At 53.9% G+C, this 115,343-nt stretch carries 106 protein-coding genes and 3 pseudogenes (2 of these 109 running past the window's edge); 46 read left to right on the top strand and 63 right to left on the bottom strand.

What is annotated here, in order from left to right; all coding sequences use genetic code 11:
• From AC6I1V_RS04585 to AC6I1V_RS04575, 3 genes and pseudogenes are all read right to left on the bottom strand, one after another.
• Window positions 1-41, bottom strand: partial view of a hypothetical protein gene (locus tag AC6I1V_RS04585; RefSeq protein ID WP_497736907.1) — the start only. The gene continues 523 nt to the left of window position 1, outside the view; 41 of the gene's 564 nt are visible here — the first part of the coding sequence; it begins with the start codon at window positions 39-41; its stop codon lies beyond the left edge, outside the window.
• A 268-nt stretch (window positions 42-309) separates the two neighbouring features.
• The gene (locus AC6I1V_RS04580; protein ID WP_497737100.1) at window positions 310-696 is read right to left on the bottom strand and encodes a type I restriction enzyme subunit R domain-containing protein; all 387 of its coding nucleotides are present in this window, start codon (window positions 694-696) and stop codon (window positions 310-312) included.
• A gap of 273 nt (window positions 697-969) precedes the next feature.
• Window positions 970-1,454 (bottom strand): annotated as a pseudogene (locus AC6I1V_RS04575) (DEAD/DEAH box helicase family protein); the annotation flags it as partial.
• Window positions 1,455-2,375: 921 nt separating this feature from the next.
• Between AC6I1V_RS04575 and AC6I1V_RS04570 the strand changes: the two are divergent.
• Window positions 2,376-2,759, top strand: coding sequence for a hypothetical protein (locus AC6I1V_RS04570; protein WP_302551970.1), 384 nt, complete (start codon window positions 2,376-2,378; stop codon window positions 2,757-2,759).
• 1,134 nt (window positions 2,760-3,893) lie between these two features.
• On the opposite strand, the gene AC6I1V_RS04565 is transcribed toward AC6I1V_RS04570, so the two are convergent.
• The 23 genes from AC6I1V_RS04565 to AC6I1V_RS04455 form a co-directional block, all read right to left on the bottom strand.
• Window positions 3,894-5,099 carry a capsule polysaccharide biogenesis protein gene (locus AC6I1V_RS04565; protein ID WP_497736906.1) on the bottom strand — a complete coding sequence of 402 codons (1,206 nt, stop codon included), beginning with the start codon at window positions 5,097-5,099 and terminating at the stop codon, window positions 3,894-3,896.
• The gene (locus tag AC6I1V_RS04560) at window positions 5,096-7,096 is read right to left on the bottom strand and encodes a capsule polysaccharide biogenesis protein (RefSeq protein WP_497736905.1); all 2,001 of its coding nucleotides are present in this window, start codon (window positions 7,094-7,096) and stop codon (window positions 5,096-5,098) included. Before AC6I1V_RS04560 ends, AC6I1V_RS04565 begins: the two co-directional genes overlap by 4 nt.
• A gap of 334 nt (window positions 7,097-7,430) precedes the next feature.
• Window positions 7,431-8,627: an acyl-CoA reductase gene (locus AC6I1V_RS04555; RefSeq protein ID WP_497736904.1), complete on the bottom strand. Its 1,197-nt coding sequence runs from the start codon at window positions 8,625-8,627 to the stop codon at window positions 7,431-7,433.
• Window positions 8,608-9,696, bottom strand: coding sequence for a LuxE/PaaK family acyltransferase (locus tag AC6I1V_RS04550; protein ID WP_497736903.1), 1,089 nt, complete (start codon window positions 9,694-9,696; stop codon window positions 8,608-8,610). Before AC6I1V_RS04550 ends, AC6I1V_RS04555 begins: the two co-directional genes overlap by 20 nt.
• Entirely contained in the window at window positions 9,689-11,131 is a 1,443-nt protein-coding gene (locus tag AC6I1V_RS04545; protein ID WP_497736902.1) for an AMP-binding protein, read from the bottom strand. Before AC6I1V_RS04545 ends, AC6I1V_RS04550 begins: the two co-directional genes overlap by 8 nt.
• Entirely contained in the window at window positions 11,085-11,321 is a 237-nt protein-coding gene (locus tag AC6I1V_RS04540) for a hypothetical protein (RefSeq protein ID WP_497736901.1), read from the bottom strand. The genes AC6I1V_RS04545 and AC6I1V_RS04540 overlap by 47 nt, the downstream gene beginning before the upstream one ends.
• Window positions 11,322-11,330: 9 nt before the next feature.
• Window positions 11,331-12,068: an SDR family NAD(P)-dependent oxidoreductase gene (locus tag AC6I1V_RS04535; protein WP_497736900.1), complete on the bottom strand. Its 738-nt coding sequence runs from the start codon at window positions 12,066-12,068 to the stop codon at window positions 11,331-11,333.
• Window positions 12,059-16,435, bottom strand: a complete 4,377-nt coding sequence (locus tag AC6I1V_RS04530; RefSeq protein WP_497736899.1) for a capsular polysaccharide export protein, LipB/KpsS family — start codon at window positions 16,433-16,435, stop codon at window positions 12,059-12,061. Before AC6I1V_RS04530 ends, AC6I1V_RS04535 begins: the two co-directional genes overlap by 10 nt.
• A 66-nt stretch (window positions 16,436-16,501) precedes the next feature.
• Complete coding sequence (gene pseI, locus AC6I1V_RS04525) at window positions 16,502-17,557, bottom strand: pseudaminic acid synthase (protein WP_497736898.1); 1,056 nt, start codon at window positions 17,555-17,557, stop codon at window positions 16,502-16,504.
• 63 nt (window positions 17,558-17,620) lie between these two features.
• Window positions 17,621-18,688 carry an N-acetylneuraminate synthase family protein gene (locus AC6I1V_RS04520; RefSeq protein WP_489501856.1) on the bottom strand — a complete coding sequence of 356 codons (1,068 nt, stop codon included), beginning with the start codon at window positions 18,686-18,688 and terminating at the stop codon, window positions 17,621-17,623.
• Window positions 18,681-19,379, bottom strand: a complete 699-nt coding sequence (locus tag AC6I1V_RS04515; protein ID WP_497736897.1) for an acylneuraminate cytidylyltransferase family protein — start codon at window positions 19,377-19,379, stop codon at window positions 18,681-18,683. Before AC6I1V_RS04515 ends, AC6I1V_RS04520 begins: the two co-directional genes overlap by 8 nt.
• A gap of 16 nt (window positions 19,380-19,395) precedes the next feature.
• A complete protein-coding gene (locus AC6I1V_RS04510) occupies window positions 19,396-19,983 on the bottom strand; it encodes a GNAT family N-acetyltransferase (protein WP_483972025.1) in 588 nt (195 codons plus the stop codon).
• Window positions 19,980-21,098 carry a UDP-2,4-diacetamido-2,4,6-trideoxy-beta-L-altropyranose hydrolase gene (gene pseG / locus AC6I1V_RS04505; protein ID WP_497736896.1) on the bottom strand — a complete coding sequence of 373 codons (1,119 nt, stop codon included), beginning with the start codon at window positions 21,096-21,098 and terminating at the stop codon, window positions 19,980-19,982. The genes AC6I1V_RS04510 and pseG overlap by 4 nt, the downstream gene beginning before the upstream one ends.
• A 2-nt stretch (window positions 21,099-21,100) precedes the next feature.
• Window positions 21,101-22,261 (bottom strand): UDP-4-amino-4,6-dideoxy-N-acetyl-beta-L-altrosamine transaminase, encoded by a 1,161-nt coding sequence (gene pseC / locus AC6I1V_RS04500; RefSeq protein ID WP_497736895.1) that lies wholly within the window; start codon window positions 22,259-22,261, stop codon window positions 21,101-21,103.
• Between the two features lie 12 nt (window positions 22,262-22,273).
• Window positions 22,274-23,275 carry a UDP-N-acetylglucosamine 4,6-dehydratase (inverting) gene (pseB, locus tag AC6I1V_RS04495; protein WP_497736894.1) on the bottom strand — a complete coding sequence of 334 codons (1,002 nt, stop codon included), beginning with the start codon at window positions 23,273-23,275 and terminating at the stop codon, window positions 22,274-22,276.
• 254 nt (window positions 23,276-23,529) lie between these two features.
• Window positions 23,530-25,398 (bottom strand): polysaccharide biosynthesis/export family protein, encoded by a 1,869-nt coding sequence (locus tag AC6I1V_RS04490; RefSeq protein WP_497736765.1) that lies wholly within the window; start codon window positions 25,396-25,398, stop codon window positions 23,530-23,532.
• A gap of 8 nt (window positions 25,399-25,406) precedes the next feature.
• Entirely contained in the window at window positions 25,407-26,849 is a 1,443-nt protein-coding gene (locus AC6I1V_RS04485) for a KpsE/RkpR family capsule polysaccharide export protein (RefSeq protein ID WP_497736893.1), read from the bottom strand.
• Window positions 26,836-27,501 (bottom strand): ABC transporter ATP-binding protein, encoded by a 666-nt coding sequence (locus tag AC6I1V_RS04480; RefSeq protein ID WP_497736892.1) that lies wholly within the window; start codon window positions 27,499-27,501, stop codon window positions 26,836-26,838. The genes AC6I1V_RS04485 and AC6I1V_RS04480 overlap by 14 nt, the downstream gene beginning before the upstream one ends.
• The gene (locus AC6I1V_RS04475; RefSeq protein ID WP_497736891.1) at window positions 27,498-28,298 is read right to left on the bottom strand and encodes an ABC transporter permease; all 801 of its coding nucleotides are present in this window, start codon (window positions 28,296-28,298) and stop codon (window positions 27,498-27,500) included. Before AC6I1V_RS04475 ends, AC6I1V_RS04480 begins: the two co-directional genes overlap by 4 nt.
• Window positions 28,295-28,645: an RT0821/Lpp0805 family surface protein gene (locus AC6I1V_RS04470; RefSeq protein WP_497736890.1), complete on the bottom strand. Its 351-nt coding sequence runs from the start codon at window positions 28,643-28,645 to the stop codon at window positions 28,295-28,297. Before AC6I1V_RS04470 ends, AC6I1V_RS04475 begins: the two co-directional genes overlap by 4 nt.
• The gene (locus AC6I1V_RS04465) at window positions 28,642-29,613 is read right to left on the bottom strand and encodes a KpsF/GutQ family sugar-phosphate isomerase (RefSeq protein WP_479860123.1); all 972 of its coding nucleotides are present in this window, start codon (window positions 29,611-29,613) and stop codon (window positions 28,642-28,644) included. The genes AC6I1V_RS04470 and AC6I1V_RS04465 overlap by 4 nt, the downstream gene beginning before the upstream one ends.
• A gap of 478 nt (window positions 29,614-30,091) precedes the next feature.
• Complete coding sequence (locus AC6I1V_RS04460; RefSeq protein ID WP_497736889.1) at window positions 30,092-31,078, bottom strand: tyrosine-type recombinase/integrase; 987 nt, start codon at window positions 31,076-31,078, stop codon at window positions 30,092-30,094.
• Window positions 31,079-32,383: 1,305 nt separating this feature from the next.
• Complete coding sequence (locus tag AC6I1V_RS04455; RefSeq protein ID WP_482334074.1) at window positions 32,384-32,509, bottom strand: hypothetical protein; 126 nt, start codon at window positions 32,507-32,509, stop codon at window positions 32,384-32,386.
• Between the two features lie 421 nt (window positions 32,510-32,930).
• Between AC6I1V_RS04455 and AC6I1V_RS04450 the strand changes: the two genes are divergently transcribed.
• On the top strand, window positions 32,931-33,107 hold the full coding sequence (locus AC6I1V_RS04450; RefSeq protein ID WP_497736888.1) for a hypothetical protein: 177 nt from the start codon (window positions 32,931-32,933) through the stop codon (window positions 33,105-33,107).
• A 433-nt stretch (window positions 33,108-33,540) separates the two neighbouring features.
• Here the strand turns inward: AC6I1V_RS04450 and AC6I1V_RS04445 are convergent, their stop codons facing one another.
• Genes AC6I1V_RS04445 through AC6I1V_RS04425 form a run of 5 tightly spaced genes read right to left on the bottom strand, consistent with a single transcriptional unit; the run spans window position 33,541 to window position 39,659 of the window.
• Window positions 33,541-34,650 carry a 4-hydroxybutyrate dehydrogenase gene (locus AC6I1V_RS04445; RefSeq protein ID WP_497736887.1) on the bottom strand — a complete coding sequence of 370 codons (1,110 nt, stop codon included), beginning with the start codon at window positions 34,648-34,650 and terminating at the stop codon, window positions 33,541-33,543.
• 38 nt (window positions 34,651-34,688) lie between these two features.
• The gene (locus AC6I1V_RS04440) at window positions 34,689-36,611 is read right to left on the bottom strand and encodes an oxidoreductase (protein ID WP_497736886.1); all 1,923 of its coding nucleotides are present in this window, start codon (window positions 36,609-36,611) and stop codon (window positions 34,689-34,691) included.
• 9 nt (window positions 36,612-36,620) lie between these two features.
• Window positions 36,621-37,397, bottom strand: a complete 777-nt coding sequence (locus AC6I1V_RS04435; protein ID WP_497736885.1) for an N-acyl homoserine lactonase family protein — start codon at window positions 37,395-37,397, stop codon at window positions 36,621-36,623.
• Between the two features lie 11 nt (window positions 37,398-37,408).
• Window positions 37,409-38,254: an amidohydrolase family protein gene (locus AC6I1V_RS04430; RefSeq protein WP_497736884.1), complete on the bottom strand. Its 846-nt coding sequence runs from the start codon at window positions 38,252-38,254 to the stop codon at window positions 37,409-37,411.
• Window positions 38,255-38,267: 13 nt separating this feature from the next.
• Window positions 38,268-39,659 (bottom strand): SLC13 family permease, encoded by a 1,392-nt coding sequence (locus AC6I1V_RS04425; RefSeq protein ID WP_497736883.1) that lies wholly within the window; start codon window positions 39,657-39,659, stop codon window positions 38,268-38,270.
• Window positions 39,660-39,938: 279 nt separating this feature from the next.
• Between AC6I1V_RS04425 and AC6I1V_RS04420 the strand changes: the two genes are divergently transcribed.
• Window positions 39,939-41,867, top strand: coding sequence for a sigma 54-interacting transcriptional regulator (locus AC6I1V_RS04420; RefSeq protein WP_497736882.1), 1,929 nt, complete (start codon window positions 39,939-39,941; stop codon window positions 41,865-41,867).
• Window positions 41,868-41,887: 20 nt separating this feature from the next.
• Here AC6I1V_RS04420 and AC6I1V_RS04415 read toward each other — a convergent pair.
• Window positions 41,888-42,648: pseudogene (locus tag AC6I1V_RS04415) on the bottom strand (IS5 family transposase).
• 206 nt (window positions 42,649-42,854) lie between these two features.
• Here AC6I1V_RS04415 and AC6I1V_RS04410 point away from each other — a divergent pair.
• From AC6I1V_RS04410 to AC6I1V_RS04400, 3 genes are read left to right on the top strand one after another with little or no spacing between them, the layout of a single operon-like run.
• On the top strand, window positions 42,855-43,409 hold the full coding sequence (locus AC6I1V_RS04410) for a hypothetical protein (protein ID WP_497736881.1): 555 nt from the start codon (window positions 42,855-42,857) through the stop codon (window positions 43,407-43,409).
• Window positions 43,409-45,337 (top strand): terminase gpA endonuclease subunit, encoded by a 1,929-nt coding sequence (locus AC6I1V_RS04405; protein ID WP_497736880.1) that lies wholly within the window; start codon window positions 43,409-43,411, stop codon window positions 45,335-45,337. The genes AC6I1V_RS04410 and AC6I1V_RS04405 overlap by 1 nt, the downstream gene beginning before the upstream one ends.
• An 8-nt stretch (window positions 45,338-45,345) precedes the next feature.
• Window positions 45,346-45,579: a helix-turn-helix domain-containing protein gene (locus AC6I1V_RS04400; protein WP_482334385.1), complete on the top strand. Its 234-nt coding sequence runs from the start codon at window positions 45,346-45,348 to the stop codon at window positions 45,577-45,579.
• A 36-nt stretch (window positions 45,580-45,615) separates the two neighbouring features.
• On the opposite strand, the gene AC6I1V_RS04395 is transcribed toward AC6I1V_RS04400, so the two are convergent.
• Together AC6I1V_RS04395 and AC6I1V_RS04390 are read right to left on the bottom strand one after the other, a co-directional pair.
• On the bottom strand, window positions 45,616-45,894 hold the full coding sequence (locus AC6I1V_RS04395; protein WP_497736879.1) for a helix-turn-helix domain-containing protein: 279 nt from the start codon (window positions 45,892-45,894) through the stop codon (window positions 45,616-45,618).
• A 207-nt stretch (window positions 45,895-46,101) separates the two neighbouring features.
• On the bottom strand, window positions 46,102-46,494 hold the full coding sequence (locus AC6I1V_RS04390; protein ID WP_497736878.1) for a BrnA antitoxin family protein: 393 nt from the start codon (window positions 46,492-46,494) through the stop codon (window positions 46,102-46,104).
• 867 nt (window positions 46,495-47,361) lie between these two features.
• Here AC6I1V_RS04390 and AC6I1V_RS04385 point away from each other — a divergent pair.
• The 5 genes from AC6I1V_RS04385 (at window position 47,362) to AC6I1V_RS04365 (ending at window position 49,728) form a co-directional block, all read left to right on the top strand.
• Entirely contained in the window at window positions 47,362-47,577 is a 216-nt protein-coding gene (locus AC6I1V_RS04385) for a hypothetical protein (RefSeq protein ID WP_497736877.1), read from the top strand.
• Window positions 47,578-47,708: 131 nt separating this feature from the next.
• On the top strand, window positions 47,709-48,398 hold the full coding sequence (locus AC6I1V_RS04380; RefSeq protein ID WP_497736876.1) for a BRO-N domain-containing protein: 690 nt from the start codon (window positions 47,709-47,711) through the stop codon (window positions 48,396-48,398).
• A 154-nt stretch (window positions 48,399-48,552) separates the two neighbouring features.
• Window positions 48,553-49,035 carry a hypothetical protein gene (locus AC6I1V_RS04375; RefSeq protein WP_497736875.1) on the top strand — a complete coding sequence of 161 codons (483 nt, stop codon included), beginning with the start codon at window positions 48,553-48,555 and terminating at the stop codon, window positions 49,033-49,035.
• A gap of 9 nt (window positions 49,036-49,044) precedes the next feature.
• Complete coding sequence (locus AC6I1V_RS04370; RefSeq protein WP_497736874.1) at window positions 49,045-49,212, top strand: hypothetical protein; 168 nt, start codon at window positions 49,045-49,047, stop codon at window positions 49,210-49,212.
• The gene (locus AC6I1V_RS04365) at window positions 49,213-49,728 is read left to right on the top strand and encodes a hypothetical protein (RefSeq protein WP_497736873.1); all 516 of its coding nucleotides are present in this window, start codon (window positions 49,213-49,215) and stop codon (window positions 49,726-49,728) included.
• Window positions 49,729-49,883: 155 nt separating this feature from the next.
• On the opposite strand, the gene AC6I1V_RS04360 is transcribed toward AC6I1V_RS04365, so the two are convergent.
• From AC6I1V_RS04360 to AC6I1V_RS04320, 9 genes are all read right to left on the bottom strand, one after another.
• Entirely contained in the window at window positions 49,884-50,441 is a 558-nt protein-coding gene (locus AC6I1V_RS04360) for a hypothetical protein (RefSeq protein ID WP_497736872.1), read from the bottom strand.
• 49 nt (window positions 50,442-50,490) lie between these two features.
• On the bottom strand, window positions 50,491-51,213 hold the full coding sequence (locus AC6I1V_RS04355) for a hypothetical protein (RefSeq protein WP_497736871.1): 723 nt from the start codon (window positions 51,211-51,213) through the stop codon (window positions 50,491-50,493).
• Window positions 51,214-51,219: 6 nt separating this feature from the next.
• Entirely contained in the window at window positions 51,220-51,741 is a 522-nt protein-coding gene (locus tag AC6I1V_RS04350; RefSeq protein ID WP_497736870.1) for a hypothetical protein, read from the bottom strand.
• Window positions 51,742-51,810: 69 nt separating this feature from the next.
• Window positions 51,811-52,929 (bottom strand): DUF4384 domain-containing protein, encoded by a 1,119-nt coding sequence (locus AC6I1V_RS04345; RefSeq protein WP_497736869.1) that lies wholly within the window; start codon window positions 52,927-52,929, stop codon window positions 51,811-51,813.
• Between the two features lie 37 nt (window positions 52,930-52,966).
• Complete coding sequence (locus AC6I1V_RS04340) at window positions 52,967-53,713, bottom strand: hypothetical protein (RefSeq protein ID WP_497736868.1); 747 nt, start codon at window positions 53,711-53,713, stop codon at window positions 52,967-52,969.
• A 41-nt stretch (window positions 53,714-53,754) separates the two neighbouring features.
• On the bottom strand, window positions 53,755-54,615 hold the full coding sequence (locus AC6I1V_RS04335; RefSeq protein ID WP_486851244.1) for a hypothetical protein: 861 nt from the start codon (window positions 54,613-54,615) through the stop codon (window positions 53,755-53,757).
• A gap of 41 nt (window positions 54,616-54,656) precedes the next feature.
• Complete coding sequence (locus tag AC6I1V_RS04330) at window positions 54,657-57,920, bottom strand: CHAT domain-containing protein (protein WP_497736867.1); 3,264 nt, start codon at window positions 57,918-57,920, stop codon at window positions 54,657-54,659.
• A gap of 53 nt (window positions 57,921-57,973) precedes the next feature.
• Window positions 57,974-58,642: a DUF4384 domain-containing protein gene (locus AC6I1V_RS04325; protein WP_482330665.1), complete on the bottom strand. Its 669-nt coding sequence runs from the start codon at window positions 58,640-58,642 to the stop codon at window positions 57,974-57,976.
• An 18-nt stretch (window positions 58,643-58,660) separates the two neighbouring features.
• Window positions 58,661-59,146: a hypothetical protein gene (locus AC6I1V_RS04320; RefSeq protein WP_486854077.1), complete on the bottom strand. Its 486-nt coding sequence runs from the start codon at window positions 59,144-59,146 to the stop codon at window positions 58,661-58,663.
• 125 nt (window positions 59,147-59,271) lie between these two features.
• Between AC6I1V_RS04320 and AC6I1V_RS04315 the strand changes: the two genes are divergently transcribed.
• The 24 genes from AC6I1V_RS04315 to phnN all read left to right on the top strand — a co-directional run bounded on the left by AC6I1V_RS04315 (window position 59,272) and on the right by phnN (window position 78,934).
• The gene (locus AC6I1V_RS04315) at window positions 59,272-59,616 is read left to right on the top strand and encodes a helix-turn-helix domain-containing protein (RefSeq protein ID WP_302552828.1); all 345 of its coding nucleotides are present in this window, start codon (window positions 59,272-59,274) and stop codon (window positions 59,614-59,616) included.
• Window positions 59,617-59,732: 116 nt separating this feature from the next.
• Complete coding sequence (locus tag AC6I1V_RS04310; RefSeq protein ID WP_302552829.1) at window positions 59,733-60,053, top strand: ERF family protein; 321 nt, start codon at window positions 59,733-59,735, stop codon at window positions 60,051-60,053.
• Window positions 59,951-60,427, top strand: a complete 477-nt coding sequence (locus tag AC6I1V_RS04305) for an ERF family protein (protein ID WP_486854076.1) — start codon at window positions 59,951-59,953, stop codon at window positions 60,425-60,427. The genes AC6I1V_RS04310 and AC6I1V_RS04305 overlap by 103 nt, the downstream gene beginning before the upstream one ends.
• Window positions 60,428-60,981: 554 nt before the next feature.
• Complete coding sequence (locus AC6I1V_RS04300; RefSeq protein WP_486854075.1) at window positions 60,982-61,659, top strand: hypothetical protein; 678 nt, start codon at window positions 60,982-60,984, stop codon at window positions 61,657-61,659.
• A 46-nt stretch (window positions 61,660-61,705) separates the two neighbouring features.
• Window positions 61,706-61,996 (top strand): type II toxin-antitoxin system TacA family antitoxin, encoded by a 291-nt coding sequence (locus AC6I1V_RS04295; protein WP_486854074.1) that lies wholly within the window; start codon window positions 61,706-61,708, stop codon window positions 61,994-61,996.
• Complete coding sequence (locus AC6I1V_RS04290) at window positions 61,993-62,496, top strand: GNAT family N-acetyltransferase (RefSeq protein ID WP_486854073.1); 504 nt, start codon at window positions 61,993-61,995, stop codon at window positions 62,494-62,496. The genes AC6I1V_RS04295 and AC6I1V_RS04290 overlap by 4 nt, the downstream gene beginning before the upstream one ends.
• A gap of 77 nt (window positions 62,497-62,573) precedes the next feature.
• Window positions 62,574-63,551, top strand: a complete 978-nt coding sequence (locus AC6I1V_RS04285; RefSeq protein ID WP_486854072.1) for an AAA family ATPase — start codon at window positions 62,574-62,576, stop codon at window positions 63,549-63,551.
• Between the two features lie 16 nt (window positions 63,552-63,567).
• Window positions 63,568-64,563: a DUF3150 domain-containing protein gene (locus tag AC6I1V_RS04280; RefSeq protein ID WP_486854071.1), complete on the top strand. Its 996-nt coding sequence runs from the start codon at window positions 63,568-63,570 to the stop codon at window positions 64,561-64,563.
• A gap of 3 nt (window positions 64,564-64,566) precedes the next feature.
• Window positions 64,567-65,511, top strand: a complete 945-nt coding sequence (locus AC6I1V_RS04275) for a hypothetical protein (RefSeq protein ID WP_486854070.1) — start codon at window positions 64,567-64,569, stop codon at window positions 65,509-65,511.
• A 275-nt stretch (window positions 65,512-65,786) separates the two neighbouring features.
• Window positions 65,787-66,230, top strand: a complete 444-nt coding sequence (locus AC6I1V_RS04270; protein WP_486854069.1) for a MarR family winged helix-turn-helix transcriptional regulator — start codon at window positions 65,787-65,789, stop codon at window positions 66,228-66,230.
• A gap of 53 nt (window positions 66,231-66,283) precedes the next feature.
• Entirely contained in the window at window positions 66,284-66,904 is a 621-nt protein-coding gene (locus tag AC6I1V_RS04265) for a flavodoxin family protein (protein ID WP_486854068.1), read from the top strand.
• Between the two features lie 635 nt (window positions 66,905-67,539).
• A complete protein-coding gene (locus AC6I1V_RS04260) occupies window positions 67,540-68,772 on the top strand; it encodes an MFS transporter (RefSeq protein ID WP_497736866.1) in 1,233 nt (410 codons plus the stop codon).
• Window positions 68,773-69,296: 524 nt separating this feature from the next.
• Complete coding sequence (gene phnC, locus AC6I1V_RS04255) at window positions 69,297-70,115, top strand: phosphonate ABC transporter ATP-binding protein (protein WP_486854066.1); 819 nt, start codon at window positions 69,297-69,299, stop codon at window positions 70,113-70,115.
• A gap of 22 nt (window positions 70,116-70,137) precedes the next feature.
• Complete coding sequence (phnD, locus tag AC6I1V_RS04250) at window positions 70,138-71,103, top strand: phosphonate ABC transporter substrate-binding protein (RefSeq protein WP_486854065.1); 966 nt, start codon at window positions 70,138-70,140, stop codon at window positions 71,101-71,103.
• Between the two features lie 75 nt (window positions 71,104-71,178).
• Window positions 71,179-71,970 (top strand): phosphonate ABC transporter, permease protein PhnE, encoded by a 792-nt coding sequence (gene phnE, locus AC6I1V_RS04245; protein WP_482330650.1) that lies wholly within the window; start codon window positions 71,179-71,181, stop codon window positions 71,968-71,970.
• Complete coding sequence (locus AC6I1V_RS04240) at window positions 71,970-72,695, top strand: DUF1045 domain-containing protein (RefSeq protein WP_302552843.1); 726 nt, start codon at window positions 71,970-71,972, stop codon at window positions 72,693-72,695. The genes phnE and AC6I1V_RS04240 overlap by 1 nt, the downstream gene beginning before the upstream one ends.
• Entirely contained in the window at window positions 72,692-73,135 is a 444-nt protein-coding gene (phnG, locus tag AC6I1V_RS04235) for a phosphonate C-P lyase system protein PhnG (protein WP_486854064.1), read from the top strand. The genes AC6I1V_RS04240 and phnG overlap by 4 nt, the downstream gene beginning before the upstream one ends.
• Entirely contained in the window at window positions 73,135-73,737 is a 603-nt protein-coding gene (gene phnH / locus AC6I1V_RS04230) for a phosphonate C-P lyase system protein PhnH (protein ID WP_337430540.1), read from the top strand. Before phnG ends, phnH begins: the two co-directional genes overlap by 1 nt.
• Window positions 73,728-74,837, top strand: a complete 1,110-nt coding sequence (locus AC6I1V_RS04225; RefSeq protein WP_337430539.1) for a carbon-phosphorus lyase complex subunit — start codon at window positions 73,728-73,730, stop codon at window positions 74,835-74,837. Before phnH ends, AC6I1V_RS04225 begins: the two co-directional genes overlap by 10 nt.
• On the top strand, window positions 74,838-75,722 hold the full coding sequence (locus tag AC6I1V_RS04220) for an alpha-D-ribose 1-methylphosphonate 5-phosphate C-P-lyase PhnJ (protein ID WP_486854063.1): 885 nt from the start codon (window positions 74,838-74,840) through the stop codon (window positions 75,720-75,722).
• Window positions 75,719-76,504, top strand: a complete 786-nt coding sequence (gene phnK / locus AC6I1V_RS04215) for a phosphonate C-P lyase system protein PhnK (RefSeq protein WP_483971931.1) — start codon at window positions 75,719-75,721, stop codon at window positions 76,502-76,504. Before AC6I1V_RS04220 ends, phnK begins: the two co-directional genes overlap by 4 nt.
• Before the next feature lie 3 nt (window positions 76,505-76,507).
• Window positions 76,508-77,197 carry a phosphonate C-P lyase system protein PhnL gene (gene phnL / locus AC6I1V_RS04210; RefSeq protein ID WP_302552849.1) on the top strand — a complete coding sequence of 230 codons (690 nt, stop codon included), beginning with the start codon at window positions 76,508-76,510 and terminating at the stop codon, window positions 77,195-77,197.
• Between the two features lie 25 nt (window positions 77,198-77,222).
• On the top strand, window positions 77,223-78,362 hold the full coding sequence (locus AC6I1V_RS04205) for an alpha-D-ribose 1-methylphosphonate 5-triphosphate diphosphatase (RefSeq protein WP_302552850.1): 1,140 nt from the start codon (window positions 77,223-77,225) through the stop codon (window positions 78,360-78,362).
• Window positions 78,362-78,934 carry a phosphonate metabolism protein/1,5-bisphosphokinase (PRPP-forming) PhnN gene (gene phnN, locus AC6I1V_RS04200; RefSeq protein WP_486850874.1) on the top strand — a complete coding sequence of 191 codons (573 nt, stop codon included), beginning with the start codon at window positions 78,362-78,364 and terminating at the stop codon, window positions 78,932-78,934. Before AC6I1V_RS04205 ends, phnN begins: the two co-directional genes overlap by 1 nt.
• Window positions 78,935-79,120: 186 nt before the next feature.
• Here phnN and AC6I1V_RS04195 read toward each other — a convergent pair whose 3' ends face one another.
• Window positions 79,121-80,128: a methyltransferase gene (locus AC6I1V_RS04195; protein ID WP_497736865.1), complete on the bottom strand. Its 1,008-nt coding sequence runs from the start codon at window positions 80,126-80,128 to the stop codon at window positions 79,121-79,123.
• A gap of 491 nt (window positions 80,129-80,619) precedes the next feature.
• Here AC6I1V_RS04195 and AC6I1V_RS04190 point away from each other — a divergent pair, with 491 nt between their 5' ends.
• The 6 genes and pseudogenes from AC6I1V_RS04190 (at window position 80,620) to AC6I1V_RS04165 (ending at window position 86,510) form a co-directional block, all read left to right on the top strand.
• Window positions 80,620-80,922, top strand: a complete 303-nt coding sequence (locus AC6I1V_RS04190; protein ID WP_486854807.1) for a hypothetical protein — start codon at window positions 80,620-80,622, stop codon at window positions 80,920-80,922.
• A 162-nt stretch (window positions 80,923-81,084) separates the two neighbouring features.
• Window positions 81,085-83,871, top strand: coding sequence for an EAL domain-containing protein (locus AC6I1V_RS04185; protein ID WP_486854806.1), 2,787 nt, complete (start codon window positions 81,085-81,087; stop codon window positions 83,869-83,871).
• 257 nt (window positions 83,872-84,128) lie between these two features.
• On the top strand, window positions 84,129-84,281 hold the full coding sequence (locus AC6I1V_RS04180) for a hypothetical protein (RefSeq protein ID WP_486850854.1): 153 nt from the start codon (window positions 84,129-84,131) through the stop codon (window positions 84,279-84,281).
• A 21-nt stretch (window positions 84,282-84,302) separates the two neighbouring features.
• Window positions 84,303-84,482, top strand: a pseudogene (locus tag AC6I1V_RS04175) (sensor domain-containing diguanylate cyclase); the annotation flags it as partial.
• Between the two features lie 134 nt (window positions 84,483-84,616).
• Window positions 84,617-84,727, top strand: coding sequence for a hypothetical protein (locus AC6I1V_RS04170; RefSeq protein ID WP_486850853.1), 111 nt, complete (start codon window positions 84,617-84,619; stop codon window positions 84,725-84,727).
• A gap of 478 nt (window positions 84,728-85,205) precedes the next feature.
• On the top strand, window positions 85,206-86,510 hold the full coding sequence (locus AC6I1V_RS04165) for a 4Fe-4S ferredoxin (protein ID WP_486854809.1): 1,305 nt from the start codon (window positions 85,206-85,208) through the stop codon (window positions 86,508-86,510).
• A gap of 499 nt (window positions 86,511-87,009) precedes the next feature.
• On the opposite strand, the gene AC6I1V_RS04160 is transcribed toward AC6I1V_RS04165, so the two are convergent.
• The 4 genes from AC6I1V_RS04160 to AC6I1V_RS04145 form a co-directional block, all read right to left on the bottom strand.
• Window positions 87,010-87,306 carry a hypothetical protein gene (locus tag AC6I1V_RS04160; protein WP_486854805.1) on the bottom strand — a complete coding sequence of 99 codons (297 nt, stop codon included), beginning with the start codon at window positions 87,304-87,306 and terminating at the stop codon, window positions 87,010-87,012.
• A gap of 522 nt (window positions 87,307-87,828) precedes the next feature.
• Window positions 87,829-87,960 (bottom strand): hypothetical protein, encoded by a 132-nt coding sequence (locus AC6I1V_RS04155; protein WP_302554250.1) that lies wholly within the window; start codon window positions 87,958-87,960, stop codon window positions 87,829-87,831.
• Between the two features lie 393 nt (window positions 87,961-88,353).
• The gene (locus AC6I1V_RS04150; protein ID WP_486855010.1) at window positions 88,354-90,300 is read right to left on the bottom strand and encodes an SPOR domain-containing protein; all 1,947 of its coding nucleotides are present in this window, start codon (window positions 90,298-90,300) and stop codon (window positions 88,354-88,356) included.
• Window positions 90,301-90,398: 98 nt separating this feature from the next.
• Window positions 90,399-91,052, bottom strand: coding sequence for a GntR family transcriptional regulator (locus AC6I1V_RS04145; protein ID WP_302554252.1), 654 nt, complete (start codon window positions 91,050-91,052; stop codon window positions 90,399-90,401).
• 778 nt (window positions 91,053-91,830) lie between these two features.
• Between AC6I1V_RS04145 and speB the strand changes: the two genes are divergently transcribed.
• The gene (speB, locus tag AC6I1V_RS04140) at window positions 91,831-92,703 is read left to right on the top strand and encodes an agmatinase (protein WP_497736864.1); all 873 of its coding nucleotides are present in this window, start codon (window positions 91,831-91,833) and stop codon (window positions 92,701-92,703) included.
• Between the two features lie 1,284 nt (window positions 92,704-93,987).
• Here the strand turns inward: speB and AC6I1V_RS04135 are convergent.
• The 3 genes from AC6I1V_RS04135 to pyrR are packed head-to-tail and all read right to left on the bottom strand — an operon-like array spanning window position 93,988 to window position 96,592.
• Window positions 93,988-94,785 (bottom strand): lysophospholipid acyltransferase family protein, encoded by a 798-nt coding sequence (locus AC6I1V_RS04135; protein ID WP_486854691.1) that lies wholly within the window; start codon window positions 94,783-94,785, stop codon window positions 93,988-93,990.
• An 8-nt stretch (window positions 94,786-94,793) separates the two neighbouring features.
• Entirely contained in the window at window positions 94,794-96,017 is a 1,224-nt protein-coding gene (locus tag AC6I1V_RS04130) for a replication-associated recombination protein A (protein WP_486854690.1), read from the bottom strand.
• Between the two features lie 35 nt (window positions 96,018-96,052).
• Window positions 96,053-96,592, bottom strand: a complete 540-nt coding sequence (pyrR, locus tag AC6I1V_RS04125; protein WP_486854689.1) for a bifunctional pyr operon transcriptional regulator/uracil phosphoribosyltransferase PyrR — start codon at window positions 96,590-96,592, stop codon at window positions 96,053-96,055.
• A 372-nt stretch (window positions 96,593-96,964) separates the two neighbouring features.
• Between pyrR and AC6I1V_RS04120 the strand changes: the two genes are divergently transcribed.
• Both AC6I1V_RS04120 and AC6I1V_RS04115 read left to right on the top strand, forming a co-directional pair.
• A complete protein-coding gene (locus tag AC6I1V_RS04120; protein ID WP_308772010.1) occupies window positions 96,965-97,303 on the top strand; it encodes an IscA/HesB family protein in 339 nt (112 codons plus the stop codon).
• A gap of 209 nt (window positions 97,304-97,512) precedes the next feature.
• Window positions 97,513-97,842: an IscA/HesB family protein gene (locus tag AC6I1V_RS04115; protein WP_308772009.1), complete on the top strand. Its 330-nt coding sequence runs from the start codon at window positions 97,513-97,515 to the stop codon at window positions 97,840-97,842.
• Window positions 97,843-97,940: 98 nt separating this feature from the next.
• On the opposite strand, the gene AC6I1V_RS04110 is transcribed toward AC6I1V_RS04115, so the two are convergent.
• The 4 genes from AC6I1V_RS04110 to hisD all read right to left on the bottom strand — a co-directional run bounded on the left by AC6I1V_RS04110 (window position 97,941) and on the right by hisD (window position 101,391).
• Window positions 97,941-98,072, bottom strand: coding sequence for a hypothetical protein (locus AC6I1V_RS04110; RefSeq protein WP_486854688.1), 132 nt, complete (start codon window positions 98,070-98,072; stop codon window positions 97,941-97,943).
• A 1-nt stretch (window position 98,073) separates the two neighbouring features.
• Window positions 98,074-98,838: an enoyl-ACP reductase FabI gene (locus tag AC6I1V_RS04105; protein ID WP_302554459.1), complete on the bottom strand. Its 765-nt coding sequence runs from the start codon at window positions 98,836-98,838 to the stop codon at window positions 98,074-98,076.
• A 311-nt stretch (window positions 98,839-99,149) separates the two neighbouring features.
• Window positions 99,150-100,046, bottom strand: coding sequence for a phosphoribosylaminoimidazolesuccinocarboxamide synthase (locus tag AC6I1V_RS04100; protein ID WP_479858948.1), 897 nt, complete (start codon window positions 100,044-100,046; stop codon window positions 99,150-99,152).
• Window positions 100,047-100,089: 43 nt separating this feature from the next.
• The gene (hisD, locus tag AC6I1V_RS04095) at window positions 100,090-101,391 is read right to left on the bottom strand and encodes a histidinol dehydrogenase (RefSeq protein ID WP_486854687.1); all 1,302 of its coding nucleotides are present in this window, start codon (window positions 101,389-101,391) and stop codon (window positions 100,090-100,092) included.
• Between the two features lie 413 nt (window positions 101,392-101,804).
• Here hisD and AC6I1V_RS04090 point away from each other — a divergent pair, with 413 nt between their 5' ends.
• Both AC6I1V_RS04090 and AC6I1V_RS04085 read left to right on the top strand, forming a co-directional pair.
• Complete coding sequence (locus AC6I1V_RS04090; protein ID WP_302554462.1) at window positions 101,805-104,171, top strand: penicillin-binding protein 1A; 2,367 nt, start codon at window positions 101,805-101,807, stop codon at window positions 104,169-104,171.
• Window positions 104,172-104,404: 233 nt separating this feature from the next.
• The gene (locus AC6I1V_RS04085; protein WP_486850296.1) at window positions 104,405-104,842 is read left to right on the top strand and encodes a DMT family transporter; all 438 of its coding nucleotides are present in this window, start codon (window positions 104,405-104,407) and stop codon (window positions 104,840-104,842) included.
• A 1,194-nt stretch (window positions 104,843-106,036) separates the two neighbouring features.
• Here the strand turns inward: AC6I1V_RS04085 and cydB are convergent.
• From cydB to AC6I1V_RS04045, 8 genes are all read right to left on the bottom strand, one after another.
• Window positions 106,037-107,065 (bottom strand): cytochrome d ubiquinol oxidase subunit II, encoded by a 1,029-nt coding sequence (gene cydB / locus AC6I1V_RS04080; RefSeq protein ID WP_308772243.1) that lies wholly within the window; start codon window positions 107,063-107,065, stop codon window positions 106,037-106,039.
• A gap of 34 nt (window positions 107,066-107,099) precedes the next feature.
• The gene (locus AC6I1V_RS04075) at window positions 107,100-108,419 is read right to left on the bottom strand and encodes a cytochrome ubiquinol oxidase subunit I (protein ID WP_337430430.1); all 1,320 of its coding nucleotides are present in this window, start codon (window positions 108,417-108,419) and stop codon (window positions 107,100-107,102) included.
• A gap of 251 nt (window positions 108,420-108,670) precedes the next feature.
• Window positions 108,671-109,873 carry an FprA family A-type flavoprotein gene (locus AC6I1V_RS04070; protein ID WP_302554497.1) on the bottom strand — a complete coding sequence of 401 codons (1,203 nt, stop codon included), beginning with the start codon at window positions 109,871-109,873 and terminating at the stop codon, window positions 108,671-108,673.
• Between the two features lie 107 nt (window positions 109,874-109,980).
• Window positions 109,981-110,139, bottom strand: coding sequence for a rubredoxin (rd, locus tag AC6I1V_RS04065; protein WP_302554498.1), 159 nt, complete (start codon window positions 110,137-110,139; stop codon window positions 109,981-109,983).
• Window positions 110,140-110,259: 120 nt separating this feature from the next.
• A complete protein-coding gene (locus AC6I1V_RS04060; RefSeq protein WP_308771095.1) occupies window positions 110,260-110,640 on the bottom strand; it encodes a desulfoferrodoxin in 381 nt (126 codons plus the stop codon).
• A gap of 262 nt (window positions 110,641-110,902) precedes the next feature.
• Window positions 110,903-111,835: a DNA polymerase III delta subunit-related protein gene (locus tag AC6I1V_RS04055; protein WP_486854680.1), complete on the bottom strand. Its 933-nt coding sequence runs from the start codon at window positions 111,833-111,835 to the stop codon at window positions 110,903-110,905.
• A 26-nt stretch (window positions 111,836-111,861) separates the two neighbouring features.
• On the bottom strand, window positions 111,862-112,143 hold the full coding sequence (locus tag AC6I1V_RS04050) for a hypothetical protein (RefSeq protein WP_497736863.1): 282 nt from the start codon (window positions 112,141-112,143) through the stop codon (window positions 111,862-111,864).
• Window positions 112,144-113,624: 1,481 nt separating this feature from the next.
• A protein-coding gene (locus AC6I1V_RS04045; RefSeq protein ID WP_497736862.1) for a hypothetical protein crosses the window boundary here: on the bottom strand, window positions 113,625-115,343 show its 3' portion. Its footprint extends 1,335 nt past the window's final position; the window shows 1,719 of its 3,054 coding nt (coding positions 1,336-3,054); the start codon falls outside the window, past its right edge — the gene reads right to left on this strand; its stop codon occupies window positions 113,625-113,627.

Raw genomic sequence — 115,343 nt, 5'->3', positions numbered from 1 at the left:
AGATCGTCAATAACCGTTTCGAGATGGACGTTCTGATGCACCAGCTCAATAGTTTTTGCTCCCAGGGCATGCCAAAGCAGCTTGCCGTTCCCACTGGGGGCTTAACTGATTCATAGACTTTGGTGAGCCAACTATAGTCATTGGTGTGGGGAACAATAACTGAGTCAGGTGACAGAGCTTCCCAGAGACGAGAGAGCACGGAATACTGAGCCGCAAACGCATCACGCTTTTCATTATCAGGCAGGCACTGCTGAGCAGCGATGAGCCCTTCATGGCCTCCCACAGAGAGGTCTACTCCGGGGAAAAATGCTAGGCACTTCGCGACATGTTCGGGCAGGACTTTTTTAAGCTCTTCCAGATTTGTGATAACTTTTTGATACTCTGGTCGTCAAAGTCGAGCGCCGTACCAACCTCATCAAATACACCGAGGTAATCAACGATAAGGCCATGCGTTTTTTCGGCATAGACGCGGTTGGTTCTGCAAATAGCCTGAAGGAGATTGTGATCCTTCATAGGCTTGTCCAAATACATGACCTGCAAGATGGGCGCATCAAAATCAGTGAGGAGCTTTGAGGTCACAATAAGAAATTTCAGCAGATCAAGGGGATCGCGGAAACGGTCCAGTAACTTTTCTTCCGCATCCTTGGACAGCTTCCATTTGGCGTAATCGTCGGATTTACCGCCATGCGTATGCATGACAATGGTGCTGGCTTCAGGACCAACGAGCTCATTCAGAATATTCTTATAAAGAACGCAGCATTCCCGATCAAAGGTGATTACCTGCGCCTTGAAACCGTTGGATTTCACTTTGCTTTGGAAATACTGCACAATGTTTTCGCAAATGGCGCACACACGAGCAGGTACCTTGATAAGCACAGACATCCTAGCAGCCCGTTTTGCCAGATCATCTCGGTCTTCATCCTCCAGCGTATCCGTGAGATTGGTATAGGTCTCGTCAATAGCAGCGCGGTCAATACACAGTTGGACGTCCACAGCTTCAAAATGGAGAGGAAGCGTTGCCCGGTCCCGTATTGGATCCTGGAAAGAGTACCGGTTCATGTAGCCTTGCTCGTCCTCTTCCGCACCGAATGCCAAGAAAGCATTTCTATCTCGCTTATTGATAAGCGTACTAGTGAGGCCAAACAGGAAGACGTTGGGCAAAGTATGGCGCATCTGGCGGTCAAGGTTGCCTTCTTGGGTGCGATGAGCTTCATCCACCATAACGATAATATTTGAAAGGTCATTGATGCAGCTATCTGTCTCAGCAAACTTATAAATTGTAGTAATAATGATTTTGCGAGTATCTGCCTCCAGCAGCCGCTGCAATTCTTGCCGGGAATCTGTGCCGACTATATTGGAATATCTGTGGCGTTGAACGTGGCGGTTATCTGTGTGTCCAGATCGATTCGGTCCACGACGATTATGACGGTGGGATTACCCAGCTTGGGATACATGCGCAACTTTTGGGCGGCAAAGACCACTTGGCTCACAGGTCTTTGACCTTTTTTTGAGCCAATCAGAGCTTGCTTAGGATAACCCACCTTAAGCCCGAAACGAATTCCTTCAGTGGGGCCGGCACCCAGATTATCCTCGTTGGCGGCCGTCTTGTTGGCGACAAGCCCGCCGGTAATGGCATGAATATGCGTCCTGGGCACAAGGGGGGAGTTCCTTTTTCAATCGATCAAAAAATCCTGTGTCGTGGTGTTCTTGATATCCTCCTGAGGTTGAAATTCTTCAGTCGCCAGTGACGACACAGGATGATATGGGCAAATATTTTTCACAAACTTTGATCTATTTTCTTATAAAAAGATAATCTTAATTCATTTTCTAACTTGGTAACTCAGGAATTATAGATTACTGTCGAAGTATCATAACTTTTTTACGTTTAAGAATTGAAGGGTTGATCGCCATGAATAAAAATTTTAACTCCCCAAATTCCAAAGCTTCTATACGTGGGCCTGAAGCAGGACGGAATGACGCCGTGAGAAAAAATATCTGGCCAAAATCCAGCGACAATGCCCTATTGTAAACAGCGCTTTCTCTGGAAGTGAGTCTTCTCAGCACCGTCCATGGGTTAAGCAGATCATCAGGACCTATACTTGGGCTATTGGCTTTATTATGTCATACAAAACCAACATCAACCCGGTGCTGTTACAGTGCAAAAAGTTATTAGTTCTTGGCAAATGTAAAAAAACTTATGGTGTTATCAGCCCGTTGGAGTTTGTACATGAAGGTGTGAGCTTTATTAATATGCACGAGCGCAGAGACGCCGACAGAGTGCATGCTTTCAATTTGGCTCTGGCTGCGGCCTAGCCTTACAACCTATTTTTCCTGAATCATTTTATTCTGCATATCTTGAAATAGCCAATAGCAATGTGGATAGATTTGGTATAACAGTTGCTTTCATAATTTCAACTTTAGCTACGGCGTGTCATGGGAAAGTGTTATTTACCGAACATCAGCAAAATAAGTTAATTAGATTTTTACCAGTAGCTATAACAGGTCCTCAGCACAAAAAGGAAATGCAAGAATTATTGGAAAAAATATTTAAGCCTTTACTTGACTATCAAAAACGCCAGACAATATATGAAGAAAATATAACAAAGAAGAAAGAAATCGTTCGTATTCGGTGTCAATTAAATAGTAAAGTGACAGGCTCAAAAGAAGGTGGGCAGCTGCGCTCCAAACTCAAACAGCTTTTAGCCATATTGAGAGAAAAGACGCTGCTTGAAAAATATACACCGATGAAATTTTTTTAGTAGATCATGGAACATCCAGAAAGTTGCGGCATCGTTGATCTAGATGGGAATTTCTTTCAGGAATTGTAAGAAATACTCGCGGCATCAACAATATCGCCCGATTCTTGGCACCGGTTAAACCTGCAAACAGTATCCCGTTTGAGGGGCAATACGGCCAACGGCATGGAGTCCCACAGCGTGATTTTTTTTACGCCGGTGTCGCTACCTATAAGGAATTTTACTCGTTGCACACTCTTCACTCTTCGGAGAATATCTTTCCGAAATTTGTTTAGTTCCTATTTCTAATAACAGATGGCATGTCTCCACCCCAGGTACCAGTCCAAAGTGTGTAACGGTACTATGATAGGATGGCAGACATCATCCGCATAGCACAACACCTGGAACCAATCCCCCACTCAGTGACCAGCCACAACTTTTGCCCAGTTTTTGGACACAAAGGTTGCCCTCTGAAATTTTGGCTCCTATGCAATATGCTGAATGTTTACACCACACTCCACGAGACGGGACCATATTTTCCTCCCAGTAATGAACTTACCAGAGCTTGCTTTGTGCAGGTGTTGCTCAATAGCCGAAATCATTTCCAGAATACACCGTCTGTGAAAGCTGCTTTCAGCGTAGCAACTAGAATCAAAAAATTCCTTCTCCGCAGAAAATATAGCTACTTTCGGTTGCGCCTCTTACAACATAACGTTCTGGGCAACCTGAAAAGAGCTGATATTCAGGAAGCGATCGGCTGGATGATTGACGAGGGCGACATAGCTAAGGTACATCCTCAACAGAAATAAGCAGTCCCCCCAACCATGGAGCCTATCAGCGGAAAAATGGATAAAAAGGTTGTATTTTCAACATGCTGTGGAATGAAGCTATATGCTGTGATAGCTCCGTCGGAAAAAGAGCACTGCTGTGAAGCAGTTAATTGTGGCTCTGTCCATCACCTTGGCTGTGAGGCCATTCTAGTGTCTAACAGCATTAATGGTTGGCTCCGATCCTCTGGCGATGGGGCGGGACATGAAAATTTCTATGTGGTAGCCGTACGGGGCGCTGTAACACGCCGTGCCAGCGTCAGTTTTTGTCGACGCAGGAATCGGGGCCCTATTTTATAGGAGCCCTCCCAACGGCTTGGCAAGTGCTCCCTTAATTACTGTCCAGCCTTTGCAGAATGCCGCTGATGGCCACGCGGATGCCCTCTTGGGTATAAAAACTTCCGTTGACCAGGGCATGCGTCTTGAGTACCCGTTCAAAGGTCGCCAGTACGATGTCTTCCGGGCTACGAGGATTGTTCCAGAAGGCATCCAGCGGCATTTCCGCGCTGTTCGCCGCCAGGCCGGGCATGGCGTAGATGGACGTGCCCACGCAGTAGACCGGCTTGCCCTGACGCAGGGCGGAAATCCCTATGGTGGAGTTCAGAACCACCACGCCGAGGCTTTTGTCCATCATCTGATGCGCCTTGCCGCCCTCGATGAAGTGTACCCGGTCGCTGATGCCGCAGGCCACGGCGAATGAGGCAATGAAGCCCGCATAGTCGATAAGGCCGTTGTCCAGAGGATGATTGCGGATGAGGATGTGGGTATCCGCAGGGGCGCTTCGGGCAAAGGAAGTCAGCACGCAGGCGATGGCCTCCTTCATGCCGCTGTAGGGCGAATAACGGCGGACCTGAGAGTCGGCGTCGAGCTGGAGGGGAAAGAGGAAGTATGGCGCATGCGAGCGGTACGCGGCCCGAAGGGCCTGAGCGGAACGTTTTCGCCGTGCGGGGCGGCTCAACACACGCAGAAACCAGCCCCAGACTTCCCGGCTGGCGCTTTGTGGGCGGTGTGTCTGAAAGTGCCGGAAAAACGGCCAGAGAAAGATGGTTCCCGCATAATGGGCGATGGCCCGCCATGTCTTGACGGCCTGGGGGTTACCGACTTTCCGGGCTTCAGGAACGTCCGGGCATCGGGCGGCAAGTTCCGCCATGTCTTCCCTTGTGTGCGGCAGGGAGGAAAGGCCGTTCACGCCGCCCTGTTCCATTGTGATATAGTCCGGGCGCAGATAGCCTTCCTCATAGGCCCAAATACGGATACCCCGGACTTTGGCCAGCAGGACGGCTTCCCGGTGCAATGGCCGCCAGTCCCCGAATACATGAAGATCCGTCACCTGTTCCTTATCCATGAGCCGGGCAATCCATTCGCTCCAGACCGTGGGCTTTTTCCTGAACAGCCGGGTGTGGGGCCGGGGCCAGTCCACCACGTCGCCGCCGCAGCAGTTGACGCGGATGACCGTATCCCCCTGACGGGCCAGCGCCCGCCCAAGACGCCGAAAAAAGGGGCCGTGCGGCCCCTGGAGAAAGAGATGGGTTTTCATCGTCCCATCCTCCGCAGGAAGCCGCGTGCGGCAGAGGCAAGCCGCGCCCAGACACGGCCCCGCATCTGGCCGTCCGGCTGGAGCAGACGGCGGCAGGCATCCTCCGCCCGACAGAAATTTTCCGTCTGCCAGTCGTAATAAGAAGGGTAGAGCAGCAAGGCTCCGGCCACCAGTTCATCCAGATTCAGGCGAGCCTTGCGGCGGGGGAAGGATTGTTTGTCTTCCGTCAGCCCCCATCCCGCGTAGAACGGCCCGCCGTAGGTGCATACTTTGACCCCACGCAACAGGGCCTCAAAGCCGGTCTGTGAAGTCAGGGTATGCACCTCATGGATCAAGGAAAGCAGGCGGCCCATAGGATAGCCGCGCAGTGTGGCGTCCGCATAACGCCGGGTTTCCGTTTCGGGGATCGCACCCTGGCGGTTGCCCCGCTCCACATCCGGGTGGGGCTTATAGACGATGAAGGCGTCCGGCCTGGCTTCCCGCACGGCCCGCAGCAAATCCAGATTGGCCATGCCGAAGCCGCCGCAGCGCACGGAGGCGTCGTCTTCCACCTGCCCCGGCACGAGGACGATCTTTTTTCCTTCCGGAAACTTTGGCGGCAGAGCGGCGCGGAAGCCGGTATTGTATTTGGTCAGCCCCTTTTCCAGAATCAGGGCGCGCAGGGCGGCGGCGCGTTCCAGCAGCGCGGCACGGTCGGGGTGTTCCGGCATGGCGTTGAGGATGTCTTCCAGTTCGCTGGGCCGGGAAGGATCGTAATAAATGCCCTTTCTGTCCACCACCAGGGAATAGGGCCAGTTGAAATCCGAACCCAGCCCCACGGAGCGGATGAATCCGTCCTCCATGCGTGCCAGCGTGACTCCCGCATCGTCACATTCCTTTTGCAGCGATGCATCCACACCGGATGACCATGCGACGATTTCCCCGCCGTTGGCCCATGCCGAAAGGACGGCCCGTTTTTCGTCCCGGAAAAATGTCGTTTCACCGCCGGTGGAGTGCAGGTAGGCCCGCGCATAGGGCCGTTTCCACCACGGAAACCCCACGCAGGCATGGAAACGGCGGTTGCGCTCATTCTGCTTTCGCTGTTCGGCCAGCAGGCCGATGACGTCATGGATGTCGCAGCGTTCGCCGCGTATGGGATTCACATAGCGGGCATACAGCAGGTAGGCGGCGGCAAAGATTTCCTCAAGGCTCCGTTTCCGCTGGCGGCGTGGGCAGGTCTGCCTGTCCCTGGTCAGTCCCCACCCGGCATAGAAGGGCATGCCGAAGCAATGGACTTCCTTGCCGAGCATGAGCGCCTCAAAACCCATCTGGGAGGTGACCGTGTAGACTGCATCCGCCCCGGCCAGCAGGGAGAGCGGTGCATAATCTTCCGCAATGACCCGCACGCCGTGCCCGGCGGCATGCTCGGCAAGATAGCCGCACTTTTTCCCGGCAATGACATCAGGATGCGTTTTTACCCGGACATGGGAAAGCGGGTATGCCGTCAGGACTTCTTCCAGCATGGCCCGAAACGTGGCCTCGTCCGCGCTGCCTAGCGTGACGCTGGCGTCACCCATCGTCTGGTCGAGAACCAGCACGCGGGGAGCCGGTGTTGTCTCCCACAGCTCTTGCGGCGCATCGGGAGCGTGGTTGTACTTGCTCAGATTATGCCGAATGATGTCCCGCATGGCGCGCCGGGCGGAATCCAACAGCTCCGGCGTTTCCCAGCCGGAAGCATTGAGAAGAGCCTCCAGATCGGATGGTTCTCCGGCGTCATAGTAGATGCCCGTATGGTCCACCACCAGAGAGAGCGGCTGCGCCCCCTTGCAGCCAAGGTCAAGGGAGCGCAGAAAGCCGTCCTCAAGCGCGATGTAGGGGAGATTATTCCGGGCAGCGTAGCGACGGGCCTTGTCCGCTGTGGGCTTGTGGCCCCAGCCGAGGACACAAGAAAAGGATCCGTTACGGTGGACTGAAACCCAATGTATGGAACTACCGAGAAAGGTAGACAGGTTTGTCAAACGATAAAGTTTCCATGAGTGGGGCAGAAGATGGTGATCAGTGTTTTCAGTCGTCAAATTGGTTTCATTATGTGTCATAAGTCAGTACCTGCATTTTCGGTACATCAGGGCATACTCTATTTCAATCTGTCCGGAAGAGCAGATGCTTTGGCTGAGTTTTGCAGAAACCTTACGTTTCTTGATGCAGCTAGGCCAATCTTCAAGAAATTGGCACAGACAGGAGTTCCTAATTTGGGAACTCCTGTGAGCATTGATAGTTGGAATTGCGTTCGCCGTGAAAAACAAGGGAAACAGGATCATAGGAACAGTATTCCTGAAAGGGAACGGAACAGATTTACGATACTGTTACTGCACGTGATAGAGCATCAATAAGATCAATACCATCCCAGACAAGGGAAAAATCCATGGAATGGCCTATAGGAACAATGCGATCTACGCCTGCTGGGCGGCAGTGAGTCACAAAATTTTCTAGTTCAGTCTTGTCCAGTCCCCAGTATGTGATGGTCTGGCAACGTCGAGTACAGAGAGGCAAGATAGCTTCCAGTCTTTCTGCTTCATACTCAAAGAAAAAGCCGCTGTGATATTTAAGATCAAGAAGTCCTGCATCTAACTTGTCAACAAGAACCCGTGTTATCAGCCAGTCTTGTTCTGGTTCAAGGCGGGCATGTCGTTGGGCAGCCGCCATGCAAAGGGAGTCCAGTTTTCCTACGGTCTGTACAGGTGTAAGCGCATAAAGTGCTGCGGCTTCCCGCGCTTCATGCCAGAAAATGTTTCGGGCTTGGGCCTTCTGATCCCCCAACCAAACTACAAGAAACGGCGATGTACAGGCATTTTGGTCGGATAGGAAGGTATCGTTATAAAAATGCAGAGCTAGAGCCCGCTTGTCCGGGGCCTTGAGATATGCATCCGCCTGGATCACAAGAAAGGATACGCGATCGGCAAAGGGAATTTCTGTTGCGCGTGGGGGAAGCGGTGAACGGCGTATCCTTGTTACCGTGTCATCGCCGCCCCAGACAATACGGACATCACAGTGTGCTGAGAACCAATCGTTCAGAAGTGGTGATCCAGCATAACGCACCATACATACATAAGGGACAAGCTCACGAAATGTATCACGCAAAAGGGCTGCAATGACCTTACAGATACACTCTACCTGGGGAAATGCCTTGGCTGGAAGACGAATAATATTGGCGTTTCCAGCAAGTAGACCAGCAACAAAGCTGAAGGCAAAGTTGACTGGCACGTTGGAAGGCGTGCTATGAAAAATGACGCCCCGACCAAGACGGATTCCCCGGTTGCCATAGGCTGCTTTTTCTTTTTCCAGAGCTGCCCGGCGACACCAGAAGGCAAATGTTGCCACATCGGGATAGCGTGCGGTATCGCGCAGCAACTGTTCTGACAGGGCTTGTAGAAAATCCAGAACAAGATCGTCAAAGGGAACGCGCGCTGGCAGGTACGGCATGGCGTTCACAATGGTATCTGACCCAATGACATAGCTCAATTTCTCACGATCAGGCATAACTTGCGGCATAGGTATCACTACAACCTCGAATTTCAGCGTTTTTCAATCGTCCATGGATGATGAAGTACTTGCCAAAACGACCGCAGGGGCAGTCATCTTCACCAAGCAAAGTCCCTTCATCTTCTGTAAGCAGCGAATGTCCCGGATAGGACTCAGGCAGAATCGAGAGCGTTTGTACAATTCCCCTTTCACCTGGCGAGCAGACAGACAGATCGCGTGGACGACGCATGATAATATCGGCAAATATGGACGTATGTAGATGACCATATTCGCATTCTAGGGCAATGCAGCCGGTCTGTTCCACCATCCCGTAGTAATCATGAACAGATCGGAGACCACTGACATCATAGAGAGCCTGCTTAAAGCCCACAGGATCAAGTGATTCAGTTGCGAGTTTTTTCCAACCACCTCCATGAATGAGCAGTCCATTTGAGAAGTCGAGTCGGCGGTGTGCGTTTTGCAGTGCCTTATAAACATGCTGCCAGATCATAAATGTGAAACCAAAAAGCAGAATACGTTGCCCCTCATGGCGTTCCAAAAAGGATTCAATAGCGGGAAAATCCAGTTCCATCGCTTCATTGAGGGCATAGGTTCTGTCCATACCAAACAACGAAAAGCCCAAAATCCCGGCTCCACGCGCTGAAAACATGTATCGATTTTTCAGTACGGAAGGGGTGTCCAGAATGAGCATGGGCATTCTGGATGCCCCGGTAAATGCTTTGAACGTGGCCGCTAGGGCTTTTTGCTGGTTCGTAGCTGTGTGTTTGTCTAGAAAAATACGCGAAACGGCCTGACCGGTTGTGCCAGACGATGTTAGGACCTTAACAACGTCATCTTGTGGAATACTCTTGAGTTCCAGTTTCTTGAAGAGGCTTACCGGTAGAAAAGGCACACACTCACAGTCTTGTGCATGATCGTCAGGAGACACGCCGAGAGCGTCCAGGATGCCCTGGTATACCGTACAGGTTTCATAGTGTTGCCGCGTGAGATTCCACAGATGACTACTGAGCATTGCCTGCTTTGTCTTGGCGTTTACTCCAAAGGGAGGCAGATTGAAAACATCATTCAAATTATGCATAGTATGTCTCAAGGGCCTGGTACAGTGTCTTACCAGAAGTATTTTGGGGAATGGCCTCAATAGGGATAAGTCGGAAGGCACTGTGGTGGAGCCGTGTTTTGTCAGTGAGAAATTTTTTTACGGTTTCGCCGAGAGTGGCATCTGTGATGAACACATACATAAGATCATCTACTCCAGCACAGGCAGAGTCTATTGCAGGAAACGCTTCACGGAGTAGGCATTCAATCTCGTCAAGATTAACCCTGTTGCCGAAAATTTTTAAAAATCGTTTTTTCCGGCCCACTACCGTGAAAAAACCATCGGCATCAAATTTGGCCATATCACCGGTATGGAGAACACCATGCCGCTCATCGCCATGATCTAGATCTTCACCACATTCAGCATAACCCGGCGTCACATTGGGGCCTTTATAGATAAGTTCCCCTATTACCCCCGGTGTGCTAATGACAGTTCCATTAGTGTCAATGAGAGAAAAGCTACCTCCGGGGATGGCAATACCCATGCAGCCATATTTTTCTCGTGCCTTTTCCCATGGAAGATATCCCATGCGCGGAGAGGCTTCTGTCTGACCGTACATCACATAAAATGTTCGTCCGTTTTTTTCAGCCCAAGCAATGAATTCATCTTGGAGATCCGGCGGGAGCTTACCTCCTGCCTGGTTGAGACTCCGCAGACTGGGCAGGTCCATACGGAAGAAACCCAGACGCTTGAGCATTGCATACGTATAGGGTACGCCCGCTATGGATGTAGCCTCACACGCCTTGAAACGTTCCCAGAAAGTTTTCTGCATCACAGTATGTTCCGTTAGAATGATGGTGGCACCAACGGCAAGATGAATATTGAGTACAGACAGCCCATAGGTGTAATGCATGGGCAGCGTGGTAATGGGACGTTCTGCTGGGGTGATAGCTAGGTAATCAATAATTGAGCGTATATTGGAACGCAGGTTCTCACGTGTATGTCGGACTAGTTTAGGGCTGCCCGTTGAGCCGGAGGTGGTGAGCAGTAGACAAAGATCGTCATGCAGTGGATAGCCTTCACCATAACCGGTTTCCAGCAATGTATATCCCCAGACATGGTGACGCGGGGTCATGTCTGCAAAACGAACTGCCTTCTCGTCCGGCACCCACAAAAATGCCGGTTTATAAACGCGCAGCAACGTATCAAGCAGCGCAGGATCAAGTTCTTCTGCCAGCAAAAGCGGGACCAGCCCATGGTTAAGGCAGGTCGTATAACCCAATACTGAACCAGCACTATTGCGGCACAGACAAAAGATCAGGCAACGTTCTGGTATGGTAGATGACAGACGCTGAATTTCCCTGCTCAGTTCTGCATAGCTTATTGTCCTACCATCATCACAGAACAATGCTGGAGATGTGGAAAATCGCTCAAAAGAGAACATCATATTTCTCCAGAATTTCTTTTCCATGTTCATATGAATTAAAATCCAGAATATCCTCTGTATCAAACATGATATCAAAAGTACTTTCCAGACCGGCGATCAAGCTCATATGTCCTACAGAGTCCCATTCATTTATTGATCGGTAGGTCAGTCCTGTCAGTTTGCTCTCTGTGATATTCAAGACTTTACAAAAAACATCATTGTATTTTTCAAGATTAGTCATGTGATCCTCTCATTGAATGTCACCGTCAACACCGATGATTTGTCCAGAAACATAGTCGGAAAGATCCGAGGCCAGAAAAAGGCATACCCTTGCCACATCCATTGGTGTACCGATGCGGCCCAATTTCACTCTTGACAGTACCTGCTCGCGTATCTCCTGTTTCTCCGCATTAAAAAGATCTGTATCAATATAGCCGGGAGCCACGGCATTGACGCGAATACCATGTGGGGCAAGTTCGTGCGATACACTTTTGGTCAACGCACTAACAGCTCCCTTTGAAGCGGCATAGGCAGCCTGCCCTGCATTGCCCCTTTCACCAACTATACTGGACAGATTGATGATGCTGCCACTTTTCTGGTGTAGCATCAGCTTGCTTGCCATCTGCATAAGCTCAAGAGGAGCAAAGACATTGACGTCAAAGAGCTCTTGAGCACTTTTCTTGGAGGTCATGCCTAGCAGTGAACTAGACATGATTCCTGCGTTGTTGACCAGAATGTCGAGCCTTCCTGTTTCTTTTTTTATTGTCATCAGGGCTGTTCTGATGGCAGCCGTGTCACAGACATCAAAATAGAGTGGACGGAATGTCAGATGGCGCTCCCTGTATTCGTCTGAAACGGCATCCAGAGAGCCAACCGTTCTTGCATTGGCATAGACAAGAGCTCCTTCGGAAGCGAACAATATCGCAATGGCTCTACCAATGCCCCGGGAAGCTCCGGTGACCAACGCTGTTTTTCCTGTCAGCAACATGGGCAATCTCCTTTTGTACAACGTGCAGGTAGGGGCGTTAGGCTATGCGATGACGCATGGTCGTTTTTTGGAAGAAGCCTGACTGAGTCTGCCCCCTTTCTCTTCAGTGCGTTATCAATATCCTGCTGAAGATAGGTAATCATGTCCTCGCTTTTCTCAATTCGCCTGTGCACTGTGTGGGGATAAATCACATCATGATCGTCCTGTTCTGCCTTGCGCCACTCAACACTGGCTCCTGACACCAGAAAAGATGTGGGAATGCCTAGGCACCCGGAGAACTGACGGATATTGACGGCAGGGGAGATGACCAGATCAAGAGCTGCGATGGCTGCGGCAAGGCCATCAAGATCCCTGAACATGTCAAGATATTCAAACGATATTGTTTTCCCAGGAAATTCCTTTTCTAGCCATGCTGATTCGTGGGGGGTGCATCCATCATACTGCAGGATCACAAAGCGCACATCGTTTCTCTGGAGGAGAGGAGCAAATTCTTCAATGTCGCAGTAGTTTCTTGCGCGGGAATAGCGTTTGAGCGCACTCCTCCAGCAGAGGCCAACATTGAGTTTGCCGTCATCCGGCAGTTGTGCTTGATACTGGCGCACAAGATTTTCGTCGGCCTTCATGCGTGCAAGACCGGAGAAATCCTCATAACCTTTCACTACGCTACGAACCGCATCAAAATCGAGAATGACCTTGTCTGCCTTCTTGAACAGTGCGTAACCATGGTTGTCGAACATGGAGACGAAGGCAGAAGATGGTAAATCCGCATATTCCCCGGGAGAGGACGCCATGTCGTTGAGGTGACGCAGCCGGCACACCGGTTCTAGGAGAATATGGGGAAGTGAGCGGGCAAAGAAGCTGTAGAGGCGCGGATCACAAGTGAACGTGGTCTGACCGCAGCACCGTTCAGCAATACGCTGATAGAAGATAGCATTGCCAATTTCATCGCCAACGCCGGAGCAGGCTATCACGAGGAGACGTTCTCCCTCGTGGACTTCATCCAGAGAGCGCACACACTTGTCTCCAAGCAGATGCTGCATCTCCCTGTGGCTGTCCAGATCGCACAAAGCAGGGAAACTTCCCCCAATATCACGCTGATGCAGCTTCAGGCTGGCCAAGAAATAGGCCTTGTTGGCAAGGTTCATCCGTCTGCAACGATCCAGCAGCTCGCCAAGTTTGTCGTAACGTCCCGTATGCAGGCAGAAATACAGATAGTGATAGCAGGTTGATGGTGAAAGCCCAAATCTGCGCACGATCCACGCATAGGAATGTTCAGCCTCGTCGTACTCGCCAAGGAAAAACCTAATTCGCGCGTAAAGCAAAGAAAGCTGGATGCTGTCAGAAACCTCCTGGATATGGGAATCCATAAGGTGGATAGCCTCGTCAAATTCTGAGGCAAACATCCGGATCTTGACGCGCTTTTCAAGCTGTCCCGTATCCTTGGCCCATGCCTGGATGCAGGCATAAATATTGATTCCCGGAAATTGACGCACCCAGAAGGTCTGTGTCACGTCAGCAGCGCGTATAGCCTCATTCATGCTTCTGCTGCTCAGCAACGCGAGCCAGAGCAGTGCTTCCTCTCTGTTCCCCGCGCGGGCATTGCTCACTGTCAGACCGACAAGGGAACGAGATGCAAGGGCAGCAGATTTCTTCTGTACTGCCAGTGAATACAGCAGCCTGTCTAGTGCGGCAGAACTCTCAAAATCCATACATTCAGCAAGGATATCGGCAAGCTCTTCAAGTGTGGCCAGAGAGGTCCTACCTCCTGCCAAGGCAAGCAGGTACTGTTGCCGGCTCTGCTCTGCATCATGATTTTCCTTGTGGATACGGGCAAGCTGAAACGCCGTTTCAGGAGAACATACCGGCTTTTTCTCATTGGTGTTTTCTGGTATCCGGCCCTGGAGTTCATCAAGCAGCAATCGGGCTTCCTTGGAACGCCCTGCCCGGGCATATGAGCGAACCAGTCGCCAGCGGATATTAATATCCTGCTCCGTTTGTGCCAGGAGCTGTAAAAGAACTGGCAAAACGTCTGCTGGAAGCTGTGTTTCAGCCCAGTTCAGGAGCTGTGCCTGTTCATTTTTCTTTCCAAAGCTCCAGAGCAGACAGATCATCACCATATACCAGCCAGGTGTCTGGCAAAGTTTGCCAAGATCCTTAATGAGTGCTTTGAGCTGCACATCTTTGGCCGGTTTTACCTCATTTGCTTTATCAATTGTGATTCCAAAGGATTGTTCATCAAGTTTCCTGCCAAGCTGTTTAAACGATTTCTTCAGACTCGTGCTGAAAAAGCCTGTCAATGAGTTCTTTGGACTGCTGATATAACGGGGATAAAGTACAAATACGGCATAAAAGAATGCTTCACGGCTGAGCTTTCGCGGGCGCTCAATTGGCTGGCGATCATCCGTGAAGCCCCAACCCGCATAAAAAGGCTTGCCGCTTACAATCACAGGTAAATCACACCGTAACGCCTCAAGCGCATACAGTGAATCTTTGGTGTACACGCAGTCGACAAAATCCAGTGTCCGTTGCAGGGCAGTGTCTGGCAATACATGCCAGTCAGGGGGCAAGGTATGGGTGGGTGAGCCCTTGTCTTCCAGAATGATAAAGAGTTCCCCATCGGGATGTTCCTGACGGGCAAGGCTTCCTTGTGTGTGAGCATCATCAGCGGATTTTGCCAGAACAAGTATGCGCTCTCCCTGACCTGTTCTTAATGGGATGATGCCTTGAGACGGCTTGCTGTTGGCAAGCTGGTCAAGACTACGGGCAATGAGGCGATTGAGCGGAAGGAGCATTTTCATGCTGGCGATCTGCCCGGTATACTCAGCAACAGGGAATTCTCCTAAGATTTCTGTCAGCCTGTCAAAATTCTGGCCAAAGGCTTCCGGAATTTCTTGAGGAAAGGGCTCCAGCACCAAGGATTCGGGGCAACCGGTACTGGGGGCGGTGCCTGTACAATCAAGTCCTCTGGTGACAGCAACAAGCTCAATGTGTTCCTGTCTGGCCTGACGGAGGATCTCTTCAGATAGCGGCATGGTTCCGACAAAAAGTGTCCTGACTTTCATGGTGCGGCAGATACGGATGAGATCCATATCTTTCTCGCGAAGCCGGGCCACCCGGTATCCGGCAAGGGATTCAGTCAGAAGCTGGCTTGCCTGAGGGCCAACACCATACAGGAGTGCTACTGGTTTCCTGCCGTTTTCCCAGTTGGTACCGAGCAGTTTTATGCCGTTTTTTTCTTCACACAGTTTGAACAGAGTCTTCTGACAGCCATCCAAGCTGTTCTGGAGGTTCAGGATATATCGGGGATACAGAAGGTAGGCTGCGGCATAGAGCTCTGCCAGTGTCAGTGTGCGGTTGCGCTGATGGTCAGGGAAGCGATCATCTGTGAGTCCCCAGCCTGCATAAAACGGCAGACCCACGGTTGTGACGGGCAGACCGTGAAGGAGCGCTTCAAAGCCGGAAAGAGATGTAATAACATAGACACGTTCAACCAGAGCGAACAGTTCTGCCAGTGGTTCATCGCGATCAACGATCCTGCACCGGGAAGGCAGACTGCCCAAGCGAACATTGTCTGTTCTCATGCCGTGTGTCACATCCGGATGCGGCCTGTAGAGAATTTCGCAGTCCGGATTTTCCTCACAGGCGAGCTGAATCAGCCGGGTACAGGTCCAGTTCTCCCCCCGACCATAGAGGATGGACTTGTCATTCTCCACCTGTCCGATGACCAGTATGCAGCGTTTCCGGGGCACCAATTTCGTAAGGTTGCTCCCTTTCCCCGCGGGCAGGCTATACTTGCTGATGCCGAATTCCTTCTGGAAGGCGATGAGCTGTTCCGCTCGCTGCAGCAGTTCCGGAGACTGGTTGAAATCATACGCTGCAAGCAGCTTTTCGAGGTCAGACTGCTCTTCGGCGTTGAAATAGAGACTGCTTTTGTCAAGGACAAGAGAATAGGGTCTGGTATGTGCTGAACCAAGTGTGACAGACCGCAGAAAACCATCTTCCATACGATACACAGGAATGGCATGCCGGGCCGAAAAAGCCGTCACGTCATAACGCTCGTTGTAGCCCCAGATGATGATGCACAAGGGCGAGTAGGCAAGGATCTTGTCGGCATATGCTTCGATAGGTGCATTGCTTTCAGCAAACAGGGTTCTGAATTCGTGGAGATAGCTTGCGGCGTCCTTGCGTTTCCAGGGCAGGAACCCCAGCATGATTGCCACCGGGGCTGTGGTATTTTTCCAGTTGGCTCCTACCTTGATTAGGGGAAAGCCCAGCTTCATGATCCGGCGGATGGTCAGTACTAGGCGAGAGTCCTTGAAAAAGGCTTTGGGATGGCGAATCAGTTTGCGTAGCTTGCGATTCATCATAATAAGGAAGACCTCAGTCTCAATTCCGTCACAGGGCAGGCAGAACAATCCTGTGGGAACAGGGTGTCAGACGAAAAGATGCCAGGCTGTGGGAGTACCCAGCGTCACGTTTTCTTTCAGGGTTCTGCCAATAATCAGATCGTAGTCTTTTACAGGCAGCCCCAGACCCGGGCGCACCGAACGGATGTCCTCTGGTTCCACCACACTCCCGGCATGTTTCTCACGCACAAAGTACAACGAACGACGATTCTGTTTTTCTGATGCTTCCATGCCGTCTGACGGGCCGTAGAAAATTCGCCCGCGGGCAGCCCAAGCATTGTGCGTTTCATGCACTAATGTCTCCAGCTCTTCAGGTTCGAGTGAAAAAGCTGAATCTACACCACCATCGGATCGTTTAAGCGTAAAATGTTTTTCAATCAGCTCAGCGCCGAGCGCCACGCCAGCAACTGCTACGCCTACTCCCATGGTGTGATCGGAAAGGCCCACATGGACACCAAAGGTATCGCGGAGATGTGGGATAGTGCTTAGATTTGCCTGTTCTGGTCTGGCAGGATAGGAACTTGTGCATTTCAGAAGGATAATATCCTGACAGCCGTGTGTGCGTGCTGTGCGCACAGCTTCAGCAATTTCCTCCAAACTGGCCATACCTGTAGACATGAGCATGGGCTTTCCCTGTTCGGCCACCTTCCTGATCAGGTTGAGATCGGTCATTTCAAAAGAGGCGATCTTGTAGCAGGGGACGTTCAGCGTCTCAAGAAAGTCCACGGATGTGGCATCAAAGGGTGTTGAAAAGGCGATCAGACCGCGCTCTGCAGCCCGCTCAAACAACGGCTTATGCCATTCCCAAGGCAGGGCTGCATCCTCATACAGCTCATAGAGCGAACGCCCGTACCACAGACTTTTTTCGTTGGAGATGACGAATTCGTTTCTGTGAACATTGAGCGTAATGGTATCTGGCGTGAAGGTTTGCAGTTTAATGGCTTGCGCACCGGCGTCTGCGGCTTTGTCGACCATTGTCAGCGCCCGTTCGAGAGAATGATTGTGGTTTCCTGATAATTCTGCCACGATTATTGGTGGTTGTCTGATACCAACAGTAAGATGGCCGAGAAGAAACTTATGCATCTTTGTCTCCTGAGTATGCTTCATGGTGCTGAAAAAGTGTTGGAGGCTGTCACAGCCGTACCATCAGACAATATCGGAAAGCGAAAAACGCTCTCCCCGTACCTTGGCACAAACCGTTCTTTGACCGATCAACAAAGTGTCAAGGCTTGGAGGTAAGCCATCTCCAGGCCGTGCGTAATCCAGATGTTCCTGTGTCAAGATGGTCCCTTCTGGAATATCCATACGCGCTATGAGGGAACGGCGCCCCACTGGGAATGCCTTGCGCTCTTCAGGCGTCTTGAGGCGGCGCGGGTTGCCAAGCGCTGTCTCTACATCACGTATCGTCTGGATAAAGGTACAAATTTCCTGAGGTTCCAAAGACATGATGTGTTCTGGGCTGCGGATAGTACGATCAAGTGTAATCGTTTTTTCAAGCATGTTACACCCTAGAGCTACAGCAACGATGTCCATAGTGCTACCCGGGTTATGGTCTGAGAAGGCAATGGGATAGGGGAACAGCGTTCTGAGCGATGTGATTACCCGCAGATGGATCGAGTTCAGATTGGCAGGATAGCCACTGGGGCAGTGATTGATGATGATTTTACTCGTGCCCGCCTGTTCGAGAACTTCAACAGCCTCAGCCACTTCTCCAATAGTTGAACTGCCTGTATCGATCTGCACGACCCAGGGATACTTTGCTGCTTCGCGCAAGATATGATGATAGGTGATATCCCCAGAGCATATCTTGACACAGTCTACTCCAATATCGTGAAACAGTTCAAAATCTTCCACATTAAAGGCTGTAGCAAAGAAGGTGATCCCTCTTTTTTTACACTGTGCTGCTACTGTACGCCACTCATCCGTTGACAGCTGGCGGCGCAGCAGGATCTTTTGGAGTGATTCCGTACAGACTGCGGTTTCGCCGGTAGCTTTGTTCACAAGATAGGTATAAGTGAACATGACGTTAGGATCGGGAATAAGGCGTTTTGCATCACCAATCTGAAATTTGATGGCATCGGCGCCAGATTCAGCAGCAGCGTCAACTAGAGCCAGGGCCGATTCAAGACCGTAATGGGTAGGGCCTGCCTCAAGAACAATGCAGCAAGGATGCTTATCACCAATAACACGTGTTCCAAATTGCATCTCACGCATGAGAATTCTCCTTTAAAATCGATGCAAAGGCTGTGAGCATGTCAAAATCTTCCTGCGTATCAATATCAGCCGAGCGCAGTCTGTCCATCTGATACCCTCTAAGGCGGGGACCATAAAATGTTCTGGCGCTTTTCAATGCAGCTGTCTTTGCAAGGTAGGTGCTGCCATTACCCCGAAAGGGTTGGGGAAGTTCCTGACTTTTTTTTTGCACGAGCAACGGCCAGACTGGCGCAAGATAGCCGTTGCTGTTCTGGTACAGCACTTGATAAGGATTCCCTTCAAAACTCGTCACAGCGTGTACAAAATCAGTGTCTTCTCGTTGGACAAGCCGTACCATGCTGCGGATATCATCAGCATTTCGGAGCGGGGCTGTAGGATAGAGCAACGCAATGATGTCATAGATTTCACCTTGTTGTTCAAGGCGTTCAAGTAGCTCAAGGCAAATATCCGTTGTACCAGCCTTGTCTGTGGCAAGCTCTACCGGGCGATTATCCACAGCAAAACCGTGTGCGCGGGCAAGTGCTGCAATTTTTGCGTCTTCAGTAGATACTAGAATTCGCTCAAAACATCCGCTCTGACGTGCAGCCTCGCAGGACCACACAAACAGAGGTTTCCCTAGGAATGGAAGACAATTTTTGCGCGGCAGGCGTTTGGAGCCCCCCCGTGCGGGAATGACGGCAAGACAGTGCATGAATGCCTCGATACGCTTAGCTGTACTCTGCACTTGTACCTACGCAAGAGTGCAGAGAGTGGGCTTTCCAAAAGACTACAGGTAGATCGGGTACATTCCGGCATGGGTGCTTTTGCAAAAACACCTCGCGCCGTAGGATGTAGGGCAGGAGCCGCCGTGGTGGATTCCCGTCCACAAGGATGGAAGGGCGTTCACTGTCAGGTTCATAGCCCGAATATTTATGGATTCTTAAAACACTGTTGCCCTCAAGGATGCTACCTAGAATCGCCTTCAGCGCAAAGTGCTTGAACAAGGCCGCATAGCACGCATGTAAGATGCCTACAGTCATTGCGGTATACCGCTCTTCTCCAATATAAAATCCCATCTCAGTGGTAGCTTGTATTGGATCAAATTTCTCAATCTTGGCATAGGCAGCGTCAGTTCCTTTGATTTGGACAATCCAGTGATACGTGTCGTCAGAAGTCCGCGTCCTTTCAATCCACGCCTGTTGTTTGGGCAGGTCATTGTCTACCTGTGTAAGCATCCATTCGGCCACACGCGGTTGCAGGCGCCACATAAGCAGCTTCTGAGCATCTTCCTTCAGAATTTCCCTGAATAAAATCACACGCGTTGCTCCTGGTTTTGGGGTAGCAAAAGTTTTTGCATAGCAGAAAGAATACGGTCTACACCCAGCCCATCCACCGTAGTTATGCAGCGTCTCGAAATGGCTTCGCGTTGTTCGTCGTCTTTCAGAAAGGCCAGGAGTGCGTCCTCCAGGGGGGTGTCCTTCTCATGCGCACACAAGAGTCCTTGGGCCTTGCAGTCTTCAAGCATCTGTTCCTGATTATAAGCGACCGAGAGTACGAACGCTGGCAAACCCATGCAAAAGCGTTCCAGATTGGTAGACCCCGCTGCTCCAATGGCCGCATCGGCTAACAACATGTGTTCGGCCATATCGGGCGTATCGGTGATAAGATCCCAGCCCAGACGGTTACACTGCGCGCGTAGGCTTTCAAGGTGCGCATTAGTGCGGCTCACAATGACCTCAACGTGTTCAGGATGCACGCTTCGCAGATGGGCAAGTGCATTCAGCACCTTCTGCGTATAGTTACCTGAATCGCTACTACCCATGAAAATCAGTAACCTTCTGACCGGCCCCTTTCGTAGGATCATGCGTTTCCGTGCCGTGCGGAACTGTTCACGCAGGATGGCGTATTGTGAGCCAAGTAGGCATAGACAAGAGGCTGGAACAGAGCTTTCATAGCGGTGCTCAGCATTACGATAACAGTTTTGATCAACCAGCAGATCACAGGCATGTGCTCGATCTGCCAGATCATCTATGACCATTAAACGACGCCGTAATGACGCTGTAGCCTTTTCCCATATGATGTCCAAGGAGTAGTGATCGACAATCAGCCAGTCAAAAGGTTGTCTGTCAGAACAGGCCATTCGGCAGGCTTCAGCATCTTCAAGACTTGAGACACCAAGCCAGGAAGCGTGTCGGGGAAGATGATAGTCTTTGGGCAGCGGCGCTGACGGCAGGAATGGGGTTGACAGAGAGAACGACTCGAACCCCTCCCTACGCAATTCTTCTTGGCAGAATTCAGGTAGGTACCGGAACATGAAGGTAACTTGGCAGCCCCGCTTCTGAAGCGCTTTTGCCAGCGTCCTGCAGCGCATGTAGTGTCCCGAACCTATTTGAGGTGAATAATCTGTCCTGATGGCTACGGTGGCTTCCATGGTTACTCCGCAAATATGTCTTGAAGGACAGAGCAGACGGTATCCTGTTGTTCAAAGGTCAGGGCTGCATACATGGGCAAGGATAGGCAACCGGCATAATAGCGTTCGGCATAGGGAAAATCGCCTGCCTTGAAACCAAATCTGTCCATATAGTACGGCTGGGTGTGTATTGGAATGTAATGTACATTCACTCTGATACCGGCAGACTGCATGGCCTCATAGACCTCCCTGCGTGTCCGTTTTGTCCGAGAATTATCAATAATTACAGGGTATAAATGGATAGCAGAAATGGTGTAGGGAGCTATGTGTGGTAAGTGCAGGGGCAGAGCGGCAAGCGAGGCCGTGTAACGTGTAAAGAGTTGCTGACGTTTCTCTACATAGGCATCAAGGCGCTTCATCTGACTGAGGCCCAGCGCTGCCTGAATATCGGTGATTCTGTAATTATAACCTAAGCCTACCTGTTCGTAATACCAGCCGCCATCGTCCCGTCGCATTAGTTTGGGATCACGTGTCACGCCATGACTCCGAAGCAAATGGAGCTTTGCTGCAATGTCCGGATCATTAGTCAAAGCCATACCACCTTCACCTGTGGTAATGATTTTAACGGGATGGAAACTGAAGACCGTAACATCACTATAGGTGCATGAGCCTATGATTGAATTTTTGTAGCGACCTCCGATGGCATGAGATGCATCTTCAATAATCTTGAATCCGTACTGATTCGATAGGTTGTTGATAGCTTCCATATCACAGCTCTGTCCTGTAAAGTGAACAGCAACAACAATATCAGGAAGCCGTCCTTCATGTGCTGCACGTTCAAGTTTATGGGCAAGAGCAGACGTATCCATGTTCCAAGTGATTGGATCAATATCGACAAAATCCACATCTGCACCACAGTACAATCCACAGTTTGCCGATGCCACAAAAGTAATGGGGGTCGTCCAGAGCAGCCCGCCCTGTTTCAACCCCAGCGCTTTACAGGCAATATGTAGGGCAGCTGTCGCACTGGTGACAGCCACGGCATACTTGGCTCCACAATAGGTTTTTACGGCATTTTCAAACGCGGGGATAACCGGTCCTTGGGTCAAAAATTCTGCGTTCAGTACCTTGGTTACGGCATCAATATCCTCAGGTAGCACTTCTTGTCGCGCGTAAGGAATCATAATAGCCTCTTGCTAGACTAGGATGTTGTTCTTGATATCGGCGAGCCAGGCACGCAGTGTTTCGATACTCATCCATTCAGTGTTGGTATTACTTGCGTAGCAGAAGTCAGGTGGAACTTGGATTCCATCTTTGATACGCTTCTGTTTGCGCTCTGCGTTTAGAATAGGGGGAATAATTTTGTAATATTCATCATACTCATAGGTATGCATGGCATCTTCTGCAGTAATCATCTGCTCATGCAGTTTTTCACCGGGGCGGATACCGATGAATTCAAAGCGAGCCTTTTCGTTGATACAGTGTGCAATATCGACGACACGCATGGACGGAATCTTGCGTACATATAATTCTCCTCCCTCCATATCTGCAAAAGCCTTCCATACAAGATCAACAGCCTGATTAAGTGTGATCATGAAACGTGTCATACGTTCATCTGTGATGGGCAGTGTTTCGGATCCATTTTCCGTCAGATTTTTAAAGAATGGAATAACAGAACCACGTGAACCCATTACATTTCCATAACGAACTACAGCAAAGCGAGTTTCATTTTCTCCAAAATGAATATTTGCAGCGTTAAATAATTTATCAGAAGTCAGTTTTGTAGCTCCATATAAATTGACAGGGCTACATGCTTTATCTGTAGAAAGGGCAACTACTTTTTTTACTTGAGTGCGTACACATGCCTGAATAATATTCATAGCACCTATAACATTAGTCTTTATACATTCCTGTGGGTTATATTCAGCAGTAGGAACAATTTTTGTAGCAGCAGCATGAACTACATAATCAACATTTCGCATTGCAAATTGAAGTCTATCTTCATCACGAACATCTCCAATAAAGAATCGTACACAGGGATTGTTTGCAAATTTTTTTGCCATTTCCCACTGCTTCATTTCGTCGCGTGAAAAGATGATCAGTTTTTTTGGACGATAACGCTCAAGTGTCATTTTGGTAAACATATGACCAAATGATCCAGTTCCACCTGTTACTAGTAGTACTTTATCATTAAACATATTCCCTCCCATATGGTTTTATGAAGTTACTAAACATGTCCTTACGGGTAACAAGATAGACTCTATATCCGTATTCTGTCCGTTCGCATGCGCCTCTTTTAAACTTGCTCACGCTTCTGGATGAAGTTCTCCTCCTTCCTGCCCTGCACAGGCAGCGCAGGCTTGCGCTTCTTTCCTGTGTAGATTCGACTTTCCTGTCCAGTACAGCTCCGTTTGCTTGAGAAGAAAACGTATTCTCCACTTCCTCCTACAGCCTATAGCCCCACGGCGACCTTGACGGCCACGGCCATTTGGTAGAGCACCTGGGTCACGTCCTTGACCAGCTGCAGGTTTTTGGAATCAAACTTGGGCATGACCAGGATGCGGTCGCCGGGTTCGATGGGCTGTCCCTTGGCGTGGGCGACTTCCCCGTTCAGGCCGACAATCAGGATATTGTCCGTATCCGCGCGATCGGACAGGCCGCCCGCGCCGCTGAGGTAGCCTTTCAGGGAGAGGCCCTTTTCCCAGGTCACGGCGGTGGGGATGAGCACTTCGCCGGAGACGTGGACCACGTCCGTTTTCCGGGGGATGATGATCTCGTCGCCTTCCTCCAGCAGCACGTCGGAAATCCTGCCGCCGCGGGACACGACCAGCACGCCGTCCGGCTCCAGCTTTGAGGCCCGCTGCACGAAGTTCTGGATCAGCTCGGCTTCCTTCACCCGGATGCCGGCCTCGTCCACGGAAGCGGAGGTGGCGGTCAACGCGCTCTGTTCCAGGCGGCGCAGGGCATCCGTGAGGATGACTTTCTGCTCGGCGGCCACGCTCCTGCGGCGGATGTAGATGGACTTGATGTCCGCAAGCTCCGGTTCCACCGCGATATATTCCAGCAGCGTCTTCAGCCTGGTTTGTTTGAGCACCGGGAAACGCGAAGCGCCGTGGATGGCCCCGGACGCGGCCACCATGATGGTCCTGCCCCGCGTGTCGGCCACAAACTCCACGCGGTCGCCGTCCGCAAGCTGAAGGCTGCGAAAGTCATGCAGGGTCACATAGACGTTGAACGGTTCGCCGTTGCGCATGCCGCCCACGCTGACGTGGGAAACGCCGTTCATGGGCAGGGCGTAGTTCAGCAGGTCTTTCCCGCTGGCCGCGCCTCTGAACTCATAGCGGGCGGGCTGGCGCAGCAGGCCGTAGGCGGCCACGGACATGCCGAAGGGCTCCACTAGGATGGTGTCTCCGTCTTTGAGGCGGATATGCGGCAGTTCCCCGCGCATCATGTAGTTGTAGAGATCCACCCGTCCGATGACCTGTTGGCCGCGCAGGATTTTGATGTTCCGGTAGCTGCCCTGTTCCGGGAGGATGCCCCCGGCCCGGTCAAGGTAGGACATGACGGAATCCTGCGGGCCGCCGGCATAGCGGCCCGGATTGGGCACGTTCCCGGCCACATAAACGGCCACGGGCTGGGCGCTTTGCAGGTTGACATAAATATTGACGTTTTCAGGAAAGACCGAGGCCAGCTTCGCCCGTACCGAGCCGGAAAGCGCGGACTGGGTCAGGCCTGCCACCCGCACCGGGCCGACCTCCGGCAGAAAGATGTTTCCCTGCTGGTCTACGAACAGCACGTCGTCGTAGCTTCTTGCACCCCAGACGCGCACGGTGATCCTGTCGCCCGGAAGAATCACGTAGTCGTCGTTCATGCCGTTGCCGTAGGTGGAGGCGAAGTTGCCCCGGAACAGGTTCGCCCCGAAAGGCTGCAGGCCCATCGCCATATCCGGGCGATAGGTATCCTGGGCCCATGCGGGCAGGCCCGGCATGGCCTGGCGCTGGCGTTCCTCCTGCTGATAGCCGGAGCTTTGACCGTACTGATGGGCTTCCCGCTGATAGCCGCCCGGCAGATAGGACGGGGGGCGGGTTGAAGGCGTGCCCTGAATGCCTCCGCTTCCGCCGGGGCTGGGGTTGCCGGATTTGCCCAGGCTGCCGCCGTAGGAAGAACCGTTCTGGCGCGGCTCTTCCGCAGCGTAAGCCGGAACCGACAACACGAGGGACAGAACAATAAGGAACCACGTTATCGAGGGGGTTCGGGGGGAATCATTCCCCCCGGCGGGGTACGGGGCGGAGCCCCGCTTTTCCAACAGTCTTGCGTTCATCATCTATCCTAAAACCCGGCGTGCTCGCGCACGGCGGCTATAATCAGGGAGCAGAGCCCTACCAGCGCCAGGGCGCCGACAAAAACGTAGGCCGTAAACAGGAAGGGGCGGGGATACAGGGATTCGTCCGGCAGAACCGGAATCTGGAAGGCCACCACATAACGGGACTTGGCCTCCGCCTTCACGCGGGCGGTTTCCAGCGAGGTCATGGCCGAAACGAGCTGCTGCCGGGCGAACTCGCTTTCGGTCTGCAAGTCCTCATACTCCCCTGCCACGGAAGTCAGGCTGTCGGGCCGGGCTTCCCCGGCCAGGCGCAGCTTTTCCGAGGCAAGCTGTTTTTCCACAGCCGCCAGCCGGGCACGCAATCCCACCAATGCCGGGGCGTCCTTGCTCATATAGGTGGAGGCTTCCGCGATTTCGGCGCGGACTTTTACGGCTTCGCCTTCCAGTTGGCTGACGATGCCTTGCAGCCCGCCCGCCGTGCTGGCCGGGTCCAGCATCCCGCTGCGATCCCGGAAGGCGCGCATGGCGTCCTGCGCGGCACTTACCCGTTGTTCCGCCGTTTTTACCTCGCTCATGGCCAGGGCGATGGCGTCGTCCTGCGCGCGGCGGCTCATGGCGTTGACCAGGGCCTCGCTTTTGGTCAGCACGGCTTCCGCCAGTTTTTGGGCCGTAACCGGGGCATAAGCCCTGACGCTCAGGGCGATGACGCCGGTTTCCGGGTCAAAGGAGGGTTTCACCGCCCAATTCCAATAGGAAAGGCGTTCATCCCGTGTGGCGTCAGCGGCAAGGCGGCTGATGAGGTCGTACTCGCGGCTGGAGAAGTGGCGGAAAATGTGCAGTTCTCCGTCAATGGCCTCCATGATGTCCGGGGATTGGATGTACTCGGCAACGATATGCGCGTCCGCGCCCACGGAAGCGCCGGAAGGCAGCAGCAGGGCGGCAAGGCCGCCGGCCGCGCCGCTGTTTTCCGCCCCGCGCACGGCAAAGCGGGCTTCGGCGATGTACATGGGCGAAGCCCACAGGCCGAAGTACAGCAAAGACAATAAGGTGGGCAGCAGCACGGCAGCCAGTACCGCTTTTATGGCCGGGGAAAGCCGGGAACGTATCCTGCCGGGCGCCGTAGAAGCGGAGTGCGAGGCCAGGGCCAAATGGAGGACGGCCTGGGGCGCTGGACGTTCAACGGGTGCGGCCGGCACGGGGGGCTTTGGCGCAGACACGGCATTCGGCTTTGGGGCGGCAGCGGGCTTTGGAGGTACCGGATCCGGCTTGCCTGAAGCGGCAGGCGCGGACGGCGCAGGCTTTCCCTGCGTGCCGGAAGGGGCCGCGGCTTGCTCCTTGGCTTTCGGAGATGCGGCGGGAGAAGCGGGCCTTACGTCCGCTTCCTGCTTTGCTGGAGCCGCCTTTGCGCCCGATGCGGCTTGTGCGGCAGGCTTTTCAACGTCCGGCATGGCAAATCCCCGTGTAGACGCGCAGGGCGTCATTGAGCTTGTCGTATACGGTCAGCAGGCCATCGTGCAGCACGGCCGCGCTGTCGCAGTTCTTGCGGATGGTGGCTACGTTGTGCGACACCACAACCAGCGTCGCGTGCGCCTTGCGCGCCTCAAAGAGCTTTTCCGCCTTGGCCAGGAAGGAGGCGTCCCCCACGGACCACGCCTCATCAATGAGATAGAAATCGAAGCCGATGGACATGCTCAGGCCAAAAGCCAGCTTGGAGCGCATGCCCGATGAATAGGTTTTCACCGGCATGTCCATGTATGGGCCGAGCTCGGTAAAACCCTCCACAAATTCCGTTACTTCCTGAATATCGGCACCGTAGATGCGGCTGGTGAAGCGCAGGTTTTCCCGCCCGGTCAGGCTGCCGTTGAAGCCTCCGGCAAAGCCGATGGGCCAGGAAACGCGGCCCTTGCGGGTTACCGTTCCGCTGTCGGGACGTTCCGATCCGCTGATGATGCGGATGAGCGTGGACTTGCCCTGGCCGTTCAGGCCGAGGATCCCCATGTTTACGCCGGGCCGGAAGGTGATGCTGACGTCGCGCAGGACGTCCTTTCGCTTGCCGTGCGGCAGGCTGTATGACTTGCAGATGCGGGAAAGCTCAATCATCGGATCTCTCTCCCGCGGGCATAGCGTTCCAGCAGCAGGCCGAGGCAAAGCGAGCCCAGGCACCATGCGGCCACATAGCCTATGCTGTACAAGGGGGCCGAGGAGGACGCGGAAAAGCCGTAGCGTTGCCACTCAATGAGCTGGGCCGCCGGGTTCAACAGTAGAAGCTCGGAAAAACGGGCAGGCAGTTCGGAAACCTGAAAGAATACTCCGGACGCAAAGAACAGGAAGCGCATCAGGATGGGGACAAGCCGTTCCAGCGTGGGCCAGAGGCGGGCCAAGGACGCGAAAACAAGCCCCATGCCCAATCCCAGCAGGGGGGCAAAAAGCAGGGTAGCGGCAAGGCTGTCGACGTGGCGCAGCTCCAAAGGCTGGCCCAGGGCGGCGGCAATGGACAGAATGATGACGGCGCAGACGAGCTGCGTTCCCCAGACCACGATGCACCGTGCAATCATCAGGTCCAGTTCCGTCACCTGCGGGAAGGTCAGCAGCGCTTGGTTGGCGCTTACGGCCTTTACGCAACGGGAAATGGTGTCTCTGAACATATACCAGGGGATAAAACCACAGAGGAGGAAGACCGCCATCCCCATGCCGTGGGGGGCGTGTGCGCCGAGGGACTCACGAAACAGCCAAAATACCCCGATATTGAACGCCGTTTGTATAATTGCCCAAAGGTATCCAAGCCGTGTATTGCCATACAGGGTATGCACCTCACGCAGGATAAGGGCGGTAATGACCCGGCCCTGTACGGTCAGGGCGGAGGAAACGGACGGCGCGGGAAAGGTGCCTGCATTCATTGCGGCATGCCCTCAAAGATGCTGGGGATGAAGCGCCATGTGCCGTTTTCCTTGCAAAGTGTGAGCTGGTAGCTCGCGGTTCCGCACGTGACGCGGATCAAACGGCATTCGTTGCCCAGGCCGGAAAGGTAGAGTGGGCCAGCATCAAGCGTGGCCTGCCCAAAGGGGCTTTCGGCAAAGTATTGCGTGGAACCTTCGGGCAGGGCGGCCACCTGTTCGCCGAACGACAACGCGGCGGGAGCCGCCTCCAGAACAGAGGCCGCCGGGACGGCGGATTCACGCGCGGCGCAGCCGGAAAGCACGGCACAGAGGGCGAGGGAGAGAATCAGGCAGTGGCGCAGCATCATTCCACCCCCGCGCGCAGGCAGTCATGGACATTGAGAATGCCGACCGGCTTCCCTTCGCCGGTGACGAACAGCGACGTGATTTTGTTTTCCTGCATGATCCGCAATGCGGTCACGGCAAGCGTGTCTTCACTGACTACGATAGGATCGGGATGCATGACCTGCTTTGCTTTCTTGTCCATGAGCGAAGGCCCCATATGGCGGCGCAGGTCGCCGTCGGTAATGATGCCCGCAAGCCGTTTCTTTTCGAGGATGCCCGCCACGCCGAACCCCTTGCCGGTCATCAGCATGAGCACTTCCGGCATGGGCGAGGACGCCGGAAGCAGGGGGAGTTCCTCGCCCGTGTGCATGATTTCCCTGACCGTCATCAGTTTGCGGCCGAGCGATCCCCCCGGATGCCAGCGGTGGAATTCTTCGGGAGAGCAGCCGCGCCGACGCATCAGCGTCAGGGCCAGCGCGTCGCCCAGAGCCATTTGCAGGGTGGTGGACGTGGTGGGGGCGCAGTCCAGCGGGTCGGCTTCCGGCACAAGCGGCAGCAAAAGGAGGTGCGCGGCGTTTTTGCCGAGCAGGCTGTCCGCGTTGCGCGTTACCCCTATCAGGGGGATGTCGCGCCGGGCCGCATACAGGATGATGTCCGAAAGCTCCGCCGTATTGCCGGAATTGGAAAAGGCCAGAACGGCATCGTCGGAGGCCAGCATCCCCAGGTCTCCGTGGCTGGCTTCGCCCGGATGGATGAAATAGGCGGGGGAACCCGTGGAAGCCAGCGTTGCCGCCACCTTGCGGGCCACATGCCCGCTTTTGCCCATGCCGGTGACGGCAATTCTGCCGTTTATCCCGTACAGGCAATCCACAGCGCTGCAAAACGCTGCGTCCAGCCCGCGAGCCATCATGGTAAGGGCATGCGCTTCCTGTCGTAGTACGGCTGCGGCGAATCCCACTTCCTGAAAATCTTTCTTTTGTGCCGTACTCATGCGCTGTGCTTTCTCCGGAAAACTGTTGCGGGATAAAAAGAGGCACGCCTTCAATCCCGCTGTATTCATAAAGGATCGATGCCCCTGCCAAAATCGACAGACACACTGTCGATTTTGGCTATGAAAAAATGAGGAGGTATGGAAATAACAGAGTAATTTTATAGGGAATTTTGATAAGCGCAGAGTGAAAACTTTTTTCTTCGAGGGATGATATTGCCAAAACAGCCATTAGAATGTATTGATTTCCAAGGCTTCATCGACAGTGTGTCTGTCAATTTTTCCTTAAATTTCAACGAGACACTGACAGTGTGTCTGTCGATGAGCCTCTCATTTGGAGTCAAAAACAGGCAAGACAAAGCCGTTTTTATCCAAGGCCGGCCAACAGCTCGGTTCTCCCCTCCTTTTTGTCATTTTTGATTCTTTTTATTCTTTTGTTCTCTGCTTCAAAATGTGGCTGTGTTCAGGCAGCCTTTTTTGCCTATGCTCTACGCGGTATCGGAGGGGTGGTTTTCCTGCGTGCGTTTTCATTGTCATGCCTGGCAAGACAGGCACTCACAGTCTGGGCTGCCGCCACCAGCGATGCCTGCCCCAGATGGGCGTATCGCATGGTGGTTCTGGGATCGCCGTGCCCCAGCAGCTTTTGCACCTCATAGAGCGAGTGCCCGGCATTGACCAGAAAAGAGGCAAAGGTATGCCGCAAATCGTGGATGCGCACGTCGACAAGCCCCAGTTCCCGCCGGAGCCTGTTCCAGAAGAGATAGAGATCGGAAAGCGGCTTTCCCGGAGCATGTCCGGGGAACAGCCACGGGAGCCCTTGCTGGCGCGGGATGGAGCGAATGACTGCGATGGCTTCGTCCGAGAGGGGGATATGGCGCGGCTTGCCGGACTTGGACAAGGGCACGACGAGCAGGCGCAGGTCAAGGCGGACATTTTCCCATTGGGCCTTGAGGATTTCGCTCTTGCGCGCGCCGGTCAGCAAAAGCAGCCGGAGGGCAAAGGCTTCTGGGTGGTCGCTTTTTTCCAGCACCCGCATGAGCCGCCGCGCTTCGTCCCGCGTGAGGTAGCGCTCCCGCTGCGTGCGTATTTTGAAAGGGGATACGCCCATGCAGGGAGACTGGCCTGCGGACAAAACGCCGCGTATCTCGGCCAGCGAGCAGATTGTCTTGAAGACCGCCAGAATACGGTTGCAGGTGGCCGGAGCCAACCCGCCGGACGCCAGCCCGTGCAGCCAGTCCTCCACTTCGTGGCGTCTTATTTCAGCAAGTTGTTTGTCTCCAAAAGTCGAAGACAGATGTTGGCGCGCAATGCGCTCATCCACACGCCAGCTTCGTTTGCGGAGCCGGATATGAGGTAGATAGACAGTTGAGACAAACGCATCAAGATTAGCGATGCTATATTCTGACAGAGTGTCATCTTGTTTAAGAGGTGAGCTTATGGAGGGGCTTAACTGATGAGGGCTAGTCATATATGTGTTCTCCTATAGTGATGAAAAAATAATGATGTTTTTCACAACGAGTCTTGCTTATTTGGCGAAGGCCGGCCTCGTGCAGTTTAGCACATTTTTTTAACTGGCTTTTTTTAGAGACTGGCTTATATCAGATAAATCCGGTAATAATTTAGAAAACATTATATCTGTATTAAAAACTTGATTTTTATTCTTGGTTTGCTTTTTAATATTGTATTGTTTTGCGTATAACTATATAATATTTTAAGATATGAATTAATATTAAAATAAACTGTTATTAGGATTATAATTGGCTTTTACTTATTTTATATAATTTGTTAAAATGAGAAGGCATTGAATATTCTATCATGTTGTAGATAGAGTATCCAATGCCTTGCATCATAGTTTCACAATAAAAGAAGTAAAAATATTATGTCTGACACAATAAAAAAAGTGCCAATACTCCGTTTCCCACCATTCCTTTTTTGTTGAATGTCTTTGCTGCCGAGGAGAAAAATAGGCTGGTACTCAATACTGCCCGCTGATAAACTAGCCGGAGGGCGGGTGCAGCACCAACGCCAGAGGAATATCTTTCCGGTGTCGATGCGGAAGCCTATCCAGAATAGCAGGCTCCCGCAGGCCAGCAGGTAAATCAGGCAATCAACCCCATCGGTACCAGCCTGTTAATTGAATCTTTGGGGCAGGGGACTTCGTTCCCTTCACCACACTACCTGTGAGTTTGGCTTGGATTGCGGCATTTTTTTCAGCGACAGCGGCCATACCATCCATAATGGCTCTGGGCGCTCCGGCGATTTTCTCCGGCAATGTCTCGCAGTAGATGTGCTGATATTCCATCGCGGCCATTGGCGATCAGAAGCGTTGTCTTTCCGAAGATTCTCAATCTGTTGCTAACATTACGCGGACGGGCCGCTTCCGTTTCAGACGGCTTCCTCCCGTATGCTTTGCCGAGATCGATCACATATCAGCCATGTTCATGATGTTTTTCATGTGACGGCTTCACATATTTTCGCGCGGACTATCCGCCAATGCTGCAATTTCACACGTATTTCGTAGATTTTTAGGGCGAGCGCCGTGGTGGGGTATCCGTTTGAAATAGAACGAGTCGGCCACACAGGTGCCGATAGCCGGAAAGTCCAGCGTTATACTATTTTTTCAACCGGTTCCCGTGCGTTGGAAGTATGGTACATCTCAAAACGCTGCGGTTTATCGAAGTACAGATTTCGACAGACGTGGATAGGTACGTCGGTAGGCACTTTCCTGAAAGGAATATAAAAGCTCTATGGAATCGCGGTGCCGGTTGATTATTCAGAACACAGTCAGCTCGCGCATTTCCCGCAGGGCTTCCTTCATGATGCCACCGTAACTGGCCGTGCTGGTCTTGGTACGGGCGGCGGCATTGATGACTACGACATAGCCTTGGTAGTTCTGCAAGTGTCCTGCAGGATAGTCCACTTGTCAGTGCTGTCTAGGTTGTATCGTCAATTAGATGTAATTTATTGAAACTATTTAATTGTTTTTAGGTTGTAAAAGTTGTTTTTAATGATTTCATATAGTTATATGTGATATGACGACACGGCCTAGAGTGTTTAGACGGCAGGGTAGATTCGACGGGGAAAACATTTATGCATCTTGAGTACGTCCGGTGTGTCGGTATCGGTATCCACAAGTAGAATATTCGTATTTTTGTTGCGAAGATAGGCAACAATGGCGGAGGAAAAAAGCTACTGCCGACACCTCCCTTACATGTCTAGTTTCATGCCGAATACCGTCAGTCGGCGTTGCAGTTCTCTTTCATCCGTTTAATATTCTGCATTAATAATACCTCATTAAATAATTTTCAGGGGGTATTTCTGTGTTGCCGTACGGTATGGAGTGGTACTTGGGAATATTCACTGAAGGAAAGGAGCTTGATTTTTTTGTTGAAGTGGTATGCCATCCGCCGGAATTTTTACCGCTGGCCGAAATGAACAAGAATAAGCCGTCGCCATTTGCATATTTTTTCGGTTTGGCGGCGGCTTTCAAGCATTGAATAAAGCGGTCATCTAGATATAGTTTTTCCGTGTTATGAATATCTGTAAGTTTTTATAAATTATATGGTGTTTTATGTTTATAGCTAAAGATAAGTATATTAATTTGGTGTTAACGGAATGTAAATATTTTCTTAAATATGTTTAATTATTTTTATCATCAGTTAATAGATGTTCTAAATATTAGGTTTATTTTTGTATAGTATGTTCTGTTTTTATTAGATAAAAAGTATTTATATAGTTTTGATAAGATAAAATATTTAAATTCTAATTTTTGAAATACATCCTGAATTTTGAACTGGATTGAAGTATTTTGAATTGTTCCTATTGTTCCATCATTTATTAATTGTCCTAAAAGTAATTCCTTGAATTTTATAAAAGGCAGAACATCCGGAAGGTATTGAATATTTTGCCGGATGTCCTGCCAAAGGAGAACTACAGTAAATCAGTATAGATGGCACATATATCGGCAGCAGATATTTTTTCTGGACTGTTGACCAGCAACCTCTGTTGTGTGTGGAGCACAGTTTCTACAAAATTTTTTATCTGTATGGCTGCCATCCCGTATTCTGAAAGCCTTTTGCGTGGATAGATAGCCTGCAATATATCGTCGAGGGCATCTAGGGTTTCCTTGGGAGAACAAGACAGTTCCAAAGCCAAGATGGTTAGTAGGGAAGAGAAATCCTTTGCGTTCCTTTTTTCATAATGCCGTAATACGCCAGAAAAGATCGCGTAGTTGGACTCACCGTGGGGGATATGAAATAGGGCACCCAAGGGATAGCTTAAAGCATGCACCGTAGCACAGCCAGCTACCCCAAAGGAGAGCCCCGCGTAAGTACTTGCCAGAAGAAAGTCGCTGAGCTGTTTTTTCAGACATCCTTTGTCCCGTCGGATTTTGTCGTAGCCGTTCAAAATGAGATGGATAGCTTCTTTGGCAAACATTCGAGTGAAGGGGCTTGCTGCCGGAGACAGAAAAGACTCCACAGCATGAACCAAAGCATCAAGTGAACTCGTGGCAAAGACAGGGTAGGGTAGGTTTTCAAGCAGTTCCGGCACCAACACGGCATGGCGTGCATACAGGCTGTCGTCGGCGATGCCCATCTTAGTGCCGAGACGGGTGCGGTTGACGATGGCGATGTTGGTCACTTCGCTGCCGGTACCACATGTGGTAGGCAAGATAATGAGTTCTTTTTCCTGCCGAAGATTTTTTTCCGTAAAGAGAGAGTCCGTATTGCTGCGCACAGGGGCTACGGCAAGCAATTTGGCGACGTCTATGACAGAACCTCCACCGATGGCAATGATCCTGCGAAAGGTGCGTGTGGCGGCAGAGGCCAATAGGGCATCCACCATGATGTCGCTGGGCTCTCCCTGTCCGTAGTCTTCAAGGAAAAGCGTTTGGGCCCGGCAGCCGAGATGTTCAAAAGCGGGCCTAAATATATAGGCATTGCTGACAATAATATCGTCTTCACAGACATTGAATTCGGAAAGGAATGCACTGCAGGTGGAAAACATGTGTATAAACGGTTTGCAGACGAATTGTTTCATTTTTATGGGTTCTCCTGATGATATTGTAATGTGCGTGTTCAAAGCATTTCAGCAATAGAGTTTGCCTGCCACACGGCATCGTAGATTCGGGTACCATTATTGCAGTCACCGATACTGTAGAAACGAATCCCCTTGTTTGCCAGAGCGTCGGCAAGTTGTGTTCTGGGTGTGTAACCTGTGGCTAGGATGATGCCGGAACAGATGATTTTTTCTTCCTGCTCTTGCCTGCAAATGGTAGCACCATGTTCGTCGATACTGGAAATTCGGCAGGAAAGCATGGATCGTACGCCGTACTCTTCCAAATGGTTGAGCAGCACGGCCCTTGAGCGTGGTTCGGTGTCTATGCAGAGAGCTTCACGCATTTCGACCACTAGAGGGGAGTAACCCTTTTGGGCAAGATGGAGTGCCGTTTCACAGCCTGCAAGCCCCCCACCGATGATAAGAATTGTGCCGCCGGGAGTTCGGTTGTCCTGCTGTAGGACTTGTTCGGCAAGAAGAACACTGTCCGGGGTGAGGCCGGGGATAGGAGGAATATGCGGTTCGGCACCTGTAGCCAGTAGAATGACGTCCGGCTTCAGGTCGACAACTGTCCGGGGGCTGGCTTCCGTGTCGCAACATATTGTGACACCCAGCTTCCGGGCGCGTTTTTCTAAATAGGTTATATAGGTAAAAAGTTCCTGCTTGAACGGGGGGAGGGCGGCAATTCGGAGTTTGCCTCCGCAGACGGGTTCTTTTTCCATGACGGTGACTGTATGGCCGCGTTGCCTTGTTGCGCATGCCGCGACAAGCCCTGCCGGCCCGGCTCCGACAACAATAACCTTCAAGGGAGTGGAGGTGGTAGTTTGTCGTTTGCAATACTCGTTGCCTACCGTGGGATTGACGGCACAGGTGATATCGAGACCACGAGCTAGGCGGCCGATACAGCCTTCATTGCAACCAATGCAGGGACGGATGTCCTCCCCTCTTTCTTGAAGTGTCTTGAGCGGCAGTTCAGGATCTGCCAACAATGCCCGGCCCATGACGACAAAGTCCGTCTTTCCTTCTTTGACGAAGGAATCGGCCAAGGCGATGGAGGTAATCCTACCGATCCCTATGACAGGCTTTCGTGCATTGATGCTCTGGCGGACGGCAGCGGCCTTTGCGATATGCGTACCGTGGGGCAAGGTCAGAGGCGGCGTGACCCACATGCCGCCTTCCCTCATGCCAGCCGTCACGTCAATGGCGTCGATATCCTCACGAGCAAGGATACGGGCCGCGGTCAAGCCTTCTTCCAGCGTCAGCCCCCCGGCGATGGGTTCTGCAACGCCGAGTCTCAAAATGATGGGAAAATCCTGTCCTACAGCAGCCCGAACGGCTCGTACGGTTTCAATGCTGAAACGGATACGGTTTTCTAGGCTGCCTCCGTAGTTGTCCTGACGGAAATTAGTGAGTGGAGATAGGAATTGTTGCGGCAGGTAACCGTTGCCGGCATGAAGTTCCACAGCGTCAAATCCAGCCTCCCGTGCACGTACGGAGGCGCGAGCGTACTCGCCGATAACCCTTTCGATATCCTCCTGCCGCATGGCGTGGGTAACGTCATCGCCGAAGCGCATGGCCGAAGGTGCTATGAGGGGGAGGCCGGAGACGGCTCTGGATGTCTGCCGGCCCGCATGACAGAGCTGTACGGCTATGCGAGCGCCAGCGGCATGCACTCCTTCAGCCAAACGGCGTAATCCGGGCAAAAGGCCATCTTCAGCGATACTAAGCTGATGGGGGAAGCTTTTGCCGTCGGGGGAGATATAGGTGGCTTCCGTAATGATGAGCCCTGCACCCCCTCTGGCCCGCTCCTGATGATAGGCTATCAGCCGATCGGTCACTTCCCCACGCACGGAACAGTAGTTGGTGACCATAGCCGGAAAGACGATACGGTTACGCAGCTCCAGCCTTCCCATACGGGCTGGAAGCAATGTGATGTATTTCATGATCTTTCCTCATGAAACGCGATATACGCCGGGAGCCGTTTGGGGATACCGTGCCGTGATTTCTGGATCGTGGCCAGGTAGGATGTTCTCCGTGCTTTTGGCGATACTTTTGATCTTTTCGAGAGCCATCAGCGCCTCAGTGACATTATAATGAATGCCACACGGCGTCATTTCGGAAATATTTTGGTATCTAGGGATAACATCGCTGCATATGATTTTCGTATTTCTACCTGTTTCTATAGCTATGGAGAGCAGTCCGGGAGTATGGCCGCCCATCCTAATGCAGGTAATGCCGTCACAGAGGGGCTCACTGTCGCCCTGCAGCAGCTCGACGCGTCCAGAGAATTGCATGTGGAGCAGATTTTCTATAGCTTTAAAATTGTAATGTTGGGCATAAGTGTGGAAACGCATTAAAGGACCGGTTACATATTCTATTTCTTTTTGGTGAACATAGTATCGGGCATTGGGATAGAAAGTATCCCCGGCGTAGTGATCCCAGTGCAGGTGGGAGAGGATGACATGCCGGACATCCTCAGGCTTGACACCGATGCGTGCAAGCATCTCCAAGGGATGTTCCTTGACGGTATGAGTGATATTCATCTCGTCAAGGCATTGCTGTGTGAAGGATTGATCAACAAGGATGGGGCCTTCCTTTTCGTCCATGATGCACCAGAAAAAGAACTGGGTGTATAGGGAGTCGCGGATATCGGGGCGCATATAGAAATGGTTGGTGACGACGACGGGTTTATGGCCGGCTGTCAGGGCATAAATGGTGCGGGCTGTCATCTTATGGCTCCTTACACGGTTTCCAAGGCGCTCCCAAGGAGACGCAAGGCATTTTTAGAGAGCATGTTTTCCAAGTTTTCTTGATTCAGGCCAATGTGTTTGACCTGTTCCAGTGCGTTGGCGACATCTACGAAAGGGTTGGCGCTGGAGAAGACAAACTTGTCGGCCAGGCAGCCATTGGCTGCCTTGATGTATTCTTCCCCCATAGGCTTGTTGATGGATGAGGAAAAGTCGATGTATATGTTGCGGTGGCGCAGGCAGACCGCGATGGTCTCATTCACCCATGGGTATCCTCCGTGGCTTATCAGGATACGCAGATCCGGGAAGTCGGTGGCCACTTTATCCAAGGCAAGCGGCGAAGAGGGAGAGAGGAGCACTTTGGGCATGTTGGGAGAAAGGCCGGCGGTCACCAATACCGGCAAGTCATGATCGCAGCATAGGGCGTACAGCGGATAATACTTGGCGTCGTCCATAGGGCAGTGGGCCATGGACGGTTCTATAGACGCCCCCCTGCTGCGCCGTTCGCGGATGGCTTGGCAGATGGCTTTGTAGGCCTTCATTCCCTTATGGGGATCATAGCCGTGGATACCAATGAACAGGGATGGATAGGCGGCAACACAAGCATCGACCAGATCATTGGACGCGGGAGCGGCATAGGTGCTTTCGATGTCCCTGCCCGAAACAAGTGCCTTACCGATGCCGAGCGATGCGAGTTGGGCGGCGCAACCGGCAAGGGATTGGGTAGGTTTTTTATCAAAACCAGTCCGTTTCACATACTCTTCATAGACGGGGTTCCGGGTGAAGGTTTCCATCCATACCGGAGTATTGGGCCTGTACCTGCAGTCTATAATATCCATTGCTTTCACCTGATTACTTGAGAAATCCAATAATCTTCCAGTAAGGTACGAGTATCAAGGGGATGAACAGGGCAAAGGCGACCATGCGGATGGCGAAAGCCCCCATGATATGGCGCAGGGTGACGGCTCCACTCATAAACGTGTACAGGAGATAGCCTATTTCATAGGGGAAGAGGAGCTGATCCAGCCCATAGAGAAGTGAATAGACCAGCGTGTAAGGATCCAATCCAAGGGTTACCGCCAGCTGCGCAAGGGGGCTTCCCAGTGCGCCGACCGCAGCCATGGGGGTCATAAGGAAATTCACAACTACGCCCAGCAGGTAGGAGAAACTGATGGCCATAACGGCGTCACGCCCTTCAAACAGAGAGGACATATGGGCGGAGATCCACTTGGGGATATTGAGATCTTGAGCTACGGCGCCGATGGACATGCAGGCCGCCAGAAAAATGAGGAAAGAGAGATTAATCTTGCGCAGATCTTGTTCGCTGGCGAGGTTCATGCCGGGCATGAAGCAGGCCATGCCGACGAGGGCAAAGACGAAGGCACCGGGGAGATGATGCCATTGTTCGGTAACGAAAGCGGTGAACCCGACGAGCAGTACTAGGAATATCTTGATTTCTTCAGCCGTGATGGGGCCCATTTCCTTCAGGCGCCCAGCAAGCACTGTCTTGAGGTCATCTTCATTTTGCAGCCTCTCCTTTCCGCGGATGATGAAAATCATCATGATGGAAAAGGCCATATAGAAAACGGAAAATGGGGCCATCTGGACAATGAAATCAATGTACTCCACGGAAACCCCCGTGGTGTCGGAAATGACCTGCAAAGCGAGAAGGTTCATTTCCGTACCGGTAAGGCAGAACAGGCCGGGGGCGATGGCAGCAAAATAGCCGCCCATGATCAGGGCTGACGACATGCGCGACTTGGTATCCACGTTCAATGCTTCGATCAGGCCTTGGGCGATAGCCACAAAGATGACTGTACGGGCCAAGCCTGAAGGAACGAGCAGGGTCATAATGACACCGGCGCACATGAGGCCGATCAGCGTCTTTGTGAAAGAGGACCCCATGAGGAGCATGCTGTGGAGTGCGATACGCTTGCCCAATCCGGTACGGTTCAGCACCTGTGCGATAATGAGAGCTGAAAAACACATCCATGGTAGGAAAGTACACCAGCTTGAGAATGCAACGGCAGGCTTTGTAACAAACAGGGCATACAGAAACGTCAGAATGGCGGCAATGACTGCGGACGGCAGAACCTCAATGGCCCATGCTATAACGGCCCATAGCGTAATTGCAAAAAAAAGCGGTGTGTTGGGACTGGCTATCTCCATTTCTGGAGTAGCGAAAAAGACGATTGCAGGCAATCCGAGACTGAGAGCCCACTTCCACCAGTTGCCTTGAATCATAATAACCTCCAAGAGTATCTGTCTTGAAAGAATGGAATTATGTGCGGGTTCCACACATAGGAACTTTTTCACTAACATCAATAAGTGTGCCAATTATAAATATATAATATTTCAATATGTTATAAATATGTATATGAGAAAATGAACGAAATGTTTCAAAAATACAAAATAACATATTGATTTATATTTATAAAAATGAAATATTATATTGAAACATAATGTTTATAAAACTAACGATTACTGCATATCAGTTCCGAATACTCCCCGAAGGAGGTCTTGATGCTTTCTGATCTCTGTGAATCAATTACATATGTTGGCGAACAACCTGCTGATTTTTGTGTCGTTACCCCATTCAAGACTCTTGCGAAATATGCTGAGGAAATGGCTCGTCAGCTTAAGGTACGTACATGCATCGCCGTATCGGAATTTGACAATGATGTGGAAGTCGCACTGCACATGATCAATACTGAAAAAATAAAAATTTTGGCGACACGTGGACATGCAGTGCATATTCTTAGGAACTTGACCTCAGTGCCCATCCTTTCTATCGAGTATTCATCTGAAAATTTTTTTGAAACACTCCTGCCGTATCAGAATACGAATATGCGTGTGGGACATCTTTGTTTTCCCGGACAGGGCCTCAAGTTTATGCGTATCGCCCAGCTCTTGGGATTGAGGGGGTACAGGCTTGAGGTTGAAGACAGGAATAATATCGCGGTAGCCCTGCAAAAGGCTCAGGAAGAGGGCATCGCCCTCCTCGTCGGTGGATATGGCCTGATCAGCAAGGCAAAGGAGCAGGGATTTCACGCCATCCCCTTACTCTCTGAAAATCAGGAATCCATACACAGGGTTTTTCTTGAGGCCAAGCACATTATTGAAATGGATTTATTAAATACCCAGCGAAGGGATTTCATCAACACCGTTTTAAATATTAATCCAAATATAATTATTGTTATTGATAAAAAGAATAAAATAATTTATGCAAATGATAAAGCAAGCTCTGTATTTAATATAATAAGTGAACAAATAATAGGCATAGATTTTTCACAAATCTTTCCAAAGATCGATTTTGAACATATCATATATGGGAATAGTAGTTTTCTGGAAGAGGTTATTGTCAAAGATGCCGTAAAAAGAGAATTCCTTTTTACGGCTGTTGATATAAATATTAAAGGAAATTTTAATGGCTATGTAATAAGTTTGACAAATATTGTAGATATTCAAAAGAAAGAAAGGAAAGTCAGGCAGAGCCTATATGAAAACGGAAAGATAACTTTTTTTAGCTTCAGCGATATTGTTGGGGAAAGTCCGGCAATCAAGCAGGCTCGGCAGATGGGCATACAGTTCGCGGAAAGTGACAGCCCCGTCCTTCTTCTCGGTGACACAGGCACGGGAAAGGAAATGTTTGCCCAAGCCATACATGTGCAGAGCAAACGGAGGGAATCGGCCTTTATTTCTATTAACTGTGCGGCCGTACCCGAAAATTTGCTGGAAAGCGAACTCTTTGGCTATGAGGAGGGGGCTTTCACGGGGGCACGGAGAGGGGGTAAAACCGGGCTGTTCGAGCTGGCTCATGGCGGTACTCTTTTTCTTGATGAGATTGGGGAAATGCCTTTACGCCTTCAGTCGAGGTTGTTGCGTGTCCTTCAGGATAAGGTCGTCACGCGTCTGGGGAGTACCCGCTTCGTCCATGTAAATGTACGTATCATCTGTGCGACGAACAGAAATATTTTTGATATGGCCAACAGAGGTGACTTTAGGCGGGATCTTTTTTACAGGATCAATACGTTACTGCTCAAAATTCCTCCATTGAGCGCCCGGAAAGAGGATATCCGCGTCATTGTGCATTCCTATCTGCGGAAGATCAATGAAAGCAGGCAAAAAAAAGTAATCATGGCGCGCTCGGCGATAAAAAAACTTGAGCACAACTCATGGCCGGGAAACGTACGTGAACTCCTTCATGTTGTGGACAGGGCCGTCGTGATGGCGATGCATCCCGTTATTAGTGCAGAAGATATTCTTTTTGATGCGGACATACTAGGCGATGTGGGTTCTTCTCTTTCTGATTTGGGAACAGGCGGGCAAGGGGAATGCGCCGACTTGCAGGAGGTACTACAGAAATGTAAGTACAATAAAACGCTTGCAGCGGAGGCCCTGGGCATATCTCGTACGACCCTTTGGCGCAGGATGAAGGAGTGCGGTCTGTAGCTTGGCTCTAAGGCATGTCGTCAATAAATATTTGCCCAAATGGTAATACATCTTATATGGACTGCCACCAAAAAAGATGCTGTATTTTCGCGTATCTCGTTGCAATTCCACGCCGTTTATTTAACCCAGCAAAAGAGTTTTCAATCAGATGTCTGTAGCGGTATAAATAATGGTCATATCCTCTTTGGATTTTTCAATTTTTGCGTGGTGGAATTACCGCTTCCATACCATGTTCTTCTATATATTCAATGAAACTGTTGCTGTCATAGCCTCTATCGGCAAGAATATAACCAGCATCGAATCCCTCCATGAGTTCGCAAGACTGCGTGCAATCCGCAACGGTACCTGACGTGATAACCATTCTGCCCGCATACCATGCGCATCCACGGCCAGATGTATCTTTGAGTTGAGCCCCCTTTTGTGCGCCCCATGTCTTGGTTACCCCTTTTGTTCCTGTCCCGTTCTGATGGACTTTAATATAGGAAGTGTCAATCATCAGCCATTCAAAATTCGGTTCATCAATAAGGATTTCAAGAAGCTTTTCCCAAAACCCATTGTCCCGTCATCTGCAAAATCTGCGATGTGTGTTTTTCCAGTCGCCATATTCCGGTGGCAGGTCGCGCCATGGAGAACCAGTTCGTAAAATCCAAAAAAATGCATTGATGAACAGTCTGTTATCTCTGGCAGTAACGTCTTTTGCTCCTTCACGTCCCGGCAAATAAGGTTTCAATAATTCCCATAAGTTATCTGATATATCGTGGAGTCTATGTGCTGGTACCATTCATTTTTCTGATAGTATGAGAATAAAAATAGATATAAAATATAAATAGTTAAATGACGACATAGCCTAGCATTTCTTATCCGGACCAAGGAGGAAAGCAAGCGCCGAATGAAGGAGAACCCACCCCGGACAACATTTCCGCGTTCAACCGTGCGCGGGCTGCGGTGGAAGATGAAACACGAAGACTGCAGGGAGGTAGTGCGGCCATGCGGATTTTCAAGACCCAGCTCGATGCCGTTGATTTCCTGCGGGACAGCGGTTTCAAGATCAGCAAAAGCCAGTTCAACCGCGATGTGGCGGCTCGAAAGGTGTCCAAAGCAGAAACTGGATTCGAGGAAGGGGCGTTGCTGGCGTATGCCGCAGCCAACCTTACGCCTCTGACCCAGCATGAAAATAAGGCTCTGTCCAACGCCACAGTTGACCGCATATCGGCAGATACCGAGCTGAAACGGTATACGGCCGAGCGCACGCGTCTGAAACTGGAAAAGGAAATGGGGATGTTGATGCCCCGGACAGAGCATGAGGAAGCCCTTTTCGCCCGGGCGCTCTTTTTCAAGAGCGAGATTGAAAGTTTCGGATACCGCAAGGCCGGGGAGATCATTGCACTTGTCGATGGCGACGATAGTAAGTTGGAGGCCCTGCTCGAGTGGTGGAACCGGGAAACCGCAGACTGGATGGATGCGTGGGACTCTGACCGTGAATTCACCTATGGCGAGGAGGACCCCGAAAACACTCCCTCTGTGGAGTCTGGAGACGAGTAATGCCGTCAATCCGTTTTACCCCCGGCGAGCGGCACGTTTTCCGTCGTCGGGCGCACATTCCCCTATCTGTCTGGGCGGCACGGAATCTTATTGTAAAAGATGGGCCGTATGCTGGCGGAGGGTATAGGCGGGACGTGAACCCTTACCTTGCCGGGATCATGGACACATGGAGCATGCCCGGCGTGAAGGAGGTGGTGGTCTGCGGCAGCGCCCAGACCGGAAAGACCTTGGTCATGCATGCGGCGCTGGCATACTGCATCGACATGCGCCCCGGACCGCGCATGCTTGCCATGCAGGACGACGACGCCATCGGCAAGGTGGTGGCCAACAAACTGGTCCCCATGTTCCGGGCATCGCCGCCCGTGCGCGCCCAGCTCGGGAAAGTACGGAACACCCGGATCAGTTTCCGTGACGGCACCAACCTGTTCATGGCCAGCGCGCAGTCTCAGGGGCAACGCGCGTCAATCTCCATTCAGGACCTCTTCCTTGACGAAGAAGCTCTGTATAAACAGATTGCTGGCCAAGGCGTACCCGTAGAGGAGTTTCGGGAGCGCACGCGCAGCTATGAGCACAAGCGCAAAATCCTTCGCGTCAGCAAGCCCATTGGCGGCGATGAATGCAGTATCGTGCAGGCACTGGAGGAGTGCGACGAAGTACGTCACTACTTTGTGCGGTGCCCGGCCTGCGGTTCATATCAGATCATGACGGAAGAAGGTCTGGTTATGACGGAAAAGACAGCATCACCACAGGAAGTGGAAAGGCGCAAGCTCGGCCGCTACAAGTGCTCGATCTGCAAGTTCCTGTGGTCCGATCACCTTCGGGATCAGGCTGTGGCTCGCGGGCGCTGGGAGGCGGAAAACCCGGTGCCTTCCCCCCGGCGTATCGGGTTCCATCTGCCGGCTATCGTGTCCAAGGCCGTATCCCTGTCTGAGATCATGGCTGCCAAAATGCGGGCAGAGGCATCCGACTCGCCAGTAGTCAAACAGCAGTACGCAAACGGCATGTGGGCCATGCCGTTCCGGGCCGTGGAACTGGAGACGACAGAAGACCTTATCCTGCAACACCGTGATCCTGATCTGGAGCCGTTGAAAGTCCCCGGCGACGCCGTTGCTCTGACTGCCGGCATAGACGTGCAAAAGCGCGGCTTCTGGTATGTCGTGAAGGCGTGGCGGCCTGATCTCTCGTCCGCCGTCATCGACTATGGCCGCCTGACGGATTGGGATTCCGTCCATGCTCTGATGGAAACACGCTACGACTACGAGGATAACAGTCCCAACGCAGGAAAAAGTCTTGCCATTTGGCGTGCGGGCATTGACTCGGGCGGTACGCGAACTGATGAAGACGTGGTGTCCCGTACCGAGGAAGTTTACACGTTTGTGCGCCGGCACGGTGCTGGGCGCTTGTTTGCCTGCAAGGGGGCGTCCCATGAGTCGCACACGCCGGTACGCGCCACCAGCATCGACAGGCTGCCCAGCTCCCGCATCCGCATCCCGGGCGGCCTATGGCTGTACCTGCTGGATACGCACTATTTCAAATCTCTTATCTTTGCCAGGCTGGAACCGGATGCGCGTCAGCCTGTGACTCTGCACCGAAAGACCGACGAAGCCTTTGCCTCGCAGCTGTCGGCAGAAACCCTTGTGCGCGATAGAAATGGAAAGCATGTTTGGGTACGCAAGCGCCGGGCGAACCACTACCTCGACTGCTGCATGATGGCCGATGCCTGCGTGGACGGGAGCTGGCTGCCGAGCTTCCAGATGATTGTCGAGCGCGATATCTTTCTGTCGTCCGAAAAACGCCAGCGTCCAAGGGAAGAACAATCCGGCAGGCCGGCGCAGCCCCCACGAACGCTTCCGAGTCGGGTTCCCCCGGCCAGAACAGCTCCGGAACGGAACAGGCCCGGGTTCATGAGGAACCGCGGAGATTATTAGGAGGTTGAATGTCAAAAAACAGGAAACGCATCAATTTACCGTATGATCGAGCAGCCAGCCCCCGTCTTTCCGTTCCCGTTGCAGCCCTCTACATGGGGTGCAGTGAATCTTGGGTATACAAGCTGGTGGCTGTCGGAGAACTTGAGGCTCTCCGTATCGGCTCACGCAGGGGGATGCAGATCCCCATCCGCAGTATAGATCGCTATCTCGCCCGTAAGGCTGTGGAGCCGGATGCCGAATAAAAGAAAGGGAGGAACGGCTTCCTCCCTTTTTCGTTATCACAGTGCTATGGACTGCAATCCCTTTTCTTTGACCAGATTCAGCAGCTTCAAGGCCGCACCTCCGGGGCGTCGGACTCCCCGTTCCCAATCGGAAATCAGATTCTTGCTGACATTCAGATACCATGCCAGTACAGGCTGGCTGACCCCTTCCCGTTCACGCAGGCTACGGATTTCCTCTCCGCTCATGGGCTGGGCGGGGACGATACACAGCTCGTCAAAATGGCGCATGGTCTTCTGGTCGACGATGCCCAGCTCGTACAGCCCTTCTATATCCATATGAGTTTCTTCTGCGATTTCACTATAATATTGTTTAGGCATGCTCCCCTCTTCCTTCCACCGGGTGGAGACAAGAATCATCAAGTTCACGTATAGTCTGCTTGTCAATGGCACCATGCCGGTGCAAATCTTCCGCAAGTTCATGAATAGCGGCAGACAAATCGTCCTTATAGTGCTTGGGCACAGAACAACCTCTTGAAATGCTCTTTACAGGCCCATGGCTATGGCCTTGCGCAGCACTTCCTCCATTCTTACCTGCCAGCCGTTGCCGCTGTTGCGGAAATGCTCCACAATATCGGCGTCAAATCTGGCGGTGAACTGTACCTTCGGGCGCTCCGACTTTGGGCGGCCACGGCGTGGTGCCAGCAAAGCTTCTACAGTTTCCGGTGGGAACAGGTCGGCAAGCGCTTCACACCCGACTTTGTCAACGAAGGGCGCAGCGTCTTCGGACGGCGGCAGGGTATCGGGATCGGACAGGGCTGCCGCTGTGATTTCCTCGTCGGTCATTTCCCGATTTGCTCCGGGAAGGCGCGGAAGCTCCGCAAGCTCCTCGGAGGAATATACGACAATTTCTTTGCCGTTTTCGTTATAACGTCTCATACCTTTTTTCTCTCGGCTGTTTGCCTTTCTGTAGCTGATAACACGCATTCTCCGGTCCCGAGGGGTGAAAACGAGACACATAAGGCGGGCGTCATCGCGCGGGACAAAGGCGGCATATCGGGGGCACCGTAGCTATGGCGCGTATCCGGCTCGATATGGGCGCGGCTCCAGTCAAGCCTGTCCACATCGGCAAAATCTTCGCCGTGCTTTTCCAGATTTGTTCTGCGTTTGTTTTCGTCCCATTCGTATTGCATAGATTTTTAGAACAACAAAAACATGGGACGTCAATATTTGTAGTTATAAAAATTATCCTGACTTTTTGTGTGCCTTGAGGCAAAAATTTTTTAGGTGCCTAGAAACATCTTCAAACGCTAGCGGCTTCCGCGACCGTCAATTCGTGTTTTGGGGTGTCCGAGATCTATCCTCCGAGGGGCAATGTACGGAGTTACCTCCGGGTGTGGACTAATACAAGACCGAGCAATTCGGGAATATGTCCACTGACTGGCGTCAGTTTCTAGTACCCGGAGTTTTTGCATTTTGCAGGCTCTAATAGAAAAAACGCCAGAGGTGTCCCACATGTCCCAGCTTTCCATCTTTTCCCTTTCCTCAGACCCGTATTGCTCCGCCATCCAAGCCCTCAACAATGCTCTGTGGAGTATCCCGAACTGCTCGCCCACGTCACAGGATTGTTACTTGAGACCTCGCAGCTGCGGGAAGAACTTCCCTAAGAAATGATACTCTCCCGGCAATTGGCGAGCCGCCTGCTGGAATACCACCATCGGGAGCAAAAGCGGGAAAATGGTTTTTACCTTCCCCTCCGCAGTACCAGACGGGCAACCATAATCCCGTTCAGGAAGGAAGGCAGCCATGCGTAACGCAGTACCATTGAACAACGCCCTGGCTACCGACATCTTGACCCCACTTATGGCCGATGCCGCACTGATGGGCCAGAGCGGTTCTTCCTCACAGGCTCGTCTGCTTTGGGTTCTGATCGAAGATGTTGACCGCAAACTCCTGCAGGTCTTTGCCGAAGTGAACGCGCAACGTTCTTCCGTGCGGGTAAAACTGCCGTCGTTGGAGTGACCGTCAATAAACGCAACAGGATGTGCACAGGATAATGTTGAAAAAATTATCCTGCAAACATCCAGATTCATCTTTTATTTGACGATGTTAAAGAAACTATGCATACACTTGGGCAAAACTGTGGAGGATCGATGAATACGCAAGCTGAACGTAATCTGACGCCTTTCGCTTTTGGAGAAAATCTTGTCCGTTCTATGCTGGGCGAAGACGGTAATCCGTGGTTCGTGGCCAAAGATATAGCCAAGGTTTTGGAGATTCAAAATATCCGGCAGAGTCTTTCTGAACCGGATGAAGATGAAAAGGGTGTATGTATTACTGACACCCTTGGTGGACCGCAGGAAATGATCACTATCTCCGAATCGGCCTTTATTTTCTTGTTTTCCGTTCGCGCAAGCCGCAGGCTCGCGCCTTCTCCAAATGGGTGCGTGCCGAAGTTTTGCCTACGCTGCGTAAAACGGGAGCCTACACCATTCCCCACTCCGGGAAACCTCGGCGCTATGGGATACCAATCTCACCAGTTCAGGTGTTTTTCCGACTGGCATATTGATTGCGGCCTGTGTAGGGCAGGCAATGAAGGCAAGGTCGAGCAGGTTGCCGCCTTTCTCAACAATACAGAATTCCGCTACCTTCTCTGCACCCACGCCATCCTGCGCTTTGCTTATGAACGCGGGAACTGTGCTGCATTCAATGATGTCCTTGTGGTCATAGAAGAATTTCACCACACCTCGGCTGAAGACGGCAACAAGCTTGGCGCTATGGTAGACGCCCTCATGGAAAGCTTCACCGCCCATATCATCGCCATGACGGTCATACTTCCGTAGGGATCAGGTTCCCATCCTCTCACTGGAAACCGAAGCCAGATTCACACAACTCGCCTATACTTATTACGAACAGCTCAACGGCTACAAGTATCCCAAGTCGCTCGGAATCGGTTATCACTTCTATCAGGGGCGCTATTTCGATGCTTTGAAGGAAGTGCGTGATCTAGACAAGAAAACCATTATCCATATCCCCAACGTCAACTCCATGGAATCCACAGGGCAAAAGCTCCATGAAGTGGATACTATTCTGGATGCCATCGTGACCGTGATGGCAAAGGATTCCCGGACAGGCATCATGACGGTGAAAAAACGCAAGGGGAAAAAACTGCGTGTTGCCGACCTCGTAACCGATGACTCCATGTGTGTGAATGTCCTCAAGTATCTGCGTGAGATCTGGGAGCGCGACCAGATGGGCATCATCATTGCGCTCGGCATGCCCAAGGAAGTCTTTGACTGGCCTTGGTGCGAACATGTGCTGACCATCGGCTACCGTTCGTCCCTGACGGAAATTATGCAGAGCATCGGCAGGGCAACCCGTGACTGCGAAGGAAAGAAGCACGCCCAGTTTATCAATCTTATCGCCCAATCCGATGCGGAAGACGAAGACGTCAAGAATTCCGTTAACAACATGCTCTAGGCCATCACGTTGCCGCTGCTCATGCGTGAGGTGCTGGCTCTCAACATCACCTTCATACTGTGTTCCCTCATGAGGCCCGGTGAAACGCTTCAGCCCGGCGACATCATCCTGGACGATATGGAACATCCCGTATCCGAGCGTGTCCAAAAAATTCTCTCCTCCGGCGGTATTGATTAGGTGGTCACAACCCTCCTGAATACCCTGGAAGTCATCAACGCAGTCATCACCAAGACGAACGATCCAAAACTCGTGACTGATGTCGAGATGCCGAAAATCATCATGCAGTTCTTCCCCGACCTCGACATGAACGAAGTCTCGACCGTTAATGGCGTTACTAAGACGCAACTTGCTATGCATGCCAACGGCGGGCTGCTCAGCAAGCTTGCTCCCAAATTTGAAGTCGTGGGCAGTACGCCAGAAAAGCAAAAAAATGACGATGATAGAAACGGTATTCCGAATGGGGCAAAGGAATTTTTGAATATTGGAAACAAATTCATCGACATTGATAACTTTAACATTGACCTGATTGATAGCATCAACCCATTTCAGGGTACGTATGAAATCCTCTCCAAGTCGGTCAATGCCGCTCTGCTCAAGACCATTCAGATACACATTTGGGATAAAGTCCTCTCCCCATACCATGAGAGGAGAGGACTCTTAATATTGATTTTGATGAGCAACTCTGCGAGTTGACGTGGGTTGCCTGTAAGCCCCGTCGACGACTTGATCTTACTTTTATACATCCTCCTTCAAGTGCGCGGAGGCCCAAAAGTATGTACAGCACGGTCACTCACCAATATAAAGATTGGATGCTCCTTCATATTCTTTAACTTATAAATTTTTAATTATTAGAGTAGTGGCACTTTTAAAGAGATCTGGTTAAAATAATTATATATTCCGTTTATATCTTGTTTGTTTATGCCGTATAACTGTCCAACTTTGTTTATAAAAGTATAGAAATCTTCAAGGATTGCATATATTTTTGCTTCTTTTACGTTAAGAAAAGAAGAATCCATAATTACTAATGGTATTGATAATTTATTTTTATGATAATTAAATATTATATATCCAATTTTAATATTATTGATATTGGGGCTGTTTCGTTTTATAGATAATTCTAGTTGTGTAACATCGTTATTGTTTTTTATAACATCATAAATTGGTTTTGATATGTCAATTCCAGTACGATGCTTGTATTCTGCTGTAAATTCTTTAATTATATTTTTTTTGAACTCTGATATTTCTTTTGAATCATCTTCTTGCATCGTGTAGAAATAAATAGCATCAGATAGAGAATATTTTTTTAAAGCATCTTCTGGACTATTAAAAAATAATATATATACAATTAAACAAATAGAAAACAAAATTAACCATATTTTGAATAAAAAATAGAATATTTTCTTCATTTGTATTCTCGATAGTGTGATTTATTTATTATATAAATTAATATATTAATTATTCAAATATTGAATTCTTTGTTTGAATGCCGTCAAAAATATTGACTAACCATGCCTTTCGTACAAGTGCTCTATTTATTTTTTCTTCAAGAGTTATACATATTCCAGTGACACCCAATATCATTTGGTTATATATTCCTTCAATATCAGCCATGCCATTGTTGTTTTCTATCCATTGATTTTGATTGTATATAATTTTGTTTTTATTTATTTTTGATAATTTTGTTTCATATGCTTTTGTATTAATAAATTCATCCATTTCCTTGATTAATCTATCATATTCCCTGTCATAGCAAGCATACAAATCTGCATCTGATTGATATGATTTGTTTTTGCATTCATTAAAATCATTTTCAGATGATGACTTTATACCTGTTGGTTTTGGGTTTGCTTTTTTTCCTGTTTTGAAGATATTAACACGATCACATTTTTTTTCGTATTCATTCCAAAACTGTTTTACAACAATAGTAGTTTCAACATCATTACCAATATTTCCAAATATGCCATCGGAACTATCTTTATCCTGTATGAAAATCAAATCTTGTCCATTAGGCATTTTAATAGAAGAGTAGCATAGAGGGGTACATGTATTTCCTTGAAATATACCTTGAAATGTTTGTTGATCGATAATTTTTTCTGGACATTCTGAGTTCATTTTTGAAAATGAAGTTTCGCAAGTAAGAAATATGAATAATATAATTAATAGAAAAATATTTTTCATAAAAAATTACTCATAGCAGGCTAAAATTTCATTTTCACCAGTAAAGAATATGTTGACTTCAGATGCGGTAAATGATTCAATAACTTGATTATATTGTGGATTTTCTTTGTAAATTTTCATTTTCCAACAGTTGTCAGTTTCTGGTTCACAGACTCCAATGATGGCGTAATCAGATTTTTTTAGAGGTGAAGGTTGAATATAAAGTCTCATTGCTGTAACTGGTTGAATAGATATGGGAGTATTCATATTGAATTTTATTGCAACTATATCTGAATTGGGTTTGTTCAAAGATAAGTATTGCATGACTTTTTTAAGTTGTTTGTTGAAATCACTATTTATAGAACCTGAAAAAGTCCATGATTCAGGTGCATCTTCTCCTTCATCAAAATCTATCGAATATTTTCCGGATTCTATCTTGTAATTTGATATATTTCCTATTTTTACATCATCATATTTTTCATTTGAAGCATTGGCAGAATGAAAAGGGGTAAGTAGAATTACAAGTATTGTCAGGATAATATTAAACATAATTTATATATTCCTTATGATATTAACAAATATATGGCAGTCAATTAGACTGCCATATATTCATTTAAATCAATTATGGATTAACTCATAAGCGGCTACAAACGGTTCGTTATCGCTTGATGTTTGTGTTTTTGTATTCACATCCTGATCGTCTTCTTCCTCAAATACAAGATCTCGCGTGGTTCGCTTGCTTTCGTGACGATTGACGACGGAAGAAATAATTTCTGAAGCTTCATTTTTCTTCCCTTCACCTCCGAGTGCCACCGCCTTATCTAGTTCTGCCACACGGGAGGGTGAAAGAATGCAGACCAACGTTTCAGTTCCCTTCTGCTCATCAAAACGCCACGCACCCTTTGCCGGAACCGTATAGCTGTTGTTTTTTACGACGGTGTTATCCATTCCGGCTTTTGGGCTTGGGAAGAGCACTTGGTATTGCCCCGATGTGCCTTTGGCCACCCAATAGACGTTCCCGTCCCGGTTCGTTGAAAACAGCAGTCGAACCTTATCTCCACTCTTGAATGATTCAGTAGGGAGGACAGTGGAGAGCTTTCCGTCGCGGGTTAATTCAATGGTTGCTTTGACGGAAATGGTTTCACCTTTAGTTGTATCGGCAGTGCTCCCGGCGACTACGGGGTGTTCAGTCTCTTCCTCATCATCAAACACGAGGTCGCGTGTCTTACGTGTGCTAGTGCCAACTTTGCCCGCGTCAGCAACAGTGACCGTATTGACTTTCTCAGGTATACCTACGGATACGGAAACTCCAGGTTGTGCTCCGGCATACATACTCGGCATGTTATCGCCATAGCGGGCAAAGGAGCGTTCATATCCCTGACGCATGCGTACTCCATAGGGATTAGCATAAACAACATAAGAATTATAACGTGTCAGTTGATTATGCGTCCATGTATATTGGAAACCATTAGACCAGGAAAGGGTAATATTCCAAAAACGCTGATCACCATAATAATTAGGACCGATGTAGAGTCGGGTATTCGGATCCAAATTTGTTTTTAATAAGTTTTCGCTGATATAATTCGGATAATACGTAGGAGCGATACGGACGTCCGTAATATCGAGCCCTGTGAGGTTCGTCAGCATGAAGTTCAACCGCCCTACGGCGTGCCCGGATGAAGGGATAAATGACAGCAGGACGAAAAGCATCAGCCCAGTGAGAGAATATTTTTTCATTCTGTACACCTCCTTATTTTTAACGAGCCCATAATCTCTATTCAATGCTCATACTGGCTCTCTCCGCTCTTTTGACGGCCCACTCTTCCACAAGCTGTGCCTCATTCCCCTGTGCATATTGGTGCAATGCTTTGCGGATCTTTTGGCGTTCCTCTTCCGATAGGGTCTTCCATTCTTGCTGGGCTTTTTCACGGAAAACAGAATCCTCATCCCAGAACACATGCAACCGCTCATGCCGCAAGTTGTCTGAAAAAGAGCGTTTTTTTCCTTGGCTGGCCGCCAATATGTGAGAATACTTTCCCGTAGGGACAAAATTTCCACCCTTAATGGTGATGACGCCATCTGAGAGCAACACTCCAATCAGATGTTCTTTCTCAAGCTCTGGACTGGAAGTTTCTTGGGAGACAACAGCGTTCAGCCAAGCACATACCTGTGTAACCCGATAGTGATAGCCCAGTACGCCTTCAATGAATTTTTGCGGATCAAGTGAGGAATCCACATCTCCCGCATAAATTGCCAATCCGTAAATGCTCCGAGCCAACGCCCGGTGATCTTCGTAAAAGAGCTCGTGCGTCGTCGATTGGTATTTCCAGTTATGCGTAAAAGTTCCGAGGAGTTCCACGGAATTTTTTTTCTGGATGTCTACAGGGGAAGGTGGAGAAGACAGTGGCCTCCCATCTTCAGTCGGAATATACTTTTTCCATAGGGATTCCAGCATACCGGCAGAGCATGGCGAAGCGGCCAACAATGCAATACATGAAAAGAGCAATATGTTTTTTTTCATAGCAAATGAGCCCAGAGCTCTACGCCCTGGGCCCTTACGAATTAGAACGTGGCGATATCAGACAGCATTCCTTGGACGTTGCTGCCCATAGACTGAACAAGGCTCAAAAGGGACTGCAACGGTGAGAGCAAGGAAGCGACGCCATCATTAACGGCAGCCGTGCCACCCCCTGTTGCAACTTGCTTAGCGCAGCCGCCGATGCCTCCAACACTCAAAGTGGAACCGACCTGATCTTTGACCTGCGAGAGAATGTTGGTCACATTCTGCACGAGGGCCATCAAATCAGAGCTCATCTTTTCAAGCTTGGGAGTAAGGGAAGATTTCAGAGAAGCGAGGTCTTGAGGGGACACATCTTCCTTGGCTTCACTGAAATACGCCTTCTGTGCCTCACGCAAAGAAGCCTGTTGATCGTTGTACGCGTCGATTTTAGAGGCATCGACATCGTTGAACGCCATCTCGGCACTCTTTACACGGCTTGCACCGGCCTCGCGGGCGAGCTTGGCGCGAGTCTTTCCATTATTCTTATCCCAAAAGGCCGCGTAGTTCTCACTGGCATTTTGGAATTGTTTGGCGAGAGCGATACCCGCACTTCTGGTCGCTTCAGATACCTTACCGGTCCGTTCGATTTCGGATTTGGCACTGGCGAGTTTTGTGCGGTAGGAGGCGTCGGCAGCGTCAATTTTTTTGCGCAAGGCGCGTTCTTGATTCCAGTCACAAGCGGATTTGGTGCTCTGTTTGATGCTATCCAGTGAGGCCATTTCCATATCAGCCGCACTGGAACCGGCATCAGCGGCACTCTTGTTGGACTGGCCCAACAAATCCAGTCCCGCCCAAACGAGGCCCGCCAGCATGACGACAAGCAGTGTCCACAACGCAATCTTACGCATTTTCTTGGAAACCATATGAATATTCCTTTGTTAAAGGTTAGAGAGCTAAGTAGTATTTATTTCCCGAATAAGGCACCTACGGCCCAGAAGTAGGGATGTAATGGATAAGAGTATCCAAGACCAAGAGGATTTTCCCCTTCTTTACAGTTTGCTATAAAGTCACGTTGTGTTTTTGAAAAAGCAGCAACCGCATCCTGTTCTTGACCTTGGCTAACCAATATTTTCATGAAATAGGAAAGAAGATATGCTGACGCCTTATCGTCTGCAAACCAAAGTGTACCATAAACATTATTTATATTTCTACGCATGAATATATCTACAAAACTAATTTGATCAACATTTGGTAACCATCCAGCTTTTCGTAGTTGAGATTCTGTTTCTTTGATTGAAAAAAACTCTATCATCTGATTGTCCTCAAGGGTAGATGGCGCAAATGTTACTCCTGTATTACAGGCAGAAAGGATAACATATCTTGTATTAAAAAAAGATTTTTCTGGTATTTGTGTTATTTCTTTAATAGTAAATAAACCGTCATACCCACTATCATCTGAATCTGCAAAATACAAGTAGCTATTTAATGGAGAAAGACTTGGAAGTTGCTTTTCAATAAATGCTTTTTCTTTTTTTAGCCTTTTAAGGGTTTTGGGTTTATCTTTGTATTTTATTAAATTTGATTCGTATTGAATTATGTATTTGTAGTATACTTCTGAATATGGCATGCCATGTGTTGCAAAATATATATATTCATAACTTGAATTATATATTTTATCTTTAAACCATTTTTCACTTGCTTCATTTTTTATTTTTATATCTATTACTGAATCATCATTACCCAAAATATTTTTCACTGAAATGACTTCATCTTCTGCAGAATCAAGATTTTTCATTTTTATTTTTGAATTTGAAGGGTTTCCTGCAGCAAGTAATGTCTTTGTCGATTTTTTCTTATTGATGTCTGTCAGCGCTGCCATAAATGACGATCTGATATTGCCTATTTCATAGTCTTCAACTAAGAAGCGAGGAGTATTATTTTCAACTGAAGATATGAGAGCACAGAATGGAACTTGGGATATAAATCCTCCAGTAGAAAAATAAATACGACTTTTATTTATTATTTTATTATGAATAGGCTTTATAAGCCATGTATATAAATCAGATAAAGTGGTAATAGCATTCTGCATGTATTGTTGGTCTTCTTCTTTTGTAGGGGCAGTATTATGACCATACAATTCTATATAGTTTACCAAAAAATTTGTTTTAATAGTATTATCTATATCTTTTTTTGAAACATTGACAATCATACTGTCGATACTATCTCTACTTATACACACAATAACCAATTGATCAGTGAGTTGCATGTAATGAAGCAATACCTGATCTTCAGAAAGTGCCTGTTGGATTTTGGGAATATCTAGCCGGGCACTGGATTCAAAAATAACGGCATCGCCCGGATATTTTTCTTTCCATTCGGCAAGCAGTGTCTGGTAGTCCTGATCCAACTGCTGTACGATAGCCTTTTGCTTCTTCGCTTCTTCTGTTTTAATTTTATGGACAAGTTTGGTTTCTTCGTTGGCATCTGCCGGCACTGGAGCCACTACAGGTACACTCGATTCAGCTTTGGCTTGTTTCCGTCCTAAAGCTACAAGTTTGTCATATAGTTTCTGTTTATTGGCGTCTGCAAATTCCATTTGGACAAGCGCCGCACTGGCCTTTTGAATTTCATTGCGCAGGGTTTCATCAAATTGCATTTGCATCTCAAGATATTTGACATCTTGTGTCGCTTCATGCAGACGGGCACAGACCTCCATAGCCTCACTGTAAAGATCCTCTTTTCCCGCCATGTACTCGCCGAGAAGTTCAACGCTTTCGAGGCTCGTGCGCATGGCCGTCACAAGATTGATGGCGAGTGTGTAGTGCTCAAGGGCTTCCTCAGGCCGCCCTTTTTGAAAAGCGCAGAAACCCAATCCCTGGTGAGCCGCCCAGAGCATTTCTTTGGAGCCGACCTGTTCCGCAAGCTGGAAGGCTGACTGATAGGCTTTTTCGGCTTCTGCAAGAGCTTCGGTTTTGTCGATTTTAGGAACAGCAGGTTCATCATCGAATACGAGATCTCGGCTGGTTCTTCCTGGAAGTGCCGTTTGTTTGAATACACCGCCTATTTGAAGCAATGCCTCAGCCTGATTTCGTGGAAGGCGCAGCTGGCTATAGATATCCAATGCTTCCCGGTAGCAATTCAATGCCGTCTCCAAGTCCCGATCTTCCCGTTCCGCAATTTTCCCCACACCGAGGAGGGCACCGGCTTTGCCTTCTTGGAACCCCGTACGTTCGTAGAGTTCCAGCGCTGCGCGATAGTCGGCTCGTGCTTCCGAAAGTTTTCCTGTTATGCGGTTGAGGAGGGCGCGGTTGGAGAGTGCGATCGCTTCATCTTTGACATTACCTACCTCCCGGGCAATGGCTAGTGCATCTTCAAAGGCACGCATGGCATCGGGAAAATATCCCATGCTCTTTTTAACCAGACCAAGATTATTGAGATCGACGCCTTCATTACGGCGCAGTGTATTTTTTCGCTCCGTCTCAAGTGAATTATTCAGGAGTTGCAACGCCTGAGGGTAGTCACCTCTTTCCCAATAAAGGATGCCAAGGTTGCTGCCGGATTCTGCGAGAGTGAGTGGTTCACTGATACGGGCCGCAAGCTCTTTTGCTTGAGTCAGACTCTCGGAAGCGCTGGCGAAATCGCCTAAATTCCCTTGGCAAAGCCCCATTGCTGTCAGGAGCCTTCCACGAACGCGAGGATCGGCATCTTGTGGCAGAAGGTGGGCAGCCTTATCGTAAGCGGCACTGGCAGGCGCATAGATTTCCAGTGCGCGATAGGCATCCCCCATTTGAGCGTAGACATTGGAGAGCTCTGCCTTTGGCAATTTGGGCAGAGCCTGCATCATCCTTTCCAAAGTCTGAATTTTCAGGGCATGCTGCTCAAGATGGGAATGGCAGATAACAAGGTTTTTGTATGATTTGAGCAGAATTTTTTGATCGGCTTTTCCGGGATTGCTTAAAAGGTTTTCATAAATTGTGACGGCAGAAGCGTAATCTTCAGCCTGCATGTAGGCGATGGCGGCATTGCCCAAAACCATTTGAGCCTTTGCCGTCTCTTTTGCCTTCTTCAACAAGTCCGCAGTCTGGACAAAAAGCCTCGCTGCATCGGCATATTTCCCCGTCTTATACGCCGCCTGCGCTTCTTTGAAGGTTTGTTCAAAACCAGCCGCCTGCACAGGGGCTGTGCACAACATAAACGATACCAAAAACGCAGCGGCGAATCGGAACATGCTGTCTCCAATACGGGGAAGTCATACTTCCCCGTACAGTTTTCGATGGAAAATTATTTGTGAGTCAGTACATAGTGCGCGACAAAAGGCTCTCCTTTCGGCGCAACCTGCTGTTTTGTATTTACATCTCCTTCATCTTCATCATCAAAGACGAGGTCTCGAGTCGTACGCTTTGGAGTATTTTTTTCTTCAAGCTTTGCAAGCTGCGTACTGCTTTGTGCATTGATCTGCGCTGTGTCAGCTTCAGCGATGGCTTTGTCCATGTCCGGCAATTTCTCTGCGGACAGAATGCACAATAACTCTTCATTCCCAGGAGTATCATCGAAGCGGAATGTTCCTTTTGGGGGAATAGTATATTCTTGATTACGCTGTACTGCGTTGTCCATATTTGCTTTAGAGGGAAAAAGTACGGAATAGTTCCCCGAACTTCCTTTGGCGAGCCAATAGACGTAACCGTCGATATTGGGTGTAAATACAAGCTTGACACTATCTCCAGACTTAAATTCATGGCTTGGCAGGACAGTGCTGGTTGTGCCGTCACGTTTCAGAAGCATGGTCGTCTTCAATGCGGTAGTTTGCTTACCGGAACTTTCCATAGCCTGAGTCTGAGCCGGTTCCTCATCATCAAAAACGAGGTCACGGGTCGTCCGAGCGGCCCAAGAGTCATTTCCCCAAAACATGAACAGGGCACCGAGAATAATCAAAAGGGAATAGCGTTTCATAACTCCTCCATAGAAATATTATTTCTTAGGCAGATACTTGTTGAAGATTTTTGCAAGAGTCGTCCCCAGAGTCTCCTCTGGAAGCGGAGAGCCAGAAATGGACATTGCCTTGATGGTGAACATTCCACTGCTGATTGGGGTTCCATCAGGTTTGTCGAGGGCAAGGATGTAGGTGCCCTCTTCTGGGAGAGTCATATTACGGACACCGGTCGTGTCCCAGACAGGACGGACATCCATGGATTTCCGTTCTAACAATCGCTCTTCAGCACCTACTTTTTTATAAAGGCTTATAATAATACGAGGTGTTTCAAATGACTTTTCTCCTTGGGCGATCCATGAGACGACATTGGTTTCGAAAGTCTCAGAAGGGTCGATGGGCTCCCATTTGTCGTTAAGTGTACGACAAAACAGAATATAATTTTGTTCCGCACAGTACCCCTGCTGAGGAAGTGAAAGAACAAAAAACATGAAACACAAACAGGTTATGACGCTTTTTCTGAACATTTGGCCTCCATCGACAAACTGGTTTCATTATAGATGTTATTTTATTACATTATAGATGTAATAAAATTACATTTCAAGGTCTGAACCGCTACCGTACTCTTTTTTATCCAAAAAAGGAGTACAACGTGGCGGAACGTGAAGTACAGCGACTCGCTAAAATACTTGGAAATTCCATCGTTGAGAGACGGAAAATTTTGGGGATGACACAAATCGAACTCGCCAATCATCTGGACATGGCTCCAGACGCTCTGTCACGTATCGAAAATGGGTATGTTGCCCCTAGATTTAACCGAATTGAAGAGATGGCGAAGGTTTTGGAGTGTTCCGTTGCGGAGCTTTTTCGAGAAAAAAACGATTCGCTGAGAGCACGAGCTGACAGCATTGCCGACATCATCAGCCCACTTCCGGCAGAAAAACAGGAAGAAGTAGTCAGCCTCGTTTCCCATTTCGTCAGTATTCTAAGAAAATGACTTTTTATTTGTGAAATGATTTTAACTATATATTACCATTTTGAATCGGTAGTTTTTTCTTGAAAAAGACCTGTCCGGAAGACTCGGGCAGGTCTTTTTATGTTCAGGAGGAACAGATGGAATCATTTTGTTCGGATCAGATACGCGAGCTGGCGCAGGCACTCATCAAAGTTCAGGAACAACTCCAACCGGCGACCAAGGATGCCAATAACCTTTTTACTAAAAGCAAGTACGCCACCCTCAACAGCGTCATGGATTCGTGCCGTGACGCCTTGCTTTCAACGGCATCTGGCTTTGTCAGTATCCGGTTCCTGCCGAACCGGGGTATCTTGGGTTGGTCACAAAGCTCACCCACGTGGAGTCAGGACAATGGCAGTCGAGCCTTGCGGTGGTTCCCCTGCCCAAGGCCGATCCCCAAGGAGTGGGTATCAGCATGACCTATATGCGCAGGTACGCGCTTTCGGCCATGCTTGGCATCGTAACGGAGGAAGATACGAATGGAGAGTTTGCTTCAGACAAGTTCAACCGTCCTCAGAGACAGAAAAAAGCCGCAAACGCCCCACAGAGAGACAAAACGACTCAGGATGAACTAGGACAAGCAAAAAAGATTTCACCACCCTCAAATCGAACGTCAGAAGGACTTTCCAAGCTGCCTCGTCTGGATGGAGTTTCATACGAAATCGTACCGGCACAGGATGGTCGGGAGTGTATCCTCGTCACAGGAAACACGGCGGCGAAAATGGAACAGCTCTCGGCGGCAGGGTTTCACTGGAACCCGCAACGAAGAATCTGGTGGAAGTATGTCGCATAGCAGAAAGGGCCGTCCTTGATGGGGCGGCTCTTTCTGTTTCTGCTATCAACACGGGAGAAATGGATGGACGGAACAATCAGAAATACGGGAGCGGAAGGATTGCTAGAAATCCTCTGCTATGGACTGGAACGGGATGCGGAACAGCGAACGGCGAATCGGCTTGGGGATCGATCCCGGTATGTTGGGTTATCGGATATCGCCAAGATGCTGGACTGCCCACGGGCGGCACTGGCTACCAAGCTCTACACAACTGAACATAAAAATACAGCCGAAGCTCTCAAACACCAGTAACTCCTCCAACGGGGGCACTGGTTCGAGAAGGGGGTCCGTCAGGCTCTCATGGGATATGGTTTCTTCCCCCTGTCTCAACTGGAAATTGAGATCAGATACTGAGAGGTTCCTATCAAGGCCCATCTGGATTTCACGCTGGTGGCTGACCACCCCCAGCCGACAGTACGAATTTTGGAAGTCAAATCCACTGTAAGGCTGCCGCCAACACTTTCTGAGAGCTACGCCATGCAGATCGGCGGTCAGACGGCATTGCTCAAAGCCTATTGGAACCATCCGGTTTTCAACTTGGTACTGGACACCGGGAAGTCCTCCACCACAGAACATTCCCTGAAATCTGTAAAGAACTCCTTGACGTATCCCTTTCTGATGATGCTTCAGCTTGCGACATTCAAGGGTGGGTTCTCTGTCTCTCCATGTGCGATGTCAAAGCTTTTGGCCCGTTTCTTCCTGAAGATACGGATATCACCCGGTGTTTGGACATGGCTTCCGAGTTCTGGGAAACCATGATTGCGCTGAGAGACAATCTGCTGAACCTGAACACGATTCAAACGGTACAAGGGCTTTCCCCCCTGTGTCCATCGTGTCTTTGGAGGAAGGATTGTCCGCACTTCAAAGGTTCTTCACATCCTGAGTGGGAGGATACCCTTGCACAGTTTATAGATCTGAAAACACAGAAAAAATCCATTGAAGCAGAGAACGGAGAATTGGAATCCCGTTTGAAAGCCGCCTACCAGCTTTCCCATACGGTGAGGGGAGAGTGGATCAACGCGGGAAACCATACGTTCCGGGTGATTCCACAGAACGGGAGAGTAACGCTGGATCGAAAACGGTTGAATGAGGAACTTGAAATACTGTTGGGAGGGCAGGAAGCCCAGATGCTCATAGCAAGGTGCGAAAAACAGGGAGACCCCTTTGAGAGGCTCTATGCGGTTCGGAATTGACCTATACGGTTTTAAACCGTATTCTTTTTTTAACAGGAGGCATTCCATGACACAATTCTCTTCCCGGACATCACGATTCGATATTCGCATCCCTTCTCACGTTAGAGAAACGGTTGAAATGGCTGCTTCCCTTGAAGGGCGGAGCCTTACGGATTTTCTGATTGCCGCCATGCTTGAAAAAGCGGAAAAGGTCATCTCCATACATACGCGAATCGAATTGACGCTGAAGGATCAGGCTGTGCTGGCTGAGGCTCTTCGTACGCAATCATGTGAGGAGCCTACTGAATTCATGAAGCGGATAGCTTCTGAATATCGGGACAAGGTCAAGAGCGTATGAATCTACTGTTTTCGTTGCTTTCCAAGTCTCATGACAGAAAAGGGTTTTCATGCGGGAATACCGCATTGGATACTTACCTCCAAAAGCAGGCCCGTCAGGATGCCCAACGTGGTTTCTCAACGGTCATTGTCGCTACGGAGGAGGAAAATCCTGAAAGAATAATTGGATACTACACTCTTGCCGCGGCATCCGTAGCTTTGGATCGACTTCCGGAGGAAACACGAAAGGCACTTCCCCGGTATCAGGACATTCCCTCCATCCTGCTGGGGAGGCTTGCCGTTTCCAACGCATTTCAGCGACAACATATCGGTTCTCTGCTTGTTTTTGATGCCCTTCGACGCTCGCTCCGCAATGAGCTTGCGTGGGCGTTCTTTCTTGTTCAGGCGAAAAATGAGCAAGCGAAGCGGTTCTATATCAGATGCATGTTCCAATCGTTTCAGGATACGCCGATGTACCTGTGGATGTACAGAGCACAGGCATTGAAGGTTATCGGCTCCTAGTTTTTGTAAAACGGCCTATGAATATCCCGGTTTCTCTTCGGAGAGGCCGGGATTTTTTATTTTCAAAGGAGAAAACCATGAATCAGAATCTGTTCAAGGAATTGGCCTCCCTCGTTCCGGCGCAGCTTGATGCCGGACAGGTCTTCACGGGGACGCCAACAGGAAAAGCTGTCAAAGGTTACAAAGAGGCGTGTTCGTACACCCTATCCGTTGATCCGACCTACATTTTTCATGAATCGGCACGGGATGTGGTTGTCTGGTTTATGCACGACCTTGATCCCCTGTATCTGTATGGTCCTACTGGATGCGGGAAGACGACGCTCATCAAGCAGCTTGCCGCACGGCTGAACTACCCCGTGTTTGAAGTGACGGGGCACGGACGGCTGGAGTTTGCCGACCTGTGCGGTCACATTTCCCTACAAAAAGGCAGCATGATCTATGAATACGGTCCATTGCCGCTTGCCATGCGGTACGGGGGAATTCTTTTGATCAATGAGGCGGACTTGCTTTCCCCTGAAGTTGCCGTTGGCCTTAACGGTGTTCTGGACGGTGCGCCTTTGTGTCTGCCGGAAAACGGAGGAGAGGTCATTTCCCCGCATGAAATGTTCCGAATTGCGTGTACAGCGAACACCAACGGAGGCGGTGACGACACGGGGCTTTATCAGGGAGCCATTCGCCAAAACCTTGCACTGCTCGACAGGTATATGGTCTGCAAAGTCGGCTATCCCACGCCTGAAACGGAAAAGGAACTTCTGTCCCGACAGTTTCCGAACCTTCCCGAACACGTCGCCTCGAACATGGTCAGTTTCGCCAATGAAGTTCGGAAACTCTTCATGGGCGATGCCGATTCCTATGAAAATACCATCGAAGTGACCCTTTCCACCAGAACCCTTATCCGTTGGGCCAATCTTGCCCTCAAGTTCCAGCCGCTGGCCAATCAGGGCATTGAGCCGCTTTCCTATGCCTTGGATCGTGCCCTCGCATTCAAAGCCACACGGCCAACGAGAGCGATGCTCCATGAACTTGTGCAGCGTATCTTTGCCGTAACATTCTAACCATAGAGAGGAAACTATGAATACAGCCATTCGTTCCGACATCAAAATTCTGGACAGCCTTGTGGCCCTGAACCTCAACATCAGCGTGTGGTCCGCCCGAAAAAAGATGTGCCTTGAAGATTTCGGAGGTGCGGAGCTTCCCCCTGAAGACCTTGCCTCTTTGGGGAGCAAGCGTATCGCCGATCCCGACAGCCTCAAGGTATTCTCCACCCTGAAGGCCCGTGCCTTCAACTACCTTGACCGTCATGGCATCCGTTTTATGTCCGGCTGGGCCATCCCGGAAGACAAGGCTGGGGACATCATCGATGAATTGATCCGGATCAGAGAAACGTTCCTTCAGGAAAAGGAAGCGTTTCTCGCCGATTACGACCAGTCCATCGAGAACTGGATTACCAGGCACTGCAAGTGGGGAAATATCATCCGGGAATCCACGGTAGGGTCGGACTATGTTCGTTCAAGGCTGTCCTTCTCGTGGCAGCTTTACAAAGTCGCGCCGCTCACCGAACACGATAACCCCAATGCCGTAAGCGAATCCGGACTGAATGAGGAAGTGGAGGGGCTTGCCGGAACGCTGTTCAAAGAAATAGCCAATTCAGCCAACGAGATATGGCAAAAGGTCTACGCCGGGAAGGATACGGTGACGCACAAGGCCCTTTCCCCGCTCAGGACCCTGCACCAAAAGCTCTGTGGGCTGACTTTCATCGAGCCTCACGTAGCTCCGGTAGCCAGCCTCATCCAGACGGCCATCAACAGCATACCCGCCAAGGGCAATATCGCCGGAAAGGACATCCTCCTTTTGCAGGGTATTGTCTCCATGCTCCGCGATCCGTCCTCAATGCTGCAACACAGCCAGAGGCTCATCGAAGGGCATTCCCCTCAGGACGTCATGAACGCGCTTCTCGCCAATGACGTGTTTACCGTGTGCCAACAATACGCCATCCCTGAAGAAGTCCCCTTTGTGCACGTCTCGAAAAAACATTCCGCAAATATCCTCAACATCGGACTGTGGTGAGCCATGCTCAAGACCAAAGACATCATGTCCTGTCTGCCTTTGTTGGCCTGTATTCTGGGAAAGCAATACAACATCACCGTAGAAATAGGAGGAACTACAGCCTATACGAATGGAAAAACGATTCACATTCCTTCTCTTGAAATAGGTACTGATGAAATATATATCAATATGACAATGGGATACGTTGACCACGAAGCGGCACATATTAGATACACAGATTTTCAACTGCTTCAGAAGGCCAATCTCACTAAATTGCAGTTTCACCTTTTTAACATCATCGAAGACTGGAGGGTTGAAACGCTGCTTGGAAAGCACTTTCCGGGATGCAGAAAAAATTTCGATTTCATCATTGCGTATCTTTTTGGGAAAGAAAGACAAAAGGCCGGAAGTAACGCTCCGGCCTTTTTTGTTCTGGAGTATATCCTTTTGACCGTGAGGAGTTGGAATAGCTCTGAAGTGGAAAAGAATAGAATATATTCAAGAAAAGAGATGGTTACGGCCTGTCCGGGAATTGAAAAAGAACTGGATGTCTGTCTCAAAAAGATTCATGCAAACACACGGACGACACAGGATGCGATTGGCCACGCGCTGTTGCTGGAATCCGTCATCAAAAAATGGATACCCGAACAGCCGCAGGGGAGTACGTCTCAAATGGAAAAACGGAATGATCACCCCGATGGGGGACAGAGCGTCATTTCAGAAGAAAAAGACGGAGCACAGGATGCTTATGAAGATTCGTTTCCCAAAACGATGGGAACGATTTTGAAGGAAACACTCTCGGCGCAGGCGGGAGGCATGGACTCAGAACACTGGACGGTCGCCAAGATTCGTCCCGTTACGCCTGACGCCATTCCCCCGGATACGCTGAGAAGGATAGAACTGATTACGAGAGGATTGTCCATCAGGATTCAGGGACTCATGCAGTCGCTCTCCATGTCGGCTTCCTAAGAAATAGGGGAAACGAATCGTTATCCAAAAAGATTTTGATTACTCATAGGCTCCTCCAATGGAGGAAAATAGCCTTGACCTGATGTGGCTGTTAGCAGTTGCATGGGGGTAACAGCCAAAAATAGAAAATATACATTTTATTCTATTCCCATACCATATTTTCTTGAGTTTTGCCTTCCGGTAACGTCGGTTTCACTTCTTCCTTTGAGGAATTTCTTAGATGATTGACGGTTTTGGGGGATCGGGCTATTTTCATGCATATACATGGAGTTTCTATGGAGCCCTTCACAAAGGAATATGCTTCTCCTGTCTGCGTCTGTATGCAGCTCCGCAAAGCCGGGCGTGTTGTTACACAGACTTATGATCGTTGCCTGCGTCCCGTGGGCATCCGGGGAACACAGTTCGCGCTGCTGAAACGGATCGCCTGTATGCGTCGGCCGTTTATTACGGATATTGGCAAGGTGCTGTGCATGGATCAGACCACGGCGACCCGGAATATCGGGCTGTTGGAGCGGGCGGGGTTTGTTGCCGTTGGCGTGCATCCTGACGATGCCCGGAAGAAGGTGGTGGAGCTGACGCCAAAAGGACAGGCCAAGCTGGAGGAAGCCTTTCCCTTATGGGAAGAGGCACAGCGGGAAATCAGGGAATACCTCGGTGATGACAGGCTGGGCAATCTGTGTTCCCTGCTTCAGGTCCTGAGCGATTTCTCCGGCGAATGAAGTTTTTCCCTGTTCCATAGATACCCTTAATGAAGGAATAAAGGAGGATTGCTATGAACGTACTTCTTATCAATGGCAGCCCGCACAAGAAGGGCTGTACCTACACCGCCCTCAGCGAAGTGGCGGGACAGCTTGAGAAAAACGGCATCGGATCGAATATCGTGCATATCGGCTCGAAGCCCATTCGGGGATGCATCGCGTGCGGCGCTTGCCGGGAAACCGGGTTGTGCGTGTTTGATGACGATCCGGTCAACGAGTGTTCAGGGCTTTTGAAGGCGGCGGATGGCCTTGTCGTGGGGTCGCCCGTCTACTATGCGGCTCCCAACGGCGCGTTGTGCGCATTCTTGGATCGCCTGTTCTATATGAAAAGCGGAGCCTATGCCTACAAACCTGCCGCCGCTGTGGTCAGTTGTCGCCGTGGCGGGGCCAGCGCGGCTTTTGATCGTCTGAACAAGTATTTTACCATTTCCTGTATGCCCATCGTGTCCTCGCAGTATTGGAACTCCGTGCACGGCAACACGCCGGATGAAGTGAGGCAGGACAAGGAAGGCTTGCAGATCATGCGGACGCTGGGTGACAACATGGCATGGCTGATCAAGTGCATTGAGGTTGCCAGGGGGACCGTACCCTATCCGGTGCGAGAGCCGTGGACGCCCACCAACTTTATCCACTAGCCTTAGCTTAGGCTGCGGTGATAGGGGGAACCCTAGGTCGTGTCGTCAATTAGATATAATCTATTGAGATTATTTAACTGTTTTTGAATTATAAAAAGATTGTTTTCAATAATTTCAAATGGTTATATATAAAAAATGGCGATGCGCCTAGTAGGGTTGCTCTGCTTGGCAATAAGAACAACTGTACCTACGGAGATAGGGGAACCCCCTGTGCGGGCCCGCATTCTTTTGGGAGTGCGGGCTCTTCTGTTGTGTAATACAATGATGCGTATTGCTGTAGGATTGCGGGAGGGATGCCGCTTTCTGAAAATATACGTCATGTTGCGGACTATGAAGGGGGGACGGCCTTGCCAAGGATGCCGCTTGTGGAAAGAGGGTAGGGGCCGGAAGGAAGAAGGAACGGGCAGGGCGCCTGAGTACGGGGAGGGCGCGTCCTTCCCGTCAGCCTGCAACGTGTGCTCAGCACGTTTGGAGCTCCGGACGGGGGAGGCCGGGCGGCCTCTTAAGATATCGTTTGCCGTTTGGGAAAAAGAACGCTACTGGATTCTAACACGCCAATATTACGATTCTGTGACAAGACCGGTATGACGGGTTCCCTAAAGAACCGCCCGGGACAAGAGGGAAAGGGGTGGCATATGGCGGAGAAAGGACGCGCTTCTCGGCAGGTCATCGTCATTTCATTGATCACGGCGGCCTGCTTGATCGGCGACTCGATGCTGTACATCGTGTTGCCCATCTGTTTCGCCCAAGCGGGCCTGTCCTCCTTGTGGGAGGTGGGCATTATCCTGTCGGTCAACCGCTTGGTGCGGCTTCCGCTCAATCCGGCAGTGGGCTGGCTGTACCGTCATATCAGCGATCGGACGGGTATTTTCATCGCCACGGTTCTCGCCACCATCACTACATTCAGCTACGCCTTTGCGGACGGCTTCATCGCTTGGCTTTTCCTGCGCTGCCTGTGGGGCATCTCGTGGACGTTGCTGCGGCTCGGCGGCTTCTATTGCATCCTGAATGTATCGTCAGACGATAATCGCGGCTATTTCATGGGGTTGTACAACGGATTATACCGGATCGGCAGCCTGGCGGGGATGCTCCTCGGCGGGATTTTCGCGGACTGGCTCGGTTTTTCCGTGACCTGCATGGTGTTCGGCGTATGTACCGCCGTAACCATTGTCCTTGGGCTTATGTATGTGCCGCGCGGGAACAGCGGCGTCCCGGCGGGCCCGCAAGCCGAGGAGCGGTCTTTGGCGTGGCTGTGGAAGGACGGCACGGTTCTGTGGGTCATGGTGACGGGGCTTATCGTGGCGCTCATCTATCAGGGCCTGTACGCATCCACGCTCAGCGAGCTTATCCGTATCCATTTCGGGGGCAGCATCGCCCTGTTCGGAGGGGTGGCCGTGGGCGCGGCAACGCTTGGGGGTGTCCTGCAAGCCATCCGTTGGGGATGGGAGCCGTGGCTGGCTCCGGGGATTGGCGTATTGTCCGATCGCCGCTTCGGCCGTCGCTCCATGATGGTGGTTTCGCTGGCATCCGGGGTCGTCTTGTTTGGGCTCGTCGCCGTACATTTGCCTCTGCCGCTGTGGCTTGCCGTACTGATCGGCATTCAGCTCACGGGGACTTCCCTGACCACGATAGCGGATTCCGTAGCTTCGGATACGGCGTCCGTGCGGGGAGGGCGGGTATTCATGATGTGGTACTCATTCGCCGTGGATCTCGGCGCGGCGATCGGGCCGATCCTCGCTTATCTGCTCAATGATATGTGGGGGATGGATACGGCTTATGCGGGTACGGCGGTGCTTCTGCTGATCCTTGCCGTGAAGTGGCACTGGTCGGCCCCGCTGCTCAAGCCCTTTATCCGGCACACCGATTGAGGGGAAATGCGCCTTCCGGCCTGTGGCCGTTTCCACGGTTTCGGGGTGCGGCATGTGAAGCCCTTTTTCTGCCGATAGGTTCCTCCATCAATCAAGAATGTTCAGCCCCGCTTCCGGTTTGTCCGGGGCGGGATTTTTTTTGTATATTCTTTGTATATATATGTGTTATTACTAATGATTTATTCTCTCTCTCTCTCTCTCTCTCTCTCTCTCTCTCTCTCTCTCTCTCTCTCTTCTGTTTGGCTGTGGCATGGGAAATGGTTGATGTTTTTCTTTGAAGCTCCAAAGGAATAATCGACAAAGTGCCTTAACTATGGATCCCGCCAATGGAAAAACTGGATAAAAATCTTTATGTTCACTATATTATGGAAATAAAACAACCACATGCCATGACAGAGCCTTCTGCTTTGTAGCACAATCTCCGCACAACCGCCTCTTCTTTTCTCCACGATCGACAAAAAGCGGACACGCCCGCGTCACACGGCTCCTCCACTATGCGCCCAACGACAAGTGAGGAGTTCAACATGATCCACATAGATGCTCTCAGCAAAACATTTTCAGGCGGGAAGGGGCTTGATCGGGTCAGCCTGCACATCAAGCCCGGCGAAATGGTCGCGCTCATTGGCTCGTCCGGTTCTGGGAAATCGACCCTGATGCGCCATATCGCGGGGCTCATGCCCGGCGACGCCGACGGCGGGCGGATCGAGGTCGCGCAGCACCTCATTCAGGACAAGGGCGTGATCAGCCGCGACATCCGAACCATGAGGGCGGAAATCGGCATGGTCTTCCAGCAGTTCAATTTGGTGGATCGCATGTCCGTTTTTCGCAACGTCATGCTCGGCGCGCTGTCGCGCACGGCGCTGTGGCGCAGCCTGCTGGGTTTCTTCCATGAAGAAGACGCCCAGCTTGCCTACAAGGCGCTGGCCCGCGTCGGCATCATGGAAAAGGCGCATCAGCGCACCTCCAACCTCTCCGGCGGGCAGCAACAGCGCGCCGCCATTGCCCGCGCCCTTGTGCAGCGCGCCCGCGTCCTGCTGGCGGACGAGCCCATTGCCTCGCTCGATCCGGAATCGTCACGCAATGTTATGGAAACGCTGCGCGATTTGAACCAGAAGGACGGGCTCACCGTGCTCGTGACCCTGCATCAGGTCGACTACGCGCTGTCCTTCTGCCCCCGCACCATCGCCTTGAAGCATGGCCGGATCGTGTATGACGGGCCGAGCGCGGAACTGACCCCCGCCTTCCTCAAGCGCCTCTACGGTACGGAGTGCGACCCCCTGTTTGTCCGCCCGGAAAGCGACATCCGGCGGAATCCGCCCCTGACGCAGGTTCAAGTGGCCTAAACCTCAACAACAAGGATTTGCCATGTTTTCACGTTTCCTGATCGCCGTTGCGGCGGCGGTCGTCGTCCTTGGCGGTTCCGTTTGTGCCAAGGCTGCGGAAGTCCTGAACTTCGGCATCATCTCCACGGAATCCTCCCAGAACCTCAAGCAGTTGTGGGACCCCTTCCTCGCCGACATGGAAAAGGCCACCGGCTTCAAGGTCAAGGCGTTCTTCGCTTCGGACTACGCCGGGATCATTGAGGGGATGCGCTTCAAAAAGGTCGATCTCTGCTGGATCGGCAACAAGGGGGCCATCCAGATGGTGGATCGTTCCGACGGTTCCGTTTTCGCCCAGACCACGGCGGCGGACGGTACGGACGGCTACTACTCCCTGCTTGTGGTGAACAAGGAGAGCCCGCTCAAGAGCGTGGACGACGTGCTCAAGAACGCGGCTGAGCTTCGTTTCAGCAACGGCGATCCCAACTCCACCTCCGGGTTCCTCGTGCCCGGCTACTACGTGTTCGCCAAGAACAACGCCGACCCGAAGAAGATTTTCAAGAACGTGGTTGCCGCCAACCATGAGTCCAACGCGCTCGCCGTTGCCAACAGGCAGGTGGACGTGGCGACCTGCAACAACGAGGCCATCAGCCGCCTCGAAATCGCCCATCCTGAAAAGGCCGCGCAAATCCGCGAAATCTGGCGTTCGCCGCTCATTCCGAGCGATCCGCTGGTATGGCGCAACAGCCTTCCCGAAAGCACGAAAAAGAAGATCGCCGATTTCATCTTCGGGTACGGCGTGAAGGGTGATGTGGCCCACGCCAAGGCCATCCTCGAAAAACTCCAGTGGGGGCCGTTCAAGCCTTCGACCAACGCCCAGCTCGTTCCTCTCCGCCAGCTCGAACTGTTCCGCGAAAAGAGCAAGCTGGAGGCCAACGCCGAGATGCCTGCGGCGGAAAAGGCCGAGCGCATCAAGAAGATTGACGAAGCCCTCGACAAGCTGTCCCTGTAATACGCTTCGGCGGCGCGGAGGTTTCCGCGCCGTCTTTCCCGGCGGGCATACCGCCGGTTTTCCGAAAGGATTGCCTTGAGTTCCGAATTTGTTCTGTCCCCTTCGCGCAAGCGTCCTATGGAACCGCTGCGCCTCGTGGGTTGGGCCGTCACACTGGCGTTTCTCGTCTGGTCGTGGCGGGGGGCGGAAATGCGCCCCATGACCCTGATTACCGAGTCGGGCAACATCCTCACGCTGATCAAGGATTTCTTCCCGCCCGATTTCACGGACTGGCGGCTGTACGCCACGGAAATGGTCGTCACCCTGCAAGTCGCCATCTGGGGCACGCTGCTCGCCGTGGTCTGCGCCGTGCCGCTCGGCATCCTGTCTTCCGACAACATCGTGCCGTGGTGGGTCTACCATCCCGTGCGCCGCCTCATGGACGCCGCCCGCGCCATCAATGAAATGGTGTTCGCCATGCTGTTCGTGGTCGCCGTGGGCCTTGGCCCCTTCGCGGGCGTGCTGGCCCTGTGGGTACACACCACGGGCGTCCTCGCCAAGCTGTTCTCCGAGGCCGTGGAAGCCATCGAGCCGAGCCCGGTCGAAGGCGTGCGCTCCACGGGGGCCTCGTTCCTTGAGGAAGTCATATACGGCGTTATCCCGCAGGTTTTCCCTCTGTGGATCTCCTATTCGCTGTACCGCTTCGAGTCCAACGTGCGTTCCGCCACCGTCGTGGGCATGGTCGGCGCGGGCGGCATCGGCATGGTGCTGTGGGAATTGATCCGCAGCTTCGCTTTCGAGCAGACGTGCGCCGTCATGGCCCTCATCGTGCTGGTCGTGGTCGTCTTCGACATGCTCTCGCAGCAGCTGCGGAAGAGGGTGCTGTAATGCCTGCCCGCTATGCCGTGTACTACGCGCCTTCCGTGGCCGACGCCCTGTATCAGGTGGTGACCCCGCTGCTGGGCCGTGATGCCCTTGGGGGCCTGAATGTGCCGCAGGCGACGCCTCCGGGTGTGGATCCCGTTTTCTGGAAGGCGGTCACCCGCGTTCCCGCCCATTACGGGTTGCACGCGACGCTCAAGGCGCCTTTTGAACTCCGCCATCCTGGGATGGACAGCCAGTTGCTGCGCTCCACGGGTGAAGTGGCGGCCCGCTTCCTTCCCTTTGAAATTCCGTCCCTGTCCCTCGCCTATCTGGGCAAGGAGGAAAAAGGCTTTTACGCGCTCGTTCCCTCAACGAAGTGCTCTCTGCTGTCCTTTCTGGAGCGCGCCTGCGTGATGGATCTGGATGCCTTCCGGGCTCCCCTGAAAACCGAGGATGTGGCCCGGCGCGGCCATCTGTCCCTTGAGGAACGCAGCAACCTGTATATGTGGGGCTACCACCGCGTCCTTGATTCGTTCCAGTTCCACATCACGCTGACCGACGGCATTGCCGACGCGGGATTGCGTGCGCTTGTGGGCGCGGGCCTGCGCAAGGCGCTGGAGGGCGTGCTGGACGCTCCGCTCCGTATCGATGCCCTGACCCTTTTCAAACAGGAAAACCGCAATCGGCCCTTTTCCGCCGTGGCGCGGCTTCCGTTCGCCAACGTACAGACTGCACGGGAAAAAGCATGATGTCTCACACCATTCGACAAAAAAGGATGCGGCTGCTGGCCCTCGCATCCGTGGAGCGTCTCGAAGCGGGGCTCTCCGCCGTTACGCCGCCGGATTACGAAGTAGTCCGCGGGCCGGAAACCGGGCTGGTCATGATCCGGGGCCGCGTGGGCAACACCGGCGACGCCTTCAATGTGGGCGAAGCGCTTGCGACGCGCTGCGTGGTCTCATTGAAGGACGGCTGTCTCGGGTACGCGTGGATTCTCGGCGAGGCCGCCCGCCGCGCCGAGCTTGCCGCCCTGTACGATGCCCTCTGGCAGCGGGATGGCTATGCGGAAGCCCTTGATCGGGAACTGCTCCCAGCGCTGGAAGCGGAACGCGCCCGCCGGGTGCGGGAGGATGCCGCCGCCGTCGAGCCTACCCGTGTTGATTTCTTTACGCTTGTCCGAGGAGAAGATTGATGCCGGCCTTTTCTCAGCCCGTATTCGATATGCAGCGGGTGTTCCGCGTTGTGCTCGACGCCATGTCCCGTCCCGCGCGGCTTTGCCGCCTGCCCGTATTCCCCCAGTCCGTGCCGGACGGCCTTTCGCCCGTGCTGGCGGATCTTGCCTTGACCCTGTGCGACGGCGAATCCCCGCTCTGGCTCTCTCCGGGCCTGCGGAAGGATGGAACGACAGCGTGGCTCCGTTTCCACTGCGGCTGTCCGATCGTCGAAGAGGCGGACAAGGCGGCCTTCGCGCTGGTGGCGGACGCTTCCGAACTGCCGCCCCTGTCCGCTTTCGCGCAGGGCGTTCCCGCCTATCCCGACCGTTCCGCAACCGTCCTGCTTGCCGGTCTGGCCTTTGATGCGGGAACCCGTTTCCGGGCTTCCGGCCCCGGCATCTGCGGAGAAACTGCCTTTACCTGCACGTTGCCCGAAGATTTTGCGGAGCGGTGGCGCGAGAATACGTCGGGCTTCCCGCTCGGCGTGGACATGCTGCTGTGCGGCGCCGACGGCGTGGCCGGTCTGCCGCGCACCACGCGCCTTGAACGTCTGCCCCAGGAGAGTGCGTCATGTATGTAGCGGTCAAAGGCGGGGAAAAGGCCATTTCCGCCGCCCACGAACTTCTCCGCCGGGAAGGGCGGGGAGACCCCTCCGTCCCCGCTCTGGGGATCGAGCAGCTGATCGGGCAGTTGCGGCTTGCCGTGGATCGGGTCATGGCCGAAGGCTCGCTGTACGACCGGGATCTCGCCGCGCTGGCCATCAAGCAGGCGCAGGGCGATTTGGTGGAAGCCGTGTTCCTCGTCCGTGCCTACCGGACTACGCTTCCCCGGTTCGGCAGTTCGCTTGCCGTGGACACGTCAGCCATGCGCGTACTGCGGCGCATTTCCGCCACATGGAAGGATCTCCCCGGCGGGCAGATCCTTGGTGCGACGTTCGACTATACGCACCGCCTGCTGGATCGCAGCCTCTCCCGCGCTGAAGCCGGAGCCGCCGAACCTTCCCCTCTTCCAGTAGAAACCGATGCGGATTCCCCGCTCGGCGGGCCGCTGCCGCGTGCGCTCGACGCGCTGGTTGCGGAAGGGCTGCTCGAACGGCCCGCGCCGTCGGAGGACGGTGCCTGCCGCGACATCACCCGCCAGCCTCTGGAACTGCCCGCCGATGACCCGGCGGATCGCGGCGTGCGCCTTCAGGCGCTGGCCCGCGCCGACGAAGGGTTTCTGCTCGGCATGGCCTATTCCACACAGCGCGGCTTCGGCGCTGTGCATCCCTTCACCGGGGAACTGCGCCGGGGATGGGTGGAAGTGTCCTTTTTCTCCGAAGAGCTCGGCTTCGATGTCGTTATCGGCGAAATCGAGCTGACCGAATGCGAAACCGTGAGCCGCTATACCGGGACGGCCCGCCCGCCGTGCTTCACGCGGGGCTACGGGCTGGTTTTCGGCAGCAACGAGCGCAAGGCGCTGTCCATGTCCATCACGGATCGCGCCCTCCGCGCCAAGGAACTGGACGAACCCGTCGTCGGCCCGGCGCAGAACCCCGAATTCGTGCTCCTGCACGGCGACAACGTGGACGCCTCGGGCTTTGTCCAGCACATCAAGCTGCCGCATTACGTGGACTTTCAGGCCGATCTTTCCCTTATCCGCGGCTTGCGCGCCAAGCGGCAGAACGACAAGGATATCTAGATGTCACAGACCGACGTTTGCGCGAGCGCGCCGCTTGAGGGCTATGCGTTCGCCTATCTTGACGAAACGACCAAACGCATGATCCGGCGGGGGCTCCTCAAGGCCGTGGCCATCCCCGGCTATCAGGTGCCGTTCGCCAGCCGCGAGATGCCCATGCCCTGCGGGTGGGGGACCGGCGGGATTCAGATTACCGCGAGCATCCTCGGCAGGGACGATGTGCTCAAGGTCATCGATCAGGGTTCCGACGACACCACCAACGCCGTGTCCATCCGGGATTTCTTCCGTAAGACCACCGGCGTCGCCACCACGATCCATACGGACGAGGCCACCATCATCCAGACCCGCCACCGCATCCCCGAACAGCCGCTCACCGAGTCGCAGATCATGGTGTATCAGGTGCCGCTGCCGGAGCCGCTGCGTTGGCTTGAACCGAGCGAACAGGAAACCCGCACCCTCCACGCGCTGGAGGAATACGGGATCATGAACGTCAAGCTGTACGAGGACATCGTGCATCACGGGACCATCGCCACGGGCTTCGATTACCCTGTGCGCGTGGCCGGGCGGTACATCATGAGCCCTTCGCCCATCCCGCGTTTCGACAACCCCAAGATGCACCAATGCCCGGCGCTGCAGCTCTTCGGGGCTGGGCGCGAAAAGCGGCTGTACGCCATCCCGCCGTATACCGATGTGGAAAGCCTCGATTTCGAGGATTACCCCTTCACCGTGCAGTCGTGGGACGAAGCCTGCGCCATCTGCGGCTCCACGGACACCTATCTGGACGAAGTCATCCTCGACGATCAGGGGAACCGCATGTTCGTATGTTCCGATACCGACTGTTGCGCCCGCCGGGCCGCCGTGCGGGACGGGCAGGGAGGCGCGCAATGAAGGACTGGAACGCCGCCCCCATCCTGTCGGCCAGGAACCTGACCCGCCGTTACGGGGAGCACATCGGCTGCCGTGACGTCTCCTTCGACCTCTGGCCCGGTGAAGTGCTCGGCATCGTGGGCGAATCCGGGTCGGGCAAAAGCACGCTCCTGAATATGCTTTCGGGACGCATGGAACCGACCTCCGGGACGATCGTCTACCGCGACGCCGCCGGGCGTGAGCGGAATATCCACGCATTGCCGGAAGGCGAAAAGCGCCGCCTTCTGCGTTCCGAACTCGGATTCGTGCACCAGCGCCCCTCGGACGGCCTGCGTATGCAGGTCAGCGCCGGGGCGAACATCGGCGAACGGCTGATGGCCGAAGGCGCGCGACATTACGGCACGCTGCGCGGCAGGGCCCTGCAATGGCTGGAGCGCGTGGAGATCGACGCCGGGCGCATCGACGACAAGCCCGCCCTCTATTCCGGGGGAATGCAGCAGCGCCTGCAAATCGCCCGGAACCTCGTCACGTCGCCGCGTCTGGTGTTCATGGACGAGCCCACCGGCGGCCTCGACGTGTCCGTGCAGGCCCGCCTGCTCGACCTTCTGCGCCATCTTGTGCTGGACATGGATCTGGCGGTCATCCTCGTCACCCACGATCTCGCCGTGGCCCGCCTGCTCTCGCACCGGCTCATGGTCATGTACCGGGGGGAGGTCGTGGAAACGGGGCTCACCGATCAGGTGCTCGACGATCCGCATCACGCCTACACGCAACTCCTCGTCTCTTCCATCCTGCAAGGGTAAGCCATGAACACTCCCATCATTGAAGTCCGAAACCTGAGCAAGACCTTCGTGCTGCACCAGCAGGGCGGGGTGGCGATCGAGGCCCTTTCCGGGATCAGCTTTTCCGTGGACGCGGGCGAGTGCGTCGCCCTGCACGGGCCGTCCGGCGCGGGCAAGTCCACGCTCCTGCGCGCCCTCTACGGCAACTACCTCCCCACGGGCGGCTCCATCCGGGTCCGCTGCGGCGGGGAGGATGTGGACATCACCAGCGCCGATCCCCGGACCGTCATCCGGCTGCGGCGGGGCTGCATCAGCTACGTCAGCCAGTTCCTGCGGGTCATCCCCCGCGTGGGCACGCTGGATCTGGTCGCGGAACCCCTGCTTGAGGCGGGCGAAGGGCAGGCCGCCGCCCGCCGCCGCGCCGAAGGGCTGCTTTCCCGGCTAAACCTGCCCGAACGCCTGTGGCACATCGCGCCCGCCACGTTTTCCGGCGGCGAGCAGCAGCGGGTGAACATCGCGCGCGGCTTCATCCGCCCGTCCCCCATCCTTCTGCTCGACGAGCCCACGGCCTCGCTGGACGGCGCGAACCGGCAGGTGGTCATCGACCTGATCCGCGAGGCGCGCGGGGACGGGGCCGCCATCGTGGGCATTTTCCACGATGACGTGGCCCGCGAAGCCGTGGCCGATCGCACCATTCCCGTCAGACGCCCGTAACCTTTTTCATCAAGAGTATACAGCCATGAACGAAACCGTATTCACCAACGCCAAGCTGATCACGCCCGACGCGGTCGTGGAGGGCACTCTCGTCGTCCGCGACGGGCGCATCGTTTCTCTCGACAACGGCGCGAGTTCGCTCGCGGAACGCATCGATCTGGAAGGCGACTACTTGATGCCCGGCCTTGTGGAGCTCCACACCGACAACCTTGAAAAGCATTTCATCCCGCGCCCCAAAGTGCTCTGGCCTCAGGGCGTGCCCGCCTTTTTCGCCCACGACGCCCAGATCATCGCGTCCGGGATCACGACCGTCTTCGATGCCCTTTCCGTGGGCGAGTACCACGACAAAGGCCGTATCGCCATGCTCGGCAAGGCCGTGGGCGCGCTGAACAGTTGCCGCTCCACCGGGAAACTCCGGTCTGAGCACCTGCTGCACCTGCGCTGTGAAGTGGCCGACCCCCGGATGCAGGATCTTTTCTTCCCGCTGTCCGATACGCCCGCGCTCAGCCTCGTGTCGCTCATGGATCACACGCCGGGCCAGCGCCAGTGGCGCGATACCTCTTCCTACCGCACCTATTACAGCAACATCGCCTCGTGGACGGATGAGGAATTCGAGCAGGTCGTCGAACGGCTTCAGACCGCGCGCGACGGCTGCGCGGAGGACAATGCCGCGTCCGTCATGGCTTTCTGCAGGGAACGCGGCCTGCCGATGGCGAGCCACGACGACACGCTTGTGGAACACGTCGAAGAAGCCCTCGATAACGGCATCGCCATCAGCGAATTCCCCACCACGATGGAGGCGGCGCGCCATGCCTCCGAAAACGGTATGCTCGTGCTCATGGGAGCGCCCAACGTGGTGCGCGGCGGCTCGCATTCGGGGAATATTTCCGCGCTGGAGATCGCACAGGCCGGGTATCTGGGGAGCCTTTCCTCGGACTATGTGCCCGTCAGCCTTCTTGAAGCGGCTTTTGCTTTGAGCGAGGGCGGGTATATGTCCCTCCCGGCTGCGGTGGGGCTCGTGACCGCCAATCCCGCCGAAGCCGTGGGCCTCACGGATCGCGGCAGCCTCGAAGTGGGGCGGCGGGCGGATCTTGTGCGCGTGGGCATGGTTGAGGGGCAGCCCGTGGTTCGGAATGTCTGGCGGGAAGGCACGGAGGTTTTCTGATGCGGCAGGGCCAGCTTGTTTACGTCATGGGCGCTTCGGGTTCGGGCAAGGACAGCCTGCTGCAAGCCCTGCGTCCCCGTTTGCAGGGGCTCCCGGTGGCCTTCGCCCGGCGATACATCACGCGGCCTCTCTCTGCTAGGGGCGAACGCCATATCGCCGTCTCCCCGGAACGGTTCGCGGCTATGGCGGCGTCCGGGGAGTTCGTGATGGACTGGCAAAGCCACGGCCTCCGGTACGGCATCGGGAAAGGCATCGAAACAACGCTTGCTCACGGGCATGTGGTGCTCATGAACGGTTCGCGGGGGTATCTGCCCGAAGCGATCCGCCGTTTCCCCAACCTTGTCCCCGTGCTCGTGGAAGTGGACGCTGCCGTACTTCGGGCGCGTCTGCTGGCGCGGGGCCGGGAACAGGGCGCGGATATTGAAGAGCGCATCGCCCGTGCTTCGATGCCTGCCGAATATCCCAACGGGGTACGCCGTATCGACAACTCCGGCCCGCTGGAGGAGTCGGCGGAGGCTTTTTACCGGATGGTTGCACGGTTGGTTGAAGAAAAAACGGCTTTTCGCCAGTAAAGCGGATCGGGAACCCTATCCCGGCAATTCATATTGTTATCGGACGGAAAAGGAAGCGGCGGCTTCCTTTTTTCTTTGCTGCAACGGAACTCCCTTTTGCAACCTCCCCGCCAGTCGAAGTTTTCGCGGGTGGGGGTGTGGGGGAGGGGGCCTTTTTCAAAAGGCCTCCTCCCCCACATTCTTAATTTATACGCCCACAGGCACCGTCCCGGCCATGATGCCGCACCCCTGCGGAAGATCCAGCGGGAGGCGGCGGATGTCCTCAAGCCCCGCGTTGCGCATGAATCCGGCAAGCTCCTGCCTTGTGTAGGACTGCCCGTCAGGCGTCCCGACAAGCATGTTGAGATCGAACAGCGCCGGGTGCTGCGGCCCGCTGCGGTTGTCGTCGAGGATGAATTCCTGAATGAGCAGAAGGCCGCCCGGAACGAGCGACTGCGCGGCTTTCCGTACAATGTTGGCGGACTCGTCAAAGCCCGCGCCGTGCAGGATCTGGGAGAGCCAAGCTACATCGAACCCGCCGGGAAGGTCTTCGGTGGTAAAGTCCCCGCCCGTGAAAATGATGCGATCGGCCATGCCTGAATCGGCGATGACGCGTTTCGCAAAGGGGCGTGTTGTGGGGAGATCGAAAACCGTGGCGCTCAAGCCGGGGTTGCGGCGGCAGAAGTGGATGGCATAGGCCCCGGTCGCGCCGCCGAGATCAAGCAGGTGGGAACGGCCGGAAAGGTCGATGTGCGGAACGCTGCGTTCCGCCTGAGCGTTGGCGATATTGTACATCCCCATGAGGAAACTTTCCCGCTCGCCCGTATCCTCGGCCTCGACGGAAGAGCGGCGGCGGATCGGCCTGTTTTCGCGGACGGCCTCGTCCAGTTTGGCCCAGCCGGGCATAAGGTGGCGGTGGTGTTCCACAATGTGCCCGATATAGCCGGGGTTGCCGCGGCACAGGTGATTCCGCGAAAAGGGCGGCAGTTCGCAGGTTTCACCTTGGCGGCTCAGCAGGCCCATGCCGCACAGGGCGGTTATAAGGCGGCCGAGGCTTTGGGGGGCGCACCCTGTCCGGTCGGCGAGTTCCGCCACAGTCAGCGGCCCGTTGGCCAGCGGGGTGAATACGTCCAGATGCACGGCGGCGTGGATAGCGCAGCTTTCCCAATACATTCCTGAAGCGTGGAGCAAGGCGGAAGGGGTCCAGTTTTTCATAGCGCACCTCCTGTCTTTGGGGAGTAGCATCCCTCGCACGTTGCCACAACCGCCGAGATTCGATGAGGGGGAACCCGAAGCCCGACGGTCAAGTATCGGCGGGTGGAGAGGCATTTGCCTTTGTGATGATTTTTTTTCAAAAATTCATTTTGAATTTCATATAGTTAAAATGTGGCTTTCATTGCAAAAGCGAATGCCTCCGGGGGGATGGCGCCCGTGTATGCGGCGGGCGGCTGTTTTAGGGTGTGTCGTCAATTAGATATAATCTGTTGAAATTAATTAACTATTTTCAAGCCGCAACATATTGTTTTCAATAATTTTCAATAGTCCCATGTAAAATGACGACACGGCCCAGGGAGGCATCTTATTCTTCATTGAAAAATTTTTTTGTATGGGGCTGTACGGCTGCGGGCCTCTTGGGGCCTATGCCTGCCGTCAGGACGGCTTGTGCTGCCGTGCTGTGAGAAAGTATGCTGGAGAGGCGTTTTCATATGGGCCTGCCTGACGATACGCAGCTTGCGGAAGCCGAGGAAGAGGGGGGCATTTTTGGGGGGTGCCGCATTGGTATGTTTTTTATCGTTAAAATAAATGATATGATGTACCGTCATTTTTTATTTACGCTATCGCATCCTGAAAAATATGTTAAAATGGCATCATATCGTGTTTCGACACGCAGTATGTTTTTAGGAAACACTATGATTTTTTTGAGAAAACATATAGTGTACCCATACAGTCCGGCGGCGTTCCGGAAGGTTGGAGCCAAACGGCATGTCCGGGCATGCCGCTTTATATAACCCTAGCGGCAAGGAACAGGGTCGGAGAATGAGAAGGCATGGATACGCGGGATATCCGTTTTGAGGGCGATCATCCTGTGCTGTTTGTTCTTTTGTTTTCCCGCGCAGGCAGATGATAACGGGGGTTCCGTCCGGGTGGGGTATTACGAGGACGGGGATTATATGTCCCGTGGCCGGGCCGCTGAGTATATTGGCTTTAATATCGAATTACTGCAGAAGCTCGCCAAGGTCGGCGGCATGCGTTATGAAATGGTGGATGCGGGCAGTTGGGAAAACGCATGGCATGAGCTTTTGGAAGGGCGCATAGACATGCTTCCCGCCGTGTTCCGCACGGAAGAACGGGAAAAAGAGGTGCTCTTCTCCAACCTGCCTATGGGGACGCTTTACGTCACCCTCAATGTCAGGGCTGACGACAAACGATATGGCTACGAAGATTTTCGTTCCTTCCAAGGGATGCGGGTCGGCATCATTCGGGGCAGCAGCGATGGGGAGCGTTTTCTGCGGTATTGCGAGAAGTCCGGCGTCAAGCCGGTCATCATCCCCTATGCCGAGACGCAGGCGTTATTGAGCGCCCTTGAGGACGGGACGCTTGACGGCGCCGCCATTACGCATCTTGGCCGCAGCAGCACGTTCCGAAGCGTGGCCCAGTTCTCCCCGGAGCCGGTATATATCGCCGTGGCGAAAAACAGGCCGGATTTGCTTGCCCGCCTTGATACGGCGATGAATTCCATCGTGCTGCGCGATCCCAACTACATGATGCGGCTGTACGACAAGTATTTTGCCGTCAGCATGGCGCAGCAGCCTGTGTTCACCAAGGAGGAGGAAGCGTACCTCAAACAGGCGGATGTGATTGTTGCGGCATATGATCCCTCATGGGCGCCGCTGGAGTATATTGATCCCGAAACCGGGATGTTCTCCGGCGTCACGTCGGATCTGCTGGCCGCTTTTTCAGAATACACGGGATTGCGCTTCCGTTTTGAGCCTATGGGGCAGGCCGAGGCGCTGGGGAAGCTCAAGGAAGGGCTCATTGATCTTGTCTGCTCCGTAACGGGGGATTACCTCTGGGACGAGCGAAACAAGATGCATACGACCCGCCACTACCTGCGGGCGCCCATCATGCTGGTGCGGCCCAAGCAGCCGCAAGCCATCGAACGGATAGCCCTCCAAGGAGGGTATTGGTTTTCGGAGCATGTGGCGGCGGATCATCCCGGCAAGGAAATCATTTTTTACCAGAACGTGCGGGAATGTTTTGATGCGCTGCTCAGGGGCGACGCGGACGCGGTTTATGCGAACGTCTATGTGACCAACCAACTGCTCTCGGAGCGCCGTTATGAGTCCCTGACGGCTACGAGCATGAACAAGTACGTAAGTGAAATTTGCTTCGGCATTTCCAAGTGCGCAGATCCGCGCCTCCTCTCCATACTGGACAAGTGTATCCAATATACTGCGGCGGAGTGGATGGACGAACTGGTGCTGAAGAACACCACCAAGCCCCGCCAGATCGCGCTGCTCGATTTTGTGGCCCAGCACCTTATTGAGGTAGGGTGTGGGATGCTGGCGGTATTTGGGGTGATCTTGCTGCTGTTGGTCTACAACCTCGTCATCAAGACGAGGAGCAACCACCGCATACAGGCCCTGCTGTACCGGGACGGGCTGACCGGCCTCGACAACATGAACAAGTTCTATGTGGAGGCCGGCAGGCTGCTCCGGAGCGCGCCGGACGGAAGCTATGCCCTGCTGTACGGGGACATCAACCAGTTCAAAACGATCAACGCCAACCTCGGTTTCGCTGTGGGCGATCAGATCCTGCGGGCCTTCGGCGCGATCCTCCAGCGCAACGTCAAGGATGGGGAGTGCTGTGCCCGTGCATCGGCGGATCACTTTATCCTGCTGGTGCGCTGTTCCGATTGGGAATCTCTGCGTGCGCGCATAGAAGAAATCGACATGGAGCTGGACGAGTGGCGGCGCCTGCAGGACATTGCGTACCGGATTATCACGGTATTCGGCATTTATTTGGTGAGCGGGACGGAAGAGTTCGATATGCACCGCATGTTGGATTTTGCCAACTACGCGCGCAGGAACGCCAAGCAGACGATGAAGACCATTGTCCTTTATGACGAGAAGATGCGGCAGGCAGCGCTGCTGCAGCGCGAACTGGAGGGAAGGCTGGAGATTGCCCTGTTCAAAGGGGAGTTCGACGCCCATTTCCAGCCCAAGGTGGATATGCGGGACGGCGCACTCATCGGCTGCGAGGCGCTGGTTCGGTGGAACCATCCTACGCGGGGCCTCCTTATGCCGGGAAGCTTTATCCCGTTTTTTGAACGGAACGGTTCCGTGGTCGAAGTGGATCTGTATATTTACGAACTGGTTTGCCGAACCGTGCGCGAGTGGTTGGATCGCGGGATGAACGTCAATCCCGTTTCCTGCAATTTTTCGAGCCTGCACTTCGACAGCCCGGACTTTCCCGAACTTGCCGCGGCGATTGCGGATCGCCACAATGTCCCGCACGCGCTTTTGGAGTTGGAAATTACCGAAAGCGCGATCATGCGCAATCCCCAAATCGTCTGTGCCCAAGTGTTGCGGCTGAAGGAGCTCGGCTTCATGATCGCCATCGACGATTTCGGATCAGGGTATTCTTCCCTTGGGCAGTTGCAGCAGTTGATGGCCGACGTGCTCAAACTCGATCGCAGCTTCGTGCGGCGCGGGATGTTCGGGACGAGGGAACGGATTGTCATCAGCAACGTCATCCACATGGCCGGGGAGCTGGGCATGCAGGTCATCTGTGAGGGCGTGGAAAACGCGAAGCAGGCTGAAATGCTTATTGAGCTCGGCTGTTACTATGCGCAGGGATTCTACTACGCGAAGCCGATGCCGAAGGACGCATTTGAGGGGCTCCTGGAGAAAGGCAACGTGCCGCACGGCGAAGAAATCAGGAATGGGGCTTCGTAAGGGGCCGCAGGGCATGTGAAGCCGGATATATTTTCCCTTTGTATCCAAGGAGCCCTTCCGTAACGGGATAAAGCCATGTCCGGGAATTTTTTCGGATATGGCTTTTCCGCTATGGGACTCCTAAGGGGAGGCCGCAAGGGAGGCGGTGCCATAAGCCAGAGGCTGTGCCATAGGAAATGGTTGACGTTTTTTCCCCGAAGTCCCAAAGGAACAGCCAGCCAAATGCCTTCTGCCAAAAGCAGGCCGGGAAGAGCATCATGCCCGCTGAGTCAGGGATCGCCAGCATCCTTGAATGGAAGCTCCAGGAAATCGAAGTGGACAGGCGATCCGCCGTAACCCATATGAAGGCGCTTGCGGCTTCCATTGCCGCCGTGTTCCCCATCGCGCGGGGTGGATCTGGCACGGGATGAAGAAGGTGAGCGCCGCTCCGCGAAACCACGCTGTCCGCGTACCGGGTCGCGGAAGGCGGAGCGGAATCCTCCATTGCCGTCAAGGGGCATGACGAAATCGCGGAACTGCGGGCCATGCTCAACGTCATGCTCGGCAGCCTGCAAAAGGACGCGCGTATGCTGCGTGGGCTTTCTTATAGTGATCCGTTTATGGCCCTTTGAAACCGCCGCTACTTCCGCAAGGTGCTTTCCGGCGGGCTGCGCCGGGTGCAGGAAAAGGCGGGGAAGGGGCAGGCGTCCATTGATGTGGATGCGTCAAGGGCATCAACGGTACGTTCGGCCACGCCGCCGGGGATATGGTTCTGCGGGAGTTCGCAAAGCTCGCGGGGGAGAAGCTCCCCGACCCAGCGACGTTCGCACGGCTTGGGGGAGACGGATTTTGCGCTGCTCCTGCCCGATGCCGATGAGGGTGCCTTGTTCCGCTAGCTTGAGGCGATCCGGGAAGCCTGCACGGAACGGCTGCTTGTCCATGCCGATCGGGATGTGCGTTTCAGCATCAGCGTCGGGGGCTATCGGTTTACGTTGTCGGCATTATAGGCACGTCTGAGGAGAGCGGAAAGGCCATTTCCGAGCTGTTCCGCCATGCGGATTCCGCCCTTTATTATGTCTAAAGAAGCGGGGCGCAACCGGGTGACGCTCTGGAACCCCGGCTGCTCATTTCCCTGTCCCGAAAGCCGCTGGAAGGGGCAGCCTGTTCCGCATGGTGGTTGTTAGGGCGGTGGGAGTGGGAAACAGGACAGTGCGGAAGGCATGCCGGGCAAGGGAGGGCATCCTGAGGGCCCCGGTTTGGGGGGAAAGACGGGATACGTGACGCCGATCACGGCAAATTATACAATATCGGGTAAGATGGGGCATCCCGTTTGAAAGGAGCCGTTCGTGACCACCATGCGTTTGATCCTGTGCCTTGTCCCGTCCTCGCTGGCTTTTGCATTGGGCGGCGCGCACTTCTGGCGTGCCGGGCAATACCCTTTTTCCGTTGGCTGCATGCTGTTCGCACTGCTCGTTTGGAGGCGGGAGGCATGGATACGGCAGGCCGTGCTTATCCTGCTGCCGCTGTTGGCCGCGCGTTGGATATGGACGGCGGCGCAGTCCGTACAGCTTCGGATGTTCATGGAACAGCCGTGGATGCGGCTGGCGTGTATCCTGCTCGGCGTGTCGTTGTTCACCGCTACGGCGGCCTTGCTGCTGGAGGGAAAGACTGGGGATGCATGGTATGGGCGCGGCAAGAAAAGGGCGCTCATACGGACAGGGGCCTTTTTCGGAACCATCGCTGTCCTGACGCCGCTGCTTTTCGTCGCGCCGCAGGTCTTCCTGACGGAACGTTTCCTGCCCGGATGGGCACCGCTCCATATTCTGCTTGCCGGTTTTTGGGCTTCGTGGGTGGCCTCGCGGCTTGGGGACAGGGGAGCCGCGCCGCGCACACGCCTATTCATCTGGCGGCTGTTCTCGGCGGCCTTTTTCACACAGCTCGCCCTCGGCCTTGCCGGATACGGCCTGTTCCTCATGACCGGGAAGCTCCACCTTCCCGTGCCGGGCATGATCCTCGCGGCCCCGCTCTACCGTGGCGGCGGGCTGTTCATGCCCATCCTGTTCGGCGTCTCCGTACTGCTGGCCGGGGCTGCGTGGTGCAGCCACCTGTGCTATTTCGGGGTCTGGGATACCGTAGCGGCCTCCGGGCGCAAGGCCCTTCCGCCTCCGCGCTGGATGCCCCGGCTCCGGCTGGTTTGTCTTGGGCTCACCCTGACCGTCCCCATCCTCCTCCGGCTGTCCGGCGCGCCAACCGAGGCCGCCGTTGCGCTTGGCCTGGCGTTCGGCTTGCTGCTCCTGCCCGTTGCCGCACTGTTGAGCCGCCGGTACGGTTCCGCCTGCTACTGCCTTGCCGTATGCCCGCTCGGACTGGTGGCGAGGTGGCTCGGCAAGATCGCGCCGTGGCGCATCCGGCGGACGGATGCCTGTACGCGCTGCCTCGCCTGCACCCGTGTCTGCCGGTACGGTGCGCTGACCCCGGATCGGCTGGAGTCGGGAAGGCCGGGCCCCGGCTGTACGCTGTGCCGGGATTGCCTTTCCGTCTGCCGCCATGACGGGCTGGCCATGACCTTGTACGGGAAAACGTGCGGAGCCGCTGAATCCGTTTTTGTTGTGCTCCTCAGCATCATGCACGCCGTATTCCTTGCCGTCGCCCGCGTATGAGTCGTGGCCCGCAAGGAAAAGAAGCTGAGAGCCCGTCTCCCTTGCATGGTTCCCCACCACGGTTTCCCGCTCCCACTCGTGATGCTCCTCGCGTTGCCCGCGCATGCCGCCGTTGAACTTTCAATAGGCAGAAGGCTTTTGCTTTGGCTGTGTTCAATTTTGCGGTTGATGATTTTTTCAATGAAAATCAATAGATAAAAGCTCGTTCCACGTCTGGTGATGTGGGCCTCTCTCATTTTTTGTTCATTACATGAAATCCAGTTTTGAAGAATTGTTGCGAGACCTCCAAATCATTTCCAAAGAACTCTTCCTTTCCAGTTGGAATCTTGTATCAACCACAAACTTAAACACAGCCTTTGCTTTTGGGGGGGCTTCCTTGTGGAATCTCCCCCCTTTGGCTATGGCGTTTGCAGGGATATGGAATGTTGGAGGGGCCGGTTTGGATGGGGTTTTGCGGCGTTGTTCCGTAAGGCCGTATTATTAGGAAATGGTTGATGCTTCATTTCTCAGGGCTCCAACGGAAGAGAGACAGTTGCCTTTTTGATGATTTTCTAAAAATCATTTTGAATTTCAAATAGTTGAAATGCTGATTCCATTGCAAAAGTGGATGTCTCAGGAAGAACCAAGAATGTGTCTCAGGCATAGAGTCCGCCAACGGAAAACTGAAGAAAAAGCCTGTATTTTCGGCATACTGTGGAGATGAAAAACTGCATCCCATGACATGGCCTTCTGCAAAAGGCCGTGCCATAGGAAACGGTTGATGCGTGATTTCTTGAAGTTCCAAAGGAATGGCCAATAAAATGCCCCAATCATGGAGCCCACCAGCGGAAAAATTGGAGAAAAAGCATATATTTTCAGTCTATTGATGAAACAAAACAACCATGTGCCCTGACAGGGCCTTTTATTTTTAGGCTCTGTTAGAGTTTGTGGTTGTTTCATCTCCACAGTGAGGTGAAAATACAGCCTTTTTCTCCGGTTTTCCCCTTGGCGGGATCCACGGCTAAGGCATTTTTCCGGTTATCCCTTTGGAACTTCAAGGAAAAAAGCATCAACCCTTTTCTATGACACAGCCTATTTAGGGGCTGTGTTAAAGTTTCCGGCTGATACAGCAATCAGAGGTCGTTCATCTGCCCCTGTTTCAGCGGAACATTCGCTGCCGTGAAGGTGGCCGCACTTCCAGCGCAGTGAAAGGCACCCTCCGCCAACGGCTGACGGCGCTTCGTCTCACGCGGCTTCGCCGCTCTCAACCGCGCTTCGCGAGGCATTTGACCGTTCCTCGCCCCCTCCATGCCGCATTGCCATGCGGCGGGGGACGTCCTCAAAGCTCGCTGACGCTCACGCCTCCGGCGGTTAAAGGAGCATATTTCTCTTTATTAACCGTAAACTTGAACAGAGCCATTTTTTCAGCATGTTGTGGAAATAAAACAGCCAAATACTCTGACAGCGCCATGCCCAAAAGCCCCGGCTTGGGAGAAAAACGGGGCTGGCCCTTTCCGGGAACCGGGACGGGGCAAGAAGGCGCTGCTTTGGGCTGAAGTTGGGGCCTGCTTGAATTCGGGGGGCTGATACCAGCCGGGGAGCCCTGCCGTGAGCTTGCCCTGCGGTTTCAAACTTTTACCCGCAAGGGTGGGAAGAGTACGGCAACCTGCTTTTTCAATGACCGGGTGCTCTCTTATCCGTGAAGGTAGAGGGCGTATACGGATTGGCCTTTACGGTTAAAACGGGCTCCCATACGCGAGGGAGGGAAAAAGAGGGGAGGGGAAATGCTCTCAGCTTCCCCTCCCCACAGTATCCTCTTTCTTCTCTCTCTCTCTCTCTCTCTCTCTCTCTTCCAATCCCTCTTTTAATTGGCGGGAGCAGGTTGGGCTGCGGGGGCCGCTTCCGTTGCCGCTGCCGGTTCTTCAGGGGCAGGCAGCGACGTGGCTTGTGGTTCCGCGGCGGCAGGGGCTTCAACGGGAGTGGAAGGTGCGGGAGCGGCCTGCCCGTCAGTTGCCGAGGCAGCCGGTTCGGAAGGCTGCACGGGCGTTTCAGAAGGCGTATCCTCCATTGCGGGAGGTTCCTGAGCCGGGAAGGGCTCCACAGGCGCGGTTATGTCCACAGAAGCGGCAGCCGTCGCGTAGTACGCCATCGGAGCCGTATAAACCAACACCAAGAACGTCAGGACAAGCAGCGCGCCTCCGGCGAAGGAGCGGTTGAGCCCCTTCCAGAGGATGATGCCGAGCAGGATGAGCCCGCAGGCCTGTACCAATGCGGCTGTCAAAGCCAACGGCGCGGGCTGCAAAGCGGAAAGCGGCGCGGGGAGTTCGCCGAGGAACAACGGATAGATGTTCGCTGCGGCGAAGAGGAGGCCAAGGGCGATCAAGAGGAGCGCCAACAGGAGGAAAAAGCCGCGGCTGCCGCGCGCGGAAAGGTTCAGCACGCCTTGGGCGGTCAGGACGGCCAAAGGCGGCAGGAGGGGCATCAGCAGCACGGGCATGTTCGCGCCGAGCAGGGCGAGAACCGCCAGCGTCACGATGACGCTGCACCACAGCCAGCCTTGGCCGGGGCGCTGTTTGCGGTTGACCACGATCCCCTTGAAGAAGACGCCGATCCGTCCCCACGGAAGGAAGAGCAGGAGCAGCGTCCACGGGAGCCAAAGGACGGCGAGCAGGGCTACGATGATCCAAGAATCCTGCCCTTGCAGTTTCCATGCCTCAAGGATGGGGGCCAGATATTCGTTTTCGAGGAGGCTCTTCAGCAATTCGCGCCCACCGTCGCCAAAAGCGATGAGCGTACCCCATGAGAGCAGCAGGACGAGCAGCAGCCCGAACGCGAGAGCGCCGTCGCGCGCCCCGGCCCGGCGGAACGTCCCGCGCCAGATGAGGAATACGAGACTGACAAGCAGCGGAAGGACGAGGCCAAGCAGGCCGCCGGACAGTGTGGACAGGGCGACGAGCGCGAAACCGGCAAAGAGCCATAGGGGGGCAAATGCCTTGATCCATCCACGGTACAGACAGATGCCGGAAAGGGTAAGGACGGCCGTGAACAGCATGTCGCTGCCGGAAATCCGGGGCAGCCCCATACAGGCGAAGCCGGTCAGAAGCACCAGGCCGGATGCGAAGGCCGTGCGCCTGTCGCTGCCGGTGGCCCTGGCCAGGGCCCATGTCAGAAGGATCAGGAAGAGCGCGGACAGGGCGGAGGCGATGGGCAGGAGCTGCACCGGATAACCGCTGATCTGCTCCAACCCGGCTGTCGGCTGCACGCCGGGGATATACGCCGCCAAAGACAGGCTGTCGAGGCCGGGGATAAGGCTCAAGGCGCTCAAGAACCAGTGATAGACAGGGTACAGTTCGGGGGCGGGAAGGCCGGACGCGGCCACCCCGAACAGGCCGACGCCCAGGCTGTGCAGCGCGTGCAGCTCCCGGCCCATAAGCGTGGGCATGGATTGAATAAGCCAGAAAAGAATCAGGATCAGGGGGCCGACGGAAGCGAACCCGTTGAAACAGCGGGAAGCGAAGCTGGCTGTTTGCGCCTGGGCTTTCGGGGCGGGCTGTTCGGATACCTTGGCGGCGTTGGGCGCGGAGGCTGCGCTTTCTTCCTGAACGGGGGAAAGGGCGGCGGGATCCGGTTCCGCCGGGGGCGGCGTTGCGGCTTCCGTTTCCGGGGATGATGAGGGCTGCACATCCATATCCGTGGCCGCCGTTTCCGTCATGGGAGCGGCCTGCTCCGCGGAGGCGGGCTGGACGGGGGCGGGCTGCTGTTCTGCGGAGACGTTCGGCTCGTCTTTCTGAACGGGGGTATCTGTGCTCATATCTGCTCCTTCGATAGGATTTCAAAACAGCTATCGGGGGAGACTGTATCCGAGAATCGGCCCGGCGTCAGCAAAAGAATCCTTCCGCCGGGGGCGCCTCAGCAGCCAAACTGCCCCATCCTCCGCCCTGATTCGCGGTAGTGTTCGCGGATCGCCCCTTCCACCACAGCGGGGTTTCGCGTCTGTACGGCTTCAAAGATGTTCCGGTGCCGCTCCACGAATTCCTGTGGCGTGAACAAGACGTTCCAATGGTTATAGAACAGAAATTTGGAAATGTTCGTACAGGCGGAACGGGCCATTTCCACGAGACGGCGGTTTGCACAATGGGCGAGCAGGGCGTTGTGGAAGGCGTCGTCGACTTCGGTGAACTCGTACAGGCCGCCCACCCTGGGCGCAAGGCGGGCCATATGCTCAACCATGCCTGAGATCCTGGCAATGTCCACGTGGGTCATGAGCGGCAGGGCGGCGGCCACACCCGCGCCTTCAAGGATGCCGCCGATTTCGTATTCGTCCTCTATTTCCTGACGGGTCATCTTACGGATATACTTCCCTTTCTGCGGTTCCGACGTAATCAGGCCGTCCTGCGTGAGGATTTGCAGCGCTTCGCGGATTGGCGCGCGGCTGATGCCGAGCCGTTCGGAGAGGACGACTTCCTTAACCTGCTCGCCGGGAGCGAGTTCGCCATCAAGTATGCAGCGTTTGATGAATTCGACAACTTGGCCGCTGTATGTTTGGCGTTTGAACGTGTGCATGGCTTCTCCTTCAAAGGGCACATGACGAAAAGGTTCGCAAGGCGTTTTGCAGTGCTCAAAAAGCGTATAACAGTAGAGGCAAGACGGGCAGCAGCCTCAATGTATTTTTCTATGGAACTACTGCATTCTGTAACGGAAATAGGCGCTACGTCAAGATGTTGAAGACATTTTGTTACAGATGGAAAAATGTATATTGTCGCCATGCAATAAAAGGATACTGCGCGTCTTTTCAAAGCATTTGCGCAGGCGTTGGCGGTGTTTTCCCGTTTCCTTTTTCTTTCGGCCCTGTCATGGCATGTGGCTGTTTTATCCCCACACTATGGTGAAACTACAGACGGTTTATCCAGCTTTTCCGTCGAAGGGCTCCATGCTTGAGGCATTTTATTGATTATTCCTTTAAAATTTCAAGCAATAAGGCTTTACCCCCTTTCTATGGCACAGCCTTCCCTTTCCAAAGGGGGCGCTTCAAACGGGAGGCGTGAAGCGATAACGCCCAGATGCAGTTCCGGGTGCTGGGCAAGCCAGTGTTTTTCATCAGGGTAGAGGAAAAGTTGGGTTTCGGCAAAGCGATGGAGAAGAACGCCAACACAAACAAAAGGGCCCCAGCATCGTTCGGAAGATGAGGAGGAGGAGCGGCTGGGCGCATGTAAGAGCACGGCATGTCCGCATGTTGACGTGGAGACGTGCTTAATGGAAAGATATTTCCAGTAGTTTGTATTACAAATCCTTTTAGGGGATCAAGCAACCGCACTCACAGACATTGAAAAAGGATATTTCCATGCCCTACGAAACCACACACCGATTCCTTGCCTCGGAATTGCCGGTCGTCGAACCGGAATCCTGCCTGTTCCATGTGCTGCCCGTGCCTTTGGAGGCTACGGTGTCGTATGCAGGAGGGACGGCACGGGGCCCGGAAGCCATTCTTGAGGCCTCCGATCAACTTGAATTGTGGGATGGCGAATCCGTCCCCGCCGAAGCGGGCATTTATACGTGGCCGGCGGTCGATACTTCCGGTTCCCCGGAAACCGTGCTCGGCAGGGTGGAAGCGGCGGTCGAGGGCATCCTTGGCCGCAACGGCCTGCCCGTATTGCTTGGCGGTGAACATACCGTCACCTACGGCGCCCTCGCGGCGCTGAAAAAACGGTTCGGGACATTCGGGATCATCCAGTTCGACGCACACGCGGATTTGCGAGACAGCTACGAAGGGAGCCCGTGGAGCCACGCGTGCGTCATGCGGCGCGCGGTCAAGGACTTGGGGCTGCCGCTGGCCCAGTTCGGCGTGCGGGCCATGTGCCTTGATGAAGTGGAAGCACGCAAGGAACACGGCGTCATATTCCATGATGCGGCCTCCATTGCCCGCAACGGCCTTCCTGAATCCCTGCTTCCCCCGGATTTTCCCCGTCAGGTGTATCTGACCTTTGACGTGGACGGCCTTGATCCGTCGATCATGCCCGCGACAGGGACGCCCGTCCCCGGCGGGCTCGGTTGGTACCAGTCTCTTGATATTGCGGAACGGACGCTGTCCGGGCGGGATGTCCTTGGGTTCGACGTCGTGGAGCTGGCTCCGGTGCCCGGAATGCACGCTTCCGATTTTGCCGCCGCCCGCCTTGTTTACGCCCTTATGGGGATCACAGCGCGCGGTCGCGGCTGAAACGGCTCAGCCCTGCCGCAATCATTCCTTAAAAGGGGAAAGCCCTGTCATAGCAAAAGATTGATATTTTATTCATGTAATTCTAGTCAGTACTGAGGAAAGCGCTTTTATCTCTGGGCTCACCAACAAGCACCTCCAAAAGACTCAATGAAATCAACTATTCTAAAATGGCATCAATCAAATGCTATGACAGGGCCAAAGGGAAAGCTTTCCTTCAAAAAAGCTTTCCCTCTTTTTATGGGGTTCAGCCTGTTGAGGATACGAAGCATCCGAAACAAGAAACGACCCGCTATGTGTGGGGATTATGGCAGGCTCTGCCAGAGCAAACGGTTGTTGTCTGATTTTTTTGCAATTTCAAATGATTTTGTCGTAGCATGCGGTCGTTTTTTTATTTTTGGCTCTGTCATAGTACATGGTTGTTTTGTTTCAGCAATATACTGAAAATATATGCTTTTTCTCCAAATTTTCCGCTAGTGGGCTCTGTGATTGGGGGGATTTTATTGGTTATTTTTTTGAAATTTCAAGGAAATAAAGCATCAACCGTTTTCTATGACACAGCCTTTCAAATAAAGAACCGATAAAAAAAACAGCGATAAATTGTTTCAATAAGGATCTGTCATAGCATATAGTTGTTTCATCTCCACAGCATGGTGAAAATACGGCCCTTTTATCCGGTTTTCCCATGAACGGAATCCTTGGCTAAGGCATTTTTCCGGTCATTCCTTTGGAGCTTCAAAGAAAAAAACAGCAACTATTTTCTATGACACAGCAATAAAAATATATAGCCCTTTTATAGGGTACGGCTGGTTTACATCCTCAATATGGTGAAAATACAGACTTTTTACTTATCTTGCATTGGTGTCCTTCATGGCTAACGCATTTTATTTGGGTTATTCCTTTGGAGCTTCAAGAAAGAAAGCATCAACCATTTTCATGACACAGCCAAACATATAACTGCTCCATATTCACCATATCGTGTGAATATGGCGGCCGTGTTCTTACTATGCCGTGTCATTAATTGTATATAATATATTGAAATTATTTAATTATTTTTAAATCGCAAAAAGATTATTTCTAATAATTTCAAATGATTACATGGAAAATAACGACACAGCCTAAAGCCTTCTGGAAAAACAGAACGCCCCGTAAAGGGCGTCCAGAATATTGATGAAAAGGGATTCGATAAACACGAAACTCTTTGAAGTGGGAGGGGTGGGGTTTGGGGAGGGGAGGGAGAAACTTTCTTGAGAAAGTTTCTCCCTCCCCTCCCCAATTCCATATCCCTTACTCCCCAAGTTCACGCCCCCATACGCCGAGGCGCTCCATAATGAACTCGGAGATCTGCTGGTGCTCGGCCTTGCCCGTGCCTTCGATGCGCATGGGCGCGCCGAATTCAAAATGGATGGTCTTTTTGACGTCCACCGGGCCGAAATCCTTGATGAGGCTCCCGTTTCCCCACGCATCGGTCTTGAGCGCCACCGGAATGGCCGGAACCCCGGCGCGCTTGGCCAGCTTGACGCCGATGGTGTTGAAATGCGCGGGTTCAAAAACGGAACTGCGCGTGCTCTGCGGAAAAACAATGACCGAGCGGCCTTGCTTGAGCCTTGCCTCGCCGCCTTCGAGCACCGCGACGAGATCCTCACGGGGATTGCTGCGGCCGACGACGATGGGCTCGCGCGACCTGAGCACAGGGCCGAAAAAAGGATACTTCAGCAGGCTTTCCTTCACCACAAAGGTCACATCCTTCCACGGCTGGATCATGGAAGGCAGCACAAATGTCTCCAACGTGCTCATATGGTTGCCGATGAAGACGCAAGGACCTTCCAGGGAACGGAAGTGCTCCAGCCCGGCGGCTTCGATGCGGCAGCCCACGGCTTCGAGCGTGTGCACGATGCTCTCGCTGCTTTGAGTCCATGCCTCGCCGTCGTATTGGTTGCACATGGCGTTATAGCCAGCCTTGAGCACAATCCAGAGCATGGGCGCGTAGAACCCCAGGTTCGGGTTGATGCGGCTCAGGAGGGAAGGGGTACGCGGGGACGTCAGATAGCTGTCGGCGTCGAAGAGATGCGAAGGTGTCGTCATGGGGAAGCCTAACGGTTTTCGGTTTTAGTGCGTTTCAGGCGCTTGTTCCAGCTTGCCAGGCGGGGTTCCTCCCCATATTCCTTGGCCTGGTAGAACACGCGGTTCCTGACTGAGGGAGGGAGGTAGTCCTGCTCCACCCACGCCTGCGGAAAATTATGCGGGTATTTGTAATCCTTGCCGTACCCCCATTCGCGCTGGAGCTGCGTCGAGGCGTTGCGCAGATGCAGGGGCACGGACTGCGGGCCGTTGATCTTTACCTCCCGCGCGGCGTTGGCATAGGCCGCATAGGTGGAATTGCTCTTGCGCGCGAGGGCAAGGTAGACCACGGTTTCCGCCAGCGGGATGTAGCCTTCGGGCATCCCCACAAACTCCACGGCCTGCTGGCAGGCGACGGCCAGCGGCAGGGCCTGCGGATCGGCCAGCCCCACATCTTCGGAGGCGGACAGGATGAGCCTCCGGCAGATGAAACGCGGATCTTCGCCGCCTTCGAGCAGGCAGGCCAGATAGTACAGCGCCGCGTCGGGATCGCTCCCCCGGATCGATTTGATAAGCGCGGAGGCGTATTCGTAATGGCTGTCCCCATCCTTGTCGTGGCGGGCCATGATTTCGGGCAGGGTGGCCTTGACGTGGGGCAGGTTGCGCTTTTCTTCCGGCAGGGACGAGGCGTACTCCACCAGATTGAGCATGGTCCGGGCGTCGCCGTGGGCCGCCGTCGAGAGGAAATCAAGGATCTCGTCACTCAGGGTGACGGAAAGGGCCGCCGTGCCGCGCCTGCCGAGTTCGATCAGTTCGGGCCGCCCAAGCTGGCGCAGCCGCAGGACGTGCAGCCGTGAAAGCAACTGGCGGGTCACGCTGAAAGAGGGGTTTTCCGTAGTCGTGGCGATCATGGTGAGATCGCCGGACTCCAGCAGGGGGAGGAAAAAATCCTGCTGCGCCTTTGAGAAGCGGTGCAGCTCGTCGAGCACAAGGATATCGACGCCGGTAAGCTGGCGCCGGAGCTGTTGCAGGCCCGCTTCGGGAGCGCTCAGGCGCAGGACATTGCCGCCCCGGGCGCGTGCGAGCAGGAGGGCCAGCGTGGACTTGCCGCAACCCGGAGGGCCGAACAGAAGCAGGCTCGGAAGGCGCGGGCCTTCCATGAGCGTGGTCAGGCGCTCGGCGAGGTGGCTCTGTCCGACGAAGAGAGCCAGTTCGGAGGGGCGCAGGCGTTCAGGCAAAGGCTGGGACAGGGGCATGGAGGCTCCAAGCTTGCCCGCCGGGGCGGGTGCCGTTAGGCGTCGGCGCTTTCGAGGACGACTTCGTCCCTGCCGTCGCGTTCTTCCATAAGGACATTGACCTTTTCAGAGCGGGCCGTGTTGATCTTGCGGCCCACGTAGTCGCCGTGGATGGGCAGTTCGCGGTGCCCGCGATCCACGAGGACAAGGAGTTCCACCGTCTTGGGGCGGCCATAGTCGAGGATGGCTTCCAGCGCGGCGCGGATGGTGCGCCCGGTGAACAGCACGTCGTCGACGAGGATGACGTTTTTATTGTCGAGAGGTGTGGTGATGTTGGACTCGCCGATGGTGGGGCGGGCGTGCATCGTCGTCCAGTCGTCCCGGTACAGGTTGATGTCCAGCGTGCCGAAGGGCAGCCTCCGCCCAAGCTTGTCTTCCAGCGCCTTGCCGAGGCGGACGGCGAGGTCGACCCCGCGCCGCTGGATGCCCAGCAGAACGGTTTGTTCACAGTCTCCGTGACGTTCCATGATTTGGCAGGCGAGACGGTCGAGGACGCGGGCGATCTCGTCGGCATGAAGAAGGACGGTGGTTTTCATGGGCAACTCCTCTTGAGGGCCGGGTACGTGTGCCGCGAGAGGACGGGCTCCCGCGCGCCTTGCGAAACTCAGGATATACTATTCCCCGTAGCGTGAAAAGATCGGATTTGTCCATGAAATACACGGGGACGGGCCCGTGGGGAGGCTCAGGGGGAGCAAATGAGGCTTGACAAGGGCCGCCCGGCAACTATGTTATCCCCACTCAGGCCGTCGCAGCGAGGGCCTGTAACACGCCCGCGTGTCCGGGAGAACGGCCTTCCCGCCCAAAGGCGTCGAGCCGGAACCGCCAATCTTAACCAATCCCGAAAGCAGCCGCAGAAAGCCTTTATCGAAAGACTGAAAGCGACGGATGAGGCTGCGTTGGAGGACCTGATGATCTCTCTTACCGAAGAGGCTCGCAAAGAGCTTGAAGCGTATTTTGAAGGCAAGGAAAAGACCCCCATCCGGGTGTACCTTGCCCCCGGCGGATGCAGCGGCCCCCGCTTGGCCCTCGCCCTTGACGAACCCGGCGAGGACGATGAAACGTCCGAGGACAACGGCCTGACGTTCTGCATCAACAAGGAACTGGCCGAAAAGGTCGGCGCGGTGACCATCAACCTGACCTATATGGGGTTTGTGGTTGAATCCGAAATCCCCCTGCCGAGCAGCGGCAACGGCGGCGGCTGCTCGTCCTGCTGCGGCGGCTGCGGCAGTTCCGGCGGCTGCCATTAAGCATGAGGCTGCGGGAAGCTCCTTCCCGCGCCGGTTCTGCGGCCATACGGCGGGGTTTCCGTTGCGCAAAAAGCGATTCCATGAGAAAAGCCCTAGCCAACGGCCCCTTGCCGTTCGTTTTTGTCCATTACCTTTGAAGAATACGGATACGGCGTTTTCCTGTGCGTGTCCGTTTCCCCTCTTCACCCTTTATTCCGGAGGAAACAACCATGTTTACCATTAGCGAAACAGCTTCCCATGAGCTGGAAGCGTATTTTGCCGACAAGGAAAAAACGCCTATCCGCGTGTATCTCGCCGCCGGCGGCTGACGCGGCCCGCGCCTCGCTCTGGCTCTGGATGAGCCTACTCCCGAAGACAAGGTTTTTGAGCAGGACGGATTTACCTTTTGCATCGCCGGCGATCTTCTTGAAACCGTGGGCGGCGTGACCATCGACCTGACGTACATGGGCTTTTCCGTCGAACCCGAAATCCCCCTTGCCAACACGGGAGGGAGCAGTTGCGGCGGCAGTTGTTCCTCCGGCAGCTGCGGCACCCACTAGCTCCCACAGCATTTGACGACAAAAAGGCGGTGTTCTTTTCGGAACACCGCCTTTTTTCATGCGGAAAGCCCGTTTGGGCTGCGTGGGCATGCCTGCGGCTACGGGCGCTTTTCGTGGCGCCCCCGGCTGCAGCAGGGACACCCGCCGGTATGCAGCGCGCCTTTTTCCTCCGCCTTGGCCAGCAGCCAGACGACGGCGACGAGAAAGGCGAGCGCCAGCAGGACGGACATGCTAGATTCCCATATTGTTGTAGCCGCAGTCCACGAACATGACTTCGCCGGTCACGGCGGATCCGAGATCGGAGGCGAGGAAGACGGCGGCCTTGCCCACGTCTTCGGTGGTCACGTTGCGGCGGAGGGGGGCGTGTTCTTCAATATGGTTGAAGATCAGCTTGAAGTCGGAGATGCCGGAGGAAGCCAGCGTCTTGATGGGGCCGGCGCTGATGGCGTTGATGCGCACGCCCTTCGCGCCGAGATCGACGGAAAGGTAGCGGACGGAAGCTTCAAGGGCCGCCTTGGCGACGCCCATCACGTTGTAGTTGGTGATGATCTTCTGGGCCCCGTAGTAGGTCATGGTGAGCACGGACGCGCCGGGGTTCAGCATGGGCTCGAAGGCATGGCAGAGCGCGGTCAGGGAATAGGCCGAGATGTTCAGGGCCGTGGCGAAGCCGCTGCGGGAGGTTTCGATGAAACGCTTGGTCAGATCTTCACGGTTGGCGAAGGCGACGGAGTGGACGAGCACGTCCACGCTGCCCCATTTTTCCTTCACGAGAGCGGCGGCTGCGGCGATGTCTTCGTCGCTGGTCACGTCGCAGGGGAAGATGAACTCGCCGCCGAGCTCCTCGGAGATGGGTTCCACGCGCTTGTGGATGGCTTCACCGGCATAGCTGAACGCCAGCCGGGCGCCTTGTTCCTTAAAGCAGGAAGCGATTCCGTACGCGATGCTTCTGTTGTTGGCTACCCCGAAGATGAGGCACTTTTTGTCTTTCAACAGCATGGTTTCCTCGTGGTTGGTACTGATGTGGAAAAGGGGCCTCCGGCGGCCGGAGGGAAAGCTCCCCCGGCGACAGGCAAACCAAAACGATCCGGGACTCCCTTCATCGGCGGAAAGGCAGTTTCCGAACCGCGAAGAGGCCGGCAACGGGTGGCCCGGCAACCCTGCGGACGGGTTTGATGGCGTCGGCCATACGCGCCCGGCGGCATTTCCGCCGCCCGGCTTCCCGCCTGCCGAGTGCTGGGCGGGCATACGGGAAAGCCCGGAGGAGGCCCTTTGAGATAAGCCCTCCTCCGGTTTTCCCTCATTTTATATTAGAGGGCAAGCTCGGAGCCGGTCAGGATGCGGTAGGCTTCGAGATATTTGTTCCGGGTGGCTTCGACCACTTCCTTGGGCAGGGCGGGCGGCGGCGGGGTCTTGTCCCACGGCTGCGCGGACAGCCAGTCGCGGAGGTACTGCTTGTCGAAGCTCGGCTGGCTCTGGCCCGCCTTGTAGCCCTCGGCGGGCCAGAAGCGGGAGGAGTCGGGCGTCAGCACTTCGTCGATGAGGGTCAGCTCGCCGTCAACCATGCCGAATTCAAATTTGGTGTCGGCAATGATGATGCCGCGGCTTTCAGCCCATGCGCGGCCTTCCTTGAAGAGGGCGAGGGCGATGCTCTCGATCTGGGCCGCAATGTCCTTGCCGAGGATTTCCGCGGCGCGGGCCGTGGAGATGTTCTCGTCGTGCTCGCCGAGTTCCGCCTTGGTGGACGGGGTGAACAGAGGCTGTTCGAGGCGGGCGGATTCCAGCAGGCCCTCAGGCAGCTTGTAGCCGCAGACGGAGCCGGTGGCCTTGTAGTCCTTCCAGCCGGAACCGGTGATGTAGCCGCGGACGATGCATTCCACCGGCAGGGGCTTTGCCTTCTTCACGAGGACGGAACGGCCTTCCAGCTCTTCGCGGTAGGGGGCCAGCGCTGCGGGGAACTTGTCCACATCGCTCTCGATGAGGTGGTTCTTGACGAGGTGGGCGAACTTCTTCATCCAGAACAGGGTGATCTGGTTGAGGATGACGCCTTTGTACGGAACCGGCTCGCTCATGATGACGTCAAAGGCGGACATGCGGTCCGTGGTGACGATGAGCAGGGTGGAGTCGTCGATATCATAAATATCGCGGACTTTGCCCCGGTTGAGCAAGGGGAATTCCTTGATGTCGGTTTTGGTCGTGACTTTCATGTGACGTCCTTTGGGCATTGGCGTGGTTTGAGCGTTGACGAGATTATTGCTTCCGGCATTCCATCGAGCGGGCATGGGCTTCAAGCTGCTCCATGCGGGCGAGCCGGGCCACGGCGTCCGCATTGGCGGCGGCGAAGGCGGGGCTGGCGGCGATGATGCTGGTGCGTTTGCAGAAGGTCTGTACGGAAAGGGCCGAAGAGAAGCGGGCCGTGCCGAGCGTGGGCAGCACGTGGTTGGGCCCGGCGAAGTAGTCTCCGAGGGGCTCCGGCGCGTAGGGGCCGAGGAAGACCGCACCCGCATGGCGGATGCGGGGCAGCACGGCCCACGGCTCGCGCATCAGCACTTCAAGGTGCTCCGGGGCCACGCGGTTGGCGAGGGCGACGGCGGCGTCCATGTCCGGCACGAGGACGACGGCGCTCCAGTCGGCCAGCGATTTGCGCACGATGTCGGCGCGGGGCAGGGTGGCGGACTGGCGTTCCAGTTCCGCGATGACGGCATGGGCCAGCGCCTCGTTGTCCGTGATGCAGATGGCGGAAGCCAGCGCGTCGTGTTCGGCCTGCGAGAGCATGTCGGCGGCGAGCCATTCGGGGTTGGCGGAATCGTCGGCGAGGACGAGGACTTCGCTCGGCCCGGCGATCATGTCGATCCCCACCCGGCCCTGCACGAGCCGTTTCGCGGTGGTCACCCAGATGTTGCCCGGCCCGGCGATGACGTCCACCGGCGCGACGGTTTCGGTGCCGTAGGCGAGCGCGGCGATGGCCCACGCCCCTCCCATGCGGTAGATTTCATGCACGCCGAGCAGGTGCGCGGCGGCAAGGATATGCGGGTTGAGGGTGCCGTCGGCACGGGGCGGCGTGGCCACGGCGATTTCGCGGACGCCTGCGGCCTGCGCCGGGATGGCGGTCATGAGCAGGCTGGAGATGAGCGGCGTGTTGCCGCCGCGCCCTCCGGGGACATAGAGCCCGGCCCTGTCCACGGCCTCGATCTTCTGGCCGAGGATCGTGCCGTCGTCGCGGGTGAGGAACCATGAACGATCTTTCTGGGCTTCATGGAAGGCGCGGATATTGTCCGCCGCCCGTCTGATGCAGTCGAGGCTTTCGGCGGGGATGCCGCGGGCGGCCTGTTCCAGATCCTCGGCGGGCACGCGCAGGGGAGGCCGCATATCCGGGCAGTCGAACCGCCGGACATATTCGAGGACGGCGCCGTCGCCGCCCTTGCGGACTGCGTCCAGCATGGCGCGCACATCCGTTTCCACGGTCTGATCGGGGTTGTCGCGGTTTTCCAGAAGCTGAAGCAGTTCCGGCCACATGGCTTCTGACGACAGCGACAGCAAACGACACGTCATGATGACTCCTTGGGCCTCCGGCGGGCCGGGGGCGTCTCCGGGGCTCCCCGGATGATGAAGGGGCTTGGTAAGAGCAGATGACTTTAGAGCAGGAACGCCGGAAAGTCGAGCCTCCCGCCGGCGTTTCCCTAAGTGGATTTTTAGGGGCGGCGCGGGCAATGGGCCGGATTGTTTTCGTTTTGGGTTCCGTCATGGAAGGCGGGGCTTCATCCGCACGGCATGGCGGAAGATGCCGCCTTTTTCCTCAGCTTTTCTTTGGCGAGTCCCATGAGTGAGCCGTTTTTATTGGCTATCTGCTTGGGACTCCAAGAAATAAGACATCAGCCGCCTACCGCGGCACAAACGCCGTTTCCGTGTTGTGAATGCGCGTCACGCTCTTTACGCAGGGGCGGAAACAGGGTATCGCCTTGCTCATGAAAAGAGCGTTTTATCTTTTTGGAACCATTATCGGTGTGCTCGTGGCCCTTGGCCTCGCAGCCGTGGTTGGCGTCTATTTTTGGGCTACCCGGGATTTGCCGGGGTTTACCCGTATCGCCGATTACCGTCCCGCACTCACCACCACCGTTCTGGCGCGTGACGGGAGCGTCATCGGTTCTTTTTACCGGGAAAACCGTTTCCTCATTTCGCTCGATCAGATGCCCGACATGCTCCCCAAGGCTTTTTTGGCCGCTGAGGACGCTGAATTCTATGAACACGAGGGCGTGAACCCGGTCGCCATTTTCCGCGCCTTCCTCATCAACCTCCAGTCCGGCACGAAGCGGCAGGGCGGCAGCACCATCACGCAGCAGGTGATCAAGCGCCTGCTCCTGACGCCCGAACGCAGCTACGAGCGCAAGATCAAGGAAGCCATCCTCGCGTACCGTCTGGAGCATTACCTTTCCAAAGATGAAATCCTGACAATCTATCTGAACCAGACCTTCCTTGGGGCCAACGCGTACGGCGTTGAGGCCGCCGCGCGGACGTACTTCGGGAAAAACGCCAAGGATCTCACGCTGGCCGAGTGCGCCATCATTGCGGGCCTGCCCAAGGCCCCCTCCCAGTACAACCCCTACCGTGACCCGGACGCCGCCATCGGCCGCCAACATTACGTGCTGCGCCGCCTGCGTGAGCTGAACTGGATCACGGAAGCCGAGTACGACGCCGCGCTCAAACAGCCGCTGGTGTTCAAGCAGATGGCGGACGGCATGGGCCGCCAGGGGGCGTGGTATCTGGAAGAGGTGCGGCGCCAGCTTATTGAGCTGTTCAGCGAGGAAAACGCCAAAAGGCTCGGCATCGAGCTGCCTGTGTACGGTGAGGATGCCGTCTATCAGATGGGCTTTACCGTGCGGACGGCTATGGATCCTCCGGCGCAGATGGCGGCGGATGAGGCGCTGCGTTCCGGGCTGGAAGGCTTTACCCGCCGCCAAGGTTGGCATGGGCCGGTGGAAAAGATTCCGGCGGCGGACTTGAAAGGGCGCATCGAGAAATCGCATTTCTCCCCGTATATGCTGGCGAACGGCGAACGGGTTAAGGGCATCGTCACCCGGATTACGGACAAGGGTGTGGACGTCCGCCTCGGCAAGTACAGCGGGTTCATTGATAACGCACAGTTGAGCTGGGCGAAGAAGACGCTCCGCAGCAAGCAGAAGTTCCTTGAATCCGGCGATGTCGTTTGGGTGGCCGCCGTCAGCGACCCCAAAAATCCGTACAACCCGGACGAGGCCGAACCGGGCAAGCCTATCCGCCTGTCGCTCCAATGCGTCCCGGAATTGCAGGGCGCGCTCGTATCCATTGAGCCGGAGACGGGCGACGTGGTGGCGATGGTCGGCGGTTACAGTTTTCAGGAAAGCCAGTTCAACCGCGCGACGCAGGCGTTCCGGCAGCCGGGGTCGTCCTTCAAGCCCATCGTCTACTCCGCCGCGCTGGACAACGGCTTTACGGCGGCTTCCGTCATCCTCGACGCGCCCGTGGTGCAGTTCCTTGAGAGCGGCGACGTGTGGCGTCCGAGCAACTACGAGAAAAACTTCAAGGGGCCGCTCCTGCTGCGCACGGCGCTGGCCCTGTCCCGGAACCTGTGCACTATCCGCGTGGTGCAGCAGATGGGGGTTCAGAAAGTCATTGAGCGGGCCAAGGATCTGGAGCTGGAGCCGCATTTCCCTGAAGTGCTGTCGGTCAGCCTCGGTGCGGTCGCGGTTACGCCGCTGAACATGACGCAGGCCTATACCGCCTTCGCCAACGGCGGCATGGTCAGCAAGGCGCGGTTCATCCTTTCGGTCAAGAATTTCTGGAATGAGACCATCTATGAGTCGCAGCCCGATCTGCGCGATGCCATTTCCCCGCAGAACGCCTATGTGATGTCCTATCTGCTCAAGGAAGTGGTGAACGCGGGTACGGCGACGAAAGCCAAAGTGCTCGGACGGCCCGTTGCGGGCAAGACCGGAACCAGCAACGACTGGAAAGACGCGTGGTTCATCGGCTTTACCCCGCATCTCGTGACGGGCATGTACGTTGGGTACGACCAGCCCCGGACGATGGGCCGCAGCGGTACCGGCAGCGGTCTGGCTCTGCCGATTTTCGTCGAGTATGCGAAGTCGGCGTTTCAGGCGTATCCGCCGGATGATTTCGACGTGCCGGATGGGATTTCCTTTGTGAACGTGGATCAGGCCAGCGGGCATCTCGTGGGGAGCGGCGGGCTGCGGCTTCCCTTCTACACGGGCACGGAGCCCGGCTCCAGCACGTCCGAGGAAGCCATTTCCGGTGTGAACACCCGCGGCGAGGATTTGCTGAAGCAGATGTTTTAGTTGGCGGGAGAAGATTGGGGAAAGGGAGGGGAAGCCTTTCTGGAGAAAGGTTTCCCCTCCCTTCCCCCAAACCCCCATCCCTCCCCTTCCCAAGACTTTCGTGCTTATTGAATCCCTGTTCACGGCATTCCCTGTTGATTGAGGGAAGCCGTTGAGCGGGGTGTTTTTTTAGAGGGAGGGAGAGCGGAGGAGGGTTTTCGGTTTGCAGGAGCAAGAGGGGGTAGGGGCAGGCTATGGAAAAGATTTTTTATTTGGGCATGATGATCGCGGCGGGGCTGCTGTTCGGGCTCCAGTCGCCGATCAACGCGCAGTTGAGCCGCTCCGTTGGCGTGTTGGAAGGGAGTTTCCTTTCATTCCTTGGCGGTACGCTGGTGCTTGGGATCGCTGTGCTGTTTTTCGGCAAAGGGCATGTCGGCGGCGTATTCGGCGTTCCGGCGTGGCAACTGGTCGGCGGTTTGTTCGGGGCGACTGTGGTATTCAATACGATTCTTTGCGTGCCCCATATCGGCGTCCTGCCTACCCTGATGGCCATGATCCTCGGCAACCTGATCATGGGCTGCATCATTGACCATTTCGGCTGGTTCGGCATTCCCGTCAACCTGTTCACATGGCGGCGTTTTTTGGGCGTCCTGCTGGTCTTGCTCGGCCTTTTCATCGCGTTCCGACGCTGATGGTCAACCAAAAAACTATGCTGCTTTGGGGAGTGGCTCTGCCATAGGAAGTGGAAGGGGTATCTCCACCCGCACGGTGAAAACATTACCGCCGCGAACTGCGGGAATCGCAGTAAATAGGTACCTCCACACGCACGATGAAAACATGGCCTTTTACTCCAACTTTTCCGTTGGCGGAATTCATAGCCGGGGTATTGTGGGCTATCCACTTGGAATTCCAAAGGGTTCTGTCATAGTATGTGGTTGTTTCATCTCCACAGTATGGTAAGGATACATTCTTTCTACCCAGTTTTCCCATTGACGGAATCCTTGGTTAAGGCATTTTGTTGGTTATTCCTTTGGAACTTCAAGGGAAAAGAGCATCAACCTTTTTTATGACACCGCCTTTCAAAAAATAAAGCATCAACCATTTCCTATGGCATAGCCTTGGGGGGCATAGGAAATGGTTGATGCCTTATTTTCCCAAAATTCCAAGGGAATAACCAATAAATGTCCCAATCCTAGATTGTGTTGTTAATTGTAAATAATATACTAAAATATTTAACTATTTTAAGTTATAAAAGGTTGTTTTTAATAGTTTCAGATAATTACATATCAAAAAGAAGACACGACCTAGAGTCCATCAGCGGAAAAATGAGAAAAAGTCTCTATGTTCACCATACTATGGAGATGAAACAACCATATCCCATGACAGAGCCTTAGGTTGTGTCGTCATTTATATGTAACTATTTGAAGCCATTGAAAACAACTTTTTTCGTGGCTTGAAAAAATAGTTAATTGGTTTCCATAGATTGTATCTAATTGCCGAGACGACCTAGGATTTGCCGTCCCAATGCCTACGGTATAGAAGAGATGCGTTTTCAGGCCCATAGCATTCCTGATATGGCACGCTTTTGATATGGCGCACCTCAAAGAGAAGCAACAGACGGGAGCCCCTTTTTCCGTTGGAAGGCAGGGCCACGCCGTTTTTATCAGTTGGTTTATTGCCGGCATCAACCTTTCCCAAAACAAAACAGGCCGCCCGGATTGTCCCGGACGGCCTGTTTTATTGACCATGTACCCCCGTAACGGGGACTCCCTCCGCGCGGCCTCCCCACCAGTCAAAAGTCTTGGGAGGATGAGGGGAGGGGGTGTGGGGGAGGGGAGAAGGCAACCCTTCTTCAGAAGGGTTCCTTCTCCCTTCCCCCACATAACTTAATACGCGTGATCGTCCTTCTGAAGGCTTTCAGGGGTCACCTTGTGGGCGAAGGTGTAGTAAACCCACGCTTGATAGGCGATGACCACGGGAATGCAGCAGAGGGTCACGCCGAGCATGATCTTAAGGGTCAGCGGGCTGGAAGCGCCGTTGAGCACCGTTACGCTGTACGCGGGATCGATGCTGGAAATGATGATGCCGGGATACATGCCGAACACACCGAAGAAGGTCACGGCAATGATGAACAGCGCGCTGAAGAACCACGCGCCGAGCAGGTTGTCGGCCCCGATCATCACCCGCACGGTGAGCAGGGAAGCCACCGCGAGGATCGGGAAGACGAGCAGCGTGGGATGTGCGGCGTAGTTGGCATACAGGTTGGTGTAGAACGCGGTCAGGGCGAGGAAAATCAGGGCTGCGGCAAGGACAAGAGGCCAGACCACCTGCGCCGCGCCGACGGCGCGTTCATGAATGTCGCCTTCGGACTTGAGGGCCAGCCAGAGCGCACCGTGCATGCAGAAGATCAGCACGAAGAAGATGCCGCCGGCGAGGCCGTAGGGGTTGAGGAGCTTGATGATGTTGCCGTGGTACACGCCGTCACCGTCAATCGGGATGCCCATGAACAGGTTGGCGAAGGCTACGCCGAGCAGCAGCGCGGGCAGGAAGTTGCCGAGGAACTGGCAGGCGTCCCAGAGCCTGCGCCACTGGGGGCAGTCCTTCTTGTTGCGGAACTCGAAGGATACCGCGCGGAAGATCAGGGCGAAGAGCAGGATGAGCAGCGGAGCGTAGAGCGCGCTGAACATCACCGCGTAGGCCTTGGGGAACGCGGCGAAGGTCACGCCGCCGGCCGTGATGAGCCACACTTCGTTGCCGTCCCAGTACGGGCCGGCAGCGTTGTAGATGATGCGTTTTTCCTCATCGTTCTTGGCAAGGAAAGGCAGCAGGGTTCCCATGCCGAAGTCGAAGCCATCCAGGACAAAGTAGACCGCCCAGAGCAGTCCCCACAAAACAAACCAAGTGGTTTCAAGCATATTGGTAATCCTCTCTTAGGGTAGGATGGCGGGGCTAGGCCTGCGCTTCAGGGGCAGCTTCCGGGCCCTTCTTGGCATACTTGCGGAGCAGGTAGATGTCCAGAATGCCGAGGAAGGTGTAAATGACGATGAAAGCCGCGAGCGAGAGCCCTACAGAGGACGTGGGGACCGGCGACACGGCGTCGGAGGTCCGCATGAGGCCATAAACAATCCACGGCTGGCGGCCTATTTCGGCCACGGCCCAACCCGCCATGATCCCAAGGTAGGGCAGGGGGATCACGTAGATCAGCGCCTTCATGAGCAGGGGATGGTTTTCGAGATCCTTTCTCCGCCACCACGCGGCGATGGCCAGCAGCACGAAGAGGCCCGCACAGGCCACCATGAAGCGGAAGGAGAGGAAGGTGGGAAGGACCGGGGGAATGTCTTCGGCGGGGAAGGCGTCAAGGCCCTTCACTTCCGCGCTTGGGGAGTTGAAGGCCAGCAGGCTCAGCAGGCCGGGGATGGGCAGGGCCTCAATGCTGTTGGTATGGTTGTCCTGATCAGGCCATGTGAGGAGATACATGGGGACATGGGTGCCGGTTTCCCAATGGGATTCCATGGCGGCGAGCTTGGCGGGCTGCATTTCCGCGACGACCTGCGCGTGATGGTGCCCCTGAAGGCCGAGCAGCAGGACGAGGATCAGGGTGAAGGGCGCGGCGATGCGCACGGAACGCTTGAACAGATCCAATTCGTTCTTGCGGAGCAGGTGCCACGAGGAGACGCCGAGCACAAAGAAGCCGCCGAGCATCCACGCGGCGAAAATCGTGTGGAAATATTGGCTCCATGCGAAGGGGTTGGTTACGACCTCAAAGAAGCTGGACAGCTCGGCGCGGCCATTCTTGATGACGTAGCCGACGGGGTTCTGCATCCAGCCGTTGGCGAGGATGATCCACAGGGCGGACAGGTTCGAGGCGATGGCCACGAGCCAGATCGCGGTCAGGTGGATTTTTTTGCTCACGCGCTCCCAGCCGAAAGCCCACACCGCAAGGAAGGTGGACTCAAGGAAGAAGGCGGCGGTAGCCTCGATAGCCAGCAGCGAGCCGAAGATGTCGCCCACGTATTCCGAGTAGCGGGACCAGTTGGTTCCAAACTGGAATTCAAGGGTAATCCCGGTTACGACGCCGAGGACAAAATTGATGAGGAACAGCTTTCCCCAGAACTTGGTCATCCTTTTGTACACTTCATTGCCCGTACGGACGTAGAGCGTCTCCATGATGGCGAGAAGAACCACGAGCCCTAGGGTCAGCGGGACAAAGATGAAGTGGAAAAAGACGGTCACGGCGAACTGCAGCCGTGACAGCATGACAACATCCATAGAATTCCCCCATGATGTTCGTTTCCGGCCTTGGGCCGGATACATTGCGGGAGCCCAGTCTCCTCAGGCTCCTTTGAAAAAATTTGACGGTACGCCGCGTTGGGAAGGATTCTTGTTCAACGGCATATCGGGGCGGTTTTCCAAAATCCGCCCCGCATCTCCTCATTATTCACGAATGCCCCGTGTGCCGCATTGCCTTCGCCGCCGGAACGGGAGGCGGGGGGGAAGCCCCACGGCTTCCCCCCGGAACATCAGCACTTCGCTTTAAGCGCAGCGGCAACGGCCTTGCCGAGCGCGACGCACTGGGACAGGCCTTCATGCTTGGGCACGAACAGGCACTTTACGGGATCGGCGGGCATGTCCATGTTCATGGACGCGAGCCATTCCTGAATGATCTTCGGGGATTCGCCGGACCAGCCGTAGGAGCCGAACGCCGCGCCCACGCGGTTCTGGGGGCGGAGGCCCTTCATGTAGGTCAGCACGTCGGCGATGCCGGGCAGCACGTTGTTGTTGTGCGTGGCGGAACCCACGATGACCGCGCCGCAGTCGGCGAGTTCGGTCATTACGTCGCTGTGGTGGTTCTTCTGGATGTCAATGATGCGGACGGGCACGCCTTCGTCCTCAAGGCCGGAGGCGATGGCGGAGGCCATGATGCCGGTGGAGCCCCACATGGAGTCGTAGACGATGACGGCGCGCTGCTGCGGCTTCTGTTCGGCAAGGGCGCGGTAGGTGTCGAGGATGTACTGGCAGTCGTCCTTGCCGCGCCAAATGAGGCCGTGGTCGGGGGCGATCATTTCGATGTCGAGCTTCAGGGAAGCCACAAGATCAAGCGTCTTGAGAACCTGCGGGGAGAAGGGCAGGACGATGTTGTAGTAGTATTCCTTGATCGCCTTTTCCAGCACGCAGCGGTCGTATTGATCCGCAAAGCGTTCGGTGGAGGCGATGTTCTGCCCGAAGGCGTCGTTGCTGATGAGGAGCTTGTCTTCGGGGATGTAGGAAACCATGCTGTCGGGCCAGTGCAGCATACGGGTTTCCACAAAATGGATGTTCCGTTTGCCGATGTTGATCACATCGCCGGTCTTGACCACTTCGATGGGCCATCCGGTGGTGTCGAACTGGGCTTCCATGAAACGCTTGCCCATGGTCGACGTGATGATCTTTTCAGGCTTGCAGCGCTCGACCAACTGGCACAGGGCGCCGGCATGGTCTTTTTCGGTGTGGTTCACGACGATGTAGTCGACCTTGTCGAGCGGCATCAGCTTGGCGAGGCGGCAGAACATGGTTCCGGCGTAGTCGTTGTCCACCGTGTCGAACACGACGTTCTTCTCGTCACGGATGAGGTAGCTGTTGTAGGTCGTGCCGCGCGGGGAACGGCTGTAGCCGTGGAAGTTGCGCTTGTTGTAGTCGACGGCCCCGATCCAGAAAATATCTTTCGCCAGTTCAACGGGTTTCATAGTGACAAAATCCTTTCAGGCATGTTTGAGGTGAGTACAAAAACATGGAGAGGGGTGCGACGAAGCCCGTCACACCCCCTATTCTGCACGTTCAGACGAGCCGCTTCTTAGGCAGCGGAGAAGTCCGACTTGGAAGCGCCGCAGACGGGACAGACCCAATCTTCGGGCAGATCTTCAAAAGCGGTACCGGGGGCGATGCCGCTGTCAGGGTCACCGGCGGCGGGATCATATTCATAGCCACACACATCGCAAACATATTTCTGCATTGTCAATCTCCTGCCCGTGAAGCCTGACTCGGCCTACGGGGGTTAGAGGTATAAGGAACATCTCCAACGGGGACTGTTACAGCCAAAAAGAGCCGTCGTTGTCAAGTGGCCTATAGGCGTTTATGCCTTCCACAGGCCGTGGAGGTTACAGTATTCACGGGCGGAAACAACCTTGTCCGCCGGGATGCAAAAATCGGCCTCCGGCGCATCGCCGGGCTTCAGGAACTTCTTATAGCGCTTGCCGTCGGCGGCGGTGACTTCGATCCATTCGATCCAGTGGGTTTCTTCCATCACATGAGGAGCGGAACCGACCTTGACCTTACAGCCCTCGCCGTTGGCTTCAATCACGGGCACATGCTTTTCCTTGGCGCCGTCGACGGCTTTGTCGGCCATGAGCTTCATGGCCTGGCCACAACAGGAAAGCGGGCCGTCGCCGGCAAAAAGCACTTCGATGACGGTGCCGCAGCGTTCACACTTATAGATTTCAAACTGGTTAGCCATGGGAAACCTCCCTTATGACAATGGTTGGCTGAACAAGGATTCTGTCTCTTCCGGAAAGTACACCGGGAGCCGTTTTTTGACAATGAGAAATGGATATGGAGAATCCGGTTTCCCCTTCGTTTCCCCTATCGCTCCGCAAGCCAGAACTCCCATTCGCAAAAACGATAATAGTTCTTTTTATACTTGCTGTCCAGCAAAAAAAGCGCTTCCCCCGGCCTTTCCCCGCAAGTCTAACGCTCCATTGCGTCAATCTCATGTCGGGTCAGGCGGTTGGCTTCCGCCCGCGCAGCCGTGCGTGACGATAAACGATGTGCAGCTTCGTGGCCAGCCAGTTGAGGACCAGCGGGGGGCTGACCATATAATCCAGCGACTCTTGGCATTGCGCCAGCAGATCGTTGACATGGAGATGCCCGGCTTCGGGAAGGATGGCAAGGCGCTGCCCAAGAGGCCCGCCATCCCGCCCGGCGTGGAGCGCTGCCTGCGCCTTCTGGACGGAGAGCACGATCCGGCGGGCCAGTGCCGCGTCGACGGCGCCCTTTCCAGACGTTTTGTCGAGCCATCCCCGCCCGGAGGCCATGAATTCCGCCAGCGCCCCTTCCCACTGGAGCAGTTCCGGCGTTGAGGGCGTGCCTGCCTTGGGCCATGCCAGCGTGACGACCCAGCCGCGGGAGACAAGCGTGGGGAGGAGGCGTTCCCGCTGCGGGGCGAGGAGCAGGAAACAAACGCCGGGCCGGGGCTCTTCCAACGATTTCAGAAGCGCGTTGGCGGCTTCCACGCCGAGGGACTGGGCTTCGGCGAGGATAACGACGCGCTTGCCGTCGCCGCGCGGCGCTTCCCCGAGGATAGTCCTCAGTTCGCGGACGGTTTCGATCTTGATGGAACCTTCACGCCCGTCCAACACGTACAGATCATGAAATACATTCGCACCGATCTGGAGGCAGGCCGGGCAATGCAGGCAGGGCGGCTGCCCTTCCGGGCAGTTGAGGCGGGCGGCGTGCCACAAGGCCACACTGAAGCGCTCGGCCACACTGCCGCCTTCGAGGATCAGAACCTGCGGCGGATCGCTTGCCAGCTTGTTGAGCGCGGCGCACACACGCTCCTGCCGCGCGTCAAGGGCGAGGGCAAAGGCGGCTTCCGCCTCTTCCCGGGTAGGGAGCTGTTCTTCCGCCGCTGTGCGGGTGGTTTTTACGGCCACTGTGCGTCCTTTTAGTCAAAGAAAGATCACGGAAAACGGATGCTGGAGGGGAAGGCCCGCCCATCGGCTTTTCCCCGCACAAACAGCGGGGCCCAAGGCGGGGAATGCCGCATGTCCCGTTTGCCGTAGCTGTTACAGAACTTCTTTTTGCTTTTCAACAGCAGGGAATGGGACAGGCACGGTTCCCCACCGGTTATCTCCCCGGCGTGTTGGATTGCGGGCGGTTCTGGCCGGGCTTCTTTGCGTCCATCCAGCGATGTCTCCGGCGAGTTGAGTTCGGTGGGACAGGCGACAGGCACGCCTCCCATGCCCGGCAATCCCCATACGAAACGCCCTCTGGAGGTGGATGCCTTTCCCGTCGGTTGGGGCAGAGGGATGCGGGGCTCGTACAAACCCGGCTGGCGGGCCTATCCAAGAAACTTTTGTATCCGGGTTTTAGGTTGTGTCGTTGTTTAACGCATAACCATTTGAAACTGTTTAAAATATTTTTATAGTTTGAAAAAATATCCTAACAATTTCATTAGGTTATATCTAATTGGCGATACCGCCTAACGTCTTTCGGTTTTGGAACGGATCCTGTTCGGTGCATTGCCCCATAACGGTTCAGCAAGCCGCAAATCCAAAGGGCTTTGGCAGTGAAGGGGGGCTCGCACAGCTCTGGCAGCTTCGGGGAAAAGGATACTTTTTCAGAAAGCTCTGCCACAGGGTGCGCTTGTTTTAACTCAACGGCATGGTGAAGCTATAACTTTTGGCTCTATCATGGTGTGTGGTGGTTTCATCTCCACAGCACGCTGAAAAGACAGCCTTTTTCTCCAGTTTTCCCCTTGGCTGAATCCATAGCTGAGGCGTTTTTCTGGTTATTCCTTTGGAATTTCAAGAAAAAAAGCATCAACCATTTTCTGGGACACAGCCTAACTTTTTTCTCCAGTTTTCCCGCTGGCGGACTCCATGACTGAGATATGTTATTGGTTATCCCTTTGAAGCTCCAAGAAATAAAATATCAACCAGTTCCTATGGCATAGCCTTGAGGAACGGCTCCGTCATAGCATTTGAGTGGTGCAATGTTGCAGTAATTGATTTTATTGGCTTTGTTATAGTATGTGATTGTTTCATCTCCACAGTGCGGTAAAAGATATAACTTTTTTCTAGTTTTCCCCTTGGGGGAATCCACGGTTAAGGCATTTTTCCAGTTATCCCTTTGGAGTTTCAAGGAAAAAAGTATCAACCATTTTCTATAACACAGCCATTTTATTAGGTTGTGTCGTCAATTAGATATGATCTATTGAAATTATTTAACTAGTTTTCAAGCTATAAAAATATTATTTCAATAATTTTAAATAATTATATTGAAAATGACGACACAGCCTGGGTTCTTCAAAGGCATTTGCCGATGCTCCCTGCGGCGAGAAAGATTTTCCGCAGTATCTATTTTGAATGGCATAAAAGAAGCTGCCAACCTTTTGCTGTGGCGGAACCCAAGAAATACGACATCAACCGTTTCCTGTGGCGGGGCTTTTCAGAAGGCTGTGCCATTGGAAATGGCTGATGTTTTCTTTCCTGAAATTCCAAAGGAATACCCAATGCAAAGCCTCAGCCATAGAGCCAGCCAACGGGAAAACTAGGGAAAAGGCCGTATTTTTTTCAACATATTAAGGCGTTGAAACGGCCAAATCCTATGGCAGGGCCTTTCAGAAAGGCCCCTTCCCCCGATGTCTCCATTTTTTAGGGGCTGCACACGCCGCCTGCGCCAGGGAGAGCCGACATATGTTTTCCTGCCTAAATTTAGGGGCTACACACGCCGCCTGCGCCTGAGCAAGGGGCGATGTCCGTTGGAGAACCCGGCACAGCGTTTGTTGAGCGTGAGGATATAGGTTTCGTAGCTGTCCAGATAGAAGGACAGGGCACGGGCGAAATTGCGCCCAAGCAAACCGTCCACGAAAAGCTGGCTGACTTCGCGGACGCGGGACAAGATCCCCTGTGACCGGGCCACGATGACCCGTTCCTCGCGGGTCATGGAGCGGAGGATGGAAATCAGGGTTTGCTGCGCACAGGGCTGGTACAGCCAGAAATACATGAGATCCAGCGCATTGATGATGCTTTCCACTTGCAGGGATCGGGCTTCCGTGGAGGTGAGCCGGGTAAATTCCTTGGGGCGGGACAACAGCGAAAGGATGTCCTGATCCGGGAAGGCCAGTTCCAGCTTGGCATAACAATCGAACAGGCGCTGCAATTTGGTTTCGTAGTCCCAGTACCGAAGCCGCCGGTTGTTGCGCCAGTCGGCAAGGCCCTCGATGATGGCCGCCACCGTATCCGACGCGGTTTTGGAAATGATGGCTGCGCCGGGCTCAAGGAACAGCAGGGGATCGGCCGTTGTGAAGAACGGCAGGAACAAGGCCAGCACGTCGTTGTAGAACACTGAAACCGGGATGGCGAGCAAACTTCGGAAGAGGTTCCCGATGATGGCTTCCTTGGGGAAGCCCCGATAGATGTTGTGCAGCGAAATATAGATGCTGTTCGCCCCGGCGATGATGGAGAAGACAAGGAACTGGTGATCCTTGACCGTCAGCCCAAGCCCGTCTTCCAAGAGCAGCACGCGGATAAAATATTCCAGCAGGGGAACGGACAGCCCCGTGTACAGCAGCGAGTCGCAAACGCGGGTCCAGCTTACATAATCGTTCCAGCGCAGGAGGGAGCGGCTCCACATGCCGCCTCCGCCGAGGATGGCCTGCGGGATGTTGCGCAGGCCCGTGATGAGGAACCACAGGGGCGCGCCGAACCACGCCAGCACCCACCACTCCTGTGTGTACAGGAAGGTCACCAGCGCCGGGATGAATCCCGCGAGCACCTTGAGCGTATTGGAAATGGGCGTGCTGAGGCGCGAAAAGCCGAGCCATCGCGGACGGGCCTTTTCGGTTTGTTCGGCACGCAGGCCGTTGTCCAGCTCGCCGCCGATGCCGCCCATCGTGATGACGTTGCCTTCTTCGCCGATCTGGGTAACGCCGGAAGAGGCACGCCACTCCTTGGTGCGGCGGAGCCCGAAATGGCTGAACCCCCAAATGCGGCGCAAGCGCGGCCCGAGCCAATGCATGAAGGCCGAATGGCGTTCCTGCTCGACATAGGTTTCCCGGAACTCCAGCGACAGCGACACGGGAAGGTAAATGGGCCGGAACTGCTTGCCCTTGGCGATCTGCCTGCGTGCGCCGTGGGGGAGGGTTTCGGGCATGGCAAGGCCCATGCCGTGCCGCACGCCAGAGTGGCTTGTGGAGTCCGTCCCGATGCGGGCGCGCAGGGGCGCGACCTTGTACGGGGCCTGCAGCGAGGGGATGTTGCGCAGGATGATGCGGAACTTGGCGCAGCGTTCCTTGTCCTTTTCGGAAGACGAGGCTTCCAGCGTACGGATCATGCCCCGCAGTATCTGCTTGAGGTGCAGGACGCTCCCCTTGTTGATGGCGATCTGGAGATCGTTGATCGCCGTGAGGTGCCGGAGATGCCCCTCCTGCCATTCCTT

This window comes from Bilophila sp. T19-St14, from assembly GCF_059728385.1.
Note: the sequence above shows the minus strand (reverse complement) of the source record. Positions and strands in the feature narration are given on the sequence as shown.

Coding starts and splice junctions, on each gene's coding strand:
- AC6I1V_RS04580 (WP_497737100.1), bottom strand. CDS start 696: ATGCATACGCATGGCGGTAAATCCGACGATTACGCCAAATGGAAGCTG.
- AC6I1V_RS04565 (WP_497736906.1), bottom strand. CDS start 5,099: ATGAAAACCCATCTCTTTCTCCAGGGGCCGCACGGCCCCTTTTTTCGG.
- AC6I1V_RS04555 (WP_497736904.1), bottom strand. CDS start 8,627: ATGCCGCAAGTTATGCCTGATCGTGAGAAATTGAGCTATGTCATTGGG.
- AC6I1V_RS04550 (WP_497736903.1), bottom strand. CDS start 9,696: ATGCATAATTTGAATGATGTTTTCAATCTGCCTCCCTTTGGAGTAAAC.
- AC6I1V_RS04545 (WP_497736902.1), bottom strand. CDS start 11,131: ATGAACATGGAAAAGAAATTCTGGAGAAATATGATGTTCTCTTTTGAG.
- AC6I1V_RS04540 (WP_497736901.1), bottom strand. CDS start 11,321: ATGACTAATCTTGAAAAATACAATGATGTTTTTTGTAAAGTCTTGAAT.
- AC6I1V_RS04535 (WP_497736900.1), bottom strand. CDS start 12,068: ATGTTGCTGACAGGAAAAACAGCGTTGGTCACCGGAGCTTCCCGGGGC.
- AC6I1V_RS04530 (WP_497736899.1), bottom strand. CDS start 16,435: ATGATGAATCGCAAGCTACGCAAACTGATTCGCCATCCCAAAGCCTTT.
- pseI (WP_497736898.1), bottom strand. CDS start 17,557: ATGCATAAGTTTCTTCTCGGCCATCTTACTGTTGGTATCAGACAACCA.
- AC6I1V_RS04520 (WP_489501856.1), bottom strand. CDS start 18,688: ATGCGTGAGATGCAATTTGGAACACGTGTTATTGGTGATAAGCATCCT.
- AC6I1V_RS04515 (WP_497736897.1), bottom strand. CDS start 19,379: ATGCACTGTCTTGCCGTCATTCCCGCACGGGGGGGCTCCAAACGCCTG.
- pseG (WP_497736896.1), bottom strand. CDS start 21,098: ATGGAAGCCACCGTAGCCATCAGGACAGATTATTCACCTCAAATAGGT.
- pseC (WP_497736895.1), bottom strand. CDS start 22,261: ATGATTCCTTACGCGCGACAAGAAGTGCTACCTGAGGATATTGATGCC.
- pseB (WP_497736894.1), bottom strand. CDS start 23,275: ATGTTTAATGATAAAGTACTACTAGTAACAGGTGGAACTGGATCATTT.
- AC6I1V_RS04490 (WP_497736765.1), bottom strand. CDS start 25,398: ATGAACGCAAGACTGTTGGAAAAGCGGGGCTCCGCCCCGTACCCCGCC.
- AC6I1V_RS04485 (WP_497736893.1), bottom strand. CDS start 26,849: ATGCCGGACGTTGAAAAGCCTGCCGCACAAGCCGCATCGGGCGCAAAG.
- AC6I1V_RS04480 (WP_497736892.1), bottom strand. CDS start 27,501: ATGATTGAGCTTTCCCGCATCTGCAAGTCATACAGCCTGCCGCACGGC.
- AC6I1V_RS04475 (WP_497736891.1), bottom strand. CDS start 28,298: ATGAATGCAGGCACCTTTCCCGCGCCGTCCGTTTCCTCCGCCCTGACC.
- AC6I1V_RS04470 (WP_497736890.1), bottom strand. CDS start 28,645: ATGATGCTGCGCCACTGCCTGATTCTCTCCCTCGCCCTCTGTGCCGTG.
- AC6I1V_RS04465 (WP_479860123.1), bottom strand. CDS start 29,613: ATGAGTACGGCACAAAAGAAAGATTTTCAGGAAGTGGGATTCGCCGCA.
- AC6I1V_RS04460 (WP_497736889.1), bottom strand. CDS start 31,078: ATGACTAGCCCTCATCAGTTAAGCCCCTCCATAAGCTCACCTCTTAAA.
- AC6I1V_RS04445 (WP_497736887.1), bottom strand. CDS start 34,650: ATGAAACAATTCGTCTGCAAACCGTTTATACACATGTTTTCCACCTGC.
- AC6I1V_RS04440 (WP_497736886.1), bottom strand. CDS start 36,611: ATGAAATACATCACATTGCTTCCAGCCCGTATGGGAAGGCTGGAGCTG.
- AC6I1V_RS04435 (WP_497736885.1), bottom strand. CDS start 37,397: ATGACAGCCCGCACCATTTATGCCCTGACAGCCGGCCATAAACCCGTC.
- AC6I1V_RS04430 (WP_497736884.1), bottom strand. CDS start 38,254: ATGGATATTATAGACTGCAGGTACAGGCCCAATACTCCGGTATGGATG.
- AC6I1V_RS04425 (WP_497736883.1), bottom strand. CDS start 39,659: ATGATTCAAGGCAACTGGTGGAAGTGGGCTCTCAGTCTCGGATTGCCT.
- AC6I1V_RS04420 (WP_497736882.1), top strand. CDS start 39,939: ATGCTTTCTGATCTCTGTGAATCAATTACATATGTTGGCGAACAACCT.
- AC6I1V_RS04410 (WP_497736881.1), top strand. CDS start 42,855: ATGCGGATTTTCAAGACCCAGCTCGATGCCGTTGATTTCCTGCGGGAC.
- AC6I1V_RS04405 (WP_497736880.1), top strand. CDS start 43,409: ATGCCGTCAATCCGTTTTACCCCCGGCGAGCGGCACGTTTTCCGTCGT.
- AC6I1V_RS04400 (WP_482334385.1), top strand. CDS start 45,346: ATGTCAAAAAACAGGAAACGCATCAATTTACCGTATGATCGAGCAGCC.
- AC6I1V_RS04395 (WP_497736879.1), bottom strand. CDS start 45,894: ATGGATATAGAAGGGCTGTACGAGCTGGGCATCGTCGACCAGAAGACC.
- AC6I1V_RS04390 (WP_497736878.1), bottom strand. CDS start 46,494: ATGAGACGTTATAACGAAAACGGCAAAGAAATTGTCGTATATTCCTCC.
- AC6I1V_RS04385 (WP_497736877.1), top strand. CDS start 47,362: ATGCGTAACGCAGTACCATTGAACAACGCCCTGGCTACCGACATCTTG.
- AC6I1V_RS04380 (WP_497736876.1), top strand. CDS start 47,709: ATGAATACGCAAGCTGAACGTAATCTGACGCCTTTCGCTTTTGGAGAA.
- AC6I1V_RS04360 (WP_497736872.1), bottom strand. CDS start 50,441: ATGAAGAAAATATTCTATTTTTTATTCAAAATATGGTTAATTTTGTTT.
- AC6I1V_RS04355 (WP_497736871.1), bottom strand. CDS start 51,213: ATGAAAAATATTTTTCTATTAATTATATTATTCATATTTCTTACTTGC.
- AC6I1V_RS04350 (WP_497736870.1), bottom strand. CDS start 51,741: ATGTTTAATATTATCCTGACAATACTTGTAATTCTACTTACCCCTTTT.
- AC6I1V_RS04345 (WP_497736869.1), bottom strand. CDS start 52,929: ATGAAAAAATATTCTCTCACTGGGCTGATGCTTTTCGTCCTGCTGTCA.
- AC6I1V_RS04340 (WP_497736868.1), bottom strand. CDS start 53,713: ATGAAAAAAAACATATTGCTCTTTTCATGTATTGCATTGTTGGCCGCT.
- AC6I1V_RS04335 (WP_486851244.1), bottom strand. CDS start 54,615: ATGGTTTCCAAGAAAATGCGTAAGATTGCGTTGTGGACACTGCTTGTC.
- AC6I1V_RS04330 (WP_497736867.1), bottom strand. CDS start 57,920: ATGTTCCGATTCGCCGCTGCGTTTTTGGTATCGTTTATGTTGTGCACA.
- AC6I1V_RS04325 (WP_482330665.1), bottom strand. CDS start 58,642: ATGAAACGCTATTCCCTTTTGATTATTCTCGGTGCCCTGTTCATGTTT.
- AC6I1V_RS04320 (WP_486854077.1), bottom strand. CDS start 59,146: ATGTTCAGAAAAAGCGTCATAACCTGTTTGTGTTTCATGTTTTTTGTT.
- AC6I1V_RS04310 (WP_302552829.1), top strand. CDS start 59,733: ATGGAATCATTTTGTTCGGATCAGATACGCGAGCTGGCGCAGGCACTC.
- AC6I1V_RS04295 (WP_486854074.1), top strand. CDS start 61,706: ATGACACAATTCTCTTCCCGGACATCACGATTCGATATTCGCATCCCT.
- AC6I1V_RS04290 (WP_486854073.1), top strand. CDS start 61,993: ATGAATCTACTGTTTTCGTTGCTTTCCAAGTCTCATGACAGAAAAGGG.
- AC6I1V_RS04285 (WP_486854072.1), top strand. CDS start 62,574: ATGAATCAGAATCTGTTCAAGGAATTGGCCTCCCTCGTTCCGGCGCAG.
- AC6I1V_RS04280 (WP_486854071.1), top strand. CDS start 63,568: ATGAATACAGCCATTCGTTCCGACATCAAAATTCTGGACAGCCTTGTG.
- AC6I1V_RS04275 (WP_486854070.1), top strand. CDS start 64,567: ATGCTCAAGACCAAAGACATCATGTCCTGTCTGCCTTTGTTGGCCTGT.
- AC6I1V_RS04270 (WP_486854069.1), top strand. CDS start 65,787: ATGGAGCCCTTCACAAAGGAATATGCTTCTCCTGTCTGCGTCTGTATG.
- AC6I1V_RS04265 (WP_486854068.1), top strand. CDS start 66,284: ATGAACGTACTTCTTATCAATGGCAGCCCGCACAAGAAGGGCTGTACC.
- AC6I1V_RS04260 (WP_497736866.1), top strand. CDS start 67,540: ATGGCGGAGAAAGGACGCGCTTCTCGGCAGGTCATCGTCATTTCATTG.
- phnC (WP_486854066.1), top strand. CDS start 69,297: ATGATCCACATAGATGCTCTCAGCAAAACATTTTCAGGCGGGAAGGGG.
- phnD (WP_486854065.1), top strand. CDS start 70,138: ATGTTTTCACGTTTCCTGATCGCCGTTGCGGCGGCGGTCGTCGTCCTT.
- AC6I1V_RS04240 (WP_302552843.1), top strand. CDS start 71,970: ATGCCTGCCCGCTATGCCGTGTACTACGCGCCTTCCGTGGCCGACGCC.
- phnG (WP_486854064.1), top strand. CDS start 72,692: ATGATGTCTCACACCATTCGACAAAAAAGGATGCGGCTGCTGGCCCTC.
- phnH (WP_337430540.1), top strand. CDS start 73,135: ATGCCGGCCTTTTCTCAGCCCGTATTCGATATGCAGCGGGTGTTCCGC.
- AC6I1V_RS04225 (WP_337430539.1), top strand. CDS start 73,728: ATGTATGTAGCGGTCAAAGGCGGGGAAAAGGCCATTTCCGCCGCCCAC.
- AC6I1V_RS04220 (WP_486854063.1), top strand. CDS start 74,838: ATGTCACAGACCGACGTTTGCGCGAGCGCGCCGCTTGAGGGCTATGCG.
- phnK (WP_483971931.1), top strand. CDS start 75,719: ATGAAGGACTGGAACGCCGCCCCCATCCTGTCGGCCAGGAACCTGACC.
- phnL (WP_302552849.1), top strand. CDS start 76,508: ATGAACACTCCCATCATTGAAGTCCGAAACCTGAGCAAGACCTTCGTG.
- AC6I1V_RS04205 (WP_302552850.1), top strand. CDS start 77,223: ATGAACGAAACCGTATTCACCAACGCCAAGCTGATCACGCCCGACGCG.
- phnN (WP_486850874.1), top strand. CDS start 78,362: ATGCGGCAGGGCCAGCTTGTTTACGTCATGGGCGCTTCGGGTTCGGGC.
- AC6I1V_RS04195 (WP_497736865.1), bottom strand. CDS start 80,128: ATGAAAAACTGGACCCCTTCCGCCTTGCTCCACGCTTCAGGAATGTAT.
- AC6I1V_RS04190 (WP_486854807.1), top strand. CDS start 80,620: ATGGGCCTGCCTGACGATACGCAGCTTGCGGAAGCCGAGGAAGAGGGG.
- AC6I1V_RS04185 (WP_486854806.1), top strand. CDS start 81,085: ATGTCCCGTGGCCGGGCCGCTGAGTATATTGGCTTTAATATCGAATTA.
- AC6I1V_RS04180 (WP_486850854.1), top strand. CDS start 84,129: ATGCCCGCTGAGTCAGGGATCGCCAGCATCCTTGAATGGAAGCTCCAG.
- AC6I1V_RS04170 (WP_486850853.1), top strand. CDS start 84,617: ATGGTTCTGCGGGAGTTCGCAAAGCTCGCGGGGGAGAAGCTCCCCGAC.
- AC6I1V_RS04165 (WP_486854809.1), top strand. CDS start 85,206: ATGCGTTTGATCCTGTGCCTTGTCCCGTCCTCGCTGGCTTTTGCATTG.
- AC6I1V_RS04155 (WP_302554250.1), bottom strand. CDS start 87,960: ATGGCGCTGTCAGAGTATTTGGCTGTTTTATTTCCACAACATGCTGAA.
- AC6I1V_RS04150 (WP_486855010.1), bottom strand. CDS start 90,300: ATGAGCACAGATACCCCCGTTCAGAAAGACGAGCCGAACGTCTCCGCA.
- AC6I1V_RS04145 (WP_302554252.1), bottom strand. CDS start 91,052: ATGCACACGTTCAAACGCCAAACATACAGCGGCCAAGTTGTCGAATTC.
- speB (WP_497736864.1), top strand. CDS start 91,831: ATGCCCTACGAAACCACACACCGATTCCTTGCCTCGGAATTGCCGGTC.
- AC6I1V_RS04135 (WP_486854691.1), bottom strand. CDS start 94,785: ATGACGACACCTTCGCATCTCTTCGACGCCGACAGCTATCTGACGTCC.
- AC6I1V_RS04130 (WP_486854690.1), bottom strand. CDS start 96,017: ATGCCCCTGTCCCAGCCTTTGCCTGAACGCCTGCGCCCCTCCGAACTG.
- pyrR (WP_486854689.1), bottom strand. CDS start 96,592: ATGAAAACCACCGTCCTTCTTCATGCCGACGAGATCGCCCGCGTCCTC.
- AC6I1V_RS04120 (WP_308772010.1), top strand. CDS start 96,965: ATGATCTCTCTTACCGAAGAGGCTCGCAAAGAGCTTGAAGCGTATTTT.
- AC6I1V_RS04110 (WP_486854688.1), bottom strand. CDS start 98,072: ATGTCCGTCCTGCTGGCGCTCGCCTTTCTCGTCGCCGTCGTCTGGCTG.
- AC6I1V_RS04105 (WP_302554459.1), bottom strand. CDS start 98,838: ATGCTGTTGAAAGACAAAAAGTGCCTCATCTTCGGGGTAGCCAACAAC.
- AC6I1V_RS04100 (WP_479858948.1), bottom strand. CDS start 100,046: ATGAAAGTCACGACCAAAACCGACATCAAGGAATTCCCCTTGCTCAAC.
- hisD (WP_486854687.1), bottom strand. CDS start 101,391: ATGACGTGTCGTTTGCTGTCGCTGTCGTCAGAAGCCATGTGGCCGGAA.
- AC6I1V_RS04090 (WP_302554462.1), top strand. CDS start 101,805: ATGAAAAGAGCGTTTTATCTTTTTGGAACCATTATCGGTGTGCTCGTG.
- AC6I1V_RS04085 (WP_486850296.1), top strand. CDS start 104,405: ATGGAAAAGATTTTTTATTTGGGCATGATGATCGCGGCGGGGCTGCTG.
- cydB (WP_308772243.1), bottom strand. CDS start 107,065: ATGCTTGAAACCACTTGGTTTGTTTTGTGGGGACTGCTCTGGGCGGTC.
- AC6I1V_RS04075 (WP_337430430.1), bottom strand. CDS start 108,419: ATGGATGTTGTCATGCTGTCACGGCTGCAGTTCGCCGTGACCGTCTTT.
- AC6I1V_RS04070 (WP_302554497.1), bottom strand. CDS start 109,873: ATGAAACCCGTTGAACTGGCGAAAGATATTTTCTGGATCGGGGCCGTC.
- rd (WP_302554498.1), bottom strand. CDS start 110,139: ATGCAGAAATATGTTTGCGATGTGTGTGGCTATGAATATGATCCCGCC.
- AC6I1V_RS04060 (WP_308771095.1), bottom strand. CDS start 110,640: ATGGCTAACCAGTTTGAAATCTATAAGTGTGAACGCTGCGGCACCGTC.
- AC6I1V_RS04050 (WP_497736863.1), bottom strand. CDS start 112,143: ATGGGAGGCGTGCCTGTCGCCTGTCCCACCGAACTCAACTCGCCGGAG.